This is a genomic window from Lelliottia sp. SL45 (assembly GCF_026672535.1).
GTDB classification, from domain to species: domain Bacteria; phylum Pseudomonadota; class Gammaproteobacteria; order Enterobacterales; family Enterobacteriaceae; genus Enterobacter; species Enterobacter nimipressuralis.
The window spans coordinates 1-113,802 of the sequence record NZ_JAPPRH010000001.1 but is presented as its reverse complement, the minus strand read 5'-3'; the positions used below and the strand labels follow the sequence as shown (position 1 = coordinate 113,802).

110 protein-coding genes, 2 tRNA genes, 1 other RNA gene and 1 pseudogene (1 of these 114 only partly in view) are annotated in these 113,802 nt (G+C 54.8%); 63 read left to right on the top strand and 51 right to left on the bottom strand.

The features are described 5' to 3' along the window. From sspA to nanQ, 7 genes are all read left to right on the top strand, one after another. Positions 1-3: the final stretch of a stringent starvation protein SspA gene (gene sspA, locus OVA10_RS00570; protein WP_100778703.1), read on the top strand. It extends 636 nt beyond the left edge of the window; 3 of the gene's 639 nt are visible here — the last part of the coding sequence; its start codon lies off the left edge, out of view; the stop codon is at positions 1-3. A gap of 5 nt (positions 4-8) precedes the next feature. After that, entirely contained in the window at positions 9-506 is a 498-nt protein-coding gene (gene sspB, locus OVA10_RS00565; RefSeq protein ID WP_100778704.1) for a ClpXP protease specificity-enhancing factor, read from the top strand. Positions 507-618: 112 nt separating this feature from the next. Next, positions 619-1,401, top strand: a complete 783-nt coding sequence (nanR, locus tag OVA10_RS00560) for a transcriptional regulator NanR (protein ID WP_102105534.1) — start codon at positions 619-621, stop codon at positions 1,399-1,401. Between the two features lie 120 nt (positions 1,402-1,521). Continuing rightward, positions 1,522-2,415 carry an N-acetylneuraminate lyase gene (gene nanA, locus OVA10_RS00555; protein WP_100778705.1) on the top strand — a complete coding sequence of 298 codons (894 nt, stop codon included), beginning with the start codon at positions 1,522-1,524 and terminating at the stop codon, positions 2,413-2,415. A gap of 109 nt (positions 2,416-2,524) precedes the next feature. Then, positions 2,525-4,012 carry an MFS transporter gene (locus tag OVA10_RS00550; RefSeq protein ID WP_100778706.1) on the top strand — a complete coding sequence of 496 codons (1,488 nt, stop codon included), beginning with the start codon at positions 2,525-2,527 and terminating at the stop codon, positions 4,010-4,012. After that, positions 4,009-4,884: an N-acetylmannosamine kinase gene (gene nanK / locus OVA10_RS00545; RefSeq protein ID WP_268194858.1), complete on the top strand. Its 876-nt coding sequence runs from the start codon at positions 4,009-4,011 to the stop codon at positions 4,882-4,884. The genes OVA10_RS00550 and nanK overlap by 4 nt, the downstream gene beginning before the upstream one ends. After that, the gene (gene nanQ / locus OVA10_RS00540; RefSeq protein ID WP_268194854.1) at positions 4,881-5,342 is read left to right on the top strand and encodes an N-acetylneuraminate anomerase; all 462 of its coding nucleotides are present in this window, start codon (positions 4,881-4,883) and stop codon (positions 5,340-5,342) included. Before nanK ends, nanQ begins: the two co-directional genes overlap by 4 nt. A gap of 34 nt (positions 5,343-5,376) precedes the next feature. Here the strand turns inward: nanQ and OVA10_RS00535 are convergent. Both OVA10_RS00535 and gltB read right to left on the bottom strand, forming a co-directional pair. Continuing rightward, positions 5,377-6,796: pseudogene (locus tag OVA10_RS00535) on the bottom strand (glutamate synthase small subunit). Positions 6,797-6,805: 9 nt separating this feature from the next. Then, entirely contained in the window at positions 6,806-11,266 is a 4,461-nt protein-coding gene (gltB, locus tag OVA10_RS00530) for a glutamate synthase large subunit (protein WP_268194852.1), read from the bottom strand. A gap of 684 nt (positions 11,267-11,950) precedes the next feature. Between gltB and OVA10_RS00525 the strand changes: the two genes are divergently transcribed. Beyond that, positions 11,951-12,895, top strand: coding sequence for a TIGR01212 family radical SAM protein (locus OVA10_RS00525; RefSeq protein WP_123428869.1), 945 nt, complete (start codon positions 11,951-11,953; stop codon positions 12,893-12,895). Here OVA10_RS00525 and OVA10_RS00520 read toward each other — a convergent pair. Further along, positions 12,872-14,374 (bottom strand): helicase HerA-like C-terminal domain-containing protein, encoded by a 1,503-nt coding sequence (locus OVA10_RS00520; RefSeq protein WP_268194850.1) that lies wholly within the window; start codon positions 14,372-14,374, stop codon positions 12,872-12,874. The two genes, OVA10_RS00525 and OVA10_RS00520, sit on opposite strands and share 24 nt — an antisense overlap. Before the next feature lie 137 nt (positions 14,375-14,511). On the opposite strand from OVA10_RS00520, the gene OVA10_RS00515 reads away from it, so the two are divergent. Then, positions 14,512-16,149, top strand: coding sequence for a dihydroxyacetone kinase subunit DhaK (locus OVA10_RS00515; protein ID WP_268194848.1), 1,638 nt, complete (start codon positions 14,512-14,514; stop codon positions 16,147-16,149). Positions 16,150-16,238: 89 nt separating this feature from the next. Here the strand turns inward: OVA10_RS00515 and ahr are convergent, their stop codons facing one another. The 5 genes from ahr to pepA all read right to left on the bottom strand — a co-directional run bounded on the left by ahr (position 16,239) and on the right by pepA (position 22,886). Then, positions 16,239-17,258, bottom strand: a complete 1,020-nt coding sequence (gene ahr / locus OVA10_RS00510) for an NADPH-dependent aldehyde reductase Ahr (RefSeq protein ID WP_102105500.1) — start codon at positions 17,256-17,258, stop codon at positions 16,239-16,241. Positions 17,259-17,341: 83 nt separating this feature from the next. Further along, complete coding sequence (locus OVA10_RS00505) at positions 17,342-17,845, bottom strand: GNAT family N-acetyltransferase (protein WP_107702759.1); 504 nt, start codon at positions 17,843-17,845, stop codon at positions 17,342-17,344. 123 nt (positions 17,846-17,968) lie between these two features. Next, positions 17,969-20,824, bottom strand: a complete 2,856-nt coding sequence (locus OVA10_RS00500; RefSeq protein WP_102105497.1) for a valine--tRNA ligase — start codon at positions 20,822-20,824, stop codon at positions 17,969-17,971. After that, entirely contained in the window at positions 20,824-21,267 is a 444-nt protein-coding gene (gene holC, locus OVA10_RS00495) for a DNA polymerase III subunit chi (RefSeq protein WP_100778716.1), read from the bottom strand. The genes OVA10_RS00500 and holC overlap by 1 nt, the downstream gene beginning before the upstream one ends. A 107-nt stretch (positions 21,268-21,374) precedes the next feature. Then, positions 21,375-22,886 (bottom strand): leucyl aminopeptidase, encoded by a 1,512-nt coding sequence (gene pepA, locus OVA10_RS00490; RefSeq protein WP_100778717.1) that lies wholly within the window; start codon positions 22,884-22,886, stop codon positions 21,375-21,377. 266 nt (positions 22,887-23,152) lie between these two features. Here pepA and lptF point away from each other — a divergent pair, with 266 nt between their 5' ends. The 5 genes from lptF to mtgA all read left to right on the top strand — a co-directional run bounded on the left by lptF (position 23,153) and on the right by mtgA (position 29,417). After that, positions 23,153-24,253 carry an LPS export ABC transporter permease LptF gene (gene lptF, locus OVA10_RS00485; protein WP_100778718.1) on the top strand — a complete coding sequence of 367 codons (1,101 nt, stop codon included), beginning with the start codon at positions 23,153-23,155 and terminating at the stop codon, positions 24,251-24,253. Then, positions 24,253-25,335 (top strand): LPS export ABC transporter permease LptG, encoded by a 1,083-nt coding sequence (lptG, locus tag OVA10_RS00480; protein WP_100778719.1) that lies wholly within the window; start codon positions 24,253-24,255, stop codon positions 25,333-25,335. Before lptF ends, lptG begins: the two co-directional genes overlap by 1 nt. Before the next feature lie 137 nt (positions 25,336-25,472). Continuing rightward, entirely contained in the window at positions 25,473-27,806 is a 2,334-nt protein-coding gene (gene arcB, locus OVA10_RS00475; protein ID WP_231275535.1) for an aerobic respiration two-component sensor histidine kinase ArcB, read from the top strand. 232 nt (positions 27,807-28,038) lie between these two features. Then, positions 28,039-28,692: an isoprenoid biosynthesis glyoxalase ElbB gene (elbB, locus tag OVA10_RS00470; RefSeq protein WP_268194843.1), complete on the top strand. Its 654-nt coding sequence runs from the start codon at positions 28,039-28,041 to the stop codon at positions 28,690-28,692. Further along, positions 28,689-29,417: a monofunctional biosynthetic peptidoglycan transglycosylase gene (mtgA, locus tag OVA10_RS00465; protein ID WP_102105494.1), complete on the top strand. Its 729-nt coding sequence runs from the start codon at positions 28,689-28,691 to the stop codon at positions 29,415-29,417. The genes elbB and mtgA overlap by 4 nt, the downstream gene beginning before the upstream one ends. Positions 29,418-29,421: 4 nt before the next feature. On the opposite strand, the gene npr is transcribed toward mtgA, so the two are convergent. The 11 genes from npr to OVA10_RS00410 form a co-directional block, all read right to left on the bottom strand. Then, positions 29,422-29,694, bottom strand: a complete 273-nt coding sequence (gene npr, locus OVA10_RS00460; RefSeq protein WP_095283587.1) for a PTS phosphocarrier protein NPr — start codon at positions 29,692-29,694, stop codon at positions 29,422-29,424. Beyond that, a complete protein-coding gene (rapZ, locus tag OVA10_RS00455) occupies positions 29,691-30,545 on the bottom strand; it encodes an RNase adapter RapZ (protein WP_100778723.1) in 855 nt (284 codons plus the stop codon). The genes npr and rapZ overlap by 4 nt, the downstream gene beginning before the upstream one ends. 45 nt (positions 30,546-30,590) lie before the next feature. Further along, positions 30,591-31,082, bottom strand: a complete 492-nt coding sequence (gene ptsN, locus OVA10_RS00450; protein ID WP_100778724.1) for a PTS IIA-like nitrogen regulatory protein PtsN — start codon at positions 31,080-31,082, stop codon at positions 30,591-30,593. A gap of 82 nt (positions 31,083-31,164) precedes the next feature. Beyond that, positions 31,165-31,452: a ribosome hibernation promoting factor gene (gene hpf, locus OVA10_RS00445; protein ID WP_100778725.1), complete on the bottom strand. Its 288-nt coding sequence runs from the start codon at positions 31,450-31,452 to the stop codon at positions 31,165-31,167. 22 nt (positions 31,453-31,474) lie between these two features. Continuing rightward, entirely contained in the window at positions 31,475-32,908 is a 1,434-nt protein-coding gene (gene rpoN, locus OVA10_RS00440; protein WP_100778726.1) for an RNA polymerase factor sigma-54, read from the bottom strand. A gap of 47 nt (positions 32,909-32,955) precedes the next feature. Beyond that, positions 32,956-33,681: an LPS export ABC transporter ATP-binding protein gene (lptB, locus tag OVA10_RS00435; protein ID WP_100778727.1), complete on the bottom strand. Its 726-nt coding sequence runs from the start codon at positions 33,679-33,681 to the stop codon at positions 32,956-32,958. A 6-nt stretch (positions 33,682-33,687) separates the two neighbouring features. Next, a complete protein-coding gene (lptA, locus tag OVA10_RS00430) occupies positions 33,688-34,242 on the bottom strand; it encodes a lipopolysaccharide ABC transporter substrate-binding protein LptA (protein WP_100778728.1) in 555 nt (184 codons plus the stop codon). Then, positions 34,211-34,786 carry an LPS export ABC transporter periplasmic protein LptC gene (lptC, locus tag OVA10_RS00425; RefSeq protein ID WP_100778729.1) on the bottom strand — a complete coding sequence of 192 codons (576 nt, stop codon included), beginning with the start codon at positions 34,784-34,786 and terminating at the stop codon, positions 34,211-34,213. Before lptC ends, lptA begins: the two co-directional genes overlap by 32 nt. Continuing rightward, positions 34,783-35,349, bottom strand: coding sequence for a 3-deoxy-manno-octulosonate-8-phosphatase KdsC (gene kdsC, locus OVA10_RS00420; RefSeq protein WP_268195352.1), 567 nt, complete (start codon positions 35,347-35,349; stop codon positions 34,783-34,785). Before kdsC ends, lptC begins: the two co-directional genes overlap by 4 nt. Positions 35,350-35,363: 14 nt before the next feature. Next, complete coding sequence (kdsD, locus tag OVA10_RS00415) at positions 35,364-36,350, bottom strand: arabinose-5-phosphate isomerase KdsD (protein ID WP_248859225.1); 987 nt, start codon at positions 36,348-36,350, stop codon at positions 35,364-35,366. Between the two features lie 13 nt (positions 36,351-36,363). Next, on the bottom strand, positions 36,364-37,341 hold the full coding sequence (locus OVA10_RS00410; RefSeq protein ID WP_102105490.1) for a calcium/sodium antiporter: 978 nt from the start codon (positions 37,339-37,341) through the stop codon (positions 36,364-36,366). Between the two features lie 227 nt (positions 37,342-37,568). Between OVA10_RS00410 and mlaF the strand changes: the two genes are divergently transcribed. The 7 genes from mlaF (at position 37,569) to murA (ending at position 42,361) form a co-directional block, all read left to right on the top strand. Continuing rightward, the gene (mlaF, locus tag OVA10_RS00405; protein WP_100778733.1) at positions 37,569-38,381 is read left to right on the top strand and encodes a phospholipid ABC transporter ATP-binding protein MlaF; all 813 of its coding nucleotides are present in this window, start codon (positions 37,569-37,571) and stop codon (positions 38,379-38,381) included. Positions 38,382-38,388: 7 nt separating this feature from the next. Then, positions 38,389-39,171, top strand: coding sequence for a lipid asymmetry maintenance ABC transporter permease subunit MlaE (mlaE, locus tag OVA10_RS00400; protein WP_100778734.1), 783 nt, complete (start codon positions 38,389-38,391; stop codon positions 39,169-39,171). Positions 39,172-39,175: 4 nt separating this feature from the next. Beyond that, on the top strand, positions 39,176-39,739 hold the full coding sequence (gene mlaD, locus OVA10_RS00395; RefSeq protein ID WP_100780811.1) for an outer membrane lipid asymmetry maintenance protein MlaD: 564 nt from the start codon (positions 39,176-39,178) through the stop codon (positions 39,737-39,739). Between the two features lie 3 nt (positions 39,740-39,742). Next, positions 39,743-40,378, top strand: a complete 636-nt coding sequence (gene mlaC, locus OVA10_RS00390) for a phospholipid-binding protein MlaC (RefSeq protein ID WP_100778735.1) — start codon at positions 39,743-39,745, stop codon at positions 40,376-40,378. After that, positions 40,378-40,671, top strand: a complete 294-nt coding sequence (mlaB, locus tag OVA10_RS00385) for a lipid asymmetry maintenance protein MlaB (RefSeq protein ID WP_181826916.1) — start codon at positions 40,378-40,380, stop codon at positions 40,669-40,671. The genes mlaC and mlaB overlap by 1 nt, the downstream gene beginning before the upstream one ends. Before the next feature lie 125 nt (positions 40,672-40,796). Next, a complete protein-coding gene (ibaG, locus tag OVA10_RS00380) occupies positions 40,797-41,051 on the top strand; it encodes a BolA family iron metabolism protein IbaG (protein WP_100778737.1) in 255 nt (84 codons plus the stop codon). Positions 41,052-41,101: 50 nt separating this feature from the next. Then, positions 41,102-42,361, top strand: a complete 1,260-nt coding sequence (gene murA / locus OVA10_RS00375) for a UDP-N-acetylglucosamine 1-carboxyvinyltransferase (RefSeq protein ID WP_100778738.1) — start codon at positions 41,102-41,104, stop codon at positions 42,359-42,361. Between the two features lie 63 nt (positions 42,362-42,424). Here the strand turns inward: murA and sfsB are convergent, their stop codons facing one another. Together sfsB and ispB are read right to left on the bottom strand one after the other, a co-directional pair. Then, on the bottom strand, positions 42,425-42,712 hold the full coding sequence (sfsB, locus tag OVA10_RS00370) for a DNA-binding transcriptional regulator SfsB (RefSeq protein WP_100778739.1): 288 nt from the start codon (positions 42,710-42,712) through the stop codon (positions 42,425-42,427). A 226-nt stretch (positions 42,713-42,938) separates the two neighbouring features. After that, positions 42,939-43,910 carry an octaprenyl diphosphate synthase gene (ispB, locus tag OVA10_RS00365; protein WP_102105489.1) on the bottom strand — a complete coding sequence of 324 codons (972 nt, stop codon included), beginning with the start codon at positions 43,908-43,910 and terminating at the stop codon, positions 42,939-42,941. Between the two features lie 257 nt (positions 43,911-44,167). Between ispB and rplU the strand changes: the two genes are divergently transcribed. From rplU to cgtA, 4 genes are all read left to right on the top strand, one after another. After that, positions 44,168-44,479, top strand: coding sequence for a 50S ribosomal protein L21 (gene rplU, locus OVA10_RS00360; protein ID WP_095284390.1), 312 nt, complete (start codon positions 44,168-44,170; stop codon positions 44,477-44,479). A gap of 19 nt (positions 44,480-44,498) precedes the next feature. Further along, positions 44,499-44,756 (top strand): 50S ribosomal protein L27, encoded by a 258-nt coding sequence (rpmA, locus tag OVA10_RS00355; RefSeq protein ID WP_004385076.1) that lies wholly within the window; start codon positions 44,499-44,501, stop codon positions 44,754-44,756. Positions 44,757-44,851: 95 nt separating this feature from the next. After that, positions 44,852-45,817: a DMT family transporter gene (locus OVA10_RS00350; RefSeq protein WP_100778741.1), complete on the top strand. Its 966-nt coding sequence runs from the start codon at positions 44,852-44,854 to the stop codon at positions 45,815-45,817. A 15-nt stretch (positions 45,818-45,832) separates the two neighbouring features. Further along, positions 45,833-47,011, top strand: a complete 1,179-nt coding sequence (gene cgtA / locus OVA10_RS00345) for an Obg family GTPase CgtA (RefSeq protein ID WP_100778742.1) — start codon at positions 45,833-45,835, stop codon at positions 47,009-47,011. A gap of 36 nt (positions 47,012-47,047) precedes the next feature. Here the strand turns inward: cgtA and pmrB are convergent, their stop codons facing one another. The 3 genes from pmrB to dacB are packed head-to-tail and all read right to left on the bottom strand — an operon-like array spanning position 47,048 to position 50,186. Next, complete coding sequence (gene pmrB / locus OVA10_RS00340; protein WP_268194833.1) at positions 47,048-48,091, bottom strand: two-component system sensor histidine kinase PmrB; 1,044 nt, start codon at positions 48,089-48,091, stop codon at positions 47,048-47,050. Then, a complete protein-coding gene (gene pmrA / locus OVA10_RS00335) occupies positions 48,088-48,750 on the bottom strand; it encodes a two-component system response regulator PmrA (protein WP_102105486.1) in 663 nt (220 codons plus the stop codon). The genes pmrB and pmrA overlap by 4 nt, the downstream gene beginning before the upstream one ends. Positions 48,751-48,752: 2 nt before the next feature. Next, a complete protein-coding gene (gene dacB, locus OVA10_RS00330; RefSeq protein WP_100778745.1) occupies positions 48,753-50,186 on the bottom strand; it encodes a serine-type D-Ala-D-Ala carboxypeptidase in 1,434 nt (477 codons plus the stop codon). A gap of 246 nt (positions 50,187-50,432) precedes the next feature. Here dacB and greA point away from each other — a divergent pair, with 246 nt between their 5' ends. Continuing rightward, positions 50,433-50,909 (top strand): transcription elongation factor GreA, encoded by a 477-nt coding sequence (gene greA, locus OVA10_RS00325; protein ID WP_100778746.1) that lies wholly within the window; start codon positions 50,433-50,435, stop codon positions 50,907-50,909. Between the two features lie 151 nt (positions 50,910-51,060). Here greA and yhbY read toward each other — a convergent pair whose 3' ends face one another. Next, entirely contained in the window at positions 51,061-51,354 is a 294-nt protein-coding gene (yhbY, locus tag OVA10_RS00320) for a ribosome assembly RNA-binding protein YhbY (RefSeq protein ID WP_095283563.1), read from the bottom strand. A 126-nt stretch (positions 51,355-51,480) separates the two neighbouring features. Between yhbY and rlmE the strand changes: the two genes are divergently transcribed. From rlmE to OVA10_RS00290, 6 genes are all read left to right on the top strand, one after another. Then, on the top strand, positions 51,481-52,107 hold the full coding sequence (rlmE, locus tag OVA10_RS00315; protein ID WP_100778747.1) for a 23S rRNA (uridine(2552)-2'-O)-methyltransferase RlmE: 627 nt from the start codon (positions 51,481-51,483) through the stop codon (positions 52,105-52,107). A 102-nt stretch (positions 52,108-52,209) separates the two neighbouring features. Beyond that, complete coding sequence (ftsH, locus tag OVA10_RS00310; RefSeq protein ID WP_100778748.1) at positions 52,210-54,144, top strand: ATP-dependent zinc metalloprotease FtsH; 1,935 nt, start codon at positions 52,210-52,212, stop codon at positions 54,142-54,144. Between the two features lie 96 nt (positions 54,145-54,240). After that, positions 54,241-55,089 (top strand): dihydropteroate synthase, encoded by an 849-nt coding sequence (gene folP, locus OVA10_RS00305; RefSeq protein ID WP_123428241.1) that lies wholly within the window; start codon positions 54,241-54,243, stop codon positions 55,087-55,089. After that, positions 55,082-56,419 (top strand): phosphoglucosamine mutase, encoded by a 1,338-nt coding sequence (glmM, locus tag OVA10_RS00300; protein WP_123428243.1) that lies wholly within the window; start codon positions 55,082-55,084, stop codon positions 56,417-56,419. Before folP ends, glmM begins: the two co-directional genes overlap by 8 nt. Positions 56,420-56,643: 224 nt before the next feature. Further along, entirely contained in the window at positions 56,644-56,976 is a 333-nt protein-coding gene (secG, locus tag OVA10_RS00295) for a preprotein translocase subunit SecG (protein WP_100778751.1), read from the top strand. Between the two features lie 9 nt (positions 56,977-56,985). Further along, positions 56,986-57,072 (top strand) — tRNA-Leu (locus tag OVA10_RS00290). Between the two features lie 195 nt (positions 57,073-57,267). On the opposite strand, the gene argG is transcribed toward OVA10_RS00290, so the two are convergent. Next, positions 57,268-58,614: an argininosuccinate synthase gene (argG, locus tag OVA10_RS00285; protein WP_100778752.1), complete on the bottom strand. Its 1,347-nt coding sequence runs from the start codon at positions 58,612-58,614 to the stop codon at positions 57,268-57,270. Positions 58,615-58,955: 341 nt separating this feature from the next. On the opposite strand from argG, the gene OVA10_RS00280 reads away from it, so the two are divergent. From OVA10_RS00280 to mtr, 12 genes are all read left to right on the top strand, one after another. Continuing rightward, positions 58,956-59,032 (top strand) — tRNA-Met (locus OVA10_RS00280). Positions 59,033-59,239: 207 nt separating this feature from the next. Then, positions 59,240-59,692 carry a ribosome maturation factor RimP gene (gene rimP, locus OVA10_RS00275; RefSeq protein ID WP_142503648.1) on the top strand — a complete coding sequence of 151 codons (453 nt, stop codon included), beginning with the start codon at positions 59,240-59,242 and terminating at the stop codon, positions 59,690-59,692. A 28-nt stretch (positions 59,693-59,720) separates the two neighbouring features. Further along, positions 59,721-61,208 (top strand): transcription termination factor NusA, encoded by a 1,488-nt coding sequence (nusA, locus tag OVA10_RS00270; protein WP_100778754.1) that lies wholly within the window; start codon positions 59,721-59,723, stop codon positions 61,206-61,208. A 24-nt stretch (positions 61,209-61,232) separates the two neighbouring features. Continuing rightward, a complete protein-coding gene (infB, locus tag OVA10_RS00265) occupies positions 61,233-63,926 on the top strand; it encodes a translation initiation factor IF-2 (RefSeq protein ID WP_100778755.1) in 2,694 nt (897 codons plus the stop codon). Positions 63,927-64,030: 104 nt separating this feature from the next. After that, positions 64,031-64,432, top strand: a complete 402-nt coding sequence (rbfA, locus tag OVA10_RS00260; RefSeq protein ID WP_100778756.1) for a 30S ribosome-binding factor RbfA — start codon at positions 64,031-64,033, stop codon at positions 64,430-64,432. Next, positions 64,432-65,376: a tRNA pseudouridine(55) synthase TruB gene (truB, locus tag OVA10_RS00255; RefSeq protein WP_248859223.1), complete on the top strand. Its 945-nt coding sequence runs from the start codon at positions 64,432-64,434 to the stop codon at positions 65,374-65,376. Before rbfA ends, truB begins: the two co-directional genes overlap by 1 nt. 150 nt (positions 65,377-65,526) lie before the next feature. Continuing rightward, complete coding sequence (gene rpsO, locus OVA10_RS00250) at positions 65,527-65,796, top strand: 30S ribosomal protein S15 (protein WP_003861789.1); 270 nt, start codon at positions 65,527-65,529, stop codon at positions 65,794-65,796. Positions 65,797-66,037: 241 nt separating this feature from the next. After that, positions 66,038-68,173 carry a polyribonucleotide nucleotidyltransferase gene (gene pnp / locus OVA10_RS00245; RefSeq protein ID WP_095283551.1) on the top strand — a complete coding sequence of 712 codons (2,136 nt, stop codon included), beginning with the start codon at positions 66,038-66,040 and terminating at the stop codon, positions 68,171-68,173. Between the two features lie 108 nt (positions 68,174-68,281). Next, entirely contained in the window at positions 68,282-69,166 is an 885-nt protein-coding gene (nlpI, locus tag OVA10_RS00240; RefSeq protein ID WP_100778758.1) for a lipoprotein NlpI, read from the top strand. Between the two features lie 109 nt (positions 69,167-69,275). Beyond that, the gene (gene yrbN, locus OVA10_RS00235; protein ID WP_097919743.1) at positions 69,276-69,356 is read left to right on the top strand and encodes a protein YrbN; all 81 of its coding nucleotides are present in this window, start codon (positions 69,276-69,278) and stop codon (positions 69,354-69,356) included. Next, complete coding sequence (locus OVA10_RS00230; protein ID WP_100778759.1) at positions 69,349-71,268, top strand: DEAD/DEAH family ATP-dependent RNA helicase; 1,920 nt, start codon at positions 69,349-69,351, stop codon at positions 71,266-71,268. Before yrbN ends, OVA10_RS00230 begins: the two co-directional genes overlap by 8 nt. A gap of 155 nt (positions 71,269-71,423) precedes the next feature. Next, positions 71,424-72,668, top strand: a complete 1,245-nt coding sequence (mtr, locus tag OVA10_RS00225; protein ID WP_129035379.1) for a tryptophan permease — start codon at positions 71,424-71,426, stop codon at positions 72,666-72,668. Between the two features lie 82 nt (positions 72,669-72,750). Here mtr and OVA10_RS00220 read toward each other — a convergent pair whose 3' ends face one another. The 3 genes from OVA10_RS00220 to ubiU all read right to left on the bottom strand — a co-directional run bounded on the left by OVA10_RS00220 (position 72,751) and on the right by ubiU (position 75,840). Beyond that, positions 72,751-73,758, bottom strand: a complete 1,008-nt coding sequence (locus OVA10_RS00220; RefSeq protein WP_100778761.1) for a luciferase-like monooxygenase — start codon at positions 73,756-73,758, stop codon at positions 72,751-72,753. Positions 73,759-73,957: 199 nt separating this feature from the next. Next, positions 73,958-74,836, bottom strand: coding sequence for a U32 family peptidase (locus OVA10_RS00215; RefSeq protein WP_123428249.1), 879 nt, complete (start codon positions 74,834-74,836; stop codon positions 73,958-73,960). A gap of 8 nt (positions 74,837-74,844) precedes the next feature. Next, the gene (gene ubiU / locus OVA10_RS00210) at positions 74,845-75,840 is read right to left on the bottom strand and encodes a ubiquinone anaerobic biosynthesis protein UbiU (RefSeq protein WP_100778763.1); all 996 of its coding nucleotides are present in this window, start codon (positions 75,838-75,840) and stop codon (positions 74,845-74,847) included. Between the two features lie 220 nt (positions 75,841-76,060). On the opposite strand from ubiU, the gene ubiT reads away from it, so the two are divergent. Together ubiT and OVA10_RS00200 are read left to right on the top strand one after the other, a co-directional pair. After that, on the top strand, positions 76,061-76,585 hold the full coding sequence (ubiT, locus tag OVA10_RS00205; RefSeq protein WP_181826910.1) for a ubiquinone anaerobic biosynthesis accessory factor UbiT: 525 nt from the start codon (positions 76,061-76,063) through the stop codon (positions 76,583-76,585). Next, positions 76,579-77,082 carry a GNAT family N-acetyltransferase gene (locus OVA10_RS00200; protein WP_268194824.1) on the top strand — a complete coding sequence of 168 codons (504 nt, stop codon included), beginning with the start codon at positions 76,579-76,581 and terminating at the stop codon, positions 77,080-77,082. The genes ubiT and OVA10_RS00200 overlap by 7 nt, the downstream gene beginning before the upstream one ends. Here OVA10_RS00200 and OVA10_RS00195 read toward each other — a convergent pair. After that, positions 77,069-77,410, bottom strand: coding sequence for a GIY-YIG nuclease family protein (locus OVA10_RS00195; RefSeq protein WP_268194823.1), 342 nt, complete (start codon positions 77,408-77,410; stop codon positions 77,069-77,071). The genes OVA10_RS00200 and OVA10_RS00195 overlap by 14 nt on opposite strands. A 14-nt stretch (positions 77,411-77,424) precedes the next feature. Between OVA10_RS00195 and OVA10_RS00190 the strand changes: the two genes are divergently transcribed. Then, a complete protein-coding gene (locus OVA10_RS00190) occupies positions 77,425-77,859 on the top strand; it encodes a YhbP family protein (RefSeq protein WP_123428257.1) in 435 nt (144 codons plus the stop codon). Here OVA10_RS00190 and OVA10_RS00185 read toward each other — a convergent pair. After that, complete coding sequence (locus OVA10_RS00185) at positions 77,839-78,357, bottom strand: type 1 glutamine amidotransferase domain-containing protein (RefSeq protein ID WP_100778768.1); 519 nt, start codon at positions 78,355-78,357, stop codon at positions 77,839-77,841. The two genes, OVA10_RS00190 and OVA10_RS00185, sit on opposite strands and share 21 nt — an antisense overlap. Before the next feature lie 128 nt (positions 78,358-78,485). Here OVA10_RS00185 and OVA10_RS00180 point away from each other — a divergent pair, with 128 nt between their 5' ends. Then, a complete protein-coding gene (locus OVA10_RS00180) occupies positions 78,486-79,130 on the top strand; it encodes an NAD(P)H-binding protein (RefSeq protein WP_142503649.1) in 645 nt (214 codons plus the stop codon). Between the two features lie 40 nt (positions 79,131-79,170). Beyond that, entirely contained in the window at positions 79,171-80,208 is a 1,038-nt protein-coding gene (locus tag OVA10_RS00175) for a permease (protein ID WP_181826909.1), read from the top strand. Positions 80,209-80,242: 34 nt separating this feature from the next. Here the strand turns inward: OVA10_RS00175 and dolP are convergent, their stop codons facing one another. From dolP to OVA10_RS00155, 4 genes are read right to left on the bottom strand one after another with little or no spacing between them, the layout of a single operon-like run. Further along, positions 80,243-80,818, bottom strand: a complete 576-nt coding sequence (gene dolP, locus OVA10_RS00170) for a division/outer membrane stress-associated lipid-binding lipoprotein (RefSeq protein ID WP_100778770.1) — start codon at positions 80,816-80,818, stop codon at positions 80,243-80,245. A gap of 9 nt (positions 80,819-80,827) precedes the next feature. Continuing rightward, complete coding sequence (gene diaA / locus OVA10_RS00165; protein WP_003861754.1) at positions 80,828-81,418, bottom strand: DnaA initiator-associating protein DiaA; 591 nt, start codon at positions 81,416-81,418, stop codon at positions 80,828-80,830. A 22-nt stretch (positions 81,419-81,440) separates the two neighbouring features. Further along, a complete protein-coding gene (locus tag OVA10_RS00160; RefSeq protein ID WP_123428261.1) occupies positions 81,441-81,836 on the bottom strand; it encodes a YraN family protein in 396 nt (131 codons plus the stop codon). After that, positions 81,794-83,944 carry a penicillin-binding protein activator gene (locus OVA10_RS00155; protein WP_268194819.1) on the bottom strand — a complete coding sequence of 717 codons (2,151 nt, stop codon included), beginning with the start codon at positions 83,942-83,944 and terminating at the stop codon, positions 81,794-81,796. The genes OVA10_RS00160 and OVA10_RS00155 overlap by 43 nt, the downstream gene beginning before the upstream one ends. Positions 83,945-84,006: 62 nt before the next feature. Here OVA10_RS00155 and rsmI point away from each other — a divergent pair, with 62 nt between their 5' ends. Next, on the top strand, positions 84,007-84,870 hold the full coding sequence (gene rsmI, locus OVA10_RS00150; RefSeq protein WP_100778773.1) for a 16S rRNA (cytidine(1402)-2'-O)-methyltransferase: 864 nt from the start codon (positions 84,007-84,009) through the stop codon (positions 84,868-84,870). A 47-nt stretch (positions 84,871-84,917) separates the two neighbouring features. On the opposite strand, the gene agaD is transcribed toward rsmI, so the two are convergent. The 10 genes from agaD to kbaZ form a co-directional block, all read right to left on the bottom strand. Beyond that, positions 84,918-85,709, bottom strand: coding sequence for a PTS galactosamine transporter subunit IID (agaD, locus tag OVA10_RS00145; protein ID WP_100778775.1), 792 nt, complete (start codon positions 85,707-85,709; stop codon positions 84,918-84,920). After that, positions 85,699-86,502: a PTS galactosamine transporter subunit IIC gene (gene agaC / locus OVA10_RS00140; protein WP_100778776.1), complete on the bottom strand. Its 804-nt coding sequence runs from the start codon at positions 86,500-86,502 to the stop codon at positions 85,699-85,701. Before agaC ends, agaD begins: the two co-directional genes overlap by 11 nt. A gap of 52 nt (positions 86,503-86,554) precedes the next feature. Next, a complete protein-coding gene (agaB, locus tag OVA10_RS00135; RefSeq protein WP_100778777.1) occupies positions 86,555-87,031 on the bottom strand; it encodes a PTS galactosamine transporter subunit IIB in 477 nt (158 codons plus the stop codon). Positions 87,032-87,077: 46 nt separating this feature from the next. Continuing rightward, complete coding sequence (gene kbaY / locus OVA10_RS00130) at positions 87,078-87,953, bottom strand: tagatose-bisphosphate aldolase subunit KbaY (protein WP_268194816.1); 876 nt, start codon at positions 87,951-87,953, stop codon at positions 87,078-87,080. After that, complete coding sequence (locus OVA10_RS00125; RefSeq protein WP_268194815.1) at positions 87,950-89,107, bottom strand: SIS domain-containing protein; 1,158 nt, start codon at positions 89,105-89,107, stop codon at positions 87,950-87,952. Before OVA10_RS00125 ends, kbaY begins: the two co-directional genes overlap by 4 nt. A 334-nt stretch (positions 89,108-89,441) precedes the next feature. Next, positions 89,442-89,876, bottom strand: a complete 435-nt coding sequence (agaF, locus tag OVA10_RS00120) for a PTS galactosamine/N-acetylgalactosamine transporter subunit IIA (protein WP_181826904.1) — start codon at positions 89,874-89,876, stop codon at positions 89,442-89,444. A gap of 17 nt (positions 89,877-89,893) precedes the next feature. Beyond that, positions 89,894-90,772, bottom strand: coding sequence for a PTS N-acetylgalactosamine transporter subunit IID (gene agaE, locus OVA10_RS00115; RefSeq protein ID WP_268194802.1), 879 nt, complete (start codon positions 90,770-90,772; stop codon positions 89,894-89,896). Beyond that, complete coding sequence (gene agaW, locus OVA10_RS00110; protein ID WP_100778782.1) at positions 90,762-91,541, bottom strand: PTS N-acetylgalactosamine transporter subunit IIC; 780 nt, start codon at positions 91,539-91,541, stop codon at positions 90,762-90,764. The genes agaE and agaW overlap by 11 nt, the downstream gene beginning before the upstream one ends. Positions 91,542-91,551: 10 nt before the next feature. After that, on the bottom strand, positions 91,552-92,025 hold the full coding sequence (gene agaV, locus OVA10_RS00105) for a PTS N-acetylgalactosamine transporter subunit IIB (protein ID WP_268194798.1): 474 nt from the start codon (positions 92,023-92,025) through the stop codon (positions 91,552-91,554). A 19-nt stretch (positions 92,026-92,044) separates the two neighbouring features. Further along, positions 92,045-93,340, bottom strand: a complete 1,296-nt coding sequence (gene kbaZ, locus OVA10_RS00100) for a tagatose-bisphosphate aldolase subunit KbaZ (RefSeq protein WP_268194796.1) — start codon at positions 93,338-93,340, stop codon at positions 92,045-92,047. A 250-nt stretch (positions 93,341-93,590) separates the two neighbouring features. Here kbaZ and OVA10_RS00095 point away from each other — a divergent pair, with 250 nt between their 5' ends. Then, a complete protein-coding gene (locus OVA10_RS00095; protein ID WP_268194794.1) occupies positions 93,591-94,400 on the top strand; it encodes a DeoR family transcriptional regulator in 810 nt (269 codons plus the stop codon). Positions 94,401-94,487: 87 nt separating this feature from the next. On the opposite strand, the gene garD is transcribed toward OVA10_RS00095, so the two are convergent. Next, positions 94,488-96,059 carry a galactarate dehydratase gene (gene garD, locus OVA10_RS00090; protein WP_102105464.1) on the bottom strand — a complete coding sequence of 524 codons (1,572 nt, stop codon included), beginning with the start codon at positions 96,057-96,059 and terminating at the stop codon, positions 94,488-94,490. Positions 96,060-96,472: 413 nt separating this feature from the next. Here garD and OVA10_RS00085 point away from each other — a divergent pair, with 413 nt between their 5' ends. The 11 genes from OVA10_RS00085 to OVA10_RS00035 all read left to right on the top strand — a co-directional run bounded on the left by OVA10_RS00085 (position 96,473) and on the right by OVA10_RS00035 (position 109,337). Continuing rightward, positions 96,473-97,807: an MFS transporter gene (locus OVA10_RS00085; protein WP_100778793.1), complete on the top strand. Its 1,335-nt coding sequence runs from the start codon at positions 96,473-96,475 to the stop codon at positions 97,805-97,807. Positions 97,808-97,843: 36 nt separating this feature from the next. Then, positions 97,844-98,614 (top strand): 2-dehydro-3-deoxyglucarate aldolase, encoded by a 771-nt coding sequence (gene garL, locus OVA10_RS00080; RefSeq protein ID WP_268194793.1) that lies wholly within the window; start codon positions 97,844-97,846, stop codon positions 98,612-98,614. Between the two features lie 30 nt (positions 98,615-98,644). Beyond that, entirely contained in the window at positions 98,645-99,535 is an 891-nt protein-coding gene (garR, locus tag OVA10_RS00075; protein WP_100778795.1) for a 2-hydroxy-3-oxopropionate reductase, read from the top strand. 97 nt (positions 99,536-99,632) lie between these two features. Beyond that, entirely contained in the window at positions 99,633-100,778 is a 1,146-nt protein-coding gene (garK, locus tag OVA10_RS00070) for a glycerate 2-kinase (RefSeq protein ID WP_100778796.1), read from the top strand. A gap of 32 nt (positions 100,779-100,810) precedes the next feature. After that, an RNA gene (rnpB, locus tag OVA10_RS00065) (RNase P RNA component class A) lies at positions 100,811-101,189 on the top strand. 664 nt (positions 101,190-101,853) lie between these two features. Then, the gene (gene tdcA, locus OVA10_RS00060) at positions 101,854-102,795 is read left to right on the top strand and encodes a transcriptional regulator TdcA (protein ID WP_100780813.1); all 942 of its coding nucleotides are present in this window, start codon (positions 101,854-101,856) and stop codon (positions 102,793-102,795) included. A 96-nt stretch (positions 102,796-102,891) separates the two neighbouring features. Beyond that, positions 102,892-103,881 (top strand): bifunctional threonine ammonia-lyase/L-serine ammonia-lyase TdcB, encoded by a 990-nt coding sequence (gene tdcB / locus OVA10_RS00055; RefSeq protein WP_100780814.1) that lies wholly within the window; start codon positions 102,892-102,894, stop codon positions 103,879-103,881. Between the two features lie 13 nt (positions 103,882-103,894). Continuing rightward, positions 103,895-105,226 carry a threonine/serine transporter TdcC gene (gene tdcC / locus OVA10_RS00050; RefSeq protein WP_100778797.1) on the top strand — a complete coding sequence of 444 codons (1,332 nt, stop codon included), beginning with the start codon at positions 103,895-103,897 and terminating at the stop codon, positions 105,224-105,226. Between the two features lie 30 nt (positions 105,227-105,256). Continuing rightward, positions 105,257-106,465 carry a propionate kinase gene (gene tdcD / locus OVA10_RS00045; RefSeq protein WP_268194792.1) on the top strand — a complete coding sequence of 403 codons (1,209 nt, stop codon included), beginning with the start codon at positions 105,257-105,259 and terminating at the stop codon, positions 106,463-106,465. Positions 106,466-106,480: 15 nt separating this feature from the next. Next, positions 106,481-108,775: a formate C-acetyltransferase gene (gene pflB / locus OVA10_RS00040; protein WP_194512263.1), complete on the top strand. Its 2,295-nt coding sequence runs from the start codon at positions 106,481-106,483 to the stop codon at positions 108,773-108,775. 151 nt (positions 108,776-108,926) lie between these two features. Beyond that, positions 108,927-109,337, top strand: coding sequence for a Spy/CpxP family protein refolding chaperone (locus OVA10_RS00035; protein WP_100778800.1), 411 nt, complete (start codon positions 108,927-108,929; stop codon positions 109,335-109,337). A gap of 84 nt (positions 109,338-109,421) precedes the next feature. Here the strand turns inward: OVA10_RS00035 and OVA10_RS00030 are convergent, their stop codons facing one another. From OVA10_RS00030 to OVA10_RS00020, 3 genes are all read right to left on the bottom strand, one after another. Then, the gene (locus OVA10_RS00030) at positions 109,422-110,078 is read right to left on the bottom strand and encodes a DUF2931 family protein (RefSeq protein ID WP_268194789.1); all 657 of its coding nucleotides are present in this window, start codon (positions 110,076-110,078) and stop codon (positions 109,422-109,424) included. Beyond that, the gene (gene tssD / locus OVA10_RS00025; protein WP_142503652.1) at positions 110,075-110,398 is read right to left on the bottom strand and encodes a type VI secretion system tube protein TssD; all 324 of its coding nucleotides are present in this window, start codon (positions 110,396-110,398) and stop codon (positions 110,075-110,077) included. Before tssD ends, OVA10_RS00030 begins: the two co-directional genes overlap by 4 nt. A gap of 252 nt (positions 110,399-110,650) precedes the next feature. Continuing rightward, positions 110,651-111,352: a pirin family protein gene (locus OVA10_RS00020; RefSeq protein ID WP_102104847.1), complete on the bottom strand. Its 702-nt coding sequence runs from the start codon at positions 111,350-111,352 to the stop codon at positions 110,651-110,653. A 104-nt stretch (positions 111,353-111,456) separates the two neighbouring features. Here OVA10_RS00020 and OVA10_RS00015 point away from each other — a divergent pair, with 104 nt between their 5' ends. Continuing rightward, on the top strand, positions 111,457-112,356 hold the full coding sequence (locus OVA10_RS00015) for a LysR family transcriptional regulator (protein ID WP_100778803.1): 900 nt from the start codon (positions 111,457-111,459) through the stop codon (positions 112,354-112,356). Between the two features lie 43 nt (positions 112,357-112,399). On the opposite strand, the gene OVA10_RS00010 is transcribed toward OVA10_RS00015, so the two are convergent. Together OVA10_RS00010 and OVA10_RS00005 are read right to left on the bottom strand one after the other, a co-directional pair. Next, complete coding sequence (locus OVA10_RS00010; RefSeq protein WP_100778804.1) at positions 112,400-112,765, bottom strand: DUF805 domain-containing protein; 366 nt, start codon at positions 112,763-112,765, stop codon at positions 112,400-112,402. Between the two features lie 105 nt (positions 112,766-112,870). Next, positions 112,871-113,802, bottom strand: a 932-nt coding sequence (locus tag OVA10_RS00005) for a glutathione S-transferase family protein (protein WP_268194784.1), incomplete at its 5' end; no start/stop codon positions are given.

The window sequence follows — 113,802 nt, the reverse complement described above, 5'->3', positions numbered from 1 at the left end:
TAACGATTGTGGAAATGTCACAGCTATCTCCACGCCGTCCGTATCTGCTGCGTGCCTTCTATGAATGGCTGCTGGACAACCAGCTTACGCCGCACCTGGTAGTGGATGTGACGTTGCCGGGCGTGAGCGTTCCGATGGAATACGCGCGTGATGGTCAGATCGTTTTGAACATCGCGCCACGCGCGGTGGGTAATCTTGAGCTGGCAAACGACGAAGTGCGCTTCAACGCGCGTTTCGGCGGCGTACCGCGTCAGGTCTCTGTTCCGCTCGCTGCCGTGCTGGCAGTCTATGCGCGTGAAAACGGTGCAGGTACGATGTTTGAGCCGGAAGCGGCGTATGACGAAGATGTCGCCAGCCTCAACGATGAAGACGGTTCTACCGCCAGCGAAAGCGAAACGGTGATGTCCATTATCGACGGCGATAAGCCCGATCACGACAATGACAACGACCCTGATGACGATCCGCCGCCGCGCGGTGGCCGTCCAGCGTTACGCGTTGTGAAATAATTGAACAGGCCCGATGGGCCTGTTTTGCTATTCAGGGCTTTTCGCCCAGCCAAAAATCCTGTGTTATGATGAGTCGTTGTCACTGATTGTCACTCTTCTGACCCGAGTCTTTATGAAACCATTTGATCTTCAGGCGGAAAATTCAACCGAAACCCTTGGTCGCAGTTTGCGTCGTCGCCCGCTGGCGCGTAAAAAACTTTCCGATATGGTGGAAGAAGAGCTGGAGCAGATGATCCGTCGCCAGGAGTTTGCCCAGGGCGAACAACTTCCTTCCGAGCGTGAGCTGATGGAGTTCTTCAACGTGGGCCGCCCATCGGTACGTGAAGCGCTGGCCGCCCTGAAGCGAAAAGGCCTGGTGCAAATCAACAACGGCGAACGCGCCCGCGTCTCGATGCCTTCGGCCGATACCATCATTAGCGAACTCTCCGGCATGGCGAAAGATTTCCTCACCCAGCCGGGCGGCATTACCCACTTTGAACAGCTGCGTCTGTTTTTCGAATCCAGCCTGGTGCGTTACGCGGCAGAATACGCCACGGACGAACAGGTTGAGCGCCTGTCGAAAGCGCTGGAAATTAACAGCCAGTCCCTCAGCGATAACGCGCTTTTCATCCGCTCGGATGTCGATTTCCACCGCGTGCTGGCGGAGATCCCCGGCAACCCAATCTTTATGGCGATCCACGTTGCGCTGCTCGACTGGCTGATAGCCGCTCGTCCGAAAGTCTCCGACGCCGAGCTGTATCAGCACAACGATGTCAGCTATCAGCAGCATATTGCTATTGTTGACGCCATCCGCCGCCGCGATCCTGATGAAGCCGATCGGGCGCTGCAAACCCATCTCAACAGCGTTTCCGCAACCTGGCACGCCTTCGGCCAGGGATCCAAAAAGAAAAAATAACGATCCTTTAGTGAAGCAGATCGCAATATAAGCGTTCTGTATGGGGTGCTGCTTATTTGATCTGGTATAACAGGTATAAAGGTATATCAAAGAGCAGATCAATAACCACTTGAGGTATCTATGGCAAAGCAATTACGTGGCGTGATGGCCGCACTCCTGACTCCGTTTAATTCACAGCAGGCGCTGGATAAAGAGAGCCTGCGCCGCCTGGTGCAGTTCAACATTCAACAGGGAATCGACGGTCTGTATGTCGGCGGCTCAACGGGCGAAGCCTTCGTACAAAGCCTCGCCGAGCGCGAGCAGGTGCTGGAGATCGTGGCGGAAGAGGCGAAGGGCAAAGTGACGCTGATCGCCCATGTCGGCTGCGTCAGCACAGCGGAAAGCCAGCAGCTCGCGGCGGCGGCAAGCCGTATCGGCTTCGACGCTGTGTCGGCGGTCACACCCTTCTACTATCCCTTCAGCTTCGAAGAACATTGTGACCACTACCGTGCAATCATTGATTCATCGGATGGTTTGCCGATGGTGGTGTACAACATCCCGGCGTTGAGCGGCGTGAAGTTATCCCTCGATCAAATCAATACACTGGTGACGCTGCCGGGTGTAGGTGCCCTGAAACAGACCTCCGGCGATCTCTTCCAGATGGAGCAGATCCGCCGGGCGCATCCAGATCTGGTGCTTTATAACGGCTACGACGAGATCTTCGCCTCCGGTTTACTGGCAGGCGCGGACGGCGGGATCGGCAGTACTTACAACATCATGGGCGCGCGCTATCAGGCGATCGCCAAAGCGATCCGCGAAGGGGACAACGCAACCGCGCAGCATCTGCAAAGCGAGTGCAACAAGGTTATCGATCTGCTGATTAAAGTCGGCGTGTTCCGTGGCCTGAAAACCGTCCTGCACTACATGGACGTGGTCTCCGTTCCGCTATGCCGTAAGCCTTTTGCTCCGGTGGCAGAGCAGTATCTGCCGGAGCTGAAAGCCCTCGCAGAACAGCTGCTGGCTGAGAAACGCTAATGCATTGCCGGAGAAGCGAAGCGCATCCGGCGAAGACAAAACACGATATGTAAGCCGGATGGTGAACCCGCCATCCGGCAATACGACAAAAAATCGTCGGGAGAGTGTTATGAGTATTTCTACCCAAAGCATCCCGTGGTACCGCCATCTGACCCGCCCACAGTGGCGCGCATTCTCCGCCGCCTGGCTGGGATATTTGCTTGATGGCTTTGATTTTGTATTGATGGCGTTGGTATTAACAGAAGTCAAAAGTGAATTTGGTTTAACGACGGTCGAAGCAGCCAGCCTGATCTCGGCCGCCTTTATCTCGCGCTGGTTTGGCGGCTTGCTGCTGGGCGCGATGGGCGATCGCTACGGTCGCAAACTGGCCATGATCACCAGTATCGTCCTCTTCTCCTGCGGCACGCTGGCGTGCGGATTTGCGCCGGGCTACGTCACCATGTTTATTGCCCGTATGGTGATCGGCATGGGTATGGCGGGCGAATACGGCTCCAGCGCAACCTATGTGATTGAAAGCTGGCCGAAACATCTGCGTAATAAAGCCAGCGGCTTTTTAATCTCCGGTTTTTCTGTCGGTGCCGTGGTTGCGGCGCAGGTTTACAGCGTGGTTGTTCCCGCGTGGGGCTGGCGAGCGCTGTTCCTTATCGGTATTTTGCCAATCATTTTCGCCCTGTGGCTGCGTAAAAACATCCCGGAAGCGGAAGACTGGAAAGCGAAGCACGAAGGCAAAGCGCCGGTGCGCACGATGGTCGACATTCTCTATCGCGGCAAGCACCGCCTGATCAATATCGTCATGACGCTGTTTGCTGGCATCGCGCTGTGGTTCTGCTTTGCCGGTGAGCTAAACAACGCCGGGCTGGTGGTGATTCTGGGGCTGTTATGCGCCTGCGTCTTTATCAGCTTTATGGTGCAAAGCAGCGGTAAGCGCTGGCCGACGGGTGTCACCCTGATGGTCGTGGTGCTCTTTGCATTCCTCTACTCGTGGCCTATTCAGGCGCTGCTGCCCACTTATCTGAAAACGGATCTGGCGTACGATCCGATGACGGTCGCCCATGTGCTGTTCTTTAGCGGCTTTGGTGCGGCGGTGGGCTGCTGCGTCGGCGGCTTCCTCGGCGACTGGCTGGGCACCCGCAGAGCGTACGTTTGCAGCCTGCTGGCCTCGCAGCTGCTGATTATTCCGGTGTTCGCCATCGGCGGGTCAAATATTTGGGTGCTGGGCCTGCTGCTCTTCTTCCAGCAGATGCTGGGGCAGGGGATTTCCGGGATTTTACCGAAGCTGATTGGGGGCTATTTCGACACGGATCAGCGTGCCGCCGGGCTGGGCTTTACCTACAACGTCGGCGCACTGGGTGGCGCGATCGCCCCGATTATCGGCGCTCTGCTGGCACAGCGACTTGAGCTGGGTACCGCGCTGGGAACCCTGTCATTTGGCCTGACGTTTGTGGTGATCCTGTTGATTGGTCTTGATATGCCATCCCGCGTGCAGCGCTGGATCCGTCCGGAGGCCCTGCGTACTCACGATGCTATCGACGGTAAACCTTTCAGCGGCGCCGTTCCATTTGGCAGTATTAAAAACGAGCGTGAGGCGGTGAAATGACGACGCTGGCGATCGATATTGGCGGCACCAAACTGGCCGCTGCGCTGATCGACGATGACTTACAGATCTGTGAGCGGCGCGAACACCCGACACCTGCCAGCAAAACGCCGGACGCCCTGCGCGCAGCGTTAAAATCGCTGGTGGAACCGATAATGTCAGCGGCGCAGCGGGTGGCAATCGCCTCGACGGGGATTATCCGCGAAGGCACGTTGCTATCGATTAATCCTCACAATCTTGGCGGCCTGCTGCATTTCCCGCTGGTACAGACGCTGGAGTCGATAACCGGACTGCCCGCAATGGCGGTGAATGATGCGCAAGCTGCGGCGTGGGCGGAGTACCATGCGCCTGGCATCGATGCGCCGGATATGGTTTTCATCACCGTCTCTACGGGGGTCGGCGGGGGCATGGTGCTTAATGGCAAGTTGCAGACGGGGGCGGGCGGGCTTGCGGGGCATCTGGGGCATACGCTGGCCGATCCGCAGGGACCCATTTGCGGCTGCGGTCGTACAGGGTGTGTGGAAGCGATTGCCTCCGGACGGGCGATTGCTGCCCGGGCGCAAGGCGAGTTGGCGGGTCTCGATGCGAAAGCGATCTTCGACCATGCGCAGCGCGGGCATCAGCCCGCCCGCGAGCTGGTCGCTCATTCGGCCCAAACGCTGGCGCGACTCATCGCCAATGTCAAAGCAGTAACGGATTGTCAGACCGTCGTTGTCGGCGGCAGCGTCGGGCTGGCTGAGGGATATTTATCGCAGGTGGCTGAGTTTCTTGCGCAGGAGCCCGCGGTCTATCACGTCGAACTTCGCCCGGCGTATTATCGCCACGATGCCGGTTTGCTGGGCGCGGCAAGACTGGCTACAGGAGCAACATCATGATGATGGGCAAAGCGAGCGCGCTGCCGGGATTACATCCCGTGCTGGCGGAGGCGCTGACACAGGCCATCGCGGCCTGGCCGCAGGACAAAGCGCCGGGGCGTTATGAACTGCAGGGCGACGATATCTTTATGAACGTGATGACGTTCGCCACGCAGGAACCAGAGCAGAAAAAAGCGGAGCTGCACGAGCAGTATATCGATATCCAGCTGTTGCTGGCGGGCAATGAGCGCATCCTGTACGGCGTAGCTGGCTCTGCGCGACAGTGCGAGGAAAGGCATATTGAGGAGGATTATCAGCTGTGTAGCGCCATTGAAGGCGTGCAGCAGCTTGATTTGAAACCCGGTATGTACGCCATCTTTATGCCCGGCGAACCGCATAAACCAGGGTGTAGGGTGAAGGAAATTGAAGAGATTAAGAAAGTGGTGGTGAAAGTGCGCGCCAGTCTGGTCGGCGCATAAAAAAAACCGGATGGCATCGCCATCCGGTTCGCTTTTACACTTCCAGGTAGTTCATGATCCCATCTGCCGCTTTCCGGCCTTCGGCAATTGCTGTAACCACCAGATCGGAACCGCGAACGATATCGCCGCCGGCGAAGATTTTCGGGTTGCTGGTCTGGAAGGCGTTTTCGCTACCTTCTGGCGCAATCACGCGGCCCTGGGAATCCAGCTCAACGCTGTGTTTCGCCAGCCACTCCATGCTGTGAGGGCGGAAACCAAATGCCATCACGACCGCATCTGCCGGAACCACATGCTCGGAGCCTGCCACGATTTCTGCGCGACGACGGCCTTTGGCATCCGGTGCACCCATTTCGGTACGCGCCATCTTCACGCCGCTGACTTTGCCGTTTGCATTCACTTCGATGCCTAATGGCTGAACGTTGAACTGGAACTCAACGCCCTCTTCACGCGCGTTTTTTCACTTCGCGTTTCGAGCCAGGCATGTTCTCTTCGTCACGACGGTAGGCACAGATAACGTGCGTCGCGTTCTGACGGATTGAGGTACGCACGCAGTCCATCGCCGTATCACCGCCACCCAGCACCACCACACGTTTGCCTTCCATCGTGACGTACGGCTCAGCAGGGGTTTCACCGAAGCCCATCATCTGCTTGGTGTTGGCAATCAGGAACGGCAGGGCGTCAAACACGCCCGGAGCGTCTTCGTTTTCCAGCCCACCGCGCATCGACTGATAGGTGCCGACGCCGAGGAACACGGCATCGTAATCCTTCAGCAGATCGTCGATCTGGATATCACGGCCGACTTCGATGTTCAGTTTGAACTCAATGCCCATGTCGGTGAAGATTTCGCGACGGCGGGTCATGACCTCTTTTTCCAGCTTAAAGGCCGGAATACCGAAGGTCAGCAGCCCGCCGATCTCCGGATGACGATCGAACACCACGGCTTTGACGCCGTTGCGGGTCAGCACGTCGGCACATGCCAGACCTGCCGGACCTGCGCCGATGATCGCCACGCGTTTGTCCGTCTGACGCACGCCGGTCATGTCCGGACGCCAGCCCATCTCAAACGCTTTATCGTTGATATAGCGCTCAATGTTACCGATGGTCACCGCGCCAAACTCGTCGTTCAGCGTACAGGAACCTTCGCACAGACGGTCCTGCGGACACACGCGGCCACACACCTCTGGCAGGGTGTTGGTCTGGTGCGACAGCTCGGCGGCTTCGAAAATACGCCCTTCGTTGGCCAGCTTCAGCCAGTTCGGAATGTAGTTGTGGACCGGGCATTTCCATTCGCAGTACGGGTTGCCGCAGGACAGGCAGCGATCTGCCTGCGCCTTGGCCTGGCCTTCTGAAAACGGCTCGTAAATTTCAACAAATTCAATTTTACGGATCTTCAGCGGTTTCTTTGGCGGATCAACGCGCTGCAGGTCGATAAACTGGTATACGTTCTGGCTCATTGCTACCCCTTACTGCGCCTGCACACGCAGCTCTGCTGCGCTACGACTACGGTGACCCAACAGTGCTTTAACATCGCTGGACTTCGGTTTAACCAACGCGAATTTCGCCGAGAATGCTGGCCAGTTCGCCAGGATCTCTTCGCCGCGCGAAGAACCGGTATGCTGCACATGCTCGGTAATCAGACCGCGCAGATGTTCCTCGTGGATCGCCAGTGTTTCAACGTCCAGCACTTCTACCAGTTCCGGGTTAACGCGTTTACGGAACTCACCGTCTTCGTCCAGGACATAGGCGAAACCGCCCGTCATGCCTGCGCCGAAGTTCACGCCGGTTTTGCCCATTATGCAGACAATCCCGCCGGTCATGTATTCACAGCCGTTATCGCCGATACCTTCAACCACCGTGATGGCACCGGAGTTACGTACCGCAAAACGCTCGCCCGCACGGCCTGCGGCAAACAGACGTCCGCCCGTCGCGCCGTACAGACAGGTGTTACCGATGATGCTCGCTTCGTGGCTGCGGAACGCAGACCCAACCGGAGGACGCACCGCCAGCAGACCGCCCGCCATGCCTTTGCCGACGTAGTCATTGGCATCGCCGGTCAGGTACAGCTCAACGCCGCCGGCGTTCCAGACGCCGAAGCTCTGACCCGCCGTACCGCTGAAGTGCGCGGTAATAGGATCGGCTGCCAGCCCCTGATCGCCATGGGTCTGCGCGATATAGCCAGAGAGCGTAGCGCCTACGGAGCGGTCGGTGTTGCGGATATCAAACCAGAACGTTTTGCTCTGTTTGTCATCAACATACGATTTCGCCTGCTGCAGCAGCTGCGCGTTCAGCACGCCATTGTCGAATGGCGGGTTGTTCTCGGTGCAGTAAACGGCTTTACCTGCGTGCGGCTCGGCGGTTTCCAGCAGACGGGACAGCTCCAGTTTCTGCTGCTTGGCGGTAAACCCTTCCAGCTCTTTCAGCAGGTCGGTACGGCCAATCAGATCGACCAGACGCTTCACACCCAGCTGTGCCATCAGCTCGCGAGTTTCGCGGGCGATGAATTCAAAGTAGTTAGTCACTTTGAACGGCAGGCCGTGGTAGTGGTTCTTACGCAGTTTTTCGTCCTGAGTTGCCACACCGGTAGCGCAGTTGTTCAGGTGACAAATACGCAGGTATTTACAGCCCAGCGCTACCATTGGCCCAGTGCCAAAGCCGAAGCTTTCTGCGCCGAGAATCGCGGCTTTGATGATGTCGAGACCGGTTTTCAGGCCGCCATCCACCTGCAGACGGATCTTGTGACGCAGGCCGTTAGCCACCAGTGCCTGTTGTGTTTCCACAAGGCCCAGCTCCCACGGACAGCCCGCGTATTTCACGGAGGAGAGTGGGCTTGCGCCTGTCCCGCCGTCATAACCTGCGATGGTAATCAGGTCCGCGTAGGCTTTTGCCACACCGGTGGCGATCGTGCCCACGCCCGGTTCGGAAACCAGCTTCACGGAGATCATCGCTTTCGGGTTGACCTGTTTCAGGTCGAAAATCAGCTGCGCCAAATCCTCGATAGAGTAAATATCGTGGTGCGGCGGAGGGGAGATCAGCGTTACGCCCGGGACGGAGTAGCGCAGTTTGGCGATGTACGGCGTGACCTTATCACCCGGTAACTGACCGCCTTCGCCCGGCTTCGCACCCTGCGCGACTTTAATCTGAATCACGTCGGCGTTGACCAGGTACGCTGGCGTCACGCCAAAGCGACCAGAAGCCACCTGCTTAATGCGCGACACTTTGTTGGTGCCGTAACGCGCAGGATCTTCGCCGCCTTCGCCGGAGTTCGAGTTACCGCCGATGCTGTTCATCGCTTCGGCAAGCGCTTCGTGGGCTTCCGGGCTGAGTGCGCCGATGGACATCGCCGCAGTATCAAAGCGTTTATACAGTTCGCTGGCCGGTTCAACGTCATCAATGCTGACGGTTTCGCCGTTTGGATTCACCGCCAGCAGATCGCGCAGCGTAGCCGCCGGGCGCTCGTTAACCAGACTGGAATACTGCTGATAATCGCTGTATTCGCCGCTCTGAACCGCCTGTTGCAGGGTGCGCACCACGTCCGGATTGTAGGCGTGGTATTCACCGCCGTGAACGTATTTCAGCAGACCGCCTTGATCCAGCGGTTTGCGCGCCAGCCATGCGCGTTTGGACAGGTTCAGCAGGTCCTGCTGGAAGTCAGAGAATCCGGCACCGCCGATACGGCTGATCACGCCCTGGAAGCAGAGATCTGCGACATCATCGTGCAGACCGACCGCTTCGAACAGTTTCGAGCAGCGGTAAGAGGCGATAGTCGAGATGCCCATTTTGGACATGATCTTGTACAGACCTTTGTTGATGCCGTTACGGTAGTTCAGCATCACGGTACGGTAATCTTTCTCGATGGCATGGCCGTCGACCAGTTTCGCCAGCGTTTCGTATGCCAGGTACGGATAGATAGCCGTCGCACCGAAGCCCAGCAGCACGGCGAAGTGGTGCGGATCGCGTGCGCTTGCTGTTTCAACAATGATGTTGGCGTCGCAGCGCAGGCTCTTATCCACCAGGCGGGTCTGAATGGCACCCACCGCCATCGGAGCCGGAACCGGCAGGCGGTTTTTAGCGATGTTACGGTCAGACAGCACCAGCAGAACGGTGCCGTTACGGACCATCTGCTCGGCCTTATCACACAGGGCTTTCACCGTCTCTTCGAGGCTCGTTTCGGTCACGTCGAAGGTAATATCGAGCGTGTCGGCGCGGTAGTGCTCCTCAGTCAAGGTGGTGAGCTGTTTGAAATCGGAGTACAGCAGAATCGGCGACTTAAAGCTCAGGCGATGCGCCTGGCCTTCGGCTTCGCAGAAGACGTTCATCTCGCGACCGATACTGGTGGCCAGCGACATCACGTGCGCTTCGCGCAGCGGATCGATTGGCGGGTTGGTCACCTGCGCAAACTGCTGGCGGAAATAATCGTAAATGATGCGTGGCTGGCTGGAGAGCACGGCAAACGGGGTATCATCACCCATTGAGCCGACCGCTTCCTGGCCATTTTCGCCGAGGACGCGGATAACAGAATCCAGCTCTTCGGCGCTGTAGTTAAACTGTTTCTGGTAGCTGGCGAGGGTGTCGTCGTCCAGCTCGCGGCTGCCGACTTCTTCGTTCGACAGATCTTCAAACGGCACCAGACGGCGGACGTTTGTCTCCATCCACTCTTTGTACGGATGGCGGCTTTTCAGATCGTCATCGGTTTCCGCCGAGTGCAGAATGCGCCCGCTGCGGGTGTCGATAACCATCAGTTCGCCAGGGCCGACGCGGCCTTTTTCGACCACTTCGTCAGGCTGGTAATCCCAGATCCCCACTTCGGACGCGCAGGTGATCAGCTTGTCCTTGGTGATGACGTAGCGCGCCGGGCGCAGACCGTTACGGTCGAGGTTACAGGCGGCGTAGCGTCCATCGGACATAACGATGCCTGCCGGGCCGTCCCACGGCTCCATGTGCATGGAGTTAAAGTCGAAGAACGCGCGCAGGTCCGGGTCCATATCCGGGTTGTTCTGCCAGGCTGGCGGAACAAGCAGACGCATTGCACGTACGATATCCATCCCGCCTGCCAGCAGCAGTTCGAGCATGTTATCCATCGAGCTGGAGTCAGAGCCGGTTTCGTTGACGAACGGGGCGGCGTCATGCAGATCCGGGATCAGCGGAGTCTGGAATTTATAGGTACGCGCACGCGCCCACTGGCGGTTACCGGTGATGGTGTTGATCTCACCGTTGTGCGCCAGATAGCGGAAAGGCTGAGCCAGCGGCCAGCGTGGAACGGTGTTGGTGGAGAAGCGCTGGTGGAAGAGGCAAATGGCCGATTCCAGACGCAGGTCCGCGAGGTCCAGGTAGAAGCGCGGCAGGTCAGCCGGCATACACAGACCTTTATAGATGTTCACCAGGTTCGAGAGGCTACAGACGTAGAACTCTTTATCGTCCTGCAAACGTTTTTCGATGCGGCGACGGGCAATAAACAGGCGGCGTTCCATATCGCGCGGACGCCAGCCCGCAGGCGCATTCACAAAAATCTGTTCGATACGTGGCAGCGAGGAGAGGGCGATTTCACCGAGCACCCCTTCGTTGGTTGGCACATTGCGCCAGCCGACAATCGACAGGGTTTCGCGTTGAAGTTCTTCTTCGACGATGCGGCGTGAGGCGGCAGCTTTTTCAGGGTCCTGATTCAGGAACAGCATGCCGACAGCGTAGTTTTTGGCTAAACGCCAGCCGCGCTCTTGCGCAACGATGCGGAAGAAACGATCCGGTTTTTGTAGCAGCAAGCCACAACCATCGCCGGTTTTACCATCAGCGAGGATTGCACCACGGTGCTGCATACGGGCCAGTGCGTGTATAGCGGTACGCACTACCTTGTGGCTAGGTTCGCCTTCTATGTGGGCGATCAGGCCGAAACCACAGTTATCCTTCTCAAGGGATTTATCGTACAACATATCAGTGAACCTCCCCAGGCTCTTCGGGACTCCCCACTGAACCGTGGCGCACAGGCACAGAAAGAGCGCGGCGACGGGGTTTGCGTTTCATACGCGCACCTCGCATTCGCCCTCTTCATTTCCTTTTCGCACAGGTCAAACAAGTTTGAGGACTTGCTTCAGAGGGAATCTCAATTACTGCATAAATATGATAAGCAGGCTGCTTATCCATAAAGCTTCCAGCGGATTTCCAACTTATCGGGAATTGATACACAGGTCAAATGGCAATCTTATTTATACAAAAATGTGCTAAAGGTGAGTTATTTATTTGAATATAAAAGAGATTTAATCGGTTTTGCAGCCGCAAAAGAGAGGGGGAAGGCGCGAGGGAGTGTGATCTGACTCACTATCTGAAAGCGGTATTATCCCTTTAGCGTGCTGAATGGCGGGTTTTTTGCAGGATAATAATCTGGTACCGGCGATCAAGTTGCATAATCGCACTGTTTTACTGCCAGAGGGCGATAAGTGAAAAAATCCCCGCGAACATAAGGAAAAGTAATTGCCAGGGTGATGAATGAAATTGCAGTAATAGTGAGTTTTTATTCAAATGAATAATAGCCGTCCAGGGCGATTGATCCAGGTCATCGCCGACAGAGGCTAAAAATGGCAGGCTTGTCCCCTTTCTACGGGACGGTCTATCAGATTATGCAGTTACAGAAATTAGTCAACATGTTTGGTGGGGATCTTTCACGCCGCTACGGGCAAAAGGTTCACAAGCTCACGCTGCACGGCGGTTTTAGCTGCCCTAATCGCGATGGCACCATCGGGCGTGGCGGTTGTACTTTCTGTAATGTGGCCTCTTTTGCCGATGAGGCGCAGCAACATAACTCTATCGCCGAGCAGCTTTCCCATCAGGCGAGTCTGGTTAACCGCGCAAAACAGTATCTGGCCTATTTCCAGGCCTACACCAGCACCTTTGCAGAAGTGCAGGTGCTGCGATCCATGTATCAGCAGGCCGTAAGCCAGGCGAATATCGTCGGGCTATGTGTCGGCACGCGCCCGGACTGCGTACCTGAAGCCGTACTGGATTTACTGAGCGAATATAAAGATCTGGGCTACGAAATCTGGCTGGAGCTGGGATTGCAGACCGCGCATGACAAAACACTGCATCGGATCAATCGTGGTCATGATTTTGCCTGTTACCAGAAAACCACCCGACTGGCGCGGGAGCGCGGTTTAAAGGTCTGTTCGCATCTGATTGTCGGTCTGCCGGGAGAAGGGCAGCAGCACGGTCTGGAAACCCTGGAAAGAGTTGTAGAGACGGGCGTGGATGGCATTAAGCTCCACCCGCTGCATATTGTAACCGGAAGCACCATGGCGAAAGCCTGGGAAGCCGGGCGGTTAAATGGCATTGCGCTGGACGAGTACACCGTGACGGCAGGGGAGATGATCCGCCACACGCCGCCGGAGGTGATTTACCACCGCATCTCTGCCAGCGCACGCCGCCCAACGCTTCTCGCGCCGCTGTGGTGCGAGAACCGCTGGACGGGGATGGTCGAACTGGATCGTTATCTGAACCAGCACGGTGTGCAAGGCTCGGCGTTAGGTACGCCGTGGGTCTCCCCGCTACCGACGTCGTCCACCCAGTAAACTCCCCAGCATGCCGCGCACAATCTGATTCGTCACCTGCCGCGCGGCGCTTTTAGCCATCGTCTGCACCACGCCATCGCGTTTGCCGCCGCGTGGGCCGGTGCTGCCAAACAGAATATCTTTCAGCCCGCCGAGAATGCCGTCGTCAACGGCAACATCACCCCCTTTAGCCGCTGGAGCTTGCTGCTTCTCGGTACTCGTCTGAACCCCTTTTTGCAGCATCTCAAACGCGGACTCACGATCCACTTCCTCCTCGTATTTGCCGTAAACCGGCGAGTGGTTGATCAGCGCGTTACGCTCGTCATCCGTCACCGGCCCCATGCGAGAGAATGGCGCGATAACCATTGCGCGTTCGACGACGGACGGGCTGCCTTTGGCATCAAGGAATGAGATGAGCGCTTCCCCGGTGCCGAGCGCCTGAATCGCCTCTTCCGTATCAAACGCAGGATTCGCGCGCATGGTTTGCGCCGCCGCTTTAACCGCTTTTTGATCTTTCGGAGTAAAGGCACGCAGCGCGTGCTGCACGCGATTCCCGAGCTGGCCCAGCACGTTATCGGGAATGTCGGATGGGTTCTGCGAGACAAAATAGACGCCCACACCTTTGGAACGGATCAGACGAATCACCTGTTCGATTTTATCCAGCAGAACCTGTGGGGCGTCGCTGAACAGCAGATGCGCTTCGTCAAAGAAGAACACAATCTTGGGTTTCTCCAGATCGCCCGCTTCCGGTAGCTGTTCATAGAGTTCAGAAAGCATCCACAGCAGGCTGGCGGCGTAGAGTTTCGGCATCTGATAGAGCTTTTCGGCGCTCAGGATGTTGATGATCCCTTTGCCGTTACTGTCGGTACGCATCCAGTCTTTGATATCCAGCATGGGTTCGCCGAAGAAATGCTCTGCGCCCTGCTGTTCTAGGCTAAGCAATCCGCGCTGAATAGCGCCCACTGATGCGGGGCTGATATTTCCGTACTGGTTCTGGAAGGATTTGGCGTTATCGCCAATGTACTGGGTAATCGCGCGCAGATCTTTAAAATCAAGTAGTAGCAAGCCCTGATCGTCGGCAATGCGGAAAATGATATTCAACACGCCGGACTGGACATCGTTAAGATTAAGAAGCCGCGCCAGCAGCAGCGGGCCGAGATCCGAGACGGTCGCGCGCACGGGATGGCCTTTCTCACCGAAAATATCCCACACCACAACAGGATTCGCCTGCGGCTGCCAGTCGGTCACGCCGATGTTTTTCAGCCGCTCAAGCAGTTTTTCTGACGCTGTCCCCTCCTGGGCGATGCCGGTTAAATCGCCTTTCACGTCAGCCATAAAGACCGGCACGCCAATACTGGAAAAAGACTCCGCCAGTTTTTGCAGAGTCACGGTTTTCCCCGTCCCGGTGGCACCGGTAATCAGCCCGTGGCGGTTCGCCATTCCGGGCAACAGGAACAACGCTTTATCCAGCGTCCGGGCAATCAGCAGTGGTGTACTCATGGTGCGCTTCCTCTCTTTGTCCTGCGTCGAGTATAGGCAACCTGACGGCAATTTGACTCAGTAAATTCCTGACTTTGCGGCGTATTACCCAGCGCGGACTATGCTTTTGCATACGATTCACAAAAAGTTGGAAAGCTATGTCCAGATTCTTTTTTAATGACCGCAAACAGCTGGTCAATGACGCCATTGAAGGCATACTGATCTCCGCGCCACACGGCAATTTGGTCAAACTCGATATCGATCCGGCCATCCGCGTGGTCGCGCGCAGTGACTGGGATAAGAGCCGGGTGGCGGTGATTTCCGGTGGGGGTTCCGGCCACGAACCGGCGCACGCCGGATTTGTCGGCAAAGGGATGTTAACCGCTGCGGTGTGCGGGGATCTGTTTGCGTCCCCGAGCGTCGACGCGGTGCTGAATGCCATCGTGGCAGTGACGGGCGATCGTGGTTGCCTGCTGATCGTTAAAAATTACACCGGCGATCGTCTGAACTTCGGCCTCGCAGCGGAAAAGGCCAAACGCTACGGACTGAAAGTCGAGATGGTGATTGTGGCTGATGACATCGCGCTTCCGGACAACAAACAGCCGCGCGGCATTGCGGGTACCGCGCTGGTCCACAAAATTGCAGGTTTTGCGGCCGAAAAAGGGAAATCGCTGAGTGAGGTCCGGGATATTGCGCAACAGGCCTGCGAAAACCTGTGGAGCCTGGGTGTGGCGATGCAGACCTGCAACCTGCCGGGAAGCGATGACGAAGAGGGGCGTATTAAGCAAGGGCATGTCGAGCTGGGTCTGGGCATTCACGGCGAGCCGGGGGCGTCGGTGCTGGATACGCAAAACAGCAAAACCATTATCGACAAGCTGATCGCGCCGCTCAAAGAGAAGGCGGGGGACGGGCGTTTTGCGGTGCTGATTAACAATCTCGGCGGCGTGTCTGCGCTGGAAATGGCGCTGCTGACGAAAGAGCTGGCGCATTCGGCGCTACAGGATCAGATTGCGTATCTCATCGGCCCCGCACCGCTGGTAAGCTCGCTGGACATGAAGGGTTTTTCTCTGTCGCTGCTCAGGCTAAACGAGACCTTTGAACGGGCGATTAATGAGCCTGTCGAGACCATCGGCTGGCAAAAACCAGTGGCGTTTGCGCCGCTGCGCACGTTGCCGCATACGGCTATACAGGATCGCGTGGACTATGCGCCTTCTGACAACGCGCAGGTGGCGGCTTTGATTGGGGCGGCGACGCAAACGCTGGTCGATCTGGAGAATCGCCTGAATGCGCTGGATGCAAAAGTGGGTGACGGCGATACGGGGTCGACCTTTGCGCAAGGCGCGCGGGACATTGCGCAGTTATTGCAAGAGAAGCAGCTGCCGCTGAACGATGTCCCGAAACTGCTGCTGCTGACGGGCGAGCGACTGGCAACGGTGATGGGCGGATCGAGCGGGGTGTTGATGTCGATCTTCTTTACTGCTGCCGGGCAAGCGCTTCACGACGGCAAACCGCTGGCGGATGCTCTCCTCAGTGGGCTTGCGCAAATGAAGCAGTACGGCGGGGCGGATCTCGGCGATCGCACGTTGATCGATGCGCTGCAACCGGCGCTGGAAGCGTTGCAGAAGAGCGACATCCAGGCTGCTGCACAGGCGGCGAAGAAAGGGGCCGACGCGACGGCCAGTATGCAAAAGGCTGGCGCGGGGCGTTCGTCGTATGTGAATAAAGAGAATCTGGACGGGGTGACGGATCCAGGGGCGGTGGCTGTTGCGGAAGTTTTTGCGGCGCTCGCGCGATAGTGTGAAATGTGCCGGGTGGCGGTTGCCTTACCCGGCCAACGATTGAGTGTTGTCGGCCCGGTAAGCAAAACGCTACCGGGCGATTAATGTCAGAAGTCCGCTTTCAACACCACGCGATAACGGGCTTTACCGTCACGCACATGCTGGATGGCTTCGTTGATTTTCGACATCGGGTAGAGTTCGGTAGTTGGCGCTACTTTGGTGCGTCCCGCGAACTTCATCAGTTTGCGCAATTCAAACGGGGTACCGGTCGCAGAGCCGGAAATGCTGCGGTCGCCGCCAATCAGGGTGAATGCCGGAACCGGAAGCGGCTTCAGCACCGCACCAACGGTGTGAAAATTCCCGCCGTATGCCAGTGCTTCAAAGTACGGCTGCCAGTCGAGATCGACATTGACGGTGTTGATGATCAGATCGAACTGACCGGCCAGCGCTTTCAGCAGTTCCGGATCGCGGCTGTTGACCACTTTATCCGCCCCCATCGCCAGCACTTCTTTCTCTTTCGCCGGATTGGAGCTAAAGGCAGTCACTTCGCAGCCCATCGCGTGCAGTAATTTGATGGCGATATGGCCTAAACCGCCGATCCCAATCACGCCGACGCGGCTGGTGGCAGTGACGTGATGCATCAGAAGTGGTTTGAAAACGGTGATACCGCCGCACAGTAGCGGGCCGGCGGATTCGATATCAATGCTGTCGGGCAACGGGATAACCCACTGCCAGTCGGCGCGAAGTTTGTCGGCGAAACCGCCTTTATTGAGGATGGTAGGAACTGCGCCTTCCAGACAGTTGATCTGGTTGCCGCTAATGCAGGCATCGCAATGGCCGCAGCTACGAGCGGTCCAGCCAATGCCGACGCGCTGGCCGACTTTCAGCCCTTTGTCCTGCGCTGCTGTACCCAGTGCCACCACGCGGCCAATCACTTCGTGTCCGGCTACCAGCGGATAGCTTGAGATGCCCCATTCATTGTCGATCATCGACAGGTCTGAGTGGCAGATCCCGCAATAATCGACCTGGACTTCGACGTCTTCTGCTTTCAGCTCGCCCGCATCGTATTCGTACAGTTCAAGGTCTGCACCTGCCTGCGGCGCGGCATAGCTTTTTATCTTCGACATCGTCTTTCCCCCGTTTTGGTGTGAACTGAGAGTGTAGAGCATTCAGTTTACAGCTGCTTAACAGAAGAGGGCGGGAAGGAGATTTACAGAATTTTCAGCATCCTGACTTCGCAATCGACATGCCCGGTACAGCCCAGCGGCGCATCGATATGTTCAAAACCCAGGTGCTCGTATAAGCCGATGGCTTCTTTGAGGAAGGCGGTCGTTTCGAGGTAGCAACGTTTAAAACCTTGCGCGCGCGCGTGATCGAGAGCAAGCAGCGCCAACTTTTTCGCCAGGCCTTGTCCGCGCACGTTCGACAGGAAATACATCTTTTGCAGCTCGCAGATATCTGGCTCGCTGCAGCTCAGTGGCGCAACACCGCCTCCACCGACGACTTTGCCGTTCTGTTCAATCACCCAGTAGGCATGGCCCGGCTGGCTGTAAAGCTGAAACAGCTCGTCCAGGTTGGGGTCGGCGACGGTATAGCCTTTATCGGCCGTCAGGCCGTACTCCGCCGACACTTCACGGATAACCGCAGCGATCCCGGCGTTGTCTTGCTCAGTGATCCGGCGCATAGCCGCTGCGACGGGGGTAATCACGCTCATAGCATTACTCATGACAAAAATTGACACACAGTTGCAGTTAATAGCACCACAGAAAGGGGAGTGCAAGCGAGGATAATTCAGGGAGGATACCCCTTGCCTGCGATCAGGCAAGGGGTAGAGGTATTACAGCGCGGCGATAACGGCCTGCTGCTCGATCAGTTTCGCTTTTGCATCGGCGAAGGCGACCAGACGTTCACGCTCTTTCGCGATAACCGCTTCAGGGGCGCGTGCGACAAAGCCTTCGTTAGCCAGCTTGCTCTCGATTTTTCCGATTTCCAGTTCGACTTTGGCCACTTCTTTTGCCAGACGAGCCAGTTCGGTCTCTTTATCGATCAGACCCGCCATTGGGATCAGCAGCTCGGCGCCTTCGATGATTTTAGTCACGGAGACCGGACCTTTGTCATCGGCTGGCAGCACGGTGATGCTTTCCAGACGCGCCATGTTTTGCAGGAAGCTACTGTTCTCGGTCACACGACGAATCGCCGTCTCGCTGCAACCGCGCAGCAGCAGTTCCAGTGGTTTGCCTGGAGAGATGTTCATCTCTGCGCGAATGTTACGGATTGCCACAATCGCCAGTTTCAGCCATTCGGTATCGGAAGCGGCTGCTTCATCTACCTGTGCGGCGTCGAATTCCGGGAACGGCTGCAGCATGATGGTGTCGGCAGTGATGCCTTTGATGACCTTCACACGCTGCCAGATGGTCTCGGTGATGAACGGGATGATTGGGTGCGCGAGACGCAGCAAACCTTCCAGAACGGTAATCAGCGTGTTGCGCGTGCCGCGCAGCTCCGCTTCATTGCCGCCATTCATTACCGGTTTGGTCAGCTCCAGATACCAGTCGCAGAACTGGTTCCAGGTGAACTCATACAGAATGCCTGCTGCGATATCAAAGCGATAGGTATCCAGCGCTTCACGGTACGCTTTGATGGTCTGGTTGAATTCCGCCAGAATCCAGCGATCCGCCAGAGACAGGGTCATTTCGCCGCCGTTAAAGCCGCAATCCTGATCTTCGGTGTTCATCAGCACGAAGCGGCTGGCGTTCCACAGCTTGTTACAGAAGTTGCGGTAACCTTCCAGACGTTTCATGTCCCAGTTGATATCGCGACCGGTAGAGGCCAGCGCTGCCAGGGTGAAACGCAGGGCGTCGGTGCCGTGCGGCTCGATGCCGTCCGGAAATTGCTTCTCGGTGCGCTTGCGAATTTTCTCTGCCAGCTGCGGCTGCATCATGTTGCCGGTACGTTTCTCCAGCAGATCTGCCAGCGAAATCCCGTCAACCATATCCAGTGGGTCAATAACGTTACCCTTGGATTTGGACATCTTCTGGCCTTCGTCGTCACGAATCAGACCGGTCATGTAGACGGTATGGAACGGAACCTGCGGCTTGCCGTTTTCATCTTTGATGAAGTGCATGGTCATCATGATCATGCGGGCAATCCAGAAGAAGATGATGTCGAAGCCGGAGACCATCACGCTGGTCGGGTGGAACTGACGCAGGGCGTCGGTGTTTTCCGGCCAGCCGAGAGTGGAGAAGGTCCACAGGGCGGAGGAGAACCACGTGTCCAGAACGTCTTCGTCCTGGCGCAGGGCCACGTCAGCGCCCAGATTATTTTCCTGACGCACTTCTTCTTCGGTGCGGCCAACGAACACGTTGCCGTCGTTATCATACCAGGCCGGGATACGATGACCCCACCACAGCTGACGAGAGATACACCAGTCCTGAATATCACGCATCCAGGAGAAGTACATGTTTTCATACTGTTTTGGTACAAACTGGATATCACCGTTCTCAACCGCTTCGACAGCCGGTTTCGCCAGGATATCGGCACGCACGTACCACTGGTCGGTCAGCATCGGCTCGATGACCACGCCACCACGGTCGCCGTAAGGAACGGTCAGATCGTGAGGTTTGATCTCTTCCAGCAGGCCGAGCGCGTCGATGGCCGCAACCACCGCTTTACGCGCAGCAAAACGTTCCAGTTTCTGGAATTCAGCCGGGATTTCAGAGGAGTAAACGTCAGACTCTTCGCCTTTGGTGTCATACACTTCCGCGCTTTCACGGATATCGCCGTCAAAGGTCAGAATGTTAATCATCGGCAGGGCGTGACGACGGCCAACTTCATAGTCATTGAAATCGTGTGCCGGGGTGATTTTCACACAGCCGGTGCCTTTTTCCATATCGGCGTGCTCGTCGCCAAGAATTGGAATACGGCGGTTCACGAGCGGCAGAACCACAAATTTACCGATCAGATCTTTGTAGCGCGGATCTTCCGGGTTAACGGCCACGCCGGTATCGCCCAGCAGGGTTTCTGGACGCGTCGTCGCAACCACCAGGTAATCTTTACCGTCTGCGGTTTTTGCGCCATCGGCCAGCGGATAGCGGATGTGCCACATGGAGCCTTTAGACTCGCGGTTTTCCACTTCCAGATCGGAGATCGCAGTGCGCAGTTTCGGGTCCCAGTTCACCAGACGTTTGCCACGGTAAATCAGGTCCTCTTTGTACAGACGGACGAAAACTTCTTTCACGGCGTTGGAAAGGCCTTCATCCATGGTGAAGCGCTCGCGCTCCCAGTCCACGGAGTTGCCGAGACGACGCATCTGACGGGTGATGGTGCCGCCAGATTCGGCTTTCCACTGCCAGATTTTGTCGATGAACGCGTCGCGACCGTAGTCGTGGCGGGTTTTACCTTCTTCAGCGGCAATCTTACGCTCAACCACCATTTGGGTCGCAATGCCCGCGTGGTCAGTCCCGGCCTGCCACAGGGTGTTTTTGCCCTGCATGCGCTGGTAACGGATCATGGTATCCATGATGGTTTGCTGGAAGGCATGACCCATATGCAAACTGCCGGTGACGTTCGGCGGCGGGATCATGATGCAGAAGGACTCTTTGCTTTCATCGCCGTTAGGCTTGAAATAGCCCTGCTCTTCCCAGTGCTCGTAAAGCGGCTGTTCGATATCTCGTGGGTTGTATGTCTTTTCCATTATTTCCAGGTTGCCGTATTCAGGTTAAAACCGGCCAGGCGGTACGCTTTGTAGCGTTCGCGCGCCAGTTGTTTCAGAGAATCTTCGTGAGGGACAAAGTCTACCACTTCTGTGAAAGCGGTGGCAAAATCTGCAAAGCCGATACGCAGGCTGATCAGAATATCGCGCGCGCTGCTGTTACGCTTTTGTGGCCAGGCAATCTCCACCGGTGCGCCACCGCGCGGCCCTTCTCCCGACAAATTATGCGGAACAAAACCTTCGGGTGGCCTTGCCCACAGCGCTTCGTCAAGACGAATCGCCTGCGCTTCATCTTCACAGGCAATCAGGACGCGTTTACCGCTGCGCCAACGTTCTGCGGCAATTTCACACACCAGCTGCTCAACGGCGCTTAAGCCATCGACGGTGTTATCGTTGTCCAGAAGGTAGAACGTCGCATTCTTCATAATATGGGGCTTCTTTGGGTGGATTTAAACGCAAAGCCGGGGGTTACCCGGCCAGCGTACACCTTGTAGGTCCGGCAAGCCTGACGCCGCCGGACAACGGCGTGCAACTACTCTTCGCCGTTAAAACCGGCGCGGTTAAGCAGGAACTGCGACAGCAGGGCAACTGGACGACCGGTAGCGCCTTTGGCTTTACCGGAGCGCCATGCGGTACCCGCGATATCCAGGTGAGCCCAGTTGTACTTGCGGGTAAAGCGTGCCAGGAAGCAACCTGCGGTAATCGCCCCGCCAGGACGGCCGCCAATGTTGGCCATATCCGCGAAGTTAGATTCTAACTGCTCCTGATACTCATCGCCCAACGGCAGACGCCATGCGCGGTCGCCCGCTTGCTCGGACGCGCCGATCAGCTCGTGGGCCAGCGGATTGTGGTTCGACATCAGGCCGGTGATGTGATGGCCGAGGGCAATCACACAGGCGCCGGTCAGCGTCGCCACGTCGATGACCGCTTCAGGCTCAAAGCGCTCCACGTAGGTCAGCACGTCGCACAGCACCAGACGGCCTTCGGCGTCGGTGTTCAGCACTTCAACGGTCTGGCCGGACATGGTGGTCAGAACATCGCCTGGGCGATACGCGCGACCACCTGGCATGTTTTCACAGCCCGCGAGTACGCCGATGACGTTAATCGGCAACTGCAGTTCGGCAACCATACGCATCACGCCGTACACTGCCGCTGCACCGCACATGTCGTACTTCATCTCATCCATGCCTTCGGCAGGCTTGATGGAGATACCGCCGGAGTCGAAGGTGAGGCCTTTGCCAACCAGCACGATAGGGCGCGCGTCTTCGGACGGATTACCTTTGTACTCGATGACCGACATCAGCGATTCGTTTTGTGAACCGTTTCCGACCGCAAGGTACGAGTGCATTCCCAGCTCTTTCATCTGCTGTTCGCCGATGACGCGGGTGACGACATTTTTGCTGTAGGAATCAGCCAGCTGACGCGCCTGCGAGGCCAGGTAACCGGCGTTGCAGATGTTTGGCGGCATATTGCCGAGATCTTTCGCCGCTTTGATACCGGCGGCAATCGCCAGACCGTGCTGAATGGCGCGCTCGCCGCTGGTCAGCTCGCGACGGGTTGGGACGTTAAAGACCATTTTACGCAGCGGACGACGCGGTTCGCTTTTGTTGGTCTTCAACTGATCAAAACTGTAGAGGCTCTCTTTCGCGGTCTCAACGGCCTGACGCACTTTCCAGTAGGTGTTGCGACCTTTCACGTGCAGTTCGGTCAGGAAGCAGACGGCTTCCATTGAGCCGGTATCATTCAGGGTATTGATAGTTTTCTGAATGACCTGCTTGTACTGGCGTTCATCAAGCTCGCGCTCTTTACCGCAACCAATCAGCAGAATGCGCTCGGACAGCACGTTGGGAACATGGTGCAGTAACAGCGTCTGCCCAGGTTTGCCTTCGAGTTCGCCACGGCGCAGCAGGGCGCTGATATAGCCGTCACTGATTTTATCGAGTTGTTCGGCGATCGGGGAGAGTCGGCGTGGTTCAAAGACGCCCACAACGATGCAGGCACTCCGCTGTTTCTCCGGGCTACCGCTTTTTACACTGAACTCCATGCACTACGCTCCTGAATCTTAAAGACAACGACGGCTGCTACGGATAGAATTGAAACCTTTCGTAACTCATGTCCGCTGTTGTGGTGACTTCGTGTTAATCTTACGTTACTACGGTTTCGACACGTCAAAAAATATCCTGAAGCGCGACACCGCCGGGTTTTTTAATCTTAGCGATGTTTTCGACGACTCAAGAGAATAAATGACGTTTAAGCCATGAAACAAGCAATTTTCCAGCAAAGAGACGGGTTTTTACGGGCGTATTTAAAGTGATAATCATAAGATATCTGGTGCGGGAGACGCTCAAAAGCCAGCTGGCGATCCTTTTCATCTTACTTCTGATCTTTTTCTGTCAGAAGTTAGTCAGGATCCTCGGCGCGGCGGTAGACGGCGAAATCCCAACAAATCTGGTGCTTTCTCTGCTCGGATTAGGCGTGCCCGAAATGGCGCAGCTTATTCTGCCGCTAAGCCTTTTCCTCGGCCTGCTCATGACGCTGGGAAAACTCTATACCGAAAGTGAAATCACCGTCATGCACGCCTGCGGCCTAAGCAAAGCCGTACTGGTGAAAGCCGCGATGGTGCTGGCACTGTTCACCGGTATCGTGGCGGCGGTAAACGTGATGTGGGCTGGCCCCTGGTCTTCCCGACATCAGGATGAAGTGCTGGCCGAAGCCAAAGCCAACCCTGGCATGGCGGCGCTCGCGCAGGGCCAGTTCCAGCAGGCCACAGACGGCAGTTCCGTCCTCTTTATTGAAAGCGTTGACGGCAGTCGATTCAACGACGTGTTCCTCGCGCAAATCCGCACCAAAGGCAACGCCCGCCCTTCCGTGGTGGTCGCGGATTCCGGTCAGCTCTCGCAGCGTAAAGATGGCTCTCAGGTGGTGACGCTGAACAAAGGCACCCGCTTTGAAGGCACCGCGCTGCTGCGCGACTTCCGTATTACCGATTTCCAGAACTATCAGGCGATTGTCGGCCATCAGAACGTAGCGCTCGATCCAACGGATACCGAGCAGATGGACATGCGTACCCTGATAAACACCGATACCAATCGCGCGAGAGCTGAACTGCACTGGCGTCTGACGCTGGTATTCACCGTGTTTATGATGGCGTTGATGGTTGTGCCACTGAGCGTGGTTAACCCGCGTCAGGGTCGTGTGCTCTCCATGCTGCCAGCGATGCTGCTCTATCTGGTGTTCTTCCTGCTGCAAACGTCTATCAAGTCGAATGGCGGCAAGGGCAAGATCGACCCGATGATCTGGATGTGGGTGGTCAATGGCCTGTACCTGCTGCTGGCAGTGGTATTAAACCTGTGGGATAGCGTGCCGATGCGCCGCATACGTGCCCGCTTTGTACGTAAAGGAGCGGTGTGATGCAGGCTTTCCGCGTTCTTGACCGCTATATCGGTAAAACTATTTTCACCACCATCATGATGACGTTGTTCATGCTGGTGTCGCTCTCGGGCATCATCAAGTTTGTCGATCAGCTGAAAAAAGCCGGGCAGGGGAGTTACGACGCACTGGGCGCCGGGATGTACACCATTCTCAGCGTGCCAAAAGATGTGCAAATCTTCTTCCCGATGGCCGCGCTGTTAGGCGCATTGCTGGGGCTGGGGATGCTGGCCCAGCGCAGTGAGCTGGTGGTGATGCAGGCTTCGGGCTTCACCCGTATGCAGGTAGCGCTGTCGGTGATGAAAACGGCTATTCCACTGGTCCTGCTGACGATGGCGATCGGTGAATGGGTCGCTCCGCAGGGCGAGCAGATGGCGCGTAACTATCGTGCGCAGGCCATGTACGGTGGCTCTTTGCTCTCAACTCAACAAGGCCTGTGGGCGAAAGACGGTAACAACTTCGTCTATATCGAACGCGTAAAGGGTGATGATGAGCTGGGCGGTGTGAGTATTTACGCCTTCAACGAACATCGCCGTTTACAGTCTGTGCGTTACGCGACCACGGCGAAATTCGATCCGGCGCAGAAGCTCTGGCGCCTGTCGCAGGTGGATGAGTCGAACCTGCAAGATCCGAAACAAATCACCGGTGCTCAGACCGTTTCGGGCACCTGGAAGACCAACCTGACGCCTGACAAACTGGGCGTGGTGGCGCTGGACCCGGATGCGCTCTCTATCAGCGGCCTGCACAATTATGTGAAGTACCTGAAGTCGAGCGGCCAGGATGCCGGGCGTTATCAGCTCAACATGTGGAGCAAAATCTTCCAGCCAATGTCCGTGGCGGTAATGATGCTGATGGCGCTGTCGTTCATCTTCGGGCCGCTGCGTAGCGTGCCGATGGGTGTGCGTGTGGTCACCGGTATCAGCTTTGGCTTTGTTTTCTACGTGCTGGACCAGATCTTTGGCCCGCTGACGCTGGTCTACGGTATTCCACCGTTGATCGGTGCGCTGCTGCCGAGCGCGTCGTTCTTCCTGATCAGCCTCTGGCTGCTTCTCAGACGCTCCTGATTGCACCTCTTCCTCACTCCCGAATCGCCGGGAGTGAGGCTAATCTCCTGATTCACGCCGCACTTTTTCACACAACCTTCAACGCCTTGCCCGGAATTTGAGTATTATTGAGCGATGAAGTCGTGAAGGGATCCCCTATGAAGCAAATTCGTATGCTTGCGCAGTACTACGTCGACCTGATGATGAAGCTCGGCCTGGTGCGTTTCTCATTGCTGTTGGCCCTGGCGCTGGTGGTGCTGGCGATTGTCGTGCAGATGGCGGTGACCATGGTGCTGCACGGCCAGGTCGAAAGTATCGACGTTATCCGCTCGATCTTCTTCGGCCTGCTGATCACCCCGTGGGCGGTCTATTTTCTCTCGGTGGTGGTGGAACAGCTGGAAGAGTCGCGCCAGCGGCTCTCCCGTCTGGTGCAGAAACTGGAGGAGATGCGCGAGCGTGACCTCAAGCTTAACGTCCAGCTAAAAGACAACATTGCGCAGCTGAACCAGGAGATTTCGGATCGTGAAAAAGCGGAAGCCGAACGTCAGGCGACCCTTGAGCAGCTCAAGGTTGAGATGAAAGAGCGTGAAGTCACGCAGATTCAGTTGGAGCAGCAATCCTCCTTCCTGCGCTCGTTCCTCGACGCTTCACCGGATCTGGTCTTCTATCGCAACGAAGATAAAGAGTTCTCCGGCTGTAACCGGGCGATGGAGCTGCTGACGGGAAAAAGTGAGAAACAGCTGATTCACCTTAAACCGCAGGATGTCTACTCGGAAGAGGCGGCGGCCAAGGTTATCGAAACCGACGAGAAGGTGTTCCGCCATAATGTCTCTCTCACCTACGAACAGTGGCTGGATTACCCCGACGGGCGCAAAGCCTGCTTTGAAATCCGTAAAGTGCCTTATTACGACCGCGTGGGCAAACGCCACGGCCTGATGGGCTTTGGCCGCGATATTACCGAGCGGAAGCGTTATCAGGACGCGCTAGAGCGTGCCAGCCGCGACAAGACCACCTTCATCTCGACCATCAGCCACGAGCTGCGTACGCCGCTGAACGGCATCGTGGGGCTTAGCCGTATTCTGCTGGACACGGAACTGACCGGCGAACAGGAAAAATACCTCAAAACTATCCACGTTTCCGCCGTGACCCTCGGTAATATCTTCAACGATATTATTGATATGGATAAGATGGAACGCCGAAAAGTCCAACTGGATAATCAGCCCGTCGACTTCACCGGTTTCCTGGCGGATCTGGAGAATCTCTCCGGTCTGCAGGCGCAGCAGAAAGGGCTGCGCTTTGTGCTGGAGCCTTCACTGCCGCTGCCGCATAAAGTGGTGACGGACGGTACGCGTCTGCGCCAGATCCTGTGGAACCTTATCAGCAACGCCGTCAAGTTCACCCAGAAAGGGGAAGTGGTGGTGCGTATTCGCTTCGATGCAGGCGATATGCTGCACTTCGAAGTGGAAGACTCCGGCATCGGCATTCCGCAGGAAGAGCAGGACAAAATCTTCGCCATGTATTATCAGGTGAAAGACAGCCACGGCGGGAAACCGGCAACGGGCACCGGGATTGGCCTGGCCGTTTCACGCCGTCTGGCGAAGAGCATGGGCGGGGATATCACCGTCTCCAGCCAGCAGGGGAAAGGCTCTGTCTTTACGCTGACGGTACATGCCCCTGCGGTTGCTGAAGAGGTGGAAGATACCTTCGAGAACGATGAACTGCCGCTGCCCGCCCTTCATGTTCTGCTGGTGGAAGATATTGAGCTGAACGTGATTGTCGCCAGGTCGGTGCTCGAAAAACTGGGTAACAGCGTCGATGTGGCCATGACCGGGACTGCCGCGCTGGAGATGTTTACGCCGGGGGAGTATGACCTCGTGCTGCTGGATATTCAGCTCCCGGATATGACCGGGCTGGACATCTCCCGCGAACTGACGCGTCGTTACGCGCGCGATGAATTACCGCCGCTGGTGGCCCTGACCGCTAACGTCCTGAAGGACAAAAAAGAGTACCTCGATGCCGGTATGGACGATGTGCTCAGCAAACCGCTGGCGGTGCCAGCCCTGACCGCTATGATCAAAAAATTCTGGGATACCTGTGATGAAGAGGAGAGCACGATGACGCCTGTAGAGAGCGAAAAAGCACAATCACTTCTGGATATCGCCATGCTGGAGCAGTACATCGATCTGGTCGGGCCGAAGCTGATCACCGATGGTGTGGCGGTGTTCGAGAAAATGATGCCGGGCTATTTAAGCGTGCTGGAGTCCAATCTGACGGCGCGCGACCAGAAAGGTATCGTCGAAGAGGGGCACAAAATTAAAGGCGCTGCCGGATCGGTCGGGTTACGCCATTTGCAGCAGTTGGGTCAGCAGATCCAGTCTCCGGATTTACCGGCGTGGTGGGATAACGTGGGTGAATGGGTTGAGGAGATGAAACAAGAGTGGCAGAACGATGTGGATGTGTTGAAAGCGTGGGTGGAAAATACCAAAAAATGACCCCGGCTAAACCGGGGTGCGCGAATACTGCGCCAACACCAGGGAAATCTTGGCAGCGCCTGTTTTTTTAGTATTGTGACTGCATGGACGCTGCCCGAAAATTTAGGCCGCACGCAGTTAAGATAGCAAATCTTAAATGATTTGTTACAGGAATCAGTGAAATGTGTGAAGCATAGCGTTTTAATCAGAATTTTTAATGTGCTTCAGAGAGTTGGAGAGAAGGGACGGCGAAATGAAAAAGGTAGGTGTTGTACTGAGCGGCTGCGGCGTTTACGACGGCGCAGAGATTCATGAGTCAGTTCTGACGCTGCTCGCACTGGCGAAACAGGGTGCAGAAGCGGTCTGTTTTGCGCCGGATAAAAGCCAGACGGATGTTATCAATCATTTATCTGGTGAATTAATGCCGGAAACCCGCAATGTGCTGATTGAAGCGGCGCGCATTGCCCGTGGCAATATCCAGCCGCTGGCACAGGCCAATGCCGAGGAGCTGGATGCCCTGATCGTGCCAGGTGGTTTTGGTGCCGCCAAAAATTTGAGTAATTTCGCCAGCCAGGGCAGCGAGTGTCGGGTCGATGATGCGCTGAAAGCGCTGGCGCAGCGCATGCACGCCGCAGGAAAACCGCTGGGCTTTATGTGCATCGCCCCTGCGATGCTGCCTAAGATTTTTGATTTCCCGCTGCGCCTGACCATCGGCACTGACATCGATACCGCTGAAGTGATCGAAGAGATGGGCGGCGAGCATGTGCCGTGCCCGGTGGAAGATATCGTGGTCGACGAGGACAATAAAATCGTGACTACACCCGCCTATATGCTGGCGCAAACTATCGCTGAAGCGGCCGTCGGTATTGAGAAACTGGTCGAACGCGTGCTGGTGCTTTCCCGGTGAGTAAAAATCGCTCTCCTGTCGCCTGGGCGAAACGCATTGTGCTGCGCGCGCTGCTGGCGCTTGCGGTGTTCTGGGGCGGTGGCATCGCGCTGTTCAGCATTGTGCCAGTGCCGTTTTCTGCGGTCATGGTTGAGCGCCAGCTCGGCGCATGGCTGACGGGGGATTTCAGCTATGTGGCCCACTCGGACTGGGTGAGCATGGACGAAATCTCCCCGTGGATGGGACTGGCGGTTATCGCGGCGGAAGATCAGAAATTCCCGGAACACTGGGGCTTTGACGTCTCGGCGATTGAAAAAGCGCTGGCTCACAATGAGCGGAATGAAAATCGCGTGCGCGGTGCCTCGACGCTCTCTCAGCAGACGGCGAAAAACCTGTTTTTATGGGATGGCAGAAGCTGGGTGCGCAAAGGGCTTGAGGCAGGTCTGACGCTGGGCATGGAGACCGTCTGGAGTAAAAAACGCATTCTGACGGTGTATCTCAATATCGCTGAGTTTGGTGATGGGGTGTTTGGCGTGGAGGCGGCGGCACAACGCTATTTCCACAAACCCGCCAGCCGCCTGACCCAAGCCGAGGCCGCACTGCTGGCCGCAGTGTTACCTAACCCGATTCGCTATAAAGCGGATGCCCCGTCAGGGTATGTCCGCAATCGTCAGGCGTGGATCATGCGCCAGATGCGACAGTTGGGTGGGGAAGGGTTTATGACCAGGAATAAATTGTACCGATGAGGACTTAGTCCTCATCAAATCCGGCGTTGAACAGCGCGACGACCGCAGCCAGCGCTTCGACTTCCTGCGGACCGGTCGCTTCCACTTCAATCTGTCGGCCCTTTGCGGAATCCAGCATCAGCAGCGCAATCACGCTGTTGGCTTCTGCTTCTGTGCCTTCATCGTTACGCAGCAGCACTTCCGCATCAAATCCTTGCATCAGTTCAAACAGTTTCATCGCCGGGCGTGCATGCATGCCCAGCTTGTTGGTGATCTCAACGGTATGTTTTACGGTCATGTTTTACGTTTTTCCAGCGTGCGATGACGAGACTGAACGTTTTTACCGCGTGAGCGGAAGTAATCAGCCAGCTGTTCGGCTATATACACCGAACGATGTTTACCGCCGGTACAACCAATTGCGACCGTCAGGTAGCTACGATTGTTGGTTTCCAGCATAGGTAACCATAGCTCAAGGTAGCTTCGCGTCTGGTAGATAAAATTGTGAACTTCTGTGTGACGATCGAGGAATGCCGCCACGGGCTTGTCCAGACCGGTCATTGGACGCAGTTTCGGGTCCCAGTGCGGGTTCGGCAGGAATCGTACGTCGAACACATAATCCGCATCGATTGGAATGCCGTGTTTGAAGCCAAAGGATTCGAACACCATGGTCAGCTCGCGCTCGCGTTTACCCAACAGGCGGGTACGCAGCATTTCTGCCAGCTCATGCACGGACATTTCAGAGGTATCGACGATCAGATCTGCACGGGAACGCAGCGGTTCCAGCAGATCGCTCTCTTCGTCGATGGCACTTTCAAGCGACAGATTCTTGCTGGAAAGGGGGTGTAAACGACGGGTGTCACTGTAGCGACGGATTAGCGTGTTACGGTCAGCGTCAAGGAACAGCAGCTGCGGCGTGAAGTTATCCGGCAGGCTGTTCATCGCCTCTTCAAAGATTTCCGGGGATTCCGGCATGTTGCGCACGTCGATACTGACCGCCGCAGAGATCTGCCGGTCAGCAAGCGTTCGCGCCAGGTCGGGCAGCAGGACAACCGGAAGGTTGTCGACGCAGTAAAATCCCATATCTTCGAGCGCTCGCAGGGCCACGGATTTCCCCGAGCCTGAACGACCGCTGACGATCATCAGCACCATGTTCCGTTTCTCCTCACGACTGCAGATGTGAAGGCCATCTCCTGGTTACGCATCATCCTGATTGCCTTCCGCTTCGGTGATAATTTGGTACAGCTCTTCATCACTTTGGGCTGCGCGCAGACGGCGGCAAATTGTTTTATCCGCCAGACGTTTTGCGACCAGAGAAAGCGTATGCAAATGGGTTTTCGTCTGGTCAGCAGGCACCAGCAGAGCGAAAAGCAAATCAACCGGCTGGTTATCAATCGCATCAAAAGCGATAGGCGTTTCAAGCTGCACAAAAACGCCCACGGCGCGTAATGTGTCTTCTTCCAGTTTGCCATGCGGAATGGCGATGCCATTGCCGATGCCGGTACTGCCCATTTTTTCACGGGTCAGAATGGCCTCGAATACCACCTGAGGCGGCAGGCTTAACTGTTTTGCAGCCAGTTCACTGATAATTTCCAGAGCCCGTTTTTTGCTCTGACAGTGAACGCCACTGCGGGTACATTCCTGGTTAAGGACATTACTCAATTGAAGCGAGGAATCGTTGTTCATCATAATTTCACCTAAGCGCTAACTGTACAAATGGCCTGTTGTGTTTGACAACAGGCCGCCCTGCACCCGTTAACTGCCCGGACAATTAGTGTTGTTTCAGTTTATCTTTATGTTTATTAAGCTGTCGTGCCAGCTTGTCAATCAAGCCGTCGATAGCCGCATACATGTCTTGCCCTTCCGCACTGGCATGAATTTCGCCCCCGTTGACATGCAGGGTTGCGTCCGAGATATGAGTCACTTTCTCCACTTTTAACACAATGTAGACCTGATTGATCCTCTCGAAATACTGCTCCAGTTTGGCGAATTTTGTATTCACAAAATCACGCAAGGCTTCAGTGATCTCGACATTCTGTCCTGTGATGTTGAGCTGCATAGTGTCTTCCTTATCGGTTGTGTCAAACCAGTTGTTTACGCTGGTTAGACGGCGGAATGGATAAAGACTCTCGATACTTCGCAACAGTACGACGTGCCACCATAATACCCTGGTCGGACAGCATGGTGGTTAACTTACTGTCACTCAGTGGCTTCGCGGGGTTTTCCGCGGCGATCAACTTCTTCACCAGTGCGCGAATGGCCGTTGACGAGGCTTCGCCACCGCCTTCGGTATTCACATGGCTGGAGAAGAAATACTTAAGCTCAAAAATACCGCGCGGGCTGTGCAGATACTTCTGCGTAGTCACGCGCGAAATGGTCGATTCGTGCATCTCGACGGCCTGGGCGATATCCGCCAGCACCATCGGTTTCATAAACTCTTCGCCCTGATCGAAAAACGCCTGCTGCTGTTCGACGATGCAACGACTCACCCGTAGCAGCGTATCATTTCGGCTCTCAAGGCTTTTGATCAGCCAGCGCGCTTCCTGAAGATTGCTACGAATATATTGATTGTCGGAGTCGTTGCGCACGCTGGTGCACATGGAGGCGTATTGCTGATTGATTTGCAGGCGAGGAATGCTGTCGGAATTCAGTTCAACGGCCCAGCGGCCATTGTGTTTGCGTACCAGAACGTCAGGGATCACGTACTCGGGTTCGCTGGTCTGGATCGACTGTCCGGGGCGTGGATCGAGGGACTGAATCAGATTCACCGCCTCTTTCAGCACATCTTCTTTCAGGCGGGTAACGCGCATCAGCGAGCGGAAGTCGTGATTCGCCAGCAAATCGAGGTGATCGCTGATGATCAACCGCGCTTCGTCGATCCACGGCGTCTCTTTCGCAAACTGCGACAGCTGAATCAACAGGCAATCACGCAGATCTTTCGCCGCCACGCCGACTGGGTCAAAGCGCTGGATGCGTTTTAGCACCGCTTCGATCTCATCGAGATCGATATCGCCATTCCCGACGCTCTCCAGAATATCTTCCAGAGAAACGGTCAAATAGCCGGTGTCATCCACGGCATCGACAATCGAGGTAGCAATCGCGCGATCGGTTTCGGTGAATGGCGTCAGCTCCACCTGCCACATCAGATAATCCTGCAGGGACTGGGTGGTTTCGCCCTGATAGACCGGTAGCTCGTCATCCTGGTAATCTGCACGCGTCCCGGAAGGGGTTCCGGCGGTGTAGATTTCATCCCAGCTGGCGTCCAGCGGTAGCTCGTCCGGCATCTCTTTTTGTTCAAGAGCGTCTGCTGTATCAAGCGATTCGGTGTCCTGCTTTTCCTGGGTATCAACCTCGTCATGAAGATCGGTTTGCTCCAGCAGGGGGTTACTGTCCAGCGCCTGCTGGAGTTCCTGCTGAAGTTCTAACGTGGACAGCTGCAACAGACGAATCGCCTGTTGTAGCTGTGGCGTCATCGCCAGTTGCTGGCTGAGCCGTAATTGCAAACCTTGCTTCATGTTCAGAGCGTTTTTCCCCGCTTTGGCGTGACTTAACCTCTACCCTATCAGAGTCTGAAGTCTTCCCCAAGGTACACACGCTTCACATGCTCGTCTTCGAGGATTTCGAGTGGCGTGCCGTGGGCGATTAAATGGCCCTGGCTGACGATATAAGCGCGTTCACAAACTGCCAGCGTTTCACGTACGTTGTGGTCCGTGATGAGCACACCGAGGCCGCTGTCGCGCAAATGCTCGATAATACGTTTGATGTCGATGACGGAGATAGGGTCAACGCCCGCAAAAGGTTCATCCAGCAGGATAAATTTTGGATTCGCGGCAAGCGCACGGGCGATTTCCACGCGGCGGCGTTCACCACCGGAGAGCGCCTGACCGAGGCTGTCGCGCAGATGTTCGATGTGGAACTCTTCCATCAGTTCGTTAGCACGATCCTGACGCTGCTCGGAGGTCAAATCATCACGGATTTGCAGCACGGCCATCAGGTTGTCGAACACGCTCAGACGGCGGAAAATCGACGCCTCCTGCGGCAGATAGCCAATACCACGACGCGCGCGCGCATGCAGTGGCAGCAAGCTGATGTCTTCATCATCAATGATAATGTTGCCCGCATCGCGTGAAACGATGCCGACCACCATGTAAAAGGTGGTGGTTTTGCCCGCACCGTTTGGGCCTAACAGGCCTACGATTTCGCCGGAGTTTACGGTCAGACTGACATCTTCCACGACGCGGCGGCCTTTATAGGCTTTGGCGAGGTTCTTTGCAGTTAATGTTGCCATAACGAATTAGTTACTCTTTTTCTGTGCCGGGGCCTGGTCTTTGTTCTTGTCCTGCAGCTGAGACGGAACCAGAACGGTAGTGACGCGCTTACCTTTTTCGCTGAAAGCCTGCATTTTCTGCTCTTTCACCAGATAGGTGATCTTATCGCCGGTGATGTTGCTATCCAGCTGTTCCAGATAGGCATTGCCGGTCAGGATGACGAGATCTTTAGCCAGCTCGTAGTGCATATGAGAGGCGCGGCCTTTCACCGGCTTGCCGTTATCCTGCATCTGATAGAAGGTGGCCGGATTACCGTAGCCATCAATAATCTCTTTGCCCTGCTCGCCGCCCGGACGGGTGACAACCACTTTGTCGGCATTGATTTTGATCGTGCCCTGGGTCATGACGACGTTGCCGGTAAAGGTCACGACGTTACCCTGCATATCAAGCGACTGAGTGTCAGATTCGATATGGATAGGCTGCTCAGTGTCGCCCGTAACAGCAAGCGCGGGGAGACTGGCGGCCAGCAGCGCGCTGGCAATGATAAAGTTAAGGCTGAGTTTGTTTGTTTTGAATTTCATAGGAGGTTCTAACCTTTTCAATCAGCTCGGCGTTTTTGCTGCGTAAGTTCCCGCGCATTCTTAGACCGCTGGAATTAAATGTTGTGCCGTATAACGTCACCAGATCCTGAGACGTGACATCCTGGGTGACCAGGTTGATCTGGGCATTATCCGTAGTAATTTTGCGCAGTTGAGAATCTGGCGTCAGGGCGTTGACTTCAACATGACCATACAAATAAAGCATACGGTCATTCGTCAATTTTGCTCTGTCAGATTTAATCGACCACGTCGGAATTTTGTTGGTATCAAATGTGGTCATCACCGGTCGGGTGAACCACGAGATGCCATCATCGGAAAAATACTCTACATGCTGCGCAATCAGGCGATAGTTCAGGGCGCCTTCAGGGCTGTAAACCACGGTGTCGCTGTGGTCGCTTTTGTAGGTTGGATCATTGGTGCTGACCACTTCATCCGGCGTGTCGTCCTGGTCGGCGAGATTCACGCCAATCAGAACCAGTACGGCCAGTGAAAGCAGAATGATAACCCAACGTCTGGTTTTACTCATATCGATTGCCCTTTGGCCTCATCAAGCTTGCCCTGCGCCAGCAGTAACAAATCGCAGACTTCACGAACGGCGCCGCGACCGCCGTTGATCCGGGTGACATAGTCAGCGCGCGGGATCAGCAGAGGATGGGCATCCGCCACGGCGATGCTCAACCCGACTTCAGCCATGACCGGCCAGTCGATCAGATCGTCTCCAACGTAGGCGACATTTTTTGGGGCGATGGCAAGCTTCGCCAGCAAATCCCGGAACGCGACCATTTTGTCGGATTGCCCCTGATACAAATGGGTAATGCCTAATGTTTCGCAGCGATCTTCTACCAGTTTAGCCTTACGCCCGGTGATGATAGCAACTTCGATGCCGGATGTGATCGCACAGCGAATTCCGTAGCCGTCGCGCACGTTGAATGCCTTCAGCTCTTCGCCGTTATTGCCCATAAAAATTAAGCCATCGGACAGTACACCATCCACATCCAGAATAAGCAGACGGATGTTTTCCGCCTTTGCCATCATCTGCGTAGTGACCGGGCCATAACAGGTTGCAAGGGATGCACCCGCATTACTCATTGTCTTATCCTTCATTACACTACGCCTGCGCGCAGAAGATCATGCATATGTACCACACCCAGCAGTTGGTCGCCATCGGCAACCATGGCTGAGGTAATATGACGGGATTGCATCAGGTTCAAAACTTCCACCGCCAGCGTACCAGGCCGGACCCGAATTCCGCCGGGGGTCATCACATCTGCAATGCCCAGCGTGCGCACGTCAACGCCCATATCAAAGACGCGACGCAAATCACCGTCGGTGAAGATGCCTTCGATCTTCATCAGGTCGTCGCAAATGACCGTCATACCGAGATTTTTACGGGTGATTTCCAGCAGCGCATCACGCAGCGAGGCATCTTTGCTGACGTGCGGGATTTCCGTGCCGGTGTGCATAATATCATTCACGCGCAGCAGAAGTTTACGTCCCAACGCACCGCCTGGGTGAGAGAGGGCAAAATCTTCGGGGGTAAAACCACGCGCTTCGAGCAGCGCCACGGCGAGGGCATCGCCCATCACCAGCGCCGCAGTGGTGCTGGACGTCGGCGCCAGGCCGAGCGGGCAGGCCTCTTGCGGGACTTTCACACACAGGTGAATATCCGCCGCACGCGCCATGCTGCTCTCCGGGCGACTGGTCATGCAAATGAGGGGAACGTGCAGACGCTTGAGCACCGGGATCAGCGCCAGGATTTCGTTGGATTCACCGGAGTTAGACAGCGCAATCACCACGTCCTGCGGCGTGACCATTCCGAGATCGCCATGGGCGGCTTCACCCGGATGGACGAAGAAGGACGACGTTCCGGTACTGGCGAAGGTCGCGGCCATCTTACGACCGATGTGACCGGATTTGCCCATCCCCATCACCACGACTTTACCGGTGCAGGCGGCAATTTGCTCACATGCCTGACTAAAGTCCTGATTTATGTATTGATCTAACTGCGCCAGACCTTCACGTTCAATCTCCAGAACTTTTTTGCCTGCTTTCTGAAAGTCAAAACCCGGCTGCAATTCTATTTGCGACATAATGCGTTTCCGTTTACCCAGAGAGAAGAGGCGACAGCCAGTACAGCATCGCCATCCATACGATAAAACCACCTGTCAGCAAGGCGCCCGCCCCTTTGCCTATTTGCTGCTTCCGCCGCCAGCAGAGCAGGGCGAAAATCACGCTGACGAACAGCATCACACCGTAATCGCGGGAGAAGGCCAGCGGGTTAAATGCCCCTGGCGCAATCAGTGCGGGTAAACCCATAACGATAGCGATGTTGAAGATATTCGAGCCAATGATATTGCCAATTGCAATATCACCTTCGCCTTTCCGTGCGCCCGCGATCGCCGTGGCCAGTTCTGGCAGGCTGGTACCGATCGCAATTACCGTCAGGCCAATCGTCAGTTCGCTAATCGCGAAGTAGTTGGCCAGTACCGTGGCGTTGTCGACGACCATGCGGGTGGCCATCGGCATAATAATCAGCGCCACGCCAAGCCACAGCAGGGCAACGGGCAGAGTGCCTTCACGCGGAAGTTCAGCCACCTGCTCACGCGTCAGGCTATCATTCCCCTGTTTTTCCGCCAGTCGGGCAATCTTGACAATATAGAGCAGCCAGATGATCGCCAGCGCCAGCAGTAAAATACCGTCGTCGAAGGTCAGTTGCCCATCATAAAGCACATAGCCTGCCAGCAGGCTGACAATTAACATTAGCGGCAATTCGCGGCGCAGAACATCAGAATCCACGCGAAATGGATGCAGCAGTGCGGCAAGGCCCAGGATCAATAAAATATTAACGATATTTGAGCCGATCGCGGTACCAATGGCGAGATCGACCTGGCCATGGAGCGACGCGGAAACAGAGACAATAATTTCCGGAAGCGATGTGCCGACGCTCACCACCGTCATGCCAATAATCAGCGGCGGTATCCCAAAGAGTCTGCACAGGATGGATGCGGCGAAAACCAAACGGTCAGCACTGTAGACCACCAGAAGTAAACCAATTATTAACAGTGCCGTTGCTAAAAGCATCAAAAATCCTTTATTCAGGTATACTCGCCGGTCCACTGAGAATGAATCTCTGGCGCCGCATGCAGTCTGTAGACGTAACGAATTCCTAATTTTGACTTTATGCGCCGGAAAAGTAAAACAAATGCCAGCTTTCGCTAACCTGAGCGGATAATTATCTGCAAAAATGTCGGGTTTAAGGCTGAATTAAGCGCCATGCTTAACCTTGATGGGAAAGAAAGGAACGTTAAATGAGCCAAACGATGGCGAATTTAGTCGACGTCCGTGACGTCAGCTTCTCGCGCGCTAACCGATTGATATTCGAAAACATCACGCTGACGGTGCCGCGGGGTAAGATCACCGCGATCATGGGGCCATCCGGTATCGGCAAAACCACACTGCTGCGTCTGATTGGTGGGCAGATCCCACCGGACCGCGGTGAAATCCTTTTTGACGGTGAAAATGTCCCGCAGATGTCGCGCTCACGCCTTTATACCGTCCGTAAACGGATGAGCATGCTGTTTCAGTCTGGCGCGCTATTCACCGACATGAACGTCTTTGATAACGTCGCCTATCCGCTGCGCGAGCATACGCGTCTCTCCCCGGAACTGTTGAAAACGACGGTGATGATGAAGCTGGAAGCCGTGGGATTGCGCGGGGCGGCCAAACTGATGCCGTCGGAGCTTTCCGGCGGGATGGCGCGTCGTGCCGCACTGGCGCGTGCGATTGCGCTCGAACCCGATTTAATCATGTTCGATGAACCTTTCGTCGGCCAGGACCCGATTACCATGGGCGTGCTGGTGAAATTGATTTCAGAACTGAACAGCTCGCTGGGTGTCACATGCATTGTGGTATCACACGATGTGCCAGAGGTACTGAGCATCGCGGATTACGCCTATATTGTGGCGGATAAAAAGATCGTCGCCCACGGCGGTGCTCAGGCGCTGCAGAACAACAGTGACCCGCGCGTTCGCCAGTTCCTCGACGGGATAGCGGATGGTCCTGTGCCGTTCCGTTATCCGGCGGGTGACTATCATCACGATTTACTGGGAATAGGGAGTTAAGCCGCTGATGCTGTTAAATGCGTTGGCCGCCCTTGGACACCGTGGCATAAAAACCATCAGGACGTTCGGGCGTGCCGGGTTGATGTTGTTCAATGCGCTGGTGGGTAAGCCGGAATTCCGCAAACACTCCCCGTTGCTGATTCGTCAGCTCTATAATGTCGGCGTGCTGTCGATGCTGATTATCATCGTGTCGGGTCTGTTTATCGGCATGGTGCTGGGGCTGCAGGGCTATCTGGTGCTGACCACCTACAGCGCAGAAACCAGTCTCGGTATGCTGGTGGCGCTTTCGCTCCTGCGTGAGCTTGGCCCGGTGGTGGCGGCACTGTTATTCGCTGGCCGCGCTGGTTCCGCGTTAACCGCCGAAATTGGCCTGATGCGCGCGACGGAACAGCTCTCCAGTATGGAGATGATGGCGGTCGACCCGCTGCGCCGCGTGATCTCGCCGCGTTTCTGGGCGGGGGTGATCTCTCTGCCGCTGCTGACCATTCTGTTTGTCGCCGTCGGTATCTGGGGCGGTTCATTGGTTGGCGTGCAGTGGAAAGGGATTGATGCCGGTTTCTTCTGGTCTGCAATGCAGGATGCCGTCGATCTGCGCATGGACCTGGTGAACTGCCTGATTAAGAGCGCGGTATTCGCCGTGACTGTGACCTGGATTGCGTTGTTCAACGGATATGACGCGATACCAACTTCTGAGGGCATCAGTCGCGCGACAACGCGTACTGTGGTTCATTCGTCGCTGGCCGTTCTTGGCCTGGATTTTGTGCTCACCGCACTGATGTTTGGGAATTGAGTTCATGCAAACAAGAAAAAGTGAAATTTGGGTAGGTGTGTTTCTGCTGCTGGCACTTCTGGCTGCGCTGTTTATCTGTCTCAGAGCGGCGGATATCACCTCCATTCGGACTGAACCCACTTATCGTCTCTATGCGACCTTCGATAATATTGGTGGTCTGAAGGCGCGTTCGCCGGTGCGTATCGGCGGTGTGGTGATTGGCCGCGTTTCAGACATCACGCTGGATGAAAAAACCTATCTGCCGCGCGTCGAAATGGATATCGAAGAGCGCTACAACCACATTCCGGACACCAGTTCGCTGTCTATCCGCACGTCCGGTCTGCTGGGCGAGCAATACCTGGCGCTGAACGTCGGCTTTGAAGATCCTGAGCTGGGAACGTCTATTCTTAAAGACGGCGGCGTGATTCAGGATACGAAGTCAGCCATGGTGCTTGAAGATATGATTGGTCAGTTCCTTTACAGCGGTAAAGGAGATGATAAGAAATCCGACGATACCTCTGCACAGAGTGAAGGCCAAACTGACGTCGCGCCGACCCCTGGCACGACGAATTCATCTCAGGAGAAGTAATTCATGATTAAACGACTGTTAATGGTTGCCATGCTGGTGATTGCCCCGTTGAGTGCAGCTGTTGCTGCGGATCAGAGCAACCCCTATAAACTGATGGATGAGGCGGCGCAGAAGACCTTTGATCGCCTGAAAAACGAGCAACCTAAAATTCGTGCAAACCCGGATTACCTGCGTGATGTGGTGGATCAGGAACTGCTGCCGTATGTGCAGGTGAAATATGCGGGTGCGCTGGTGCTGGGCCGTTATTACAAAGATGCGACTCCTGCGCAGCGCGATGCTTACTTTGCCGCTTTCCGTGAATACCTGAAACAGGCGTACGGCCAGGCGCTGGCGATGTACCACGGCCAGACCTATCAAATCGCTCCGGAACAACCGCTGGGTGACGCGACCATCGTACCGATTCGTGTGACCATTATCGATCCGAACGGCCGTCCTCCGGTGCGCCTGGATTTCCAGTGGCGTAAAAATTCCCAGACGGGCAACTGGCAGGCCTATGACATGATCGCCGAAGGGGTGAGCATGATCACGACCAAACAGAACGAGTGGAGCGATCTGCTGCGTACTAAAGGTATTGATGGCCTGACCGCACAGCTGAAATCGATCTCCAGCCAGAAAATTTCGCTGGACGAGAAAAAGTAATGACGCAGCCATTTAGCTGGTCGCGTGAAGGCGACAAACTCGCGCTGTCCGGTGAACTTGACCAGGATCTGCTGAACCCCCTGTGGGATGTGCGTCATGACGTCATGCAGGGCGTTAAGCTTATCGATTTAACCCACGTTACCCGTGTGGATACGGCAGGCGTTGCGCTGCTGGTCCATCTGGTGGCTGAAGGTAAAAAGCTGGGCCAGGCGGTCACGTTAAGCGGTGTCAGCGAAAAGGTGCTGACGCTGGTGCAGCTCTATAATCTGCCCGAAGACGTTTTACCTCGTTAATATTTTCAGTGCGTTACTTCTGAAAGCCTCGACTGTTTCATCGTCGGGGCTTTTTGCCTGTTTAAGCCTGCGTCACTTTGCTCTAAGATGTTGGGCTTGTTTCACTACCCGATGATTTAGAACCCATGGAAAATCATGAAATCCAGACAGTGCTGATGAACGCACTCTCCCTTCAGGAAGTCCACGTCACTGGCGATGGCAGTCACTTTCAGGTTATTGCTGTGGGTGAGATTTTCGACGGCATGAGCCGTGTGAAAAAACAGCAGGCTGTCTACGCGCCGCTGATGGAATACATTGCAGATAATCGCATTCACGCTCTGTCGATCAAAGCGTACACCCCGCAAGAGTGGGAACGCGATCGCAAGCTAAACGGTTTTTGAGCTGAGGGTGTCTAGCCCGCAGCACGGTTGAATTCATAAGAGAGCACATCATGGACAAATTTCGTGTACAGGGACCTACGCGTCTCCAGGGCGAAGTCACAATTTCCGGCGCGAAAAACGCTGCGCTGCCGATCCTCTTCGCTGCACTGCTTGCGGAAGAGCCGGTAGAAATCCAGAACGTACCGAAACTGAAAGATATCGACACCACCATGAAGTTGCTCACTCAGCTGGGCACCAAAGTGGAGCGCAATGGTTCCGTGTGGATCGATGCCAGCAACGTCAATAACTTCTCCGCACCGTACGACCTGGTAAAAACCATGCGCGCATCCATCTGGGCGCTTGGCCCGCTGGTGGCACGTTTTGGTCAGGGCCAGGTTTCTCTGCCGGGCGGCTGTGCTATCGGTGCGCGTCCGGTCGACCTGCACATCTTTGGTCTGGAAAAACTGGGCGCAGAGATCAAGCTGGAAGAAGGGTACGTGAAAGCGTCCGTCAATGGCCGTCTGAAAGGCGCGCACATTGTGATGGATAAAGTGAGCGTTGGCGCGACCGTTACCATCATGTCTGCGGCGACGCTGGCTGAAGGGACCACGGTTATCGAAAACGCCGCGCGTGAGCCGGAAATCGTGGATACCGCGAACTTCCTCGTGGCGCTGGGTGCGAAGATCACCGGGCAGGGTACCGATCGCATTACCATCGAAGGCGTTGAGCGCCTGGGCGGCGGTGTGTACCGTGTTCTGCCAGATCGTATCGAGACCGGTACTTTCCTGGTTGCAGCTGCCATTTCTGGCGGCAAAATCATCTGCCGCAACGCGCAGCCGGACACGCTGGATGCAGTTCTGGCAAAACTGCGTGACGCAGGTGCGGATATCGAAATCGGGGAAGACTGGATCAGCCTGGATATGCACGGCAACCGTCCAAAAGCGGTGAACGTGCGTACGGCACCACACCCGGCTTTCCCGACGGATATGCAGGCGCAATTCACGCTGCTGAACCTGGTGGCGGAAGGGACTGGCTTCATCACTGAAACCATTTTCGAAAACCGCTTCATGCACGTACCGGAACTGATCCGTATGGGTGCACACGCAGAAATCGAGAGCAATACAGTTATCTGCCACGGTGTAGCAACGCTTTCTGGTGCGCAGGTAATGGCAACGGATTTACGTGCATCTGCGAGCCTGGTGCTGGCGGGTTGTATTGCGGAAGGGACGACGATTGTGGATCGTATCTATCATATCGATCGCGGCTACGAGCGTATTGAAGACAAACTGCGCGCGCTGGGTGCAAATATCGAGCGTGTGAAGGGCGAGTAATCGTTCGCGCAGCCCCCTGCCAATATTGACCGGGGGGTTGCTGTTCCTGTCTGAGTCAAAGCGTCAGTTCTGGCGCTCTTTTCCCTCTGTCTTCTTGCGCATCATGCGTGTTCTGTCGATAAATTCGTGGGTGATCGGATCGTGGTAACGCGAGGGCCAGATAATCCAGGGCTGCGTTTCCAGCGCACTGGCAATGATCAACTCTCCCTTGGGCCACGGACGGGTTAACGCGTTAGCCAGTGTAGAAGAACTTAATCCACTTCGTCGCGATTCGGCGGCCAGCGATGTCCCTTTTTTGCGCAATGCGGCAATAATGTCGGCCGAATGCCAGTCGATAAATTTCTTATCCATATCCTGTCCTCTGGTTCAAATACGTCCACGTCATTTCGGCTGAACTGACATGGCGATTATACCTTCTTCGAACGGTCGTTCTAAAAAGTTCGAATAACAGGATGCAACATTCAGAATATAACAAGGGTTTATACACACGGCATGTAAGCCGAATGTGTAACGGAAGATGGGGTGTTTTGGGAACTTATTGAAACTCCCCGCGAATGCCGCGGGGAGAAAAAAGAACTTAACGATCGCGCTGAACGGCGATGTGTGCCAGCCCGATTAGCGCATCTCGCCATGGGCTGTCTGGGATAACCTGAATAGCGGCAATAGCTTTGTCGGCTTCTTCTTCTGCACGCTGACGCGTCCAGTCCAGCGATCCACAGATCGCCATCGTTTCCAGTACGGGTTCCAGAAGATGTCTGCCGTTTCCTTGCTCAATCGCTTCGCGGATAAGCTTTGCCTGCTCTGGCGTGCCGTTACGCATTGCGTGCAGCAGCGGCAAGGTCGGTTTACCTTCGTTCAGGTCGTCTCCGACGTTTTTGCCCAGCGTTTCGCCATCGGCGCTGTAGTCGAGCAGATCGTCAATCAGCTGGAACGCGGTACCCAGGTAGCGGCCATAATCCTGCAGACCCCGCTCCTGCGCCTCGGTGCAGCCCGCAAGAATACCGGAGCACTGAGCCGCAGCTTCAAACAGGCGCGCGGTTTTACTGTAGATGACGCGCATGTAGTTTTCTTCAGTGATGTCCGGGTCGTTGACATTCATCAGCTGCAGCACTTCGCCTTCAGCGATGACGTTCACGGCTTCAGACATCACCTCCAGCACTTTGAGCGAGCCGAGACGCGTCATCATCTGGAAGGCGCGGGTATAGATAAAATCGCCGACCAGAACGCTGGCGGCGTTGCCAAAGGCGGCGTTCGCAGTGGCTTTACCGCGACGCATATCGGATTCATCTACCACGTCATCATGCAACAGCGTGGCTGTGTGGATAAACTCAATCAGGGCCGCGATATTGACGTGATCATTTCCCTGATAGCCAATGGCTCTCGCGGCCAGGATGGCGATCATCGGGCGGATACGTTTACCGCCGCCACTGACAATGTAATAACCCAACTGATTGATGAGTTGAACATCAGAGTTGAGTTGCTCCAGGATTGCTGCATTCACACCCGCCATATCTTGCGCGGTTAACTCGTTGATTTTTTCTAAATTCATCGCAAAAGCCGGGCTTCTTATTCTGTTTAGCGCATGACTACTGGGCTAATGAAGGTTTCGGTTTATCAATAGTATTGCTGATTGTACTGAAAAAACGGCTCAGATAAACGTTAGCGTACGCGTTGTGTTTTTTTTCTTCATGTATTGATGGTAGCACTTGTCAAAGGCTCGCGTTTTGCGTAATATTCGCGCCCTATTGTGAATATTTATAGCGCACTCTGAATCACACGAGGATGTGCGCGGAAGCGGAGTTCTATATGTACGCGGTTTTCCAAAGTGGTGGTAAACAACACCGAGTAAGCGAAGGTCAGACCATTCGCCTGGAAAAGCTGGACATCGCAACTGGCGAAGCTGTTGAGTTCGCTGAAGTTCTGATGATCGCAAACGGTGAAGAAGTCAAAATCGGCGTTCCTTTCGTTGATGGCGGCGTGATTAAAGCTGAAGTTGTTGCTCATGGTCGTGGCGAGAAAGTTAAAATCGTTAAGTTTCGTCGTCGTAAACACTACCGTAAGCAGCAGGGCCACCGTCAGTGGTTCACTGATGTAAAAATTACTGGCATCAGCGCCTAAGACCTGAGGAGAGATTTAAATGGCACATAAAAAGGCTGGCGGCTCAACTCGTAACGGTCGCGACTCAGAAGCTAAACGTCTTGGCGTTAAGCGTTTCGGTGGCGAATCTGTTCTGGCGGGTAGCATCATCGTTCGTCAACGTGGTACCAAATTCCACGCTGGCAACAACGTAGGTTGCGGTCGTGACCACACTCTGTTTGCTAAAGCAGACGGTAAAGTGAAATTTGAAGTTAAAGGCCCGAACAACCGTAAATACATCAGCATCGTTGCTGAGTAAGTTTTTCGTGGTCCGGTAACGGATTAAAGCCCCGCAACGTGTTGCGGGGCTTTTTACATTGAAAACCCGGAAAATTTTCTGCAGGGAAAACCGGCATGAAACAGCAGGCTGGCATCGGCATTCTTCTGGCACTCACTACAGCGGTGTGCTGGGGGGCGTTGCCAATTGCAATGAAGCAGGTCCTGGAAGTGATGGAACCGCCGACAGTGGTGTTTTATCGCTTTCTGATGGCCAGTATCGGCCTTGGCGCGATTCTGGCGATAAAAGGCAAACTGCCGCCGCTGCGGATTTTCCGTAAACCACGCTGGCTGGTGCTGCTGGCTATTGCGACGGGTGGTCTGTTCGGTAACTTCATTCTGTTCAGCTCTTCCTTGCAGTATTTAAGTCCCACCGCGTCTCAGGTGATTGGTCAGCTTTCACCGGTTGGCATGATGGTGGCCAGCGTCTTTATCCTCAAGGAAAAGATGCGTGGCACACAGATCATCGGGGCAATCATGTTGCTGTGTGGTCTGGTGATGTTCTTTAACACCAGCCTGATTGAGATCTTTACCCGACTGACAGATTACACCTGGGGTGTGATTTTTGGCGTCGGGGCAGCAACGGTCTGGGTGAGCTACGGCGTCGCGCAAAAGGTGTTATTGCGCAGACTTGCCTCACAGCAGATCCTCTTTTTGCTGTACACTTTGTGTACGATAGCACTACTGCCGTTGGCGAAACCGGGTGTGATTACTCAGTTAAGCGACTGGCAACTGGCGTGCCTCATTTTTTGTGGGCTTAACACGCTGGTCGGTTATGGCGCGCTGGCCGAAGCGATGGCGCGCTGGCAGGCAGCACAAGTGAGTGCCCTGATTACACTCACGCCGCTGTTTACGCTGTTATTTTCAGATTTGTTATCAATGGCCTGGCCCGATTTCTTCGTCAAACCGATGTTAAACCTGTTGGGTTATCTCGGTGCGTTTGTCGTGGTTGCGGGCGCGATGTATTCCGCCATTGGTCATCGTCTTTGGGGACGTTGGCGCAAAAGTGAAGCGGTTGTAGTTGTCCCCCGCTCAGGCGAATGATTTACGGAGAGTAAGATGAAGTTTGTTGATGAAGCAACGATCCTGGTTGTTGCAGGTGATGGCGGTAATGGTTGCGTTAGCTTCCGCCGTGAAAAATACATTCCTCGTGGCGGCCCTGACGGCGGCGACGGTGGAGATGGTGGTGACGTGTGGTTAGAGGCGGATGAAAACCTCAACACGCTGATCGACTACCGCTTTGAAAAATCTTTCCGCGCGGAGCGTGGGCAGAATGGTCAGAGCCGCGACTGTACCGGTAAACGCGGCAAAGACGTCACCATTAAAGTGCCTGTCGGTACGCGTGTTATCGATCAGGGTACGGGCGAGACCATGGGTGACATGACCAAACACGGTCAGCGTCTGATGGTGGCAAAAGGTGGCTGGCACGGTCTGGGTAACAGCCGTTTCAAATCGTCTGTGAACCGTACTCCGCGTCAAAAAACGATGGGTACGCCGGGCGATAAACGCGACCTGCAGCTGGAACTGATGCTGCTGGCGGATGTGGGTATGCTGGGCATGCCAAACGCCGGGAAATCGACGTTCATTCGTGCGGTCTCTGCGGCGAAACCAAAAGTGGCGGATTATCCGTTTACGACGCTGGTACCAAGCCTCGGCGTTGTCCGAATGGATAACGAAAAGAGCTTTGTAGTCGCCGATATCCCTGGTCTGATTGCGGGTGCGGCTGAAGGCGCAGGCCTCGGTATTCGCTTCCTGAAACACCTTGAGCGTTGTCGTGTTCTGTTGCACCTCATCGATATCGATCCGATCGACGGTTCTGATCCGGTTGAGAATGCGCGCATCATCATCGGTGAGCTGGAAAAATACAGCGATAAGCTGGCCGCTAAACCGCGCTGGCTGGTCTTTAACAAGATCGACCTGATGGACAAAGCCGAAGCAGAAGCGAAAGCGAAAGCCATCGCTGAAGCAATGGGTTGGGAAGACAAATACTACCTGATCTCTGCGGCAAGCCAGATGGGCGTGAAAGATCTTTGCTGGGATGTGATGACGTTTATCATCGAAAACCCAGTTGCTCAGGCAGAAGAAGTGAAAGGGCCTGAGAAAGTTGAGTTTATGTGGGATGACTATCATCGCCAGCAGCTCGAAGAACAAGAAGTTGACGTCGAAGATGACGAAGACTGGGATGATGACTGGGACGAAGACGACGAAGAAGGTGTCGAATTCATCTACAAGCACTGATCCGCTAAGAAGCCCCCTCTCGAAGGGGGCTTTTTTTTAGCTCAGCGTGGAGGGCAGCCAGCAACTGGCGATTAACCCGCCCTCAGGCGCATTCTCCAGCGTCAGATTGCCAAGGTGCAGCTGCACGATACGCTGGACAATACTCAGCCCCAGCCCACTGCCACCAAAACGTTGGTCGAGACGACGGAACGGCTCGGTAATCGAGTGGCGATGCGCCTCGTCGATGCCTGGCCCCTGATCGATAACGCTGACCTGGGTGCCCTCGTCGTGCTCCGTTAGCGTGACTGTGATAGTCGTACCCGCCGGGCTATAGCGCGCCGCATTCTCCAGCAGATTGCGCAGCATCAATCTCAGAAGTACCGGATCGCCCTGAACGGTCAGTGGACTTTGAACCGGCCAGATGACGTTGTGCTCTTTCGCCTCATGCTCTAACGCCAGCGGCGCGATAATATGCTCACTCCAGTTGACCGTATCATAATGGCCGCTGGCCATTGCCTGCCCCGCTCGCGCCAGCATTAACAGCTGTTCGACGGTGTGCATCAGCTGATCGATGCGATGAATCAGCGTCGCAGCCTGTGGTGAGCCTGACTGAGACATGAGTTCCAGATGAAGCCGGATACCAGCCAGTGGCGTACGAAGCTCATGGGCCGCGTCAGCCGTGAATAAGCGCTCCTGCTTGATGGTGTGGTCCAGACGCGCAAGCAGCTGATTCAGCGACGTAGTCACCGCTCCAATCTCTTCCATATCGGAAAAAAGAGGCAGGGGAGTGAGATTATCCGCCGAGCGGTTGGCGAGACTGACGCGCAATTTATTTAGCGGGCGCGTAATCCAGGTGATGGCCCAGAAGGAGAAGAGCAGGGTAAAACCGACCATGACCAGCGAAGGCACCAGCAGCGAGGCTATGGCTTCGCGGATCTCCTTCTCGACATGTTGGTTACGCGATTTTGCCGACAGGGTTTCACTCACCAGAAAGCCAATTTGCTCGCGGCTTTCATGCCACAGCCAAATCACGCTAATCAACTGGAAAAATAACAGAATGACCGCCAGCAAAACCATCAATCGCCGACGCATGCTGTTCATTTTTGACTCTCCAGGCGATAGCCCACGCCGCGAACGGTTTTGATGCGGTCTTTACCGAGCTTGCGCCGCAGATTGTGAATATGGACCTCAAGGGTGTTTGATCCCGGATCGTCCTGCCAGGAATAGATATCCTGCTGGAGAGTTTCGCGGTGCACCGTTTGTCCGGTGCGCATAATCAGCCGCGTGAGCAGAGCGAACTCTTTCGGAGTGACTTCGACCGCCTGCGAATGACGCATCACCTGCTGGGTTTGCAAATTCAGCGTCAGATCGCCATCCGTCACCAGATTGTCACTGTGCCCCTGATAGCGGCGAATCAGCGCCCGAACGCGAGCCTGTAGCTCGGCCAGGGCAAAGGGTTTCACCAGATAGTCATCTGCGCCGGAGTCGAGACCATTGATTCGGTCTGCGAGGGCATCGCGCGCTGTCAGGATCAGCACCGGATTTTCAACGCCGCGGCGACGCCACTGGCTCAGCAACGTGGCGCCATCTTTATCGGGCAGCCCTAAATCCAGGATCACCAGGCTGTACTCGCCGCTTTGAATCAGCGAGTCAGCTTCTGCCGCAGTGGCGGCACAATCAAGCGCATATCCTTCGTTGGCCAGCGCCAGCGCCAGACCTTCCTGTAATAACAGGTCGTCTTCAACAATGAGTAATTTCATCGCTAGTTATTCTGGTAGATGTCCTTGTAAAGCCTGCTTTCGAAACGCACCAGAGGGATACGGCGATTACGCTGGTCGCTCGGTTCGACGGCATAGCCGGAAAGATACTGCACAAACGCCATGCGTTGCCCGCTGGCCGTGGTAATAAAGCCTGCCAGGTTATACACCCCTTGCAATGAACCCGTTTTGGCGGAGACTTTTCCGTCTACGCCAGCAGCGTGCAGACCCGCACGGTACTGCAGAGAGCCATCGTAACCCGCGAGAGGGAGCATCGAGATAAAGTTTAGCTCAGTGTCGTGCTGCGCAATGTACTGAAGAACCTGCATCATTGTTGCAGGTGAGATCAAATTATGGCGCGAAAGGCCGGAGCCATCGACCGCAATAGTGTTACCAAGATCGATCCCCGCCTGCTGGCGCAAGATCTGGCGAACGGCATCGGAACCTGCCCGCCATGTACCGGGAACGCCGAATCGGGCATGGCCGATCATGCGGAACACCGTATCGGCGATCATGTTGTCGGACTTTTTCAGCATAATCTTAAGCAGATCGTGCAGCGGCGCGGACTGTTTGCTGGCAATTACCGTACCGGGTTCATTGGACTGCGTCTGGCGCAGCAGCGTCCCGGAATAGCTGATATTGGCCTGTTTCAGCTCGTCTTTCAGAATGGCACCGGCGTAGCTGGCACCATCCTGAATGGCGAACGCTAGCGGCAGCGGGTCGGCACGCTGCGTCAGGCATCCGGTCAGGGTAAAGCGGTTCAGATCGCCGGGTACCACATCCAGCTCGCAATACTGTGCATCAGGCGAGCCTTTCGCCAGCGTTCGTACCTGGCTGAACATGGTGACAGGGTAGTAGGACGCCACGCGAATAAAGGCTAAATCATTGGCCTTAGGCGCGCTGTACAGCGAGACGGAGAAGCAGTTACGGTCGACGATTGCCGCAGACGGCGGGGCGCTAAAGCACTGGGTCATGTCGTTCCACGGCCAGCCGGGGGCTTTATCGTGGCTGGCAAAAATGGAGGTATCGATCAGCACATTGCCGTCGATTTTCTGCACCCCGGACTTTTTCAGCACCGCGACCATATTGCGGATATCCTGACGCTTAAAAGTCGGATCGCCGCCAAAACGGGCGATTAAATCGCCTTTCAGGACGCCGTCATCCACGCTGCCTTTGCTTTCCAGCGTGGTGGTGAAGCGGAAATCGGGCCCCAACTGCAAGAGCGCAGCCAGAGCTGTAATCACTTTCTGTGTACTGGCGGGAAGTGCCATTTGCTGGCTGTGATAGTCAATCTCCGGCGCCTGGGCACCCACTTTTTGCACCATCAGCGCAAGGTTAGCGCCAGCTGGGAGTTGATTAATATACTCATCCACATTCGCTGCCTGGACAGTGAACGCCACACTGGTAGTCAATCCGATGATAAATCTGGAAAATCGCATAATCTCGCGCTAACAACCCGTAAACAAACCGTCATACTACGGTGCAACGCCCTGTAAAGTAAACGATGACCCATAGTGAACTTCGCGGTAAAATGCGCATCAAATTGAAAAATTGCTGCTGACCTGGAACTTTGCTTCTGGGAAGTTTTCTTTTGCTCCCGACCTGTGACACGCTTTGACGCCTGCGAGGCCGGAAGTCGGAGTGAGTGAGTCGCTCCCAACAGGAATGTTTAAGAGGTATAACAAATGCAAGCTATTCCGATGACCTTACGTGGTGCCGAAAAACTGCGCGAAGAACTGGATTTTCTGAAATCTGTTCGCCGTCCTGAAATCATCGCCGCAATCGCGGATGCGCGTGAGCATGGCGACCTGAAAGAGAACGCGGAGTATCACGCCGCGCGCGAACAGCAAGGCTTCTGTGAAGGCCGTATCAAAGATATTGAAGCGAAACTGTCGAATGCACAGGTGATCGATATCAGCAAAATCCCGAACAATGGCCGCGTGATTTTTGGTTCTACCGTGACGGTGCTGAACCTGGACAATGACGAAGAGCAGGCTTACCGCATTGTGGGCGATGACGAGGCGGACTTTAAACAGAACCTCATCTCCGTTAACTCGCCGATTGCCCGTGGTCTGATTGGCAAAGAGCAGGACGATGTGGTGGTGATCCGCACGCCGGGCGGCGAAGTGGAATACGAAATTATCAAGGTCGAGTACCTGTAATTCGCATCTCACCGCAGTTGTTGATACATTGTAAAGAAAGGAAAAAGGCCGCATAGCGGCCTTTTATCAACTCACGGAGCATGGCATTTTGCTCACCTGCTATTGGAAATCCCTCGTTTTACACTGAAAAAGTGTTCGATTCAGGATATTCTTAGCGTGGCAGCGAGATTTTACGCTCTTTAGACGGGCGGTAGAGCACCAGCGTTTTACCGATAACCTGTACATTACAGGCACCGGTATTGCGCACGATAGCTTCCACGATCAGGGTTTTCGTGTCTCTGTCTTCAGAGGCAATTTTCACCTTAATCAGCTCGTGGTGCTCCAGCGCTTGTTCGATCTCGGCAAGCACCCCTTCGGTCAAACCATTGTTGCCAAGCATGACTACAGGCTTGAGTGGATGTGCCAGACCTTTAAGGTGCTGTTTTTGTTTAGTACTCAGATTCATCGTATATTTTTGCTTACGTTGGGATTGAAAACGGTTCATTCTACCGCCATCTCCCTTATATCGCCAAATAGCTGCGTAGAAATTTACGTCAAAGGCAGGTTACGATGAACCAGGACGGAAAGTTAAATGACAGGTAAAAAGCGTTCTGCCAGCTCCAGCCGCTGGCTCCAGGAACACTTTAGCGATAAATATGTTCTTCAGGCACAGAAAAAGGGGTTACGTTCCCGTGCCTGGTTTAAACTTGATGAAATACAGCAAAGTGACAAACTCTTTAAACCGGGAATGACGATTGTTGACCTCGGTGCGGCACCTGGCGGATGGTCACAGTATGCTGTGACACAAATTGGTGGTCAGGGGCGAATCATCGCATGCGATCTTTTACCAATGGATCCGATTGTCGGTGTTGACTTCCTTCAGGGCGATTTTCGTGATGAATTAGTCCTGAAAGCATTACTCGAACGTGTAGGTGACAGTAAAGTTCAGGTTGTCATGTCTGATATGGCGCCAAATATGTGCGGAACACCAGCGGTGGATATTCCCCGTTCCATGTATCTGGTTGAACTTGCGTTAGAAATGTGTCGTGATGTTCTAGCGCCTGGTGGTAGTTTTGTAGTGAAGGTGTTCCAGGGCGAAGGTTTCGAGGAGTATCTTAAGGAAATTCGCTCCCTGTTTGCGAAAGTGAAAGTTCGTAAGCCGGACTCTTCCCGTGCTCGTTCACGTGAAGTGTATATTGTAGCGACCGGGCGGAAATGATAACCGGCTGACTTCGGACGAACGTTCGAAAGACACTGGATAGAGAGTCTCCTGACGCTGTTTTTAACACAGTTGTAATATGAGGTTAATCCCTTGAGTGACATGGCGAAAAACCTAATACTCTGGCTGGTCATTGCCGTTGTGCTGATGTCAGTGTTCCAGAGCTTTGGGCCCAGCGAGTCGAATGGCCGCAAGGTGGATTATTCTACCTTCCTGCAAGAGGTCAATCAGGACCAGGTTCGCGAAGCGCGTATCAACGGACGTGAGATCAACGTTACCAAGAAAGATAGTAACCGTTACACGACTTACATCCCGGTGAACGATCCTAAGCTGCTTGATAACCTTCTGACTAAAAACGTCAAGGTGGTAGGTGAGCCGCCTGAAGAGCCAAGCCTGCTGGCTTCTATCTTCATTTCCTGGTTCCCGATGCTGCTGCTTATCGGTGTCTGGATCTTCTTCATGCGCCAAATGCAGGGCGGCGGTGGCAAAGGCGCCATGTCGTTCGGTAAGAGCAAAGCGCGTATGCTGACGGAAGATCAGATCAAGACCACGTTTGCCGACGTCGCAGGTTGTGACGAAGCAAAAGAAGAAGTGGCAGAACTGGTTGAATACCTGCGTGAGCCGAGCCGTTTCCAGAAACTGGGCGGTAAGATCCCGAAAGGCGTTCTGATGGTTGGTCCTCCGGGTACCGGTAAAACCCTGCTGGCGAAAGCCATTGCGGGTGAAGCGAAAGTCCCGTTCTTTACCATTTCAGGTTCTGACTTCGTTGAAATGTTCGTGGGTGTTGGTGCATCTCGTGTGCGTGACATGTTCGAGCAGGCCAAGAAGGCAGCACCGTGCATTATCTTCATCGATGAAATCGATGCCGTAGGCCGCCAGCGTGGCGCGGGTCTGGGCGGCGGTCATGATGAACGTGAACAGACTCTGAACCAGATGCTGGTTGAGATGGACGGCTTCGAAGGTAACGAAGGTATCATCGTTATCGCGGCGACTAACCGTCCAGACGTACTTGACCCTGCGCTGCTGCGTCCAGGCCGTTTCGACCGTCAGGTTGTGGTCGGTCTGCCGGATGTTCGTGGTCGTGAACAGATCCTTAAAGTCCACATGCGTCGCGTACCACTGTCTCCGGACATCGATGCGGCAATCATCGCACGTGGTACGCCGGGCTTCTCCGGTGCTGACCTGGCAAACCTGGTCAACGAAGCAGCGCTGTTTGCCGCTCGCGGTAACAAACGTGTCGTGTCGATGGTGGAGTTCGAGAAAGCGAAAGACAAAATCATGATGGGTGCGGAACGTCGCTCCATGGTGATGACTGAAGCGCAGAAAGAGTCCACGGCATACCACGAAGCGGGCCATGCGATTATTGGTCGTCTGGTACCGGAACACGATCCGGTGCATAAAGTGACCATTATCCCGCGCGGTCGCGCACTGGGTGTGACCTTCTTCCTGCCGGAAGGCGATGCGATTAGCGCCAGCCGTCAGAAGCTGGAAAGCCAAATTTCGACCCTGTACGGCGGTCGTCTGGCTGAAGAGATTATCTACGGTGTGGAGCATGTTTCTACCGGTGCGTCTAACGACATCAAAGTCGCGACTAACCTGGCACGTAACATGGTTACTCAGTGGGGCTTCTCCGACAAACTCGGTCCGCTGCTCTACGCGGAAGAGGAAGGTGAAGTGTTCCTGGGCCGCTCTGTAGCGAAAGCGAAACACATGTCCGATGAAACTGCGCGTATCATCGATCAGGAAGTGAAGGCACTGGTTGAACGTAACTATGGCCGCGCACGTGAAATCCTGAATGACAACCTGGACATTCTGCACTCAATGAAAGATGCGCTCATGAAATATGAGACCATTGATGCTCCGCAGATTGACGACCTGATGGCTCGCCGCGAAGTGCGTCCACCAGCAGGCTGGGAAGATCCAGGCGCTTCCAATAATTCTGACAACAATGGCACCCCGCGTGCACCGCGTCCGGTCGATGAACCGCGTACGCCAAATCCGGGCAATACCATGTCAGAACAGTTAGGCGACAAATAAGTCACCGCTGAAGATGTATTTATCTTCACCTGAAACCCTGGAGCTTGCTCCGGGGTTTTTCTTATCTGCATAACTCAAAATACCAGGGATTTAGCCATGAAACTTTTCGCCCAGGACACGACTCTCGATCTCTCACATCCCCATGTGATGGGCATCCTGAACGTTACCCCTGACTCCTTTTCCGACGGCGGCACGCATAACACGCTGATTGACGCGGTGAAGCATGCCAATCTGATGATCAATGCAGGCGCAACGATTATTGATATCGGCGGCGAATCGACGCGCCCCGGTGCGGCGGACGTGAGTGTGGAAGAAGAGTTATCACGCGTGATCCCGGTGGTTGAGGCAATCGCCCAGCGCTTTGAAGTCTGGATCTCCGTCGACACCTCTAAGCCGGAAGTTATTCGTGAATCGGCGAGAGTGGGTGCTCACATCATTAATGATATTCGCTCTCTGTCTGAGCCTGGAGCTCTTGAGGCTGCCGCAGAAACCGGTTTGCCGGTCTGCCTGATGCACATGCAGGGCCAGCCAAAAACGATGCAGGAAGCTCCAAAATATTCTGATGTGTTCGCGGACGTGAATCGCTACTTTATTGAGCAAATCGCGCGCTGTGTGCGTGCCGGTATCGCAAAAGAGAAATTGCTGCTCGACCCGGGATTCGGTTTCGGTAAAAATCTCTCCCATAACTATGAGCTGCTTGCACGCTTATCGGAATTTCACCATTTTGGCTTGCCGTTGCTGGTCGGGATGTCGCGAAAAACCATGGTCGGGCAATTGCTGAATGTTGGCCCGAGCGAACGTCTGAGCGGCAGCCTTGCCTGCGCGGTGATCGCGGCTATGCAAGGTGCTCACATTATTCGCGTCCATGACGTCAAAGAGACAGTAGAAGCTATGCGTGTGGTTGAAGCCACATTGTCAGCGAAGGAAAACAAACGCTATGAGTAATCGTAAATATTTTGGCACCGATGGTATCCGTGGGCGCGTGGGTGATGCACCTATTACTCCTGAATTTGTGCTTAAGTTGGGTTGGGCGGCAGGTAAGGTACTGGCGCGTCATGGCTCGCGTAAGATCATCATCGGTAAAGACACCCGTATTTCTGGCTATATGCTGGAGTCGGCATTAGAGGCGGGGCTTTCAGCCGCCGGGCTTTCCGCTTCCTTTACCGGCCCAATGCCAACCCCTGCGGTAGCTTATCTGACGCGCACCTTCCGCGCTGAAGCCGGTATTGTGATTTCAGCTTCCCATAACCCGTTCTACGACAACGGCATCAAATTCTTCTCCATCGATGGCACCAAATTGCCGGATGAAGTCGAAGAGGCCATCGAAGCAGAAATGGAAAAAGAGCTGACCTGCGTAGACTCTTCTGAGCTGGGCAAAGCCAGCCGTATTGTGGATGCAGCGGGCCGTTACATCGAATTCTGTAAAGGCACCTTCCCGAACGAACTGAGCCTGAGCCACCTCAAAATTGTGGTCGATTGTGCCAATGGCGCGACCTACCACATTGCGCCAAACGTGTTCCGTGAACTCGGCGCTAAAGTGATTGCTATTGGCTGTGAGCCAGACGGCGTCAACATCAACGAAGAAGTGGGCGCCACTGACGTGCGCGCGCTGCAGGCCCGCGTTCTGGCTGAGAAAGCTGACCTGGGGATTGCGTTTGACGGTGATGGCGACCGCGTCATCATGGTGGATCACGAAGGTAATAAGGTCGATGGCGATCAGATCCTCTATATCATCGCCCGTGAAGGACTGCGTCAGGGCCAGCTTCGCGGTGGCGCGGTAGGTACGCTGATGAGCAACATGGGTCTTGAGCTGGCGCTGAAGCAGCTGGGTATTCCATTTGCGCGTGCTAAAGTGGGCGACCGCTATGTGCTGGAGAAATTGCAGGAAAAAGGCTGGCGCATTGGGGCTGAAAACTCCGGCCACGTGATCCTGCTCGACAAAACAACAACGGGTGACGGTATCGTCGCCAGTCTGCAGGTGGTTGCCGCGATGGTGCGTAACCATATGAGTCTGCACGATCTCTGCACCGGCATGAAAATGTTCCCGCAGATTCTGGTGAATGTTCGCTTTACCGCGGGTAAAGGCGATCCGCTGGAAAATGAGAACGTGAAAACGGTGATGGCGGACGTCGAAGCTGCCCTCGGGAATCGTGGCCGCGTGCTGCTGCGTAAATCGGGTACTGAGCCGCTTATTCGCGTGATGGTTGAAGGTGAAGACGAGCAGCAGGTCACTGAGTTTGCTCATCGAATCGCCGATGCGGTGAAAGCCGCATAACTTCGCACAGTAAGTGTTTAAAAAGGCGACGCTTGTCGCCTTTATTTTGCCCGACAGATGCGCTTTTGCTGTTTTTTTCCGCAGTTGATACAATGCGCTGAAATTGCCCTTGCGAAGGTCATTCGCTTTGGTTAGTATTCACACCCGCTTCAGTGGGAAACACAATTCCTGCTAAATTGGTCGAAGCATTGGTATGCGGCAACTCCGCAAGGAACAGGTTGATTATGTACGAAGCTCTTTTAGTTGTTTTCCTTATTGTAGCCATCGCTCTTGTAGCGCTGATCATGCTGCAGCAAGGTAAAGGCGCTGATATGGGAGCCTCCTTCGGAGCAGGCGCTTCCGGTACGCTGTTTGGTTCAAGTGGTTCTGCGAACTTCATGACCCGTACAACGGCTATTCTGGCTACGCTGTTCTTCATCATCAGTCTGGCGCTTGGCAATATCAATAGCAACAAGACCACAAAAGGAAGCGAGTGGGACAATCTGAGTGCTCCGTCTAAAACTGAGCAAACTCAGCCAGCTGAACCGGCTAAGCCGACCAGCGATATCCCGCACTAAGTACTCAGTACCGAGGTGGTGGAATTGGTAGACACGCTACCTTGAGGTGGTAGTGCCCTAACGGGCTTGTGGGTTCGAGTCCCATCCTCGGTACCAATATTCCAGAAAAAAGACGTCGAAAGACGTCTTTTTTTTCGTCTGTATCTTTTGAGTCCCTGTTTCACAGACCCGGTAAACGCAGTACCACCGGCCATAACGAGCTTTTGGCAGTGCGCTTACCCGCCCGACAAAAGAATATCAGGCCAACAAAAAAGGCGCCCTCAGGCGCCTTTTGCATGTCTTTATTAAGAATTACTTCTTGTCGCTGTGTTCCAGGTTCTCAACCTGCGGCAGGCCATTGCCGGAAGAGGCAGAGAGCAGACCGGTTTCGATGTAGTTGAAGAGCTTCTCACGGGTGTCGGTGATATCCAGGTTACGCATGGTTAACTGACCGATACGATCGTCCGGGGAGAACACGGAATCACCTTTCTCCATCGTCAGACGCTCTGCTTTATAGGTCAGGTTGTCAGACACGGTGTTCAGGATGGAATAATCATTGCCACGACGCAGTTCCAGAGTCACTTCACCGGTGATAGCGCTTGCAACCCAACGCTGCAGAGCATCACGCAGCATCAGTGCCTGTGGATCGAACCAGCGGCCCTGGTACAGCAGTTTACCCAGTTGACGACCGTGGGAGTGATACTGCTCAATGGTGTCTTCGTTGTGAATACCGGTCAGCAGACGCTCGTAAGCAATGTGCAGCAGTGCCATCCCCGGGGCTTCATAGATGCCACGGCTTTTAGCTTCGATAATACGGTTTTCAATCTGATCGCTCATGCCTAAGCCGTGGCGACCACCGATGCGGTTTGCTTCCAGCATCAGCTCGACGTCATCAGCGAACGTTTGACCATTCAGGGCAACCGGGTGGCCACGCTCAAAGCGTACCGTTACTTCTTCAGCCTGGATTTTGACGTTTTCGTCCCAGAACTTCACGCCCATGATCGGGTTAACGATCTTCACGCTGGAGTTCAGAAATTCCAGGTCTTTCGCTTCGTGCGTCGCACCCAGCATATTGGAGTCGGTGGAGTAGGCTTTCTCAACTGACATTTTGTAGTCGAAGCCGCAGGCGATCATGAACTCGGACATCTCATGGCGGCCGCCCAGCTCGTCAATAAAGTCGGTATCCAGCCACGGTTTATAAATCTGCAGTTCGGCGTTTGTCAGTAGACCATAGCGATAGAAACGCTCAATGTCGTTGCCTTTATAGGTGCTACCATCGCCCCAGATGTTCACGCCATCGTCTTTCATGGCGGCAACCAGCATCGTGCCCGTCACCGCACGACCCAGCGGTGTGGTGTTGAAATAGGTCAGACCGCCCGTGGTGTTATGGAATGCACCGCACTGAATCGCAGCGATACCTTCCGCAACCAGCTGCTTACGGCAGTCAATCAGACGTGCGTTTTCTGCGCCATATTCCATGGCACGACGAGGGATCGCATCATAATCTTCCTCATCCGGCTGACCCAGGTTCGCAGTATAAGCATAAGGAACCGCTCCCTTTTGGCGCATCCACAGCAGTGCAGCGCTGGTATCCAGGCCGCCAGAAAAAGCGATGCCAATACGTTGTCCTACCGGAAGATGCTTGAGAATCGTCGTCATAAAATAAAACCCTGCTTGATTGACTGATTAGAGACCGCTTTCGCTCTCATTGCATGTTTATGCAAAATAAGTGAGTTTTCATTTAATCATCTTTTGTCGATGACCGGAAGAGATTCGTGCATTTTTTGTGAAAAATCCTGTGCTGCTGCCTGTTGCGAGGCAAACAGGAAAAAAGACACAAGCCTTTAACGTTATTCAGCGTAGCGCATGGAAACCAGAGTTGACAGCGGAATGCTCTAACCAATATAATGCATGCAGATTTTACGTCCCGTCCTCGGTACCAAATCCCAGCATTATTTGCATTTTTTACCCAAAACGAGTAAAATTTGCCACGTTTCAGGCGCGGGGTGGAGCAGCCTGGTAGCTCGTCGGGCTCATAACCCGAAGGTCGTCGGTTCAAATCCGGCCCCCGCAACCACTTTCCTATAAAGTTCTTTTTCAAATATACTGTGAAGACTCAGAGCCTTCGTAGCTGGATTTGAAAAAATTCTTTCAGAAAGTGCTCCAGGCCGCAGTTGCGGCTATAGGGTTCAGTTATCTAAAGCCCCGATTTATCGGGGTTTTTTGTTATCTGACTACAGAATAACTGGGCTTTAGGCCCTTTTTTTATGTCTTGGGGGTGGGCTTGTCCACATTAGAGCAAAAATTAACAGAGATGATTAAGGCACCGGTCGAAGCACTGGGCTACGAACTGGTCGGCATCGAATTTATTCGCAGCCGCACATCCACGCTGCGCATCTATATTGATAGTGAAGATGGCATCAATGTTGATGATTGTGCTGATGTCAGCCACCAGGTTAGTGCAGTTCTTGACGTTGAAGATCCTATTACTGTTGCCTATAACCTGGAAGTTTCCTCGCCTGGTCTCCACCGTCCGATGTTCACCGCTGAGCACTACACGCGGTATCTCGGTGAAGAAGTGACTGTCGTTCTGCGTATGGCTGTGCAAAACCGCCGTAAATGGCAGGGCATTATTAAGGCCGTTGATGGTGAGATGATCACGGTGACAGTCGAAGGCAAAGATGAAGTGTTCGCGCTGAGTAATATCCAGAAGGCGAACCTGGTTCCCCACTTTTAACAGTCTGGATTGAGGTGAAAAGCCCGCGATGAACAAAGAAATTTTGGCTGTTGTTGAAGCCGTCTCTAACGAGAAATCACTGCCGCGTGAGAAGATTTTCGAAGCGCTGGAAAGTGCACTGGCTACAGCAACCAAGAAAAAATACGAACAAGAGATCGATGTTCGCGTAGAAATCGATCGTAAAAGTGGTGACTTCGATACCTTCCGCCGTTGGGTGATCGTCGAAGAAGTGACCCAACCAACCAAAGAAATCACGCTTGAAGCGGCTCGTTACGAAGACGAAAGCTTCAACGTTGGCGAATATGTTGAAGATCAGATCGAATCTGTCACCTTCGACCGTATCACCACCCAGACCGCTAAGCAGGTTATCGTACAGAAAGTACGTGAAGCTGAGCGCGCGATGGTGGTTGATCAGTTCCGCGAACACGAAGGTGAAATCATCACCGGTGTGGTGAAGAAAGTGAACCGTGACAACATCTCTCTGGATCTGGGCAGCAACGCTGAAGCCGTGATCCTGCGTGAAGACATGTTGCCGCGTGAGAACTTCCGTCCAGGCGACCGTATCCGCGGCGTTCTGTACGCAGTGCGTCCGGAAGCGCGTGGTGCGCAGCTCTTCGTCACTCGCTCTAAGCCAGAAATGCTGATCGAACTGTTCCGCATTGAGGTGCCAGAAATCGGTGAAGAAGTTATCGAGATCAAAGCAGCGGCCCGCGATCCGGGTTCTCGCGCTAAGATCGCGGTAAAAACCAACGATAAGCGTATCGACCCGGTCGGTGCTTGCGTTGGTATGCGTGGCGCACGTGTCCAGGCTGTTTCTACTGAACTGGGCGGCGAGCGCATTGATATCGTGCTTTGGGACGACAACCCGGCACAATTCGTGATTAACGCTATGGCTCCGGCTGACGTGTCTTCTATCGTTGTCGACGAAGACAAGCACACCATGGATATCGCTGTTGAAGCAGGTAACCTGGCACAGGCTATCGGTCGTAACGGTCAGAACGTCCGTCTGGCGTCTCAGCTGAGCGGCTGGGATCTGAACGTAATGACGGTTGATGACCTGCAGGCTAAGCATCAGGCTGAAGCCCATGCAGCGATCGATAACTTTACGAAGTACCTGGACATCGACGAAGATTTCGCCACTGTCCTGGTCGAAGAAGGTTTCTCTTCGCTTGAAGAACTGGCCTATGTGCCAATTAAAGAACTGCTGGAAATTGACGGCCTGGATGAAGCAACCGTTGAAGCCCTGCGTGAACGCGCTAAAAACGCACTGACCACCCTGGCGCTGGCTCAGGAAGAAAGCCTTGGTGATAACAAGCCGGCTGATGACCTGCTGAATCTGGAAGGTCTTGATCGTGCGATTGCGTTCAAGCTGGCTGCCCGTGGTGTTTGTACGCTGGAAGATCTCGCTGAGCAAGGCGTTGATGACCTGGCTGATATCGAAGGTTTAACCGACGAGAAAGCCGGCGAACTCATCATGGCCGCACGTAATATTTGCTGGTTCGGCGACGAAGCGTAATAAACTGTAGCAGGAAGGAACAGCATGACTGATGTAACTGTAAAATCGCTGGCTGCTGAGATTCAGACCCCTGTGGACCGCCTGGTACAGCAATTTGCTGATGCAGGGATCCCAAAGGCTGCTGATGACTCAGTAACTGCACAAGAAAAACAAACTTTGTTAGCGCACCTGAACCGTGAACACGGTTCAACGCCTGACAAACTGACGTTGCAGCGTAAAACGCGCAGCACGTTAAATGTTCCAGGTACCGGTGGAAAAAGCAAATCGGTACAAATCGAAGTCCGCAAGACACGCACCTTTGTAAAACGTGATCCGCAAGAGGCCGAGCGCCTTGCAGCGGAAGAGCAGGCGCAGCGTGAAGCGGAAGAGCAAGCCCATCGTGAGGCAGAAGAAACAGCCAAGCGTGAGGCAGTATTAAAAGCTGAACGTGAGGCCGCTGAAAAAGCGAAACGCGATGCCAGTGATAAAGCAAAGCGTGAAGCTGCGGAAAAAGACAAAGTGAGCAATCAACAAACTGACGAAATGACCAAAACCGCCCAGGCAGAAAAAGCCCGTCGTGAAACCGAAGCAGCCGACCTGAAGCGTAAAGCGGAAGAAGAAGCACGTCGCAAGCTCGAAGAAGATGCGCGTCGCGTGGCTGAAGAAGCACGTCGTATGGCGGAAGAAAATGCCGGTGTTTGGGCTGAGCAAGAAAAAGAGAAAGGTGAAGAGGATAAGAGCGATTATCACGTCACGACTTCTCAGCATGCTCGCCAGGCCGAAGATGAGAACGATCGTGAAGTTGAAGGCGGCCGTGGCCGTACTCGCACGACTAAAGCGGCTCGTCCTCAGAAGAAAGGCAACAAGCACTCTGAATCCAAAGCTGACCGTGAAGAAGCGCGCGCCGCTGTTCGCGGTGGTAAAGGTGGCAAGCGTAAAGGTTCCTCTTTACAGCAGGGCTTCCAGAAACCTGCTCAGGCCGTTAACCGCGACGTTGTGATTGGCGAAACCATCACCGTGGGCGACCTGGCAAACAAAATGGCTGTTAAAGGCTCTCAGGTCATCAAAGCGATGATGAAACTGGGCGCAATGGCGACCATTAACCAGGTTATCGATCAGGAAACCGCGCAGCTGGTTGCTGAAGAGATGGGCCACAAAGTTATCCTGCGTCGTGAAAACGAGCTGGAAGAAGCGGTAATGAGCGACCGTGACACTGGCGCTGCGGCAGAATCCCGCGCACCCGTTGTGACCATCATGGGTCACGTTGACCACGGTAAAACCTCTCTGCTGGACTACATTCGTTCAACGAAAGTGGCCTCTGGCGAAGCGGGCGGCATTACCCAGCACATCGGTGCTTACCACGTTGAAACTGACAACGGTATGATCACCTTCCTGGATACCCCGGGTCACGCCGCGTTTACCTCTATGCGTGCTCGTGGTGCACAGGCAACGGATATCGTTGTTCTGGTTGTTGCAGCAGACGATGGCGTGATGCCACAGACAATCGAAGCAATCCAGCACGCGAAAGCGGCGCAGGTGCCAGTGGTTGTTGCTGTGAACAAGATCGATAAGCCAGAAGCTGACATGGATCGCGTTAAAAACGAACTGTCCCAGTACGGCGTTATGCCGGAAGAGTGGGGCGGTGAGTCTCAGTTCATCCCAGTATCTGCAAAAGCGGGTACCGGTATTGATGACCTGCTGAACGCAATCCTGCTGCAGGCTGAAGTTCTGGAGCTGAAAGCCGTTCGTAAAGGCATGGCAAGCGGTGCCGTTATCGAATCCTTCCTGGATAAAGGTCGTGGTCCGGTTGCCACGGTTCTGGTCCGTGAAGGTACGCTGAACAAAGGCGACATCGTACTGTGTGGCTTCGAATACGGTCGTGTTCGTGCGATGCGTAACGAACTGGGTCAGGAAGTTCTGGAAGCAGGTCCATCCATTCCTGTGGAAATCCTGGGTCTGTCCGGTGTTCCGGCTGCCGGTGATGAAGTGACCGTTGTTCGTGACGAGAAGAAAGCGCGTGAAGTTGCACTGTATCGTCAGGGCAAATTCCGTGAAGTTAAGCTGGCTCGTCAGCAGAAATCTAAACTCGAGAACATGTTCGCTAACATGACTGAAGGCGAAGTTCACGAAGTGAACGTCGTACTGAAAGCGGACGTTCAGGGTTCTGTGGAAGCGATCTCCGACTCTTTACTGAAACTGTCTACCGACGAAGTGAAAGTGAAGATCATCGGTTCTGGTGTCGGTGGTATCACCGAAACCGACGCAACCCTGGCTGCGGCGTCCAACGCGATTCTGGTTGGCTTCAACGTTCGTGCTGATGCTTCTGCGCGTAAAGTTATCGATTCAGAAAGCCTGGATCTGCGCTACTACTCCGTCATCTACCATCTGATCGACGAAGTGAAAGCAGCGATGAGCGGTATGCTGTCTCCAGAACTGAAACAGCAGATCATCGGTCTGGCTGAAGTTCGTGACGTGTTCAAATCACCGAAATTTGGTGCGATCGCGGGTTGTATGGTTACCGAAGGTACCATCAAACGTCATAACCCAATCCGCGTTCTGCGTGACAACGTGGTTATCTACGAAGGCGAGCTGGAATCCCTGCGCCGCTTCAAAGATGACGTTAACGAAGTCCGTAACGGCATGGAATGTGGTATCGGCGTTAAGAACTACAACGATGTTCGCGTTGGCGATATGATCGAAGTGTTCGAAATCATCGAAATCCAGCGTAGCATTGCTTAATCCCCGAAAGGATTAAGAAAATTGTAAGCCGGGTAAGCGAAGCGCCACCCGGCATGAAATATCAAAAGGGGCTTATGGCCCCTTTTTTGTCTGGAGAATTTATTATGGCGAAAGAATTTGGTCGCCCACAGCGCGTGGCTCAGGAGATGCAGAAAGAGATCGCACTCATCCTGCAACGCGAAATCAAAGACCCACGCGTGGGTATGATGACCACTGTTTCGGGCGTTGAGATGTCCCGTGATCTGGCCTATGCCAAAGTGTTCGTCACGTTCCTGAACGACAAAGACGAAGCCGCTGTTAAGAATGGCATTAAAGCATTGCAGGAAGCCTCTGGTTTTATCCGCTCTCTGCTCGGTAAAGCGATGCGTCTGCGTATCGTGCCGGAGCTGACTTTCTTCTACGATAACTCGCTGGTAGAAGGTATGCGGATGTCCAACCTGGTGACCAGCGTGGTTAAACATGACGATGAACGTCGTGTGAACCCGGACGACAGCAAGGAGGACTGATGAGTCGTCCTCGTCGTCGCGGCCGCGACGTGCACGGCGTGCTGCTGCTGGATAAACCTCAGGGCGCATCCAGCAATGACGTGCTGCAAAAAGTGAAGCGTCTTTATAACGCTAACCGCGCCGGGCATACCGGTGCGCTGGACCCACTGGCGACAGGCATGCTGCCTGTCTGTCTGGGCGAAGCAACCAAGTTTTCCCAGTACCTGCTCGATTCTGATAAGCGCTATCGCGTGATCGCGAAACTTGGTCAGCGTACGGACACCTCCGACGCAGACGGTCAGGTTGTCGAAGAGCGTCCGGTGACCTTCAGTGCCGAGCAGCTTCAGGCCGCGCTGGAAAGCTTCCGTGGGGATACCCTGCAGGTGCCGTCCATGTATTCGGCGCTGAAGTATCAGGGCAAAAAGCTCTACGAATATGCCCGCCAGGGGATTGAAGTCCCGCGTGAAGCGCGCCCGATCACCGTCTACGAACTGCTGTTCATTCGCCACGAAGGTGACGAGCTGGAGCTGGAAGTTCACTGCTCGAAAGGCACGTACATTCGCACCATCATTGACGATCTGGGTGAAAAACTGGGCTGCGGCGCGCATGTGATTTACCTGCGTCGTCTTGCGGTCAGTAAATATCCGGTTGAACGTATGGTGACGCTTGAGCATCTTCGCGCGCTGGTCGATCAGGCAGAAGAGCAGGGGATCTCCCCGGCCGATTTGCTTGACCCGCTGCTGATGCCGATGGACAGCCCGGCTGCTGATTTCCCGATTGTGAATTTGCCCCTGACTTCATCCGTTTACTTTAAAAACGGCAATCCGGTTCGCACGACAGATACCCCGCATACTGGGCTGGTCCGCGTTACCGAAGGCGAAGAAAACAAGTTTATCGGAATGGGTGAAATCGATGACGAAGGCCGCGTAGCACCGCGTCGCCTGGTTGTTGAATATCCCCTCTAAGCGATTTACTTGCCTTGCGATAAGCAGGGGAGACGGGTAGAATATCGCCGCTTAACGTCGGGCAAATTGTTTAACAATCTGCGCGGCGTAAACTGGGGTTGCTGAATTAGAGATCGGCACCCTTTCATTCTTTATTTTTTGGAGTTCATCATGTCTCTAAGCGTTGAAGCTAAAGCTAAAATCGTTTCCGAGTTCGGTCGTGGTACTAACGACAGCGGTTCTACCGAAGTTCAGGTTGCCCTGCTGACTGCACAGATTAACCACCTGCAGGGTCACTTTGCAGAGCACAAAAAAGATCACCACAGCCGTCGTGGTCTGCTGCGTATGGTTTCTCAGCGTCGTAAACTGCTCGACTACCTGAAACGTAAAGATGTTGCACGCTACACCGCGCTGATCGAGCGTCTGGGTCTGCGTCGCTAAGTCTTGCGAGTTTCAGAAAAAGGGGCCTAATGGCCCCTTTTTTCAACCAGACGGCAGCAATTCACTGGAAACTATTGTATTGTTGCTATAAATGATCTTCATTGCAGAGGTTCGCGCGGCTAATGAGAGGCTTCACCCATGGGGGTGTCGGTTGTCATTAGTCGCGAGGATGCGAAGAAGGTCGGGTTAAATCGACAGCACACCGAAGGTGTGCTGTCATTCATTAAGAAAGGACAGAATTTTGCTGAATCCGATCGTTCGTAAATTCCAGTATGGTCAGCATACCGTCACGCTGGAAACCGGCATGATGGCACGTCAGGCTACTGCTGCCGTTATGGTAAGCATGGATGACACCGCTGTATTCGTGACCGTTGTAGGCCAGAAAAAAGCAAAACCAGGTCAGGACTTCTTCCCTCTGACCGTTAACTATCAGGAGCGTACTTACGCTGCTGGTAAAATCCCGGGTGGCTTCTTCCGTCGTGAAGGCCGTCCAAGCGAAGGCGAAACCCTGATTGCGCGTCTGATTGACCGCCCGGTTCGTCCGCTTTTCCCGGAAGGCTTCGTAAACGAAGTTCAGGTTATCGCGACTGTTGTTTCCGTTAACCCACAGGTTAACCCGGACATCGTGGCGATGATCGGTGCATCCGCTGCACTGTCCCTGTCAGGCATTCCATTCAACGGTCCTATCGGTTCTGCTCGCGTTGGTTATATCAACGACCAGTACGTACTGAACCCGACTCAGGATGAGCTGAAAGAAAGTAAGTTGGATCTGGTTGTTGCCGGTACCGAAGCTGCCGTACTGATGGTTGAATCCGAAGCAGAACTGCTGAGCGAAGACCAGATGCTGGGCGCTGTGGTATTTGGCCACGAGCAGCAGCAGATTGTTATCCAGAACATCAACGATCTGGTGAAAGAAGCCGGTAAACCACGTTGGGATTGGCAGCCAGAAGCCGTTAACGAAGCGCTGAACGCGCGCGTTGCTGCACTGGCAGAAGCGCGTCTGAGCGATGCATACCGCATCACTGACAAACAAGAGCGTTACGCGCAGATTGATGTCATCAAATCTGAAACCATCGCTACGCTGGTTGCAGAAGATGAATCCCTGGACGCGAACGAGCTGAGCGAAATCCTGCACGCTATCGAGAAAAATGCTGTACGTAGCCGCGTTCTGGCTGGCGAACCGCGTATCGATGGCCGCGAAAAAGACATGATTCGTGGTCTGGATGTGCGTACTGGCGTTCTGCCACGTACTCACGGTTCCGCACTGTTCACCCGTGGCGAAACTCAGGCGCTGGTAACCGCGACTCTGGGTACTGCACGTGACGCACAGAACATCGACGAACTGATGGGCGAGCGCACTGACAGCTTCCTGTTCCACTATAACTTCCCTCCGTACTCCGTAGGTGAAACCGGTATGGTTGGCTCGCCTAAGCGTCGTGAAATTGGTCACGGTCGTCTGGCGAAGCGCGGCGTGCTGGCAGTTATGCCGGAAGCTGACAAATTCCCGTACACCGTTCGTGTGGTTTCTGAAATCACCGAATCTAACGGTTCTTCTTCCATGGCTTCCGTGTGTGGCGCTTCCCTGGCCCTGATGGATGCGGGCGTGCCAATCAAAGCTGCTGTTGCGGGTATCGCAATGGGCCTGGTGAAAGAAGGCGACAACTTTGTTGTTCTGTCTGACATTCTGGGCGACGAAGATCACCTGGGCGATATGGACTTCAAAGTAGCGGGTTCCCGCGAAGGTATCTCTGCACTGCAGATGGATATCAAAATTGAAGGTATCACCAAAGAGATCATGCAGGTTGCACTGAACCAGGCTAAAGGTGCGCGTCTGCACATCCTGGGCGTGATGGAGCAGGCGATCAACGCGCCACGCGGCGACATTTCTCAGTTCGCACCGCGTATCCACACCATTAAGATCAGCCCAGACAAGATCAAAGACGTGATCGGTAAAGGCGGTTCTGTTATCCGTGCTCTGACTGAAGAGACTGGCACCACTATCGAAATCGAAGATGACGGTACTGTGAAGATCGCAGCGACCGACGGCGAAAAAGCGAAATTCGCGATTCGTCGTATCGAAGAGATCACTGCAGAAATCGAAGTGGGTCGCATCTACAATGGTAAAGTGACCCGTATCGTTGACTTTGGCGCGTTCGTTGCCATCGGTGGCGGTAAAGAAGGTCTGGTACACATCTCTCAGATCGCTGACAAGCGCGTTGAGAAAGTGACCGACTACCTGCAGATGAACCAGGAAGTCCCGGTTAAAGTTCTGGAAGTTGACCGCCAGGGCCGTATCCGTCTGAGCATTAAAGAAGCGACCGAGCAGTCTCAGCCTGCTGCCGCGCCGGAAGCCCCGGCCGCAGAACAAGGCGAGTAAGGTTGCATTTGCCCTCCGCTTCGGCGGGGGGCGTATTATCAGGCAGGACGCCTTGTTAGCAGCCGGGGGACAGGACGTTCATCCAATAGTTGTCTTCGGGAGTGGGAAATGAAGCCTTTTTTGCGCTGGTGTTTCGTTGCGACAGCTTTAACGCTGGCAGGATGCAGCAACTCTGCCTGGCGTAAGAGCGAAGTCCTCGCAGTGCCATTGCAACCGACTTTGCAGCAGGAAGTGATTCTGGCACGCATGGAACAAATTCTTGCCAGTCGGGCTTTAACCGATGATGAACGCGCACAGCTTTTATATGAGCGCGGAGTGTTGTATGATAGTCTCGGTCTGAGGGCACTAGCGCGAAATGATTTTTCACAAGCGCTGGCAATCCGACCTGATATGCCTGAAGTATTCAATTACTTAGGTATATATTTAACGCAGGCAGGCAATTTTGATGCTGCCTATGAAGCGTTTGATTCTGTACTTGAGCTTGATCCAACTTACAACTACGCGCACTTGAATCGCGGTATCGCATTGTATTACGGCGGTCGTGACAAGTTAGCGCAAGATGATCTGCTGGCGTTTTATCAAGACGATCCTAATGATCCTTTCCGCGTCCTGTGGCTTTACATCGTTGAGCAGAAGCTCAATGAGAAGCAGGCGAAAGAGGCGTTAAAACAACGCTTCGAGAAATCGGACAAGGAACAATGGGGATGGAACATTGTCGAGTTCTACCTGGGCAACATTAGCGAAGCAACGCTGATGGATAGGCTCAAGGCGGACGCAACGGATAACACCTCGCTCGCTGAGCATCTCAGTGAAACCAACTTCTATTTAGGTAAGTACTACCTAAGTCTGGGGGATATGGACAGCGCTACGGCACTGTTCAAATTAGCGGTTGCTAACAACGTCCACAACTTCGTTGAGCACCGTTATGCATTGTTGGAATTATCGCTCTTGGGCCAGGAGCAAGACGACCTGGCAGAATCGGACCAGCAATAGCTGACGTCACCACATCAGCCCGTAATCATTTTTTGATTGCCATCACCTTAACTGGTGAGGGCGTTGTTGTTCGTCAATACACCTACTTTGAGCCGGTTCACACTTTTCAATGAAAATTGCTAATCATTTTCACGACGAGTTATGTAGACTGGCCGCCATTAATATCGAGGCACTTGTACTACATGGCTGAATTCGAAACCACTTTTGCAGATCTGGGCCTGAAGGCCACTATCCTTGAAGCCCTTAACGATCTGGGTTACGAAAAACCATCTCCGATCCAGGCTGAATGCATCCCGCATCTGCTCTCTGGTCGTGACGTGCTGGGCATGGCCCAGACTGGTAGCGGTAAAACCGCAGCGTTCTCGCTGCCACTGCTGCACAACATTGATCCGGAACTGCGTGCACCGCAGATCCTCGTACTCGCTCCGACCCGTGAACTGGCTGTTCAGGTAGCGGAAGCGATGACTGAATTCTCTAAACACATGCGCGGCGTGAACGTGGTAGCCCTTTACGGCGGCCAGCGTTATGACGTGCAGTTACGCGCCCTGCGTCAGGGTCCACAGATTGTTGTCGGTACACCTGGCCGTCTGCTGGATCACCTGAAACGCGGTACTCTGGATCTCTCTAAACTGAGCGGTCTGGTTCTGGATGAAGCTGACGAAATGCTGCGCATGGGCTTCATCGAAGACGTAGAAACCATTATGGCGCAGATCCCAGAGGGTCATCAGACCGCTCTGTTCTCTGCAACGATGCCAGAAGCGATCCGTCGTATTACTCGTCGCTTCATGAAAGATCCGCAGGAAGTGCGTATCCAGTCCAGCGTAACCACTCGCCCGGACATCAGCCAGAGCTACTGGTCTGTATACGGTATGCGTAAAAACGAAGCGCTGGTGCGTTTCCTGGAAGCAGAAGATTTTGATGCGGCGATTATCTTCGTTCGTACCAAAAACGCGACCCTGGAAGTGGCTGAAGCCCTGGAACGTAGCGGCTATAACAGCGCAGCGCTGAACGGCGACATGAACCAGTCCCTGCGTGAGCAGACTCTGGAGCGTCTGAAAGACGGTCGTCTGGATATCCTGATTGCAACCGACGTGGCAGCACGTGGTCTGGACGTAGAACGTATCAGCCTGGTTGTGAACTACGACATCCCTATGGATTCCGAGTCTTACGTTCACCGTATCGGTCGTACCGGTCGTGCGGGTCGTGCTGGCCGTGCTCTGCTGTTCGTTGAGAACCGCGAGCGTCGTCTGCTGCGTAACATCGAACGCACCATGAAGCTGACCATTCCAGAAGCAGAACTGCCAAATGCAGACCTGCTGGGCAAACGCCGCCTGGAAAAATTCGCCGCGAAAGTACAGCAGCAGCTGGAAAGCAGCGATCTGGATCAGTACCGTGCTCTGCTGGCGCAAATTCAGCCGACTGTGGAAGGCGAAGAGCTGGACATCGAAACTCTGGCTGCAGCGCTGCTGAAAATGGCACAGGGCGAACGTGCTCTGATCGTGCCACCTGATGCACCGATGCGTCCTAAGCGTGAATTCCGTGAGCGCGATGAGCGTTTCGAGCGTCGCGGTAACGATCGTAATGACCGTGGTCCACGTGGCGACCGTCCAGAGCGTAGCGGTGAAGACCGTCCACGTCGTGAGCGTCGTGACGCAGGCGATATGGAACTGTACCGCATTGAAGTTGGCCGTGATGATGGTGTTGAAGTTCGTCATATCGTTGGCGCTATCGCGAACGAAGGCGACATCAGTAGCCGTTACATCGGTAACATCAAGCTGTTCGGTACGCACTCTACGATCGAACTGCCAAAAGGCATGCCGGGCGAAGTTCTGCAGCACTTTACTCGCACCCGCATCCTGAACAAACCGATGAACATGCAGCTGATGGGCGATGCCCAGCCGCGTCCTGATCGTGGTCCTCGCCGTGAAGGTGATCGTCCAGCGGGCGAGCGTCGTTTCGGTGGCGGTGAGCGTCGTGAAGGCGGTCGTGGTCCTCGTCGTGATGGCGCAGCACCAGCCGGTGCAGGTCGCTTCAGCGGTGAGCGTCGCGAAAACCGCGGCCCACGTCGCGATGAAGGTACTGCACGTCGTCGTGACGCGTAATTGCCACGCCTGATACACGCCTGATAGCGTAAAGTAATCATTACAGCCCCGATATTTTTTATCGGGGCTTTTTTTATTCCATTTGTACTATCGTACTGGTACAGTGCGACACATTAAAATGCAGTAGCAAAATGTTTAACTGGAGAAACGGCTGTATGGCGACACTAACCACCACACAAACTTCACCTTCGCTGCTCGGCGGCGTGGTGATTATCGGCGGGACGATAATCGGTGCAGGGATGTTTTCCCTGCCGGTGGTCATGTCCGGTGCGTGGTTCTTCTGGTCGCTGGCAGCGCTGGTGTTTACCTGGTTCTGCATGCTGCATTCGGGGTTGATGATCCTTGAGGCGAACCTGAACTACCGTATCGGGTCGAGCTTCGACACCATCACTAAAGACCTGCTGGGGAAAGGCTGGAACCTGATAAACGGCATCTCGATTGCTTTCGTGCTGTATATCCTGACCTACGCCTACATTTCGGCGAGCGGTTCGATACTGCACCACACGTTTTCTGAAATGTCGCTGAATGTCCCGGCGCGTGTGGCGGGTCTGATCTTTGCGCTAGCCGTGGCGTTTATCGTCTGGATGAGCACCAAAGCGGTGAGCCGCATGACCGCCATCGTCCTCGGTGCAAAAGTCATCACTTTCTTCCTGACCTTCGGCAGCCTGCTGGGTCATGTCACGCCCGCGACGCTGTTTAACGTTGCCGAAAGCCACGCGTCGTACTCGCCGTACCTGCTCATGACGTTGCCATTCTGCCTGGCGTCATTTGGCTACCACGGTAACGTCCCGAGCCTGATGAAGTATTACGGCAAAGATCCTCGCACCATTATTCGCTGCCTGGTTTACGGCACGCTGCTGGCGCTGGGGCTGTATGTGATTTGGCTTTTGGGGACGATGGGTAACATCCCGCGTCCTGAATTCATCGGCATTGCGCAGAAGGGCGGCAACATCGATGTGCTGGTGCAGGCGCTGAGTGGCGTACTAAACAGCCGCAGTCTGGATCTGCTGCTGGTGGTGTTCTCGAACTTTGCCGTGGCGAGTTCGTTCCTCGGGGTGACGCTGGGGCTGTTTGACTATCTGGCGGATCTGTTTGGCTTTGACGATTCCGCGTTGGGTCGTCTCAAAACCGCGTTGCTGACCTTCCTGCCGCCGATTGTCGGTGGCCTGCTGTGGCCGAACGGGTTCCTGTACGCTATCGGCTATGCCGGTTTAGCGGCCACCATTTGGGCGGCGATCGTTCCGGCGCTGCTGGCCCGTAAATCACGTAAACGCTTTGGCAGCCCAAAATTCCGCGTCTGGGGCGGCAAGCCGATGATTGCCCTGATTCTGATCTTTGGTGTCGGAAACGCGCTGGTACACGTGCTGTCGAGCTTTGATGTGTTGCCGGTGTATCAGTAAGACGATTGCCGGATGGCGGCTGCGCCTTATCCGGCATAAAAATCTGCAGGCCCGGCAGGCGTATCGCCACCGGGCACAAACGCTATCCTAACAACTCTTCTTTAACCTGCATGGCCAGATCAAACGAGTGCAAACGCGCCTGGTGATCGAAAATCTGCCCGTTAACCATAATCTCGTCGGCCTGCGTTTCTCGTAGCACCGCCTCCAGCCCGTGACGCACTTTCGCTTTATCGCCCACCAGCGACATACTGAGCGCCTGCTGTACACCGTACTGTTCCGACGCTGACCACAGCTGATGCATATTCTCCACCGGCGGCGGCAGCTGTCCGCTCTCGCCGCGGCGCAGCTTCGCAAACGCCTGCTGCATGGAGGTAAAGAGGAATTCCGCATCGCGGTTACTGTCGGCGGCGATAATGTTGATACACACCATCGCGTGCGGTTTTTCCAGCCGTTCGGACGGTTTGAACTGAGTGCGATAGAGATGCAGCGCCTGATGCAGCATATCCGGGGCAAAGTGTGAGGCAAACGCAAACGGCAGGCCGAGCTGCGCCGCCAGCTGTGCGCTATACAGACTCGAACCGAGCAGCCACACGGGGATCTTCTCGCCGTAACCGGGTACCGGGCGCACCTGCGGATGAGGATCGCGCGCATCAAACCAGTCCACCAGCTCCGCCACATCGCGCGGGAAGTTATCAATATCACCGCCCATATGACGACGCAGCGCGCGCATAGTCGGCTGATCGCTGCCTGGAGCACGGCCAAGCCCTAAATCAATTCGCCCGGGATAGAGCGTATTCAGGGTGCCAAACTGTTCGGCAATCACCAGCGGGGAGTGGTTCGGCAACATTACGCCGCCCGAGCCGAGATGAAGAGTCGTGGTGTTTGCCGCCAGATAGCCAATCAGCACCGAGGTCGCCGCGCTGGCGATGCCCACCATGTTGTGATGTTCCGCCAGCCAGTAGCGATGATAGCCACGCTGTTCAGCGAGACGGGCGAGATCCAGAGAGTGAGAAAAAGCTTCTCGGGCCGAGGAGCCTTCTGGGATCGGCGCCAGATCGAGCACCGAAAAAGGAATGGATTTATCAGTCATAACAGCTCACTTTGTCGACGGTGAATCTTTTAATAGTGCATTAAAAATTAATAACCGTTGTTAACAAAGTGAGCTTTTACACTTCATCCTTCAAACTGCCTGTGCGTAGGCTTGATCTGTTTATCCCGACACTGACTTGAGTATGGTCCCGTGGATTTCCAGACTTGCCGCTTTCATGCAGCTTAAAAGATGTCTACATTTAGGCCTGCAGCTCCAGCCCGGCCACACGTTTCCAGTAACCGTTGCAGTCGCTGTTTGCCTTCAGCGGCAGGGGAGCGGTGCCATTTTCGTTGGCACGAAACGCATCCAGCATCGCAAACACGTTAGTGTCCAGCGGGGACAGGCGCACCATATCCACCACGCCTTGCATCGACGTCAGCTCGTTGCCGAGATTGTAAACATAGCCGCTCATGGTCTGAATGCCGTTAAGGACAAAGACCTGCTGGTTCTCCTGCGACAGCATATTGCGTCCGTTGGGATACTTGATGCAGCAGGTTTCGCACTCGTCTTTCGGGCGGTCTTCGGAGCGGGCAGTGAAGCAGCGCGCGGAATACGCCAGCGGCAGATGCCCGTAGCTCAACACTTCCACTTCAAACTGATTGCGGATGCCCAGCTCTTCACACTGATTCAGCAGGTTGACCAGCCAGTCGCGGGAGAGTTCCACCGGCATACACCAGCGCGTCATCCCCTGTTTCAGCAGCAGGCGCAGGGTCACGGCGTTATAGCAGTTGAGCGCGTGTCCGGCGACAAACGGCAGCTTGCGTTCAGCGCACATGTTCACCACGCCAAGATCGCTCGCTTCCAGCAGGAAATCACCGTTCTCGACGTAGCGTTTAATCTCGCCCAGCTCCGATGAGGCCTGCACCAGCGCAAGCGTCGACAGCACCACCTGCTTGCCGCTGCCGGCGAGGTTTTTCGCCATATCCAGCCAGTCGCCCACTTTGGTTGCACGACGTTTGCTGCAGACGGACTCCCCGAGATAAATCGTATCGGCGCTACTGCCCGCCGCCTGCTGGTAAAAGTCTTCCAGCGTCTCTTTTGACCAGTAGTAGAGCACGGGTCCTAATGAATATTTCATGGATTATCTCACTGCCATTTACGGTGATACGCGCCAAGCGTGGTTTGCGTGCCTTCGGACATCGCGCCCAGGGTGTCCATCCAGGCCGGTTGTGGGGCGTAATTCTGCGGATCGGCCATGCAGCGATCGATCGCCTGTCGCCACACTTTCGCCACCTGGCTGACGTACGCCGGGCTGCGCTGACGACCTTCGATTTTCACCGAGGCAATGTTCGCCGCCAGCAGTTCCGGCAGCAGTTCCAGCGTGTTCAGGCTGGTGGGTTCTTCCAGGGCGTGATACCGCTCGCCGTCGACCAGATAACGGCCCTTGCACAGCGTCGGATATCCGGCGTTTTCCCCGTCCTGATAGCGGTCGATCAGCACGTCATTCAGACGCGACTCCAGCCCCTGTGGCGTCTGCTGCCAGCGCACAAAGCGGGCAGGGGAGCAGGCCCCGACGGTATTCGGTGATTCGCCAGTCAGATAGGACGAGAGATAGCAGCGGCCTTCAGCCATGATGCACAGGCTGCCGAACGCAAAAACTTCCAGTGGAACTGGCGAGACCCGCGCCAGTTGCTTAACCTGATGAATAGACAGCACGCGCGGCAACACCACGCGGGCGACGTCAAAGTGACGATGATAAAAGCGCACGGCCTCTTCGTTGGTGGCCGAGGCCTGAACAGAGACATGGCGCTCAATATGCGGATAGCGTTCTGCGGCATACTCCAGCATAGCGAGGTCGGCGAGGATCAACGCGTCTGCCCCGAGCTGTGCCGCCATATCCACCGCGCGCTGCCAGCGTACATAGCCATCGGGATGCGCAAAGGTGTTGATGGCGATATGTAATTTGCGGCGGTGCTGGTGAACGAAATTGACCGCTTCCTGGAGCTTCTTCTCCGTGAAGTTCAGACCAGCAAAGTGGCGGGCGTTGGTGTCATCTTTCAGCCCGATATAGACCGCATCGGCGCCGTTTTCGATGGCCGCTTTAAGTGCCGGAAGGTTTCCGGCTGGACAGAGCAGCTCCATAATTTATCCTGACGTTCGCTGCCCCAGAGGGCACAAAATTGTTAACGAACGGGGAGTTTAATTAACCTCCACGCGACAATTTTTGATTTAAGGCAGTTAATGGCGTATTGATGACACCAATAATCAATCATGCCGCAATACGGTTTGTTGATTTACGCCGCTACGATGGCTGCCGGATATGGCAAAATAACAGGATTATCGACATCAGGGAGTAAAGCTCGTGCTGGAAAAACTGCGTTCACGCCTCGTACAATTTGGTCCATCTCTGCTGAGCGTGCCGGTCAAACTCACGCCGTTCGCTCTTAAACGCCAGGTGATTCAGCAGGTGCTGAGCTGGCAGTTCCGCCAGGCGCTGGAAGAGGGCGAGCTGGAGTTTCTCGACGGGCGCTGGCTACGTATCGAGGTGCGTGACATCGGACTGTGCTGGTTTACCTCCGTGGAGAACGGCAAGCTGATGGTCAGTGATTCCGCCCCGGCGGATGTCAGTTTCAGCGCGAATGCCAGCGATCTGCTGATGATCGCCGCGCGTAAGCAGGACCCGGATACCCTCTTCTTCCAGCGTCGTCTGGTGATTGAAGGGGATACCGAGCTTGGCCTGTACGTCAAAAATTTAATGGATGCCATTGAGCTGGATCAGATGCCGAAGGCGCTGCGCACGGTGCTGATGCAAATGGCCGATTTCGTTGAGGCGGGTCTGAAAACCCCGCCCGAAAGTAAACACACTTCAGTAGGTGAGCCATGCTGATTCGAGTTGAAATTGGGATTGATGCCCCTGGCATTGATTCATTATTACGTCGGTCATTCCCGGAAGACGCCGAGGCCCGACTGGTCCACGATCTGCGTGAAGACGGGCTGGTCACGCTCGGCCTGGTTGCGACGGATGACGAAGGACAGGTTGTGGGTTACGTGGCGTTCAGCCCGGTCGCCGTTCAGGGCGAAGATCTTCAGTGGGTCGGAATGGCACCGCTGGCGGTCGACGAAAACTATCGCGGTCAGGGGCTGGCGCGCCAGCTGGTCTATGAAGGGCTGGATTCTCTGAATGAGTTCGGATACGCGGCGGTGGTCACGCTGGGCGACCCGGCGTTCTATGGCCGTTTAGGTTTTGAACCTGCCGCGCCTTACGATCTGCACTGCCGCTGGCCGGGTACTGAGACCGCCTTCCAGGTGCATCGTCTGGCAGATGACGCTCTCAATGGCGTCAGCGGTCTGGTTGAGTATCACGAACACTTCAATCGTCTTTAATCGACGCGTTTTGCAGGCTCTCGCGTAGCGCCTCAAACGAATCATCCCCGGCGACGAGGCGCTCTTTCTGGCGCTTCGTCAGCTGCTTAATGCGGTACTCCATCTTCAGTGCCAGTGAGCGCTCACCGACATGCGCCGAAAAGGCCAGCGTCAGTTCACCTTTCCCCCGCAGCGCTTTGGCGCCTTTTCCCGTTTGATGTTCAAGGAAACGCCGCGCTACATCGGTGGTAATCCCGGTGTAGAGGGCATTATTGGCCGTTCGGACAAGATAGAGAAACCAGCACACAGTTTGCAGATTCAGTATGTTAAGGTGAATGCACCATAGCATGAGAGAGCGCGAAAATGGAAACTCTGGCCGCTATCAGCCGTTGGCTGGCAAAGCAGCACGTCGTCACCTGGTGTGTCCATCAGGAGGGCGAGCTGTGGTGTGCGAATGCGTTTTACCTTTACGATCCCGAACGCGTCGCGTTTTACCTCTTAAGCGAAGACAAAACCCGTCATGCGCAGATGTCCGGGTCACAAGCACCTGTCGCTGGCACCGTTAATGGCCAGCCGAAAAATGTCGCGCTGATTCGTGGCGTGCAGTTCAAAGGCGAGATCCGCCGTCTGGAAGGGGAAGAGAGCGACGCGATGCGCAAGCGCTATACGCGTCGCTTCCCGGTGGCGCTTGCCCTGTCAGCGCCCGTCTGGGAAATTCGCCTCGATGAGCTGAAGTTCACAGACAACACGCTGGGCTTTGGCAAAAAGCTTCACTGGCTACGAGCCGAGCAGGCGTAACGCTTCGCGATTAAAGGCGGGAAGATCGTCCGGTGTACGGCTGGTCACCAGCTGATTGTTGTCGACGACCACTTCCTGATCGTAAAAATCAGCGCCCGCGTTTTTAAGATCGATAACGATCGGTTTAACCGCCGTCAGCTTGCGCCCGCGCACCACTTCGGCGCTGATCAGCAGCTGTGGCCCATGGCAGATCGCGAAGACAGGCTTGCCGCTGGAGACAAAATCGCGCGTGAACGTCACAAAGCGCTCGTCACCGCGCAGCGTATCCGGGGAGTGACCGCCAGGCAGCAGCAGGGCGTCGAAATCCGCCGGACGCACCTCATCAATGGCTTTGTCGATAGTAACGCTGGCTTCGCCTTTATGGCCTTTCACCGTTTTTCCGGCCTGCTTGTCGATGGTGATGACCTCATGTCCCGCCTTGCGGAACGCCTCTGCAGGAGAGGTGAACTCTGAATCTTCAAACTCATCGGTGATCAAGACGGCTATTTTCTTGCTCATGCTTCCTCCGTTGTTTTGGCTTCAGACAGATTTTTTGCCGTTTGTGGTAAATACTTACCCGTAACAGACTTTTAAGTGTGGCTAAGCAGACTGAAATCGCAAACGGACTAATCTGCAAAGGAGACAAAATGAGCCAGGTATTAATCACAGGTACCACCGGGCTGGTGGGCGGACACTTGTTGCGAATGCTGATCCAGCAGCCCTGGATCAACTACATTGCCGCGCCGACGCGACGCCCGCTGGCGGATATTTCCGGCGTCTTTAACCCCCACGATCCGCAGCTAACCGATGCACTTGGCCAGGTGCAGGATCCGATTGATATCGCCTTCTGCTGCCTGGGCACGACCCGCCGCGAAGCCGGGAGCAAAGAGGCTTTTATCCACGCCGACTACACGCTGGTGGTGGACACGGCGCTCACGGCTAAACGGCTGGGCGCAAAGCATTTTCTGGTGGTCAGCTCAATGGGGGCCAATGCCAGCTCGCCGTTCTTTTACAACAAAGTGAAAGGCAAAATGGAAGATGCGCTGATTGCGCAAAACTGGGAGCGGCTCACGATTGTGCGACCGTCAATGTTGCTGGGCGATCGCGAAAAGCAGCGTTTTAATGAGTCCATTTTTGCGCCCCTGTTCCAGCTTTTTCCGGGTAACTGGAAATCTATTCAGGCGCGTGATGTGGCGAGCGCTATGCTGCACGAAGCGCGTTCTCCCTCAAAAGAGGGCGTCAATATTATCCCCTCGGCTAAACTGCGTGAAATCGCCAAAGGTGAGGCGTAAACTCCCCGGGCTAAATTAATTACACTCCCCGGGGAATGCTATGACTGGTCAGTCTTCATCTCAGGCGGCAACGCCATTTCAGTGGTGGAAGCCCGCACTCTTTTTTCTCGTCGTTATTATTGGTCTTTGGTATGTGAAATGGCAGCCCTATTACGGCAAAGCGTTCACCGCCGCGGAAACCCACAGCATCGGTAAATCCATACTGGCGCAGGCAGAAACTAGCCCGCTGCAGGCGGCCTGGGATTACGCGATGGTCTACTTTCTGGCGGTCTGGAAAGCTGCGGTACTGGGTGTGCTGCTCGGTTCCCTGATTCAGGTGCTGATCCCGCGCCACTGGCTGATGCGTACGCTTGGACAGCCACGCTTTCAGGGGACGCTGCTTGGCACGATCTTCTCTCTGCCTGGAATGATGTGTTCCTGCTGCGCGGCGCCCGTGACGGCGGGGATGCGGCGCCAGAATGTGTCAATGGGCGGGGCGCTGGCTTTCTGGATGGGAAATCCGGTGCTCAACCCGGCGACGCTGGTCTTTATGGGCTTTGTGCTGGGCTGGCATTTCGCGCTGATCCGCCTGGTGGCCGGGGTGATCATGGTGCTGGTCGTTGCTTCACTGGTGCAGTATCTGGTGAAAGATCGGCTCGTGCAGCCTGTCTCCATCGACGTTGCCACGCCTGAACCGCAAGGGACGTTTTTCTCCCGCTGGGGCAAGGCGCTGTGGCAGCTCTTCTGGAGCACCATCCCGGTCTATATTCTGGCGGTGCTGGTCCTTGGCGCGGCGCGTGTCTGGTTGTTCCCTCATGCGGACGGGGCGATCGATAACACGCTGCTGTGGGTGATTGCGATGGCGGTTGCCGGATGCCTGTTTGTCATCCCGACGGCGGCAGAAATCCCGATTGTGCAGACCATGATGCTCGCGGGGATGGGCGCTGCACCTGCGCTGGCGCTTTTGATGACGCTTCCGGCGGTCAGCCTGCCGTCACTGATTATGCTGCGCAAATCATTCCCGGCAAAAGCCCTGTGGCTGACGGGACTGCTGGTGGCGATAGGCGGGGTTATCACGGGCAGCATTGCGCTGCTGTAAGACATAAAAAACCCGGCAATCGCCGGGTTTTTTATTATTTGATGAAGGTAAAGGCGGTCGTGACTTTCTTCACACCGCTCACGCGGCTGGCAATATCAGCTGCCGCTTTGCCTTCACGATCCGTGACCAGACCGAGCAGGAACACTTCGCCATTCTCGGTGGTCACTTTCACGTTGGACGATTTCACCTGATCGCTACCCAGCAACTGGGAGCGCACTTTGGTGGTGATCCAGGTATCCGACGACGCAGTGCCCAGACCAATCGGCTGGCCCTGACGCACTTCGTTAAACACCTCGGTGGTGCCTTCTACGCCCATGGCAATCTGTTTCGCACGGGACGCGAGATCCAGATTCGGCGCCTGGCCTGCCAGCAGCACTTTGCCCTGATAGGCGGTGACGTTGATACGCGCTTCTTTCTTAATTTGTTCGTCTTTCGACAGGGCGCTGTTCACGCGCAGTTCCAGCGTACCGTCGTCCACCTGAGTTCCCACAGAGCGCGGGTCGGTTGCGGCTTTGGTGCCAACAGCCGCAGTACCCACAACGGCCGCCGCGATGCATCCCTGAAGCAGCAGCGCAGAAATAAGGACTGCGAGGGGCGTTAATGCCTTCATTAGTACTCCTTAATCATCCTGGTGAGGGAAAAGCGTGTTATCGATCAGATCGCATAAGCAGTTCACCGTCAGCATGTGCATTTCCTGAATGCGCGCGCTGCGATGCGAAGGAATGCGGATTTCCACATCCTGCGGCCCTAAAAGACCCGCCAGTTCGCCACCGTCATAGCCCGTCAGCGCGACGATAGTCATGTCGCGCGTCACTGCCGCCTCAACGGCTTTGACGATATCGCGGCTATTACCGCGCGTGGAAATCGCCAGCAGAACATCCCCGGCATGCCCTAAGGCGCGTACCTGTTTTGCGTATATTTCGTCATGCAGACGATCGTTGGCAATCGCCGTTAAGACCACATTATCGGTATTAAGTGCAATGGCGGGTAAACTTGGGCGTTCTGTTTCAAAACGATTGATCATGCTGGCAGCAAAATGCTGTGCGTTGGCGGCCGATGTGCCATTGCCACAACAGAGGATTTTGTTGCCATTAAGCAGGGACTGCACCAGCGTCATCGCGGCACGAGAAATAGCATCCGGGAGGGCTTCCGCCGCTGCAATCTGAGTTTGAATGCTTTCTGTGAAACAAACCTTAATTCTTTCGAGCACGTTATCCCTTTAAAACTTTGTTTTAGACGTCTTCGCCAAAGGCGTTTTTAAGCCATTCTACGTCGTTTCCGGTGAAGGCTACCACATCGAACCGGCAATCCACAGTATCAAAACTCCCATTATGGCGGGCGAGCCACAAGTGGGCAGTTTGTAATAATTTACGTTGTTTGGCGAGCGTCACGCTGGCGGCAGCGCCACCAAAGCGGGACGACTGTCGGAAACGGACTTCAATAAACACGGTGACCTGACCCTCTTTCATGATCAGATCAATTTCGCCGCCCCGTCCACGAACGTTGGCGGCGATAAAGCGCAGTCCTTTGCCTTCCAGCCAGCGACGCGCTGTTAACTCCCACGCGTCGCCCATCTGTTTACGGCTTAACTCGCCGGGACGATCTGCCCCTGCTGGTATTTGAGCCATGATAACTTCCTGTTAATCACGCAATCCTGGGTCGCGGTGAGATCGCCGGTGTTGCCGTTAAGCTCAAAGCCCGGCACCTGACGCATCTGGGTAAAGTGGTTAGCCAGCGCCCACGCATCCACGCCCATCGCATAAAGACGTGCGAGGGAGTAATCGTTACGCACGCTGCTTAGCGCCTGCTGCATCAGGGCCGGATTGCTGCCCGCCAGCATTGGAATTTCGCTGTACTGCAGGCCGTCCATCTCCAGACGGAAATCCGGGCCAGCCGTACCTTGCGCGCTACGTGAGCTGGCATACAAGGTTACACCGCTCTGGCTACCGTTACGCATCGCAATCATCGGCTTGATAAAGGCAATCTCTTCTGGCGTGGCGACAATGTACGCCGCGTCCACTTTACCGCCACCGCTGATTTGTGCATCAGTCGGCGGAGCCGGGATGGTCAGGCCGCCGATGGTGACGCTCTGCTGCTGAGGCAGGCTGGCCGAAATCGGGCTGCCAGTCAGGGCGATACCTGAACCGCCGTTGACGCCTGCACGCAGTTCAGACGTTGAACCGAATTTCTGCTGCAGTACCACGCTGCCGCCCAGCTGTTGCCACTCCTGAGCAAACGCATTCGCCACGCGATCGCCGAGAGCACTACGCGGTGTCAGCAGCAGCGGAGCCTGTTTCCCCTGTTCGTGGATATGACGCGCGGCGTCACGCGCCTCATCTTCCGGCGAAAGTGCGAAATAGCAAATGTTCGCGCGGTTTTGCACTTGCTCAGGTTGATTGAGGGCCAGCACGTTCAGCGTGGTGTTGCTCTTCATCAGCTCTTCAACGTTATTCTTCAGCAGCGGGCCGACCACAATGCTGGCACCGTCCTGCTGAACCTGCGCCAGAACCTGATCGATCGGCTGTGAGCTGGTGTCGTAAATCTTCAGTTCGGCGCCTGGATTTGCGGTGGTGGCCGCAACGGCCTGTGGCTGAGCGGCAGGCTGCTGTTCCGGTGCGGTGGTTTGCGGGGCAGTAACAGCGGTATCGGTTGCCGGGGCTGCTGGCGCTTGCGCCGGAGTCTGTTCCTGCGCTTCGGGCGCTGGCGCAGCCACCGGAGGCGTGGTTGGCGCCGTGACCGGATTCTGCATCGTGCCCTGGGCAGGCGCTTGCGAGGTCGTTAAATCACTGGTTTCCGCCGCTGACGGGCTAATCACATCATTGACGTTGGCGGCCTGTGCAGCCTGTGCCGGGACGGCGTTCCCCGCAACGGCGGTGGTGCCGTTTTTCGCCGCTTCAAAGCCCTGCTGAATGGTGCGACCAAACACCGCCGCCTGCCCATTCAGGGGCAGTAACAGGGCGATTTTATTGACGGAAGCCGGTTTGAAGTTCTGCACGTTCACCAGCTGCGTTGGCAGCATTTTCGCGCCTGGATTTTGCGGATAGCGAGTCTGCCAGTCGGTGATCCCGGCTTTGAGCATTTTCGGATCGCTGCGGTTGTTGAACCACATCTGCTGCAAATCCAGCCAGCCCTGGAGGACGTTTTCGTCGGCGTTGATCACCAGCGTTTGCGCCTGTTCCGGCGTCATAGCGGAAAGCGCCTGCCAGGTGGCGTCGATATTTTTCTGCTTAGCATCGCCGCTCAGCAGTGGCTCCTGCGCAATCAGCGCGCGGAGCAGGGCCAGCGAAGGGCGGCCCTGTTCGGCGGCGATGGTCGCCTGCCAGTAGCGTGCCTGTTGGTTGTTATCCAGCGCTTTCACGTCGATATCAGCGAGGATCTTTTTCGCCGCCGCGTAATCTTTCTGCGCGGTTTTCACTTCGGCCGACAGCAGAGTCTGTTCGCGGCGCTGGGTATCGTTCAGTTCCTGCGGCAGCTGGTTGTACAGATCGACCGCCTGCTGCGTTTTGCCTTCTTTCAGCAGTGAACGAATGGCAAGTAATTGCCAGTTGGTCTTGGTATCATCTGAGCTTTGCGACATTTGTTGCAGATAATAGCCAGAATCAGCCTGCGCAGTACCCTGCATATGGGCAGCAGTCTGATCGGGCGCCTGAGTGCCACAGCCTGCGAAAATCAGCGCTGCCAGCACAATGGGCAGGCTGCGCGAAGCTTTTGTTCGAAGAAACGTTAAGGGTACCATACTGTATCCAGTGATATTTTTTAGGCAATGCTCAATATTAAATCGGCAATACGGACTAAACAATGAAACAACACGAAACGGCAGATAATTCTCAAGGCCAGCTTTATATTGTACCTACTCCTATCGGGAATTTGTCTGATATTACCCAACGTGCGCTCACCGTTTTACAAGCTGTTGATTTAATTGCCGCTGAAGATACCCGCCATACTGGCCTGCTGCTGCAACATTTCGCGATCAGCGCCAAAATGTTTGCCTTGCACGATCACAATGAGCAACAAAAAGCCGAAACGCTGGTGGCTAAACTGAAAGAAGGGATGACTATCGCACTGGTGTCCGATGCAGGGACGCCGCTGATCAACGATCCGGGCTATCACCTGGTGCGTACCTGCCGCGAAGCGGGTATCCGCGTGGTGCCGCTGCCGGGCCCGTGCGCAGCGATTGCCGCTTTAAGCGCGGCGGGCCTGCCATCCGACCGCTTCTGTTACGAAGGTTTCTTACCGGCAAAATCCAAAGGCCGTCGCGACGTTCTGAAGGATCTCGAAGCCGAACCGCGTACGTTGATTTTCTATGAATCAACCCACCGTCTGCTGGACAGTTTAGAAGATATGGTTGCCGTCTGGGGTGAATCTCGCTACGTGGTGCTGGCCCGCGAGCTGACCAAAACCTGGGAAAACATCCACGGCGCACCGGTCGGTGAACTGCTGGCATGGGTGAAAGAGGACGAAAACCGCCGCAAAGGGGAGATGGTGCTGATCGTCGAAGGCCATAAAGCGCAAGAAGAGGCGCTACCTGCCGAAGCGCTGCGCACTCTGGCGCTTCTGCAAGCCGAACTGCCGCTGAAAAAAGCCGCCGCCCTCGCCGCCGAAATCCACGGCGTGAAAAAGAATGCGCTGTATAAGCATGCCCTGGAGCAGCAGGGGGAATAATCCCGTTGTTGGCCGGGCAAGCATAGCTATGCCCGGCACGCTCATAGTTACAAAATCCCCAATCCCGACCCCGCAATTGCCAGCACAAAAGTGACGGCAATCAGCATTACCGGATGCGCTTTCTTGACCCGCAGCAGGTAGTACATCAGCAGGGTATAGCCCATCGGCAAAATGTTCGGGAACACCTTGTCGAAGAAGTCCTTCTGCAGCGCCACGCTGTGAGTGGCATCGATGGCAAAGCTGGTGACAACGTTGATATGCACATACGAGGCTATCAGCCCGCCGATCACCGTGATCCCAAGAATGGTTGCCGACCGGGCGATCATCTGTGAATTTTCTCGCACCTTATCGATCGCTTTGATCCCCACCGTATACCCAACATGCGTCCAGCCTACACGCAGGAAGAAGATCGCAAGGTAAACGGCGAAGAACAGTATCGGTCCCAGCAGGTTGCCCTGGCTGGCAAACGACGAACAAATCCCGGCCATGATCGGCAGCAGCGTAAACCAGAAAATCGCGTCGCCAATTCCGGCGATAGGACCAAACAGCGCCACTTTCAACCCTTTAATGGTGCTGCGGTTTTCGCCTTTCTCCTCCATGGAGATCAACAGGCCCATCAGGAACCCCACCAGATTCGGGTGAGTGTTGATAAATTCCAGATGATCCTTCATCGCCGCGCTTAACCCTTCTTTGTCGCCTTTGTAGATCTTTTTCAGGATCGGCAACATCGCCCAGGTAAAACCGCCCGCCTGCATGCGTTCGTAGTTAAAGCTCGCCTGCAGCAGAGAGGAGCGAAAGCCAAGGCGGGTAATGTCTTTTTTACTGATTTCAGATCCCATTACTGTAATCCTCTTCATCTTTTTTCGCAGCAGTGACAGCGGGCTGCGCGGCGTTTTTGGCTTTAGCATTAAAGAACTCATACACCGCAAATCCGGCCCCCAGCACGGCCACCGGAAGTAGGTTGCTCACCTGGATATAACAGACAAACAAGAACCCGGCGATGAGATACGGAATGTACTGCGCCTTGAACATGACGCGCAGCAGCAGGCCGAAGCCGACCGCAGGCAGAATGCCGCCCGCGACTTCAAAGCCGTGGGTAAGCCAGGCAGGCATCGCTTTGACCAGCGCCTGCATGGCTCCTTGCGCCAGATAAGTGCAGAGGAAGGTAATGACGGCGTAAGTGCAGGCGACAATCAGCGTCGTTGTCCAGTTCAGACGGGCGAAAGCGGCGGTGTTGGTCTCTTTCGCGTACTTATCGGCCTTCGACATAAACAGCGAGAACGCTGAATAGAAGAACAGAATCACATACTGCATCAGCAAGCTAAACGGCAGCCCAAGACCGATAGCGGTTTTGGCATCGACCCCGGTGGACCAGGCAATGACGGTGGTCATCACCCCGGCCATAATCGGGTTCGGCGGCTGCACACCGCCGGCAGGGGTTAAACCGGCGAACGCCAGCTCCGTCAAACCGCCGGTAATTAAGCCGATGTGGATATCGCCCAGAATCGCCCCGGTGAGGGTACAAACGATGATGGGACGAAACAGAAACAGTGCTTCCAGCCAGAAATCTATCCCTAGAAAAAATACTAAAGCCGCCAGGGATATCCCCTGAATCAATGTTATTTCGTGCATTTTTTTGCCTCGTAATGATGACTTCAGCTATTTGAATGTCGAGACACTGCCACTAATCGGGGATGCCCTCTTTCGCATCACCGGGAACATCCTGGATAAAAAGATTCACGCCGCTGTGCTTGATAAAGCGCAGATCGTCGAGATCCTGTTCGTCGACATACACTTTGCTGCTGATCTGCCGTTTCCCCTCCGAGAAGTGCATATTGCCGACGTTGACATCCTTCAGCGGCACGCCGCCCTCAATCAGTTTCCTGACGATGTCCGGCGTGCGGCAAATCAGGAAAATTTTCTGATGCGGCGCGGCTTTTTCAATGATGGCGATAGTCTTCTCGATGGAGAAAAAGCGGATACCAAATCCATAGGTATCGGCGGTGATGCCCATCAGTTTTTGCTGGATCTCGTCTTTAGCGACCTCATCGTCAACGACGATCAACAAATTGGCTCCGATGGTCGACGTCCATGTCACACCAACCTGACCATGCACCAGACGATTATCGATACGGGTCAATAAGATATTGGGACTGCTCATAGTCTTCCTTCCTGCCGATGTTGAGTTGTAAGTGTTGTTGTCTTTATCAAACGGTGGCGGAATCGAGCACCAGCTTGTTGGCCGATCCGCAGACGTTTATTTTGTTTTTTACCACCTCTTTCATGGCGTCCATACCCACTCGCATGTAGTAACGCGGATCGTTACCCTGCGGATTTTCGCGAAACCACTCTTTGACCGCCGCGGAAAACGCGATTTTCAGTTCCGTCGCCACATTCACTTTGCACACGCCAAGCTCAATAGTGCGACGCACATATTCATCCGGCACATCGCTCGCGCCGTGCAGGACCAGCGGAATATCCACCACGTCGCGGATTTCACCCAGACGCTTAAAATCAATTTTCGGCGTTTTGGTATACAGCCCATGCGCCGTGCCGATCGCCACTGCGAGGCTGTCGACGCCGGTCAGTTCGACAAAGCGTTTCGCTTCCTGCGGGTCCGTCAGAAATGCGCTCTCTGCGTCCACGCTCATGTCGTCTTCCATACCGCCCAGCCGTCCCAGCTCTGCCTCGACGCTGCAATCATTGAGATGGCAGAAATCCACCACCGATTTCACCAGCTTCACGTTCTGCTCAAACGGGTAATGACTGCCGTCAATCATCGCGCTGCGCACGCCCGCATGGACCTTGCGACGAATATCGTCCAGTGATTCGTGATGATCGAGATGCAGTGCCAGCGGCATGTTGTAGCTGATGGAGTAGGCGCTGCACAGGGCGTAGATCTCTTCGAAGGCGATATGTTTATAAGTGCCAGGCGTTCCGGCGAGGATCACCGGCGATCGCATTTCGCTGCACACTTCGAGGATCGCCTGGATCGTCTCGGCGTTATGGATGTTAAACGCAGGAACGGCATACCCTTTTGCCTGGGCATCCTGAAGAAGATACTTGGTGGAGATAATGCTCATGATGCGCTCCTTGGGGCTGGCCACGGGTGAATCACAACGCCTTGCACTACGCGATTGACGGTACCGCTGGCGGATGGGGTGTCCGGGGTATTGCCGACGCTAATCGACTGGGTCAGGGCAAAGACCTGGGCGTAGATCAGGAAACAAAAGGCCAGTTCCACGTCGATAAAGTCACGCGAGGCGGGCAGCAGAATGTGAGGGCCCGCGTCGATCACCGGATCGCGATCGGCGGCGATGGCGATCACATGCATGGCCTGGCCGTCGCGGCGCAGTTCTTCGAGCAGATCAAGATCGTACTGGCGCGTATACGGATGGCTGGAAATAAACACCACCACCAGCGTTTCGTTATCGACCAGCGATTTCGGGCCGTGACGGAACCCGGTTGGGGAGTCGTAAAACGCGACCACTTTTCCGGCGGTAAGCTCCAGCACTTTGAGCGCCGATTCCCGAGCTGCCGCCTGCAATCCGCCGCTGCCGAGATAGACGATGCGCTTCCAGGGCTTATCACCGAACACGCCGTGACTGAAATCTGTGAGCGAGGTGAGGATCGACTGGCAGCGATCCGCCACGTCCTGGAAGGTGTGACAGTTGATCGTATCCGATGCGAAAACCGCGAGGCAGCTCGCCATCATGGTGGTGATGCTGCTGGTCATGGCGAATCCGCGATCGTGCGTTTCAGCAGGCATCAGCAGGGCAAAGGCGTTGTCGCTGGCGACGGCGGTTTGGTACAGGCTACCGGCTTCGTTGCAGGTGATCGTCAGGTGATAGCACGCAGGGACGAACTGGTTTGCCAGCTCGACGGCGGCCACGCTTTCCGGGCTGTTGCCGGAACGGGCGAACGAGACCAGCAGTAAAGGATGCGCAGGATTCAGATAATCCCTCGGATTCGTCACCAGATCGGTGGTGGGAATCGCCGTAAAATTTTTCCCGGTGTGGCGCGAAAGCCACGGGGCGATAATGTCGCCGATAAATGCGGATGTTCCCGCTCCCGTCAGAACGATTCGAAGATCGTCTTTTTGCAGCAACGGCGAGAGGAAGCGATCGAGAGTCTGTTGGATATTGGCGATATTTTTAAGGGAACGGCTCCAGCAGTCGGGTTGCTGACGGATCTCTTTTTCCGTCCAGGTGCCGGTGGCGGTTTGGCTTTCTGACATAACGCAGTCCTTAGTAAGGTGAAACCCGCGTCAGACGCCAGTGCAGTCACTTTTGCCTTTCGTTTCGTTTCACTTGTTCGATTGATTAAAATCTATCGAAAGGAAAACGAAAGATCAACAAACAAAAAGAAATAAAACGAAAAGTGTGATCAAAGAGACACACAATTTCAATCATCATATTGATAAATAAGAAATATTTTAAAATTAAATGATCTGGTCGTATGGCGACGAAAGGAAAAGAAAGGCCTTCTGGATCTACACCGAAGGCCAAGGCGATACACAATGAAAGGGCTAAGGGGGAGAGCCTGCCCTGAACGAAATGAAAAAGTTGGCGTTAGATCCCTTCCTCAACGGGATTTTCATCCCGACAGCGGCCCAGCTCATCCACCAGACTCGTCAGGCCGCGATGCCCGCACTCCAGCGCCTGTAAGCGAAAGGCTTCGCTGCTCAGGCCGTCGCGCTCCATCACCATCTCCAGCAGCAGCTGCAAATTGGTGCCAGTGATCACTTCCCAGCCCGGCTTTTCCATCGCCATGGTGGAGGCCACGCGGAAAGGCGTACCGCCCAGCAGGTCGGTCAGAAAGACAATATCTTCTGCATCACCCAAATCGGCGATCGCCCGTTCCAGCTGCGAGGTCAGCAGGGCAGTGGTGGAGGTATCGGGAAAGTCGATGGCGACAAACTGCTCCTGCTCACCGAGGATCTGCTTCATCGCTTTTTCCAGCCCGCTGGCAAACCCACCGTGGCCCGTCAAAATAATGCTTAACATCTAAGACCTCTTTGTATTCACAGGAAGTGACAGAATTTACCTACCACGCCAAGCACCACCGTAATGCCGATGAGGCGTAACGGGCTCCAGCCACGGCGGACCAGCCAGAACATGGTCAGGGTGTAGACCAGCGGCAGAAACGCAGGCATCAGCTTGTCGATCACGTCGGTTTGCAGTTTCACCACCGCGTCCCCTGCGGTGATCTCAAGCGTGGTATTCAGGCGCACATAGGTGGCAACCAGCGCACCAATTACGGTCATCCCGACGATGGAAGCCGCGTGGCCGACCTTTTTGGTGTTGGCCTTAATCAGTGGAATGGCGGCGACGCCCATACGATAAGCATAGTGTGCCAGACCAAAACGCAGACCCAGGTGTACCACGTTGAACATCACAATAAACACGACTGCGCCAAGAATTGAGCCTTGCAGCGCAAGACTGGCGCCGATACCGCCGCAAATCGGCAGCAGCGTCAGCCAGAACATGGCATCGCCAATCCCGCCGAGCGGCGCGCCCACCGCAATCTTGGTGCTCTGAATGCTGTTCACGTCCTGCTTCGAGCGCTCCATCGCGAGAATAATGCCGATCACAAAAGTCACCAGGAACGGATGGGTGTTGAAGAACCCCATGTGGCCCTTCATGGCGCGCGCCAGATCGCGTTTGTTGCTGTGGATTTTTTTCAGCGCCGGAAGCAGGCCGTACAGCCAGCCTGAGGCCTGCATACGCTCGTAGTTGAACGATGCCTGCAGCAGCATCGAACGCCAGGCCACACGGTTGATATCCTTTTTCGTCAGCTCCGCGCCGATAGTCTGATCTTCATAGATATTTTCGTTCACGCCGGACAGAAGCGTCTCGTCGGTTTCGGAGACGGTCGGCAGGGTGGATTGATTAGATGCCATCTTCGAATTCCTCTTTCTGGGCGACCGGCGCGGCCGGTTCAGGTGATTTACGCAGAAAATCGATCAGCGCCATCGCCAGCGCTGCCGCAGCAATGGCCAGCACCGGCAGTTTGAGCCAGGCGGCGGCGACAAAACCGAGGATGAAATAGGGGATGTAGACGTTTTTCATCATGATTTTCAGCAGCACGGCAAAACCAATCGCAGGCATGATGCCGCCTGCCACGCCCAGACCGTCAATCAGACGGGCAGGCAGAACATCAATGGCCGTTTTCGCGTGCTCTGCCCCGAAGTAAATCGGCAGGAATGCGCAAAGAAAATAGAAGATCCCCAGTGCAAGGAGTGCCAGATAGTTCACCCGCTCGATCCCGTTGGTGTCGGCGTTCGCCGCCATCCGGTCGCAGCGCGCCATCACGCCGGACATGACCGAGAACAGGAAAGTAATCCCCATCTGAACCGCAACAGCGAACGGCACCGCCACACCCACCGCAACCTCCGGTTTTACGCCCGTGGTAATGGCGAACGTCGTCCCGACAATAGTACCGATAATGACGTTCGGCGGCTGCGCGCCCGCCAGCGGTGCCAGCCCCATCCACACTAATTCCAGCGTCCCGCCGGTCAGAATACCCGTATGCAGATCGCCCAGAATCAGGCCCACCAACGGCCCAAGCACCACCGGGCGGTGCATATGCGTTAAGCCGTTGAACATATCCAGGCCCGCGATAAAGGCGAGAATGCCCAACGCAAAGGCCTGCAACAGACTGATTTCCATTGTGAATCCCTCAGAGTAGTTTAAAGAGATCCAAAGCGGGTTCTGTCGGGACGCCCTGCACGAAGCATTCCACTCCGGCGGCTTTCAGGCCGCCAAATGCCGCAATATCACCGGCGTCGACAGAGACCGTTTTGGCAATTTGTTGTTTGCCATTGGCGTAGTGCATGTTTCCTACATTGATACGTTTCACGGGCACGCCGCCCTCAACGAGGGTCAGGAAATCGGCCGGTGACTTGCAGACCAGCAGGATTTTCTGCCGGTCGGCGGCGCGATGAATGTTGTCGATCACTTTTTGCAGGGACCAGAAACGCACCGCGATCCCCTCCGCCAGCACCATTTCCATTAGGTTTTGCTGGACCGAATCCTCAGCGACGTCATCATTAGCGACCAGCACCAGATTCGCGCCTGCGAACCCTACCCACTGAACGCCGACCTGGCCGTGGATTAAACGTTCATCGATGCGGCACAAGGCAATGTTTGGCATGGCATTATCCTCTTCGTTGTTATGCGTTTTGGGACGACGCGCCCTGACAGGCTGCGTGATACTGGCGCAGTATGTCCTGAATGTGGTCGATAATGAGTTCCCGTGGCGTCGCCTTGAGAGCCTCCTCGCGAACTTTTCGATATTGCAGCGGCAGGTACTGGCTCACGAGCGGAAGGGGAATCGGCTCATCCGCCAGATTGCGCACCAGCCGTTCGAAGGCGTCGTCGATCTGACTGTCCGGCCAGTAGTAACGAACGCGATCCGAATAGCTGTAGCCGCGCGCCAGCCGACGGGCGTTGCCGTCGCCGTGGTAGTGGCTTTGCCAGTATTCCGGGCGGTCGAGCATCACGCTTTCAAGCACCTGACGCAGGCCCGAGCTGGCTTTGGCCGGCAGCAGCTCTTCTTCAATGGCGGCGAGTGAGAACAGCGCTTCGCGCAGGGCGAAGGTGAGAGCCGGGCCGACTTTCAAAATCGCAAAGTGATCTTTTACCAGCTGGCGCAGCGCCTGTGGCGTCTGGTAGTCGGTGGAGTGCGCTTCAAAGACCAGTGAATCCCAGGATGTTGCCATTTCACTGAGCGCAACGGCGTTTTCCGGGCGATAGTCGATCACATGGGTATGGTCGAACTCAACGCCAGGTTGCACCACCAGCCCGATAATGCGTGGCCAGACTGCGCTCAGCCCCTGTTTTTCAAAGGCGTGGCGATGGGCTTCCAGCGTGGCACGAGCGGCCTGCGGTGTGGTCACTTCCAGTTCGGTTAGCGTCTCGTGAGCACCGCCGGGAACCGGCACTTCTGTGCCAATCACGTAGACCAGGTCTGACTCACCAAAGCGCTCGCGGCAGGTCTGCTCGGCGATCTTCGCCAGCCGTGCGGCGCGCTCGGCGACGATAGCGTCCGTGAGCGGCACCGGATCGTCCTCGCATGACATGCTGCAATCGAGGTGGATCTTTGTAAATCCGGCGGCCACGTAGCTTTTGATCAGATCGTCGGCGTTGGCCATCGCTTCACTGGCGGTGAGGTTTTGCCAGCGATTAGGGCCGAGATGATCGCCGCCTAAAATCAGCTGCGACAGGGGGAAATTCAGCCCGCTGGCAAGCTGGCTGACAAAAGCGTGAAAATTGGCGGGTGTCATACCCGTGTAGCCGCCGAACTGATCCACCTGGTTGGAAGTGGCCTCAACCAGCAGGGCGGTGTGGTGATCACGAGCGAAGCGAATCGCGGCTTCAAGTACCAGTGGATGTGCGGAACAGACGGCGTAAATTCCGTTGTCTGCCCCTGCTTTGTGCAATTCCACCATTTCAATAAGATGTTTCACTTTCCTCTCCACGTTGGATGGTTTGAGTGCTAATCTTTCGTTTTATTTCACTTTATACTGCGTGATGGTCTTATAAAAATAAAACGAAAGATAATAGTTTTCCGATCTGTTTCACAAAAGAAACATAATGAAAGGTTTCAGCACGGGGAGAATAGGGTGTCGGAAGCGGGATGGGGCTTGCATTCCCCTAAAAGAAAGGCGTTAATAGATAAAACGAAATGAAACGAAAGATTTTCTTAAAGGAGCTCGCATGAGCAGCACCGAATCCTCCACGGAGAAACGTGTGACCGGCACCAGCGAAAGACGTGAACAAATTATCCAGAGGTTGCGGCAGCAGGGTAGCGTGCAGGTGAACGATCTTTCGCTGCTGTATGGCGTATCAACGGTGACGATCCGTAACGATCTCGCTTTCCTGGAAAAGCAGGGTATCGCCGTTCGTGCCTACGGCGGCGCGCTGATCTGCGATAGCAACACGCCGGGGCTGGAGCCTTCCGTCGAAGATAAAAGCTCACTCAATACGGCGGTCAAACGCAGCATCGCCCAGGCGGCAGCCAATCTGATCAAACCGGGTCACCGCATCATTCTCGACTCCGGCACCACGACCTATGAAATTGCGCGCATGTTACGCCAACATACGGACGTGATCGCCATGACCAACGGCATGAACGTGGCGAATGCGCTGCTGGAAGCGGAAGGCGTCGAGCTGCTGATGACCGGCGGGCATCTGCGTCGTCAGTCGCAGTCGTTCTACGGCGATCAGGCTGAGCAGTCGCTGCAAAACTACCATTTCGATCTGCTGTTCCTGGGGGTGGATGCTATCGATACGGACCGTGGCGTCAGTACACACAATGAAGATGAAGCCCGGCTGAACCGTAAGATGTGCGAAGTGGCGGAGCGGATAATCGTGGTGACCGATTCCAGCAAGTTCAATCGCTCAAGCCTGCATAAAATCATCGACACCCCGCGTATCGATATGATCATCACCGACGAAGGTATTCCGGCTGAGAGCTTACAGGAGCTTCAGCGTTCGGGGATTGAAGTGGTGCGGGTAAAAGAGTGAGCGCAGGTTAGGCCGGGCGGCAGTTGCGCCTTTCCCGGCCTATAAAAGTTTGTGCCCGGTAAGCGTATCGCTACCGGGCACAAGGCATCAGGTCACCGGAGCCGGGTTAAACACCGCCAGCTGGTTGTGTAATCCCCATTGATCGGAGAAGGTTTTTTTACGGCCACTCGCGACATCCAGAATAAAGTGGAACAGCTTCCAGCCCACGTCCTCAATCGTCTCTTCACCCGTCGCAATGGTCCCGGCGTTGATGTCCATTAAGTCATACCAGCGGTTTGCAAGCTCTGTGCGGGTCGCCATTTTGATCACCGGAACCGCCATCAGCCCATACGGCGTGCCGCGTCCGGTAGTGAACACTTGCACCGTAATCCCCGACGCCACCTGCTGCGTGCCGCAGACAAAGTCGCTGGCAGGCGTAGCGGCATAAATCAGGCCGCGTTTGGTCGGGCGCTGACCCGGAGAAAGCACTTCGGAGATGGCGCTCTGGCCGGATTTCGCAATCGAGCCGAGGGCTTTTTCGACGACGTTCGCCAGCCCGCCTTTTTTGTTACCCGGTGACGGGTTCGCGCTGCGGTCGGTCTGTCCCATATCGAGATAGTTGTCGTACCAGGCCATCTCTTCCAGCAGGCGCTTGCCCACCTCTTCGTTGATGGCGCGCGGGGTGAGAAGGTGGATCGCATCGCGCACTTCGGTCACTTCCGAGAACATGACCGTAGCGCCGCAGCGCACAAACAGGTCGGATGCGTAGCCGACCGCCGGGTTGGCGGTCACACCGGAGAAAGCATCGCTGCCGCCGCACTGGGTGCCGACTACCAGTTCAGACGCCGGGCAGGTTTCGCGCTGGCGTTTATTCAGTTTTTCCAGGTGACGCACAGCGACCTGGAGAATATCGTCGACCATGGATTTAAAGCCAACGTGGTGCTCATCCTGCAGACGCACAATGCTGGCGTCATCCACGGCAATCGCCTGGACATCGTCAGTGCCTTGCAGCAGGCGCTCTGGCTGAAGTTTTTCGCAGCCCAGGCCAATCACCATGACCTCGCCGCCAAAATTGGGGTTGAGGGAGATATTATGGATGGTGCGAATGGGTACCACGGCGGCCGGGGCATTAATCGCCACGCCGCAGCCGTACAGGTGGTTCAGACCCACCACGCCGTCGACGTTCGGGTATTTCGGCAGCAGATCGCGTTCGATGATTTTCACCACGTAATCCACCACACCCGCCACGCAATGCACGCTGGTGGTAATGCCGAGCAGGTTTTTAGTGCCAACGCTGCCATCTTTGTTGCGATAACCTTCGAAGGTATAACCTTCCAGTGGCGGCAGCGGTTCCGGTACGCGCGTTGCCAGCGGCAGAGTATTCAGCGGCGGGGCTTTTGGCAGCTCAACGAGTGACTCCTCAATCCAGCTGCCCTGCGGAATCGCCCGCACGGCGTAGCCGATGATCTCCCCGTAACGGACGATTTCGCCGTGGGCAGGGATATCGACCAGCGCGACTTTATGGCCCTGGGGAATATGTTCGATGAGTTCAAGACCATCGGGGAAGCGTGTTCCAGCTCTCAGGCCATTGTCGTTAACAATAATCGCCACGTTATCCGTGTCGTGTACCTTTATATAGAACGCCGTCGGCGACTTTTGTCGAATTTCGATGTCGGCCATTGCTCATTATTCTCCAGTAAAACTTTAGATATTAAATGCAGTTAAGAGAGTGTTTATTTTCTTATTGTCAGAAATAAAGACGCTGCCTTCTTGAATAAAGAATGTCAGGAGTCGAAAGATAAAAATGTGACCGAGATCACTCCGCGAAACCTGCACCCGCGCCGGCTGGCAGGCAATGCGTAAATCTGTGCATCAGCGCCCATGCGATTGTGCATATGCTCAAAATAACGTTCATGAAGGCGATGATAATTGAGCGATGCGACAATGTGCAGGGGCGGGCGGATGTTTATACTTAATTACGATTTCATTGCATCTGGTTAATTAACGGATATTGCCTGCTATCGATAAATAATCAGTAAAGATTTTTCCAAAATAATAAAAATACCAAGATCGATGTGCCTGAGGAAATAAACATGTCACTGGAAACAGCTGTAGAAACGAAAAAGGGTATTCATACCCGCCATTTAATATTACTGATTATATTTATTGTGACGGCAGTGAACTACGCTGACCGCGCCACGCTGTCGATTGCCGGGACAGAAGTGGCAAAAGAGCTGCAGCTCAGCGCCGTATCCATGGGGTACATCTTCTCCGCGTTTGGCTGGGCGTATCTGCTGATGCAAATCCCCGGCGGCTGGCTGCTGGACAAATTTGGCTCGAAAAAGGTCTACACCTATAGCCTGTTTTTCTGGTCGCTGTTTACCTTCCTGCAGGGCTTTGTCGATCTCTTCCCGCTGGCGTGGGCCGGTATCTCCATGTTCTGTATGCGCTTTATGCTCGGTTTCTCCGAAGCACCGTCGTTCCCGGCTAACGCCCGTATTGTGGCGGCCTGGTTCCCGACCAAAGAGCGCGGCACCGCCTCGGCGATTTTTAACTCCGCGCAGTATTTCTCGCTGGCTCTTTTCTCTCCGCTGCTCGGCTGGCTGACCTTCGCGTGGGGCTGGGAACATGTCTTCACCGTGATGGGTGTCATTGGTTTCATCCTGACGGCGATGTGGGTGAAGTTCATTCATAACCCAACCGATCACCCGCGTATGTCTGCCGAGGAGCTGAAGTTTATCTCTGACGGCGGCGCGGTGGTCGATATGGATCATAAAAAACCGGGCGATAAAGCGGCGAGTGGTCCAAAGCTGCATTACATCAAACAGTTATTGACCAACCGCATGATGCTGGGCGTATTTTTTGGTCAATACTTTATCAACACCATTACCTGGTTCTTCCTCACCTGGTTCCCGATTTATCTGGTACAGGAAAAAGGAATGTCGATTCTGAAAGTCGGCATCGTGGCCTCCATCCCGGCGCTGTGTGGTTTTGCGGGCGGCGTGCTGGGCGGTGTGTTCTCGGATCACCTGATTAAAACCGGCAAGTCGATCACCCTGGCGCGTAAGCTGCCGATTGTGCTCGGTATGCTGCTGGCGTCCTCCATTATCCTGTGCAACTACACCAATAACACGGTGCTGGTCGTCGCGCTGATGGCGCTGGCGTTCTTCGGAAAAGGCTTTGGTGCGCTGGGCTGGCCGGTGATTTCTGATACTGCGCCAAAAGAGATTGTGGGCCTGTGTGGTGGCGTGTTCAACGTCTTCGGTAACGTGGCGTCGATTGTCACCCCGCTGGTGATTGGTTATCTGGTGAGTGAACTGCATTCATTCAATGCGGCGCTGGTCTTCGTTGGCTGCTCTGCGCTGATGGCGATGTTCTGCTACCTGTTCGTAGTGGGTGACATCAAGCGTATGGAATTGCAGAAATAAGCGCCTCAACATCACGAATCATTGAAGGTAAAAGCGATGAGTAACGATATTTTCCCGAACAAGTTTAAAGCGGCCCTGGCGGCGAAAGAGATTCAGATTGGCTGCTGGTCTGCGCTGGCAAGCCCAATCAGCACCGAGGTTTTAGGTCTGGCAGGTTTTGACTGGCTGGTGCTCGACGGTGAACATGCGCCGAACGATATCAGCACCTTTATTCCACAGCTGATGGCGCTGAAGGGCAGCCACAGCGCGCCGGTGGTGCGTGTACCGACCAACGAACCGGTGATTATTAAGCGCCTGCTGGATATCGGCTTCTATAACTTCCTGATCCCGTTTGTGGAAAGTGTGGAAGAGGCTGTACAGGCCGTGGCGTCGACCCGCTATCCGCCGGAAGGCATTCGCGGTGTGTCCGTTTCCCATCGCGCCAACATGTTTGGCACCGTGCCGGACTACTTTGCGCAGTCCAACAAGAACATCACCATTCTGGTCCAAATTGAGAGCCAGCATGGCGTGGACAATGTGGACGCCATCGCTGCCACCGACGGCGTGGACGGCATTTTTGTCGGCCCAAGCGATCTGGCTGCGGCGTTGGGCCACCTCGGCAATGCCAACCACCCGGACGTGCAGCGCGCCATTCAGCACATTTTCGCTCGAGCGAAAGCTCACGATAAACCGTGCGGCATTCTGGCGCCGGTCGAGGCCGATGCCCGCCGTTATCTGGAGTGGGGCGCCACCTTTGTGGCCGTCGGCAGCGATCTCGGCGTCTTCCGCTCTGCAACGCAGAAATTAGCTGATTCCTTTAAAAAATAACCACCATCGACACGTGAGAGAGAGAACGTTATGACAATGAAAGTTGGTTTTATTGGCCTGGGTATCATGGGTAAACCAATGAGTAAAAACCTCATCAAAGCAGGTTACTCGTTGGTGGTTTCTGACCGTAATCCAGAAGTGATTGCGGAGCTGATTGCCGCCGGTGCCGAAACGGCCCTTACGGCAAAAGCAATTGCCGAGCAGTGCGATGTGGTCATCACCATGCTGCCGAACTCACCCCATGTGCAGGAAGTGGCGCTGGGTGAAAACGGCCTGATTGAAGGCGCGAAGCCGGGCCTGGTACTGATCGACATGAGCTCTATCGCCCCACTGGCGAGCCGCGAAATCAGCGAAGCGCTGAAAGCGAAAGGCGTGGACATGCTGGACGCGCCGGTGAGCGGCGGCGAGCCAAAAGCCATCGACGGCACCCTCTCGGTGATGGTGGGCGGTGATAAAGCGATTTTCGACAAATATTACGATCTGATGAAAGCGATGGCCGGTTCCGTTGTACATACGGGTGAAATCGGTGCAGGTAACGTCACCAAGCTGGCGAACCAGGTGATCGTTGCGCTAAACATTGCCGCGATGTCTGAAGCGCTAACGCTGGCGACCAAAGCGGGCGTCAACCCGGATCTGGTGTATCAGGCCATTCGCGGCGGTCTGGCGGGCAGCACCGTGCTGGATGCTAAAGCGCCGATGGTGATGGATCGCAACTTCAAGCCGGGCTTCCGCATTGATCTGCACATTAAAGATCTGGCTAACGCGCTGGACACCTCCCATGGCGTCGGCGCACAGCTGCCGCTGACCGCTGCGGTGATGGAGATGATGCAGGCCCTGCGCGCCGATGGTCTGGGAACGGCGGACCATAGCGCCATTGCCTGCTACTACGAAAAACTGGCGAAAGTGGAAGTCACTCGCTAATGACGTTCTGCCCGGATAGCGCACAGCGATCCGGGCCTACCCTGTAGGCCGGATAAGTGAAACGCCATCCGGCGTTGTGCAGTAACAGGCTACAACTATGAAAATCGTAATCGCCCCTGACTCTTATAAAGAAAGCCTTTCTGCCTCCGAGGTAGCTCAGGCGATAGAAAAAGGTTTTCGGGAAATTTTTCCTGATGCTCAGTATGTGTCTGTGCCGGTCGCTGATGGCGGAGAAGGCACGGTCGAAGCGATGATTGCCGCCACCCAGGGCACTGAGCAACACGCCATTGTCACGGGTCCGCTGGGCGAAAAAGTGAATGCCTGCTGGGGAATGTCCGGCGATGGCGCAACGGCGATTATCGAAATGGCCGCAGCCAGCGGCCTGGCGCTGGTGCCACTGGCGCAGCGTAATCCGCTGATTACCACCTCTCGCGGCACGGGCGAACTGATTCTGAATGCGCTGGATAAAGGAGCGCGCAACATTATTATCGGCATTGGCGGCAGCGCGACCAACGACGGAGGTGCCGGTATGGTGCAGGCTCTGGGCGCGAAGCTGTGTGATGCCAACGGCACGGAGATCGGCTACGGCGGCGGCAGCCTGATGGCACTGAACAGTATCGACATTTCCGGTCTGGACCCGCGCTTAAAAGGCTGCACGATTCGCGTGGCCTGTGACGTCACCAATCCGCTGATCGGTGAAAATGGCGCATCACGCATATTTGGTCCGCAAAAAGGGGCTGATGAGGCGAAGATCGTCGAACTCGATCGCAATCTCAGCCATTTTGCTGACGTGATTAAGAAATCTCTGTCGATTGACGTTAAAAACGTCCCAGGCTCCGGCGCGGCAGGGGGAATGGGCGCGGCGCTGATGGCGTTTCTCGGCGCGGAGTTGCGTAGTGGGATTGAGATTGTCACCCAGGCGCTGAACCTCGAAGAACATATCCACGACTGCACCCTGGTGCTCACCGGCGAAGGGCGACTCGACAGCCAGAGCATTCACGGCAAAGTGCCGGTTGGCGTGGCGAACGTCGCCAAAAAATACCATAAACCGGTGATCGGCATTGCAGGCTGTTTGACCAGCGACGTCGGTGTGGTGCATCAGTACGGTATCGATGCGGTGTTCAGCGTGCTGAACAGCATTGGCTCGCTGGAAGAGGCCTTCCGTGGGGCGTTTGACAACATTTATCGCTCGTCACGCAACATCGCAGCGACTTTGCAGGTGGGGATGCGCACGCAAGGGTGACAGCGGCGCCTAAACCCTCTATACTTCGCGCCGAAGCTGACCAGACAGTCGCCGCTTCGTCGTCGTCCCCTTTCGGGGGGAGACGGGCGGAGGGGAGGAAAGTCCGGGCTCCATAGGGCAGGGTGCCAGGTAACGCCTGGGGGGGAAACCCACGACCAGTGCAACAGAGAGCAAACCGCCGATGGCCCGCGCAAGCGGGATCAGGTAAGGGTGAAAGGGTGCGGTAAGAGCGCACCGCGCGGCTGGCAACAGTCCGTGGCACGGTAAACTCCACCCGGAGCAAGGCCAAATAGGGGTTCACAAGGTACGGCCCGTACTGAACCCGGGTAGGCTGCTTGAGCCAGTGAGCGATTGCTGGCCTAGATGAATGACTGTCCACGACAGAACCCGGCTTATCGGTCAGCTTCAACTATTAAGAAAACCCCGCTTCGGCGGGGTTTTTGCTTTTTGCTCCTCACCACCGCCTTCGTGAAACCGAACGAATTCCCATTTTTGCGACAATAAGCACATTTCACTGCTTTTGAGTGGAATGATGTTTTTTTACCGAGATTAGAGATCGCATTCACAAAATTACGCGCTAAAAATTCGCCATTTTGCAGTGTTGACTTGATGTTGCTGTTGTTGCTGAAGTGTGTCTTCTTTATGGCGTATAAATTAATGAAATCTTTCCTTTCAATACATTTGCCCTGTGAATGTGTGATGCCCTCGACGCTTTTTCCCCTGCGGGCAAATATTTATTAACTTATTTGATAATATACAAAAATGTTTAAAGCAAATAACGTCTATTTATTCGCCTTTAATTGCCTGAAATATCACCTTTATTCCCTCTGGTTTATTGCCATAAATAGATCGTGGTTATCGCCATAAAATTAATTTATCTCCCTGAGATTTATTGATCAATATCAGGCGTTTTATTGATAAAGTAAATGATAACATTATGATTTATATGCATTAATCAGTGTTTTTGCGAAGGTGTGAATGGTATGAAAAAGTAATCTGTGAGTAACAGCACATACCCTCGTCATCAATAATGGGTAGAATCCTGCCACGGATAAGGAAATAAGAGCAGAATATGATGAGCACTATTATTCTACCGAAAACACAACATTTAGTTGTATTTCAGGAAGTCATTAAAAGTGGATCTATTGGTTCTGCCGCCCGTCAACTTGGCCTGACTCAACCGGCCGTCAGCAAAATCATTAACGATATCGAATCCTACTTTGGTGTCGAACTGATTGTGCGCAAGAACACCGGCGTGAAGCTGACCAGCGCAGGGCAAACGTTGCTCGCGTACTCCGAGTCCATCACCCGCGAAATGAAGAATATGGTCAGTGAGATGAACAACCTGAGCTTCAGCACCGTTATCGACGTTTCGTTCGGCTATCCGTCGCTGATTGGTTTTACGTTCCTCTCCAGCATGATCAAAAAATTCAAAGAAGTGTTCCCGAAAGCGCGAGTCTCGATGTTTGAAGCACAGCTCTCCTCGTTCCTGCCCGCCATCCGCGATGGGCGACTGGATTTCGCCATCGGTACCCTGAGCGATGAAATGCTGTTGCAGGATCTGCACGTGGAGCCGCTGTTTGAATCGGAATTTGTGCTGGTGGCCAGTAAAACGCGAACGTGCACCGGAACGACGACACTGGCATCGCTCACCAACGAGCAGTGGGTGATGCCGCAAACCGATATGGGCTACTACAAAGAATTATTAACCACTCTTCAGAACAACCACATCAGCATCGAAAACATCGTCCAGACCGATTCCGTCGTCACCATCTATAACCTGGTTCTCAACGCCGATTATCTCACCGTGATCCCGAGAGACATGATTACGCCATTCGGTTCCGACCAGTTTGTCGTACTGCCCGTGGAAGATGAATTACCCATTGCACGTTATGCCGCCGTCTGGTCAAAAAATTATCGTATTAAAAAATCCGCTTCGGTATTAGTGGAGTTGGCGAAGCAATATTCCGCGCAAAACAGTGAAAGGCGAAAACAGCTCACCATAACTGAACAATGAATTGAGACGTACCATTTTAAAACACCCGGTGAGGGAATTCTCTCGCTGACACCCAGACTTTGCTTACAGAATATGAATTATTATAAAGAGGATTATATGCACATTACTTACGATCTTCCGGTAACGATTGAAGAAATACAAGATGCCCGCAAACGACTGGCTGGTAAAATTTATAAAACCGGCATGCCGCGTTCTAATTATCTGAGCGAGCGCTGCAAAGGCGAAATTTTCCTGAAGTTTGAAAATATGCAGCGCACCGGTTCGTTTAAAATTCGCGGTGCTTTTAACAAATTAAGCTCCTTAACCGAAGCTGAACGCCGCAAAGGTGTGGTGGCGTGTTCCGCCGGTAACCATGCTCAGGGTGTGTCACTCTCCTGCGCCATGCTCGGTATTGACGGCAAAGTTGTCATGCCGATGGGCGCGCCAAAATCGAAAGTGGCCGCCACGCGTGATTACTCCGCTGAAGTGGTACTGCATGGTGAGAATTTTAACGACACCATCGCCAAAGTCAGCGAAATCGTCGAGCAGGAAGGGCGCATCTTTATTCCGCCGTATGACGACGTAAAAGTGATTGCCGGACAGGGCACCATTGGTCTTGAAATTCTCGAAGACTTATATGATGTCGATAACGTGATTGTCCCTATCGGCGGCGGCGGATTAATCGCCGGGATCGCCACGGCCATTAAATCCATCAACCCGACCATTAATATTATCGGCGTGCAGTCTGAAAACGTGCACGGTATGGCGGCGTCTTACTACGCCGGGGAAATTATGAATCACCGTACCACCGGCACATTAGCCGACGGTTGCGATGTTTCTCGTCCAGGTAATTTAACCTTCGAAATTGTTCGTGAATTAGTCGACGACATCGTGTTGGTGAGCGAAGACGATATTCGTAACAGCATGGTCGCACTGATCCAACGAAATAAAGTGGTGACAGAAGGGGCTGGCGCACTGGCAACGGCTGCATTATTAAGCGGAAAACTGGATCATTATATTCAGGGGCGCAAAACGGTTAGTATTATTTCCGGCGGCAATATCGACCTTTCCCGCGTTTCCCAAATTACCGGCCTCGTTGATGCATAAATAAGGATAAATTATGAGCAACTCTGAAACTATCATTGCCAGTCAGACAAAAACGTCTTCCTGGCGAAAATCAGATACCACCTGGACACTGGGGCTGTTCGGTACGGCAATAGGCGCGGGCGTGCTGTTCTTCCCGATTCGCGCGGGCTTTGGCGGGCTGATACCGATTCTGCTGATGCTGCTGCTGGCCTATCCTATTGCCTTCTATTGCCACCGCGCGCTGGCGCGTCTTTGCCTGTCCGGCAGCAATCCGTCCGGCAACATTACCGAGACGGTGGAAGAGCATTTTGGTAAGACTGGCGGGGTGGTGATCACTTTCCTCTACTTCTTTGCGATTTGCCCGCTGCTGTGGATCTACGGCGTCACCATTACGAACACCTTTATGACCTTCTGGGAAAACCAGCTTCAGCTTCCCGCACTGAACCGTGGCTTTGTGGCCCTGTTCCTGCTGCTGCTGATGGCATTCGTTATCTGGTTTGGTAAAGACCTGATGGTGAAAGTGATGAGCTTCCTGGTCTTCCCGTTCATCGCCAGCCTGGTGCTGATCTCCCTGTCCCTGATCCCTTACTGGAACTCGGCGGTTATTGACCAGGTTAACCTGAGCGACATCTCCTTCACCGGACACGATGGCATTCTGGTCACCGTCTGGCTGGGGATTTCCATCATGGTCTTCTCCTTCAACTTCTCGCCAATTGTCTCCTCATTCGTGGTGTCGAAACGTGAAGAGTACGAAGGCGAATTCGGTAAAGAGTTCACCGAGCAGAAATGTTCCAAAATCATCGGTCGCGCCAGCATGCTGATGGTGGCGGTGGTGATGTTCTTCGCCTTTAGCTGCCTGTTCACGCTCTCTCCGCAGAACATGGCAGAAGCCAAAGCGCAGAACATTCCGGTGCTTTCTTACCTGGCCAACCACTTTGCTTCGCTCTCCGGGACCAAATCGACCTTCGCCACCGTGCTGGAGTACGGCGCGTCGATCATCGCTCTGGTTGCCATTTTCAAATCCTTCTTCGGCCACTACCTGGGCACGCTGGAAGGGCTGAACGGTCTGGTCCTGAAGTTTGGCTACAAAGGCGATAAGAAGAAAGTTTCCGTCGGCAAACTGAACACCATCAGCATGATCTTCATCATGGGCTCCACCTGGGTCGTGGCGTACGCCAACCCGAACATTCTGGACCTGATTGAAGCGATGGGTGCGCCGATTATCGCCTCTCTGCTGTGCCTGCTGCCGATGTATGCCATCCGCAAAACGCCAGCGCTGGCGAAATACAAAGGCAGAACCGAGAACATCTTTGTGACGGCGATTGGCCTGCTGACCATTCTGAATATCGTATACAAACTTTTCTGATTCAAAGCTCAGGATGAGCGGAGTGAAGACATGAATGAATTTCCGGTTGTATTGGTCATTAACTGTGGATCGTCATCTGTGAAGTTTTCGGTGCTGGACGCAGCGAGCTGTGACGCGCTGATGACCGGCATTGCAGATGGCGTGAACACTGAAAGTGCCTTTATATCCGTGAACGGGAGCGGGCCAGTCACCCTGGCTCGCAAGGACTACGAAGGGGCGCTGGCTGCCATCGCCCTGGAGCTGGAAAAGCGCGATTTGATGAGCAGCGTGGCCTTAATTGGCCACCGCATCGCTCACGGTGGCAGCCTGTTCAGCGAGTCCACCCTGATCACCGATAAGGTCATCGATCAGATTCGTCAGGTTTCGCCTCTGGCCCCGCTGCACAACTACGCCAATCTCAGCGGCGTGGAAGCGGCTCAGCAGTTGTTTCCCGGCGTGCAGCAGGTCGCGGTGTTTGATACCAGCTTCCACCAGACGCTCGCGCCCCAGGCCTATCTTTACGGCCTGCCATACCGCTTCTTCGAAGAGCTGGGCGTGCGCCGTTACGGGTTCCACGGCACATCGCATCGCTATGTTTCGCAACAGGCGTATTCGCTGCTGAATATTGCCGAAGCCGATAGCGGACTGGTGATTGCACACCTGGGCAACGGGGCGTCCATTTGCGCGGTCCGTAACGGGCGCAGCGTGGACACCTCCATGGGCATGACGCCGCTGGAAGGGCTGGTGATGGGGACGCGCTGCGGCGATGTCGATTTTGGCGCGATGGCGTGGATTGCACAGCAGACCGGGCAAACGCTGGAGGATCTTGAGCGCGTGGTGAATAAAGAGTCAGGTTTGCTGGGGCTTTCCGGCCTCTCGTCTGATTTACGCACGCTGGAAAAAGCCTGGCACGACGGTCACGAGCGCGCCCGCCTCGCGATTGAGACTTTTGTTCATCGCATCGCTCGCCATATCGCCGGTCACGCCGCTTCCCTGCACCGTCTGGACGGCGTGATCTTTACGGGAGGAATTGGTGAAAACTCCAGACTGATACGCCAGCTGGTGGCCGATCGCCTGAAGGTTTTCGGTATCGAGCTGGATGAGCAGAAAAATGCCCTGCCTGGTAGTGAGGGTGAGCGCATCATCTCCGCTGACACCTCCCGCGTGCCGTGCGCCGTGATCCCAACCAACGAAGAAAAAATGATCGCACTGGATGCCCTCCGTCTTGGAAAGGTCCGTCTGGCTGCGGAAATCGCCTGACACAGAGAGAAACTCATGAAGGTAAATATCGATATTCGTGTCGCTCCCTACAGCGACGCGTGGGCCGGCTTTTGCGGAAATGACTGGCAGGAAAGCATTAATGTGCGGGATTTCATCCAGCAAAACTACACCCCGTACGAGGGCGATGAGCACTTTTTAGCGCCTGCCACGCCAGCCACCACGGCGCTGTGGCAGAAGGTAATGGAGGGGATTCGTCAGGAGAACGCCACTCACGCTCCCGTTGATTTCGACACCAACGTCGCGACCACCATTACCGCTCACGGGCCGGGCTATATTGAGAAAGAGCTGGAAACGATCGTCGGCCTGCAAACGGATCGTCCGCTGAAACGCGCCCTGCATCCGTATGGCGGGATCAACATGATCCGCAGCTCGTTTGAAGCCTACGGACGCGAGATGGACCCGCAGTTCGAGTATATCTTCACCCATCTGCGCAAAACCCATAACCAGGGCGTGTTCGACGTCTACTCGCCGGAGATGATGCGTTGCCGTAAATCCGGCGTGCTCACCGGTCTGCCGGATGGATACGGGCGCGGACGTATTATTGGCGACTATCGCCGCGTGGCGCTGTACGGCATCAGCTATCTGGTGCGCGAACGTGAACTGCAGTTTGCCGATCTGCAGCCGAAAATGGAGCGCGGTGAAGAGCTGGAGGCGACCATTCGCCTGCGCGAGGAGTTGTCTGAGCACCGCCGCGCACTGCTGCAAATCCAGGAGATGGCGGCGAAGTACGGGTGTGATATCTCACGTCCAGCCATGAACGCTCAGGAAGCGGTGCAGTGGCTCTACTTTGCCTATCTGGCGGCGGTAAAATCGCAGAACGGCGGGGCGATGTCCCTGGGCCGCACTGCGACCTTCCTTGATATCTATATCGAACGTGACATGAAGGCCGGGCGCCTGAATGAGCAACAGGCTCAGGAGCTGATCGACCATTTCATCATGAAGATTCGCATGGTGCGCTTCCTGCGTACCCCGGAATTCGACACCCTCTTCTCGGGCGATCCGATCTGGGCTACGGAGGTGATCGGCGGGATGGGGCTGGATGGGCGTACGCTGGTCAGTAAATCCTCGTTCCGTTATCTGCACACGCTCAATACCATGGGGCCAGCTCCGGAGCCAAACCTGACGATTCTGTGGTCAGAACAGCTGCCGATTGCCTTCAAAAAATATGCCGCGCAGATGTCGATCGCCACCTCCTCGTTGCAGTATGAAAACGACGATCTGATGCGCGCCGATTTCGACAGTGATGACTACGCCATTGCCTGCTGCGTCAGCCCGATGGTGATTGGCAAGCAGATGCAGTTCTTCGGTGCGCGCGCCAACCTCGCCAAAACGCTGCTGTACGCAATCAACGGCGGGGTGGATGAGAAACTGAAAATCCAGGTCGGACCTAAAACCGAGCCGCTGCTGGATGACGTGCTGGATTACGACACCGTGATGGCGAGCCTTGACCACTTTATGGACTGGCTGGCGGTGCAGTACATCAGCGCCCTGAACCTTATCCATTTTATGCACGACAAATACAGCTACGAAGCTTCGCTGATGGCCCTGCACGACCGCGACGTGCATCGTACGATGGCCTGCGGGATCGCGGGCCTGTCGGTGGCAGCGGATTCCCTGGCGGCGATCAAGTACGCCACGGTGAAACCGGTGCGCGACCATACGGGCCTGGCCGTCGACTTCGTGATTGAAGGAGAGTATCCGCAGTACGGTAACAACGACGATCGTGTGGACAGCATCGCCTGCGATTTGGTTGAGCGCTTTATGAAGAAAATCCAGGCGCTGCCAACCTACCGCAACGCCGTGCCGACCCAGTCGATTCTGACCATCACCTCAAACGTGGTGTACGGCCAGAAAACGGGTAACACCCCGGATGGACGTCGCGGCGGAACACCGTTTGCGCCGGGCGCGAACCCGATGCACGGACGCGATCGCAAAGGGGCGGTAGCGTCGTTAACGTCTGTTGCAAAATTGCCGTTCACCTACGCCAAGGATGGGATCTCTTACACCTTCTCGATTGTGCCGCAGGCGCTGGGCAAAGACGAAGGGGTACGTAAAACCAACCTTGTCGGCCTGCTGGACGGGTATTTCCACCACGAGGCGGCCATCGAGGGCGGGCAGCATCTGAACGTCAACGTCATGAACCGGGAAATGCTGATGGATGCCATTGAACATCCGGAGAATTATCCGAACCTGACCATCCGCGTTTCGGGCTATGCGGTGCGCTTTAATGCTCTGACGCGCGAGCAGCAGCAGGACGTTATTTCACGAACCTTTACCCAGGCCATTTAAGCCAACACCACTGAACACGCCCCCTTCGCTGAAGGGGGCTTTTTTTGCCCGCTGCACATACAAATTTGTTTATATAATTGATCACACATCTTCATCCGGTCTTGAAAAACAATGCACCTGCTTTTCCCTCTCCCAATTTAAGGACAGTAAGATGATGAAAATGACCCGTATCGCTCTGCTCGCGCTTTCACTGGCGGGTGGTAGTTTTGCAGCGCAGGCGGCAAACGTTGAAGCCGCACCGTCCCCCTCACAAGATCCCCTTGTTCAGCATCTGAAGCTCAGCAACGATCAGGTGAAGAAAATTGAAGATCTGCATCAGAAACTGGAAGACAACGTCAGCAAAATCCCGATGACCGGCGTAAAAGATGGCGCGCTGGTGGATATGTTCCAGGCAGGAAAATGGGATGAAAGCGTGGTGAAAAACCAGCTCGCGGCCTTCAGCAAGGTGGAAGAGCAGGCGCGTTATTACCGCGTGAAATACTACTTCGACGTCAGCCAGGTGCTTACACCGGAACAGCGTAAGCAGATCAAAACGGATATGGCGAACGCGCTGAGCGAATAATTCGATGCCCGCGTTTGTCGCGGGCGTTTATGGGATTTTTGCTGATGATTTATTCTTTTGGACTGATTAAAAGAGGGCGCTAATTTACCATTCACCGTAGGGGTAGGTTTTGCCTTTAATGAATTCAGGCGTTTCTCCATAGTAGAGATAACCATTGGGGTGCTGAGTGACCCCTTTACAGCCGTCTAGTTTATCGCCCGACAGTGTAGAGATCTTTGTTGGTTCTATGGGCAAGTTATCGCCGCCGGCGGTATTTTGCAGCCAGACTCTAACTTTACCTTCTGGGGCAAGACCAAAAAGAATCGTGCTGTACCACGCTTTTTCTCCAAACATGTCTATTCCCGTTGAGATGTACATTTTTTTTCTCATAGACTCAGGGAATGTAATCCGCGTTTCATACGTTTTTTTATCGATGACTGAATCCCAGCAAAACAGCATCGTCACGGGCGGATGGCGGGCTTTATTAAACTGCGCAAAACGCATATAACGTTTATCCCATTGCTCTACGCTTGAATAATCATCCTCCACGCTATCAAGTGTTTTGAATGAATAGATAACCTTTTTGTCATCAATGAAACCTACGTAAGTGACATCAGCAGGCAACGCCTTTGGTGTAAAAAAAGCGAAGCCCAACACGCCAAACGGCATTTCGCCAGTGTTTTCTGGCGTTGAGGAGGCACCAGAATGGCAGCCTGTTATCGTCAGCATCAGCGCAAGGGAGAATAGTTTTCCATATCTCATCGTTTATTGCCGTCCATGTTGTAGGTTGTGCGCTGCCAGTTATCATCTGGGCGGTTTACAAAACTGAGCCGCAGTTTTTCATTCTCATTAATGGCGGTGGTCAGGAGAGGCGAGCTTTTGTCGGTGGGTTTGGTGAAGCGCAGGCCCTGATGATACACGCCGCCCGCGGTGCTGACGCTGCTGGAGGAGAGCTGATAAACCAGAATTTCGTTTTCATGGCGATACTGAAAGCGATTACCAATAGATTTTTCTGTTCCACAGCCTGAGGATATTTCCCCCTGACGCTCACCCGTCAGCGTTAAATAGATAACGTTGCTCACTTAATGATGTCCTTATCATTATTTAACAAAATGTATTGCGACAATTAATTATGCGGATGAGGAGTGTATCCTTTTTAATTCACTCAATAATGTCGTCAAAGTCATGGAATCAAAAAGTAAATATTATGACGCGTGAAATTTCCCGCAGGGAAATGTCGAGGTAATAAGAGGGATTAGTGGGGCGTTATCATCTTGCGAAGTCTCTTGAGCTAAAAGGCTTATCAAGAGACAACGCAAAAGAAATAACCAATCTCACACCGGCAAATCAATCAACAGCGCGCGCAGGGGAGTGTCCGCGACCAGCGTGATGTTCGTTTCATCGCGGATAAACGCGCCATCGCCGCAGGTGAGCGCTTCTTTCTCTTCCGTGTGCGTCAGAGCATGCACCGTACCGTGGATGGATTGTAGGTAGGCACGCGGCCCGTGGAGCTGGAAGCTCGCCTGTTCACCTTTTTTCAGCTCGATATGGTGCAGCCACACCTGCTGGCGCAGTTGCAGACTGCCCTGGCTGCCATCCGGGGACGCAATCAGCTGCTGCTTGTCGCCGCTCAGGTTGAGCTTTTGCACTAGCGGGTTTTCCCGCTCCGGGCAGGCGTCCAGCCACAGCTGCATACGCGTCAGCGTCTTATCTTTGCTGAGATTATGTTCGCTATAGCTAATGCCTGGCTGCGTTGATATCAGCAACGCTTCGCCCGCCTTTGCCTGGACATGGTTGCCCTCGCTATCGCGATATTCTGCTTCACCTTCCAGTATCAGATTCAGGATATCCACTTTCGGGTACGTGCGTGGCTGGAAGGAAGCGCCCGGTGCGAGAACTTCCTGATTCAGCACGCGCAGTGAGGCGTAACCGAGCAGTTTTGGGTCAAAGTAGTGTCCAAAGGAAAAGGTGTAGCGGGCCTGCAGCCAACCAAAATCGGCTTGTCCGCACTGTTTTGCTGTTCTTGTCGTAATCATAAAACTGACCTCTCTTTACACTAAAACAATGGTAAAGGTATGGACGCTTCATTGTTAGCCAGATATTCTGCCCGGTATGTTCAAATTTCCTGAATGAGAACGAGATGGCAAAAGAGAGAGCATTGACGCTTGAGGCGCTACGCGTCATGGACGCGATAGACCGGCGTGGCAGCTTTGCCGCTGCGGCAGACGAGCTGGGGCGGGTTCCGTCGGCCCTGAGTTACACCATGCAAAAGCTGGAAGAAGAGCTGGATGTGGTGCTTTTCGACCGCTCCGGTCACCGAACAAAATTCACGAATGTTGGGCGTATGCTGCTGGAGCGCGGACGCGTTCTGCTGGAGGCCGCCGATAAACTGACCACCGACGCCGAAGCGCTGGCACGCGGCTGGGAAACGCACCTGACGCTGGTCACTGAGGCGCTGGTGCCGACATCGGCCCTGTTCCCGCTGGTCGAGCGCCTGGCCGCCAAAGCCAATACGCAGCTCTCTGTCATTACCGAAGTGCTGGCGGGCGCCTGGGAGCGACTGGAGACGGGCAGGGCGGACATTGTGATCGCCCCCGATATGCACTTTCGCTCCTCGTCCGAAATCAACTCGCGCAAGCTCTACAGCGTGATGAACGTGTATGTGGCTGCACCGGATCACCCGATTCATCAGGAGCCGGAGCCACTATCCGAAGTGACGCGCGTGAAATATCGCGGTGTGGCGGTGGCGGATACCGCACGTGAGCGCCCTGTGCTCACGGTGCAGCTGTTGGATAAACAGCCGCGTCTGACGGTGACCTCTCTGGAAGACAAGCGTCAGGCGCTGTTAGCGGGCCTCGGGGTGGCGACAATGCCTTATCCGTTTGTGGAAAAAGATATCGCCGAAGGGCGCTTGCGCGTGGTCAGCCCGGAATACACCAACGAGGTGGATATCATCATGGCGTGGCGCCGTGACAGCATGGGCGAGGCCAAGTCCTGGTGTTTACGCGAAATCCCAAAACTGTTCGCGCATAATAAGTAGTGCATCGTGCAGGCCCGGATCGCGATGCGTCACCGGGCAATGCTCAAGGCTGTAATTTTGGATCTGGCCCAAAGCGGTTTTCGCCCGGCGTACCGGCCTGGCAGTTAAAGGCCAGAATGATCAGCCAGCCCACGATCGGGATCAAAATCAGCAGCAGCCACCACGCCGAACGATCCGTGTCGTGTAGCCTGCGGAACAGTACCGCCAGCGACGGCAAAAAGACCAGGAGTGCGTAGATTGTGGTGAGAATGCCTTCGCCACCTGCGCGGTCCCACCCCAGAATTTTATCGACGATACCCAGCACCAGGGTGAGGATGAAGTTCACCAGAACGAACATCCAGTACTCTTTGCGACGAGCGCGACCACTAAACCCAACGTAATTTCTCAGTACTTTTAGATACCAGTCCATTTGTATGCCTCGATAATCAGACAATCTCTTGTTTTTTAAGCGATCGAGGTAAGGATAGTCGCAGATAGTGAAATAAAAAAGGGCATCCATGGATGCCCTTAAAATTTAGCGAAAACGTCTATCGCGACCGTGTGGTTCGTTCAGATCCTGCCACGGCCCGATGGAGATAATCCCCGTAGGGTTAATCGTTTTGTGGCTGCGATAGTAGTGGGTGCGGATGTGGTTAAAATCGACGGTTTCCGCGATGCCATCCATCTGGTAAATGTCCCGCAGAAAACCATACAGATTCAGATAGTCGCTGATGCGGTGTTTGTCGCATTTAAAGTGGGTGACGTACACCGGATCGAAACGCACCAGCGTGGTCCACAGGCGAATGTCGGCTTCTGTCAGGCGGTCGCCCGTCAGATAGCGGTGCTGACCGAGAATTTGTTCCAGACGCGCCAGGGATTCAAACACCTTGCTGACCGCTTCGTCGTAGGCCTCCTGGCTGGTCGCGAAACCGGCCTTATAGACACCGTTATTGACGTTGTCGTAGATCCAGCTGTTCAGTTCATCGATCTTATCGCGCAGTTCTGGCGGATAATAATCACCCGCCCGCGCACCGTGCGCGTCAAACGCCGTATTGAACATGCGAATGATCTCGGCGGATTCATTGCTGACGATAGTCTGGTTTTTCTTATCCCACAGAACAGGGACGGTGACGCGTCCGGTGTAGTGCGGGTCTGCGCGCAGATAGAGCTGGTAGAGGAAATCGTGGTGGTAAAGGTCGTCGCCGGTGGCCGCCGGGAAATTACTGTCGAAGGTCCAGCCGTTTTCCAGCATCAGCGGATTCACCACAGAAACCGGAATTAACGCGTCCAGCCCTTTGAGTTTGCGCACGATAAGCGTTCTGTGCGCCCACGGACAGGCGAGGGAAACATACAGATGATAGCGATCTTTCTCCGCCGCAAAGCCGCCTTCACCGCTAGGGCCGGGGGCACCATCGGCGGTGAGCCAGTTACGGAAGGCCGAAACAGAGCGCTTGAAGCGTCCTCCAG

Coding starts and splice junctions, on each gene's coding strand:
- mlaF (WP_100778733.1), top strand. CDS start 37,569: ATGAGCCAAACGATGGCGAATTTAGTCGACGTCCGTGACGTCAGCTTC.
- rapZ (WP_100778723.1), bottom strand. CDS start 30,545: ATGGTGCTGATGATCGTCAGCGGTCGTTCAGGCTCGGGGAAATCCGTG.
- secG (WP_100778751.1), top strand. CDS start 56,644: ATGTACGAAGCTCTTTTAGTTGTTTTCCTTATTGTAGCCATCGCTCTT.
- agaW (WP_100778782.1), bottom strand. CDS start 91,541: ATGGAAATCAGTCTGTTGCAGGCCTTTGCGTTGGGCATTCTCGCCTTT.
- mlaE (WP_100778734.1), top strand. CDS start 38,389: ATGCTGTTAAATGCGTTGGCCGCCCTTGGACACCGTGGCATAAAAACC.
- OVA10_RS00200 (WP_268194824.1), top strand. CDS start 76,579: ATGCTGATTCGAGTTGAAATTGGGATTGATGCCCCTGGCATTGATTCA.
- argG (WP_100778752.1), bottom strand. CDS start 58,614: ATGACGACGATTCTCAAGCATCTTCCGGTAGGACAACGTATTGGCATC.
- garL (WP_268194793.1), top strand. CDS start 97,844: ATGAGTAACGATATTTTCCCGAACAAGTTTAAAGCGGCCCTGGCGGCG.
- gltB (WP_268194852.1), bottom strand. CDS start 11,266: ATGTTGTACGATAAATCCCTTGAGAAGGATAACTGTGGTTTCGGCCTG.
- OVA10_RS00500 (WP_102105497.1), bottom strand. CDS start 20,824: ATGGAAAAGACATACAACCCACGAGATATCGAACAGCCGCTTTACGAG.
- rsmI (WP_100778773.1), top strand. CDS start 84,007: ATGAAACAACACGAAACGGCAGATAATTCTCAAGGCCAGCTTTATATT.
- OVA10_RS00190 (WP_123428257.1), top strand. CDS start 77,425: ATGGAAACTCTGGCCGCTATCAGCCGTTGGCTGGCAAAGCAGCACGTC.
- agaV (WP_268194798.1), bottom strand. CDS start 92,025: ATGCCAAACATTGCCTTGTGCCGCATCGATGAACGTTTAATCCACGGC.
- pepA (WP_100778717.1), bottom strand. CDS start 22,886: ATGGAGTTCAGTGTAAAAAGCGGTAGCCCGGAGAAACAGCGGAGTGCC.
- kbaY (WP_268194816.1), bottom strand. CDS start 87,953: ATGAGCATTATCTCCACCAAGTATCTTCTTCAGGATGCCCAGGCAAAA.
- OVA10_RS00520 (WP_268194850.1), bottom strand. CDS start 14,374: ATGAGTACACCACTGCTGATTGCCCGGACGCTGGATAAAGCGTTGTTC.
- murA (WP_100778738.1), top strand. CDS start 41,102: ATGGACAAATTTCGTGTACAGGGACCTACGCGTCTCCAGGGCGAAGTC.
- npr (WP_095283587.1), bottom strand. CDS start 29,694: ATGACCGTAAAACATACCGTTGAGATCACCAACAAGCTGGGCATGCAT.
- OVA10_RS00125 (WP_268194815.1), bottom strand. CDS start 89,107: ATGTCAGAAAGCCAAACCGCCACCGGCACCTGGACGGAAAAAGAGATC.
- sfsB (WP_100778739.1), bottom strand. CDS start 42,712: ATGGATAAGAAATTTATCGACTGGCATTCGGCCGACATTATTGCCGCA.
- OVA10_RS00010 (WP_100778804.1), bottom strand. CDS start 112,765: ATGGACTGGTATCTAAAAGTACTGAGAAATTACGTTGGGTTTAGTGGT.
- lptA (WP_100778728.1), bottom strand. CDS start 34,242: ATGAAATTCAAAACAAACAAACTCAGCCTTAACTTTATCATTGCCAGC.
- rpsO (WP_003861789.1), top strand. CDS start 65,527: ATGTCTCTAAGCGTTGAAGCTAAAGCTAAAATCGTTTCCGAGTTCGGT.
- elbB (WP_268194843.1), top strand. CDS start 28,039: ATGAAAAAGGTAGGTGTTGTACTGAGCGGCTGCGGCGTTTACGACGGC.
- mtr (WP_129035379.1), top strand. CDS start 71,424: ATGGCGACACTAACCACCACACAAACTTCACCTTCGCTGCTCGGCGGC.
- pmrB (WP_268194833.1), bottom strand. CDS start 48,091: ATGAACAGCATGCGTCGGCGATTGATGGTTTTGCTGGCGGTCATTCTG.
- mlaC (WP_100778735.1), top strand. CDS start 39,743: ATGATTAAACGACTGTTAATGGTTGCCATGCTGGTGATTGCCCCGTTG.
- pmrA (WP_102105486.1), bottom strand. CDS start 48,750: ATGAAATTACTCATTGTTGAAGACGACCTGTTATTACAGGAAGGTCTG.
- ftsH (WP_100778748.1), top strand. CDS start 52,210: ATGGCGAAAAACCTAATACTCTGGCTGGTCATTGCCGTTGTGCTGATG.
- garK (WP_100778796.1), top strand. CDS start 99,633: ATGAAAATCGTAATCGCCCCTGACTCTTATAAAGAAAGCCTTTCTGCC.
- OVA10_RS00505 (WP_107702759.1), bottom strand. CDS start 17,845: ATGAGCGTGATTACCCCCGTCGCAGCGGCTATGCGCCGGATCACTGAG.
- OVA10_RS00215 (WP_123428249.1), bottom strand. CDS start 74,836: ATGAAATATTCATTAGGACCCGTGCTCTACTACTGGTCAAAAGAGACG.
- OVA10_RS00515 (WP_268194848.1), top strand. CDS start 14,512: ATGTCCAGATTCTTTTTTAATGACCGCAAACAGCTGGTCAATGACGCC.
- nanK (WP_268194858.1), top strand. CDS start 4,009: ATGACGACGCTGGCGATCGATATTGGCGGCACCAAACTGGCCGCTGCG.
- tdcD (WP_268194792.1), top strand. CDS start 105,257: ATGAATGAATTTCCGGTTGTATTGGTCATTAACTGTGGATCGTCATCT.
- kdsD (WP_248859225.1), bottom strand. CDS start 36,350: ATGTCGCAAATAGAATTGCAGCCGGGTTTTGACTTTCAGAAAGCAGGC.
- OVA10_RS00030 (WP_268194789.1), bottom strand. CDS start 110,078: ATGAGATATGGAAAACTATTCTCCCTTGCGCTGATGCTGACGATAACA.
- dacB (WP_100778745.1), bottom strand. CDS start 50,186: ATGCGATTTTCCAGATTTATCATCGGATTGACTACCAGTGTGGCGTTC.
- rpoN (WP_100778726.1), bottom strand. CDS start 32,908: ATGAAGCAAGGTTTGCAATTACGGCTCAGCCAGCAACTGGCGATGACG.
- agaB (WP_100778777.1), bottom strand. CDS start 87,031: ATGAGCAGTCCCAATATCTTATTGACCCGTATCGATAATCGTCTGGTG.
- yhbY (WP_095283563.1), bottom strand. CDS start 51,354: ATGAATCTGAGTACTAAACAAAAACAGCACCTTAAAGGTCTGGCACAT.
- lptC (WP_100778729.1), bottom strand. CDS start 34,786: ATGAGTAAAACCAGACGTTGGGTTATCATTCTGCTTTCACTGGCCGTA.
- tdcB (WP_100780814.1), top strand. CDS start 102,892: ATGCACATTACTTACGATCTTCCGGTAACGATTGAAGAAATACAAGAT.
- lptG (WP_100778719.1), top strand. CDS start 24,253: ATGCAGGCTTTCCGCGTTCTTGACCGCTATATCGGTAAAACTATTTTC.
- OVA10_RS00095 (WP_268194794.1), top strand. CDS start 93,591: ATGAGCAGCACCGAATCCTCCACGGAGAAACGTGTGACCGGCACCAGC.
- agaC (WP_100778776.1), bottom strand. CDS start 86,502: ATGCACGAAATAACATTGATTCAGGGGATATCCCTGGCGGCTTTAGTA.
- OVA10_RS00155 (WP_268194819.1), bottom strand. CDS start 83,944: ATGGTACCCTTAACGTTTCTTCGAACAAAAGCTTCGCGCAGCCTGCCC.
- glmM (WP_123428243.1), top strand. CDS start 55,082: ATGAGTAATCGTAAATATTTTGGCACCGATGGTATCCGTGGGCGCGTG.
- mlaD (WP_100780811.1), top strand. CDS start 39,176: ATGCAAACAAGAAAAAGTGAAATTTGGGTAGGTGTGTTTCTGCTGCTG.
- nusA (WP_100778754.1), top strand. CDS start 59,721: ATGAACAAAGAAATTTTGGCTGTTGTTGAAGCCGTCTCTAACGAGAAA.
- holC (WP_100778716.1), bottom strand. CDS start 21,267: ATGAAGAATGCGACGTTCTACCTTCTGGACAACGATAACACCGTCGAT.
- OVA10_RS00195 (WP_268194823.1), bottom strand. CDS start 77,410: ATGCTATGGTGCATTCACCTTAACATACTGAATCTGCAAACTGTGTGC.
- folP (WP_123428241.1), top strand. CDS start 54,241: ATGAAACTTTTCGCCCAGGACACGACTCTCGATCTCTCACATCCCCAT.
- ptsN (WP_100778724.1), bottom strand. CDS start 31,082: ATGATGAACAACGATTCCTCGCTTCAATTGAGTAATGTCCTTAACCAG.
- agaF (WP_181826904.1), bottom strand. CDS start 89,876: ATGTTAAGCATTATTTTGACGGGCCACGGTGGGTTTGCCAGCGGGCTG.
- rpmA (WP_004385076.1), top strand. CDS start 44,499: ATGGCACATAAAAAGGCTGGCGGCTCAACTCGTAACGGTCGCGACTCA.
- arcB (WP_231275535.1), top strand. CDS start 25,473: ATGAAGCAAATTCGTATGCTTGCGCAGTACTACGTCGACCTGATGATG.
- garR (WP_100778795.1), top strand. CDS start 98,645: ATGACAATGAAAGTTGGTTTTATTGGCCTGGGTATCATGGGTAAACCA.
- kdsC (WP_268195352.1), bottom strand. CDS start 35,349: ATGAGTAATGCGGGTGCATCCCTTGCAACCTGTTATGGCCCGGTCACT.
- rbfA (WP_100778756.1), top strand. CDS start 64,031: ATGGCGAAAGAATTTGGTCGCCCACAGCGCGTGGCTCAGGAGATGCAG.
- hpf (WP_100778725.1), bottom strand. CDS start 31,452: ATGCAGCTCAACATCACAGGACAGAATGTCGAGATCACTGAAGCCTTG.
- OVA10_RS00020 (WP_102104847.1), bottom strand. CDS start 111,352: ATGATTACGACAAGAACAGCAAAACAGTGCGGACAAGCCGATTTTGGT.
- OVA10_RS00015 (WP_100778803.1), top strand. CDS start 111,457: ATGGCAAAAGAGAGAGCATTGACGCTTGAGGCGCTACGCGTCATGGAC.
- lptB (WP_100778727.1), bottom strand. CDS start 33,681: ATGGCAACATTAACTGCAAAGAACCTCGCCAAAGCCTATAAAGGCCGC.
- OVA10_RS00525 (WP_123428869.1), top strand. CDS start 11,951: ATGCAGTTACAGAAATTAGTCAACATGTTTGGTGGGGATCTTTCACGC.
- nanQ (WP_268194854.1), top strand. CDS start 4,881: ATGATGATGGGCAAAGCGAGCGCGCTGCCGGGATTACATCCCGTGCTG.
- pflB (WP_194512263.1), top strand. CDS start 106,481: ATGAAGGTAAATATCGATATTCGTGTCGCTCCCTACAGCGACGCGTGG.
- garD (WP_102105464.1), bottom strand. CDS start 96,059: ATGGCCGACATCGAAATTCGACAAAAGTCGCCGACGGCGTTCTATATA.
- nlpI (WP_100778758.1), top strand. CDS start 68,282: ATGAAGCCTTTTTTGCGCTGGTGTTTCGTTGCGACAGCTTTAACGCTG.
- OVA10_RS00180 (WP_142503649.1), top strand. CDS start 78,486: ATGAGCCAGGTATTAATCACAGGTACCACCGGGCTGGTGGGCGGACAC.
- dolP (WP_100778770.1), bottom strand. CDS start 80,818: ATGAAGGCATTAACGCCCCTCGCAGTCCTTATTTCTGCGCTGCTGCTT.
- OVA10_RS00550 (WP_100778706.1), top strand. CDS start 2,525: ATGAGTATTTCTACCCAAAGCATCCCGTGGTACCGCCATCTGACCCGC.
- agaE (WP_268194802.1), bottom strand. CDS start 90,772: ATGGCATCTAATCAATCCACCCTGCCGACCGTCTCCGAAACCGACGAG.
- OVA10_RS00035 (WP_100778800.1), top strand. CDS start 108,927: ATGATGAAAATGACCCGTATCGCTCTGCTCGCGCTTTCACTGGCGGGT.
- mlaB (WP_181826916.1), top strand. CDS start 40,378: ATGACGCAGCCATTTAGCTGGTCGCGTGAAGGCGACAAACTCGCGCTG.
- greA (WP_100778746.1), top strand. CDS start 50,433: ATGCAAGCTATTCCGATGACCTTACGTGGTGCCGAAAAACTGCGCGAA.
- OVA10_RS00410 (WP_102105490.1), bottom strand. CDS start 37,341: ATGCTTTTAGCAACGGCACTGTTAATAATTGGTTTACTTCTGGTGGTC.
- ispB (WP_102105489.1), bottom strand. CDS start 43,910: ATGAATTTAGAAAAAATCAACGAGTTAACCGCGCAAGATATGGCGGGT.
- OVA10_RS00160 (WP_123428261.1), bottom strand. CDS start 81,836: ATGGCTCAAATACCAGCAGGGGCAGATCGTCCCGGCGAGTTAAGCCGT.
- truB (WP_248859223.1), top strand. CDS start 64,432: ATGAGTCGTCCTCGTCGTCGCGGCCGCGACGTGCACGGCGTGCTGCTG.
- infB (WP_100778755.1), top strand. CDS start 61,233: ATGACTGATGTAACTGTAAAATCGCTGGCTGCTGAGATTCAGACCCCT.
- nanA (WP_100778705.1), top strand. CDS start 1,522: ATGGCAAAGCAATTACGTGGCGTGATGGCCGCACTCCTGACTCCGTTT.
- rlmE (WP_100778747.1), top strand. CDS start 51,481: ATGACAGGTAAAAAGCGTTCTGCCAGCTCCAGCCGCTGGCTCCAGGAA.
- OVA10_RS00230 (WP_100778759.1), top strand. CDS start 69,349: ATGGCTGAATTCGAAACCACTTTTGCAGATCTGGGCCTGAAGGCCACT.
- rplU (WP_095284390.1), top strand. CDS start 44,168: ATGTACGCGGTTTTCCAAAGTGGTGGTAAACAACACCGAGTAAGCGAA.
- OVA10_RS00220 (WP_100778761.1), bottom strand. CDS start 73,758: ATGACTGATAAATCCATTCCTTTTTCGGTGCTCGATCTGGCGCCGATC.
- yrbN (WP_097919743.1), top strand. CDS start 69,276: ATGAAAATTGCTAATCATTTTCACGACGAGTTATGTAGACTGGCCGCC.
- OVA10_RS00175 (WP_181826909.1), top strand. CDS start 79,171: ATGACTGGTCAGTCTTCATCTCAGGCGGCAACGCCATTTCAGTGGTGG.
- OVA10_RS00085 (WP_100778793.1), top strand. CDS start 96,473: ATGTCACTGGAAACAGCTGTAGAAACGAAAAAGGGTATTCATACCCGC.
- ubiU (WP_100778763.1), bottom strand. CDS start 75,840: ATGGAGCTGCTCTGTCCAGCCGGAAACCTTCCGGCACTTAAAGCGGCC.
- ibaG (WP_100778737.1), top strand. CDS start 40,797: ATGGAAAATCATGAAATCCAGACAGTGCTGATGAACGCACTCTCCCTT.
- ahr (WP_102105500.1), bottom strand. CDS start 17,258: ATGTCGAAGATAAAAAGCTATGCCGCGCCGCAGGCAGGTGCAGACCTT.
- nanR (WP_102105534.1), top strand. CDS start 619: ATGAAACCATTTGATCTTCAGGCGGAAAATTCAACCGAAACCCTTGGT.
- agaD (WP_100778775.1), bottom strand. CDS start 85,709: ATGGGATCTGAAATCAGTAAAAAAGACATTACCCGCCTTGGCTTTCGC.
- OVA10_RS00185 (WP_100778768.1), bottom strand. CDS start 78,357: ATGAGCAAGAAAATAGCCGTCTTGATCACCGATGAGTTTGAAGATTCA.
- tdcC (WP_100778797.1), top strand. CDS start 103,895: ATGAGCAACTCTGAAACTATCATTGCCAGTCAGACAAAAACGTCTTCC.
- cgtA (WP_100778742.1), top strand. CDS start 45,833: ATGAAGTTTGTTGATGAAGCAACGATCCTGGTTGTTGCAGGTGATGGC.
- OVA10_RS00350 (WP_100778741.1), top strand. CDS start 44,852: ATGAAACAGCAGGCTGGCATCGGCATTCTTCTGGCACTCACTACAGCG.
- tdcA (WP_100780813.1), top strand. CDS start 101,854: ATGAGCACTATTATTCTACCGAAAACACAACATTTAGTTGTATTTCAG.